General features: G+C 65.4%; 95 protein-coding genes, 1 rRNA gene and 3 pseudogenes (1 of these 99 running past the window's edge). 70 read left to right on the top strand and 29 right to left on the bottom strand.

The features are described 5' to 3' along the window. Together AC56LG_RS18175 and map are read right to left on the bottom strand one after the other, a co-directional pair. Positions 1-38, bottom strand: partial view of a [protein-PII] uridylyltransferase gene (locus AC56LG_RS18175; RefSeq protein WP_497167469.1) — the 5' end (the start) only. It extends 2,539 nt beyond the left edge of the window; 38 of the gene's 2,577 nt are visible here — the first part of the coding sequence; its start codon is at positions 36-38; its stop codon lies off the left edge, out of view. Positions 39-46: 8 nt separating this feature from the next. Continuing rightward, positions 47-886, bottom strand: coding sequence for a type I methionyl aminopeptidase (gene map, locus AC56LG_RS18170; RefSeq protein ID WP_497167468.1), 840 nt, complete (start codon positions 884-886; stop codon positions 47-49). 356 nt (positions 887-1,242) lie between these two features. On the opposite strand from map, the gene rpsB reads away from it, so the two are divergent. The 18 genes from rpsB to AC56LG_RS18080 all read left to right on the top strand — a co-directional run bounded on the left by rpsB (position 1,243) and on the right by AC56LG_RS18080 (position 18,948). Then, a complete protein-coding gene (gene rpsB, locus AC56LG_RS18165) occupies positions 1,243-1,992 on the top strand; it encodes a 30S ribosomal protein S2 (RefSeq protein WP_192052102.1) in 750 nt (249 codons plus the stop codon). A gap of 172 nt (positions 1,993-2,164) precedes the next feature. Further along, the gene (tsf, locus tag AC56LG_RS18160) at positions 2,165-3,073 is read left to right on the top strand and encodes a translation elongation factor Ts (protein ID WP_192052101.1); all 909 of its coding nucleotides are present in this window, start codon (positions 2,165-2,167) and stop codon (positions 3,071-3,073) included. Between the two features lie 203 nt (positions 3,074-3,276). Further along, entirely contained in the window at positions 3,277-3,993 is a 717-nt protein-coding gene (gene pyrH, locus AC56LG_RS18155) for a UMP kinase (RefSeq protein ID WP_192052100.1), read from the top strand. A gap of 35 nt (positions 3,994-4,028) precedes the next feature. Then, a complete protein-coding gene (gene frr / locus AC56LG_RS18150; RefSeq protein WP_497167467.1) occupies positions 4,029-4,589 on the top strand; it encodes a ribosome recycling factor in 561 nt (186 codons plus the stop codon). A gap of 214 nt (positions 4,590-4,803) precedes the next feature. After that, positions 4,804-5,556, top strand: coding sequence for a polyprenyl diphosphate synthase (gene uppS / locus AC56LG_RS18145; RefSeq protein ID WP_497167466.1), 753 nt, complete (start codon positions 4,804-4,806; stop codon positions 5,554-5,556). Next, positions 5,556-6,389 (top strand): phosphatidate cytidylyltransferase, encoded by an 834-nt coding sequence (locus tag AC56LG_RS18140; RefSeq protein WP_497167465.1) that lies wholly within the window; start codon positions 5,556-5,558, stop codon positions 6,387-6,389. The genes uppS and AC56LG_RS18140 overlap by 1 nt, the downstream gene beginning before the upstream one ends. 18 nt (positions 6,390-6,407) lie before the next feature. After that, positions 6,408-7,586, top strand: a complete 1,179-nt coding sequence (ispC, locus tag AC56LG_RS18135) for a 1-deoxy-D-xylulose-5-phosphate reductoisomerase (protein ID WP_497167464.1) — start codon at positions 6,408-6,410, stop codon at positions 7,584-7,586. 2 nt (positions 7,587-7,588) lie between these two features. Continuing rightward, positions 7,589-8,926 (top strand): RIP metalloprotease RseP, encoded by a 1,338-nt coding sequence (gene rseP, locus AC56LG_RS18130; protein ID WP_497167463.1) that lies wholly within the window; start codon positions 7,589-7,591, stop codon positions 8,924-8,926. Between the two features lie 82 nt (positions 8,927-9,008). Next, positions 9,009-11,363 carry an outer membrane protein assembly factor BamA gene (bamA, locus tag AC56LG_RS18125; RefSeq protein WP_497167462.1) on the top strand — a complete coding sequence of 785 codons (2,355 nt, stop codon included), beginning with the start codon at positions 9,009-9,011 and terminating at the stop codon, positions 11,361-11,363. Between the two features lie 41 nt (positions 11,364-11,404). Next, the gene (locus tag AC56LG_RS18120) at positions 11,405-11,935 is read left to right on the top strand and encodes an OmpH/Skp family outer membrane protein (protein ID WP_192052093.1); all 531 of its coding nucleotides are present in this window, start codon (positions 11,405-11,407) and stop codon (positions 11,933-11,935) included. Between the two features lies 1 nt (position 11,936). Further along, positions 11,937-13,010, top strand: a complete 1,074-nt coding sequence (lpxD, locus tag AC56LG_RS18115) for a UDP-3-O-(3-hydroxymyristoyl)glucosamine N-acyltransferase (RefSeq protein WP_497167461.1) — start codon at positions 11,937-11,939, stop codon at positions 13,008-13,010. After that, on the top strand, positions 13,007-13,510 hold the full coding sequence (fabZ, locus tag AC56LG_RS18110; protein ID WP_497167460.1) for a 3-hydroxyacyl-ACP dehydratase FabZ: 504 nt from the start codon (positions 13,007-13,009) through the stop codon (positions 13,508-13,510). The genes lpxD and fabZ overlap by 4 nt, the downstream gene beginning before the upstream one ends. Next, complete coding sequence (gene lpxA, locus AC56LG_RS18105; protein WP_497167459.1) at positions 13,510-14,298, top strand: acyl-ACP--UDP-N-acetylglucosamine O-acyltransferase; 789 nt, start codon at positions 13,510-13,512, stop codon at positions 14,296-14,298. The genes fabZ and lpxA overlap by 1 nt, the downstream gene beginning before the upstream one ends. Beyond that, the gene (gene lpxB, locus AC56LG_RS18100; RefSeq protein ID WP_497167458.1) at positions 14,282-15,433 is read left to right on the top strand and encodes a lipid-A-disaccharide synthase; all 1,152 of its coding nucleotides are present in this window, start codon (positions 14,282-14,284) and stop codon (positions 15,431-15,433) included. Before lpxA ends, lpxB begins: the two co-directional genes overlap by 17 nt. 160 nt (positions 15,434-15,593) lie before the next feature. Beyond that, positions 15,594-16,274, top strand: coding sequence for a ribonuclease HII (gene rnhB, locus AC56LG_RS18095; protein WP_497167457.1), 681 nt, complete (start codon positions 15,594-15,596; stop codon positions 16,272-16,274). Next, complete coding sequence (locus tag AC56LG_RS18090; protein ID WP_497167456.1) at positions 16,271-17,053, top strand: TrmH family RNA methyltransferase; 783 nt, start codon at positions 16,271-16,273, stop codon at positions 17,051-17,053. The genes rnhB and AC56LG_RS18090 overlap by 4 nt, the downstream gene beginning before the upstream one ends. A 56-nt stretch (positions 17,054-17,109) precedes the next feature. After that, positions 17,110-18,315, top strand: coding sequence for an EAL domain-containing response regulator (locus AC56LG_RS18085; RefSeq protein ID WP_497167455.1), 1,206 nt, complete (start codon positions 17,110-17,112; stop codon positions 18,313-18,315). Positions 18,316-18,360: 45 nt separating this feature from the next. Beyond that, positions 18,361-18,948 (top strand): DUF6151 family protein, encoded by a 588-nt coding sequence (locus AC56LG_RS18080; protein WP_497167454.1) that lies wholly within the window; start codon positions 18,361-18,363, stop codon positions 18,946-18,948. Here AC56LG_RS18080 and AC56LG_RS18075 read toward each other — a convergent pair. Both AC56LG_RS18075 and AC56LG_RS18070 read right to left on the bottom strand, forming a co-directional pair. Continuing rightward, entirely contained in the window at positions 18,938-20,341 is a 1,404-nt protein-coding gene (locus tag AC56LG_RS18075) for a chemotaxis protein CheW (RefSeq protein ID WP_497167453.1), read from the bottom strand. The two genes, AC56LG_RS18080 and AC56LG_RS18075, sit on opposite strands and share 11 nt — an antisense overlap. A gap of 3 nt (positions 20,342-20,344) precedes the next feature. Then, positions 20,345-22,705: pseudogene (locus tag AC56LG_RS18070) on the bottom strand (methyl-accepting chemotaxis protein); the annotation flags it as partial. A gap of 108 nt (positions 22,706-22,813) precedes the next feature. Between AC56LG_RS18070 and AC56LG_RS18065 the strand changes: the two are divergent. Beyond that, complete coding sequence (locus AC56LG_RS18065; protein ID WP_497167452.1) at positions 22,814-22,996, top strand: hypothetical protein; 183 nt, start codon at positions 22,814-22,816, stop codon at positions 22,994-22,996. A gap of 70 nt (positions 22,997-23,066) precedes the next feature. Here the strand turns inward: AC56LG_RS18065 and AC56LG_RS18060 are convergent, their stop codons facing one another. After that, on the bottom strand, positions 23,067-23,894 hold the full coding sequence (locus AC56LG_RS18060; RefSeq protein ID WP_497167451.1) for a metallophosphoesterase: 828 nt from the start codon (positions 23,892-23,894) through the stop codon (positions 23,067-23,069). A 149-nt stretch (positions 23,895-24,043) separates the two neighbouring features. On the opposite strand from AC56LG_RS18060, the gene AC56LG_RS18055 reads away from it, so the two are divergent. Continuing rightward, positions 24,044-26,353, top strand: a complete 2,310-nt coding sequence (locus AC56LG_RS18055) for an FdhF/YdeP family oxidoreductase (protein ID WP_497167450.1) — start codon at positions 24,044-24,046, stop codon at positions 26,351-26,353. Beyond that, complete coding sequence (fdhD, locus tag AC56LG_RS18050; RefSeq protein ID WP_497167449.1) at positions 26,350-27,204, top strand: formate dehydrogenase accessory sulfurtransferase FdhD; 855 nt, start codon at positions 26,350-26,352, stop codon at positions 27,202-27,204. Before AC56LG_RS18055 ends, fdhD begins: the two co-directional genes overlap by 4 nt. On the opposite strand, the gene AC56LG_RS18045 is transcribed toward fdhD, so the two are convergent. Next, complete coding sequence (locus tag AC56LG_RS18045) at positions 27,201-28,205, bottom strand: HDOD domain-containing protein (RefSeq protein ID WP_497167448.1); 1,005 nt, start codon at positions 28,203-28,205, stop codon at positions 27,201-27,203. The genes fdhD and AC56LG_RS18045 overlap by 4 nt on opposite strands. 135 nt (positions 28,206-28,340) lie before the next feature. On the opposite strand from AC56LG_RS18045, the gene AC56LG_RS18040 reads away from it, so the two are divergent. From AC56LG_RS18040 to AC56LG_RS18030, 3 genes are all read left to right on the top strand, one after another. After that, positions 28,341-29,888 (top strand): S41 family peptidase, encoded by a 1,548-nt coding sequence (locus AC56LG_RS18040; RefSeq protein ID WP_497167447.1) that lies wholly within the window; start codon positions 28,341-28,343, stop codon positions 29,886-29,888. Positions 29,889-29,958: 70 nt separating this feature from the next. After that, a complete protein-coding gene (locus AC56LG_RS18035) occupies positions 29,959-32,370 on the top strand; it encodes a hybrid sensor histidine kinase/response regulator (RefSeq protein WP_497167446.1) in 2,412 nt (803 codons plus the stop codon). 8 nt (positions 32,371-32,378) lie between these two features. Continuing rightward, entirely contained in the window at positions 32,379-32,783 is a 405-nt protein-coding gene (locus tag AC56LG_RS18030; RefSeq protein ID WP_497167710.1) for a PPC domain-containing DNA-binding protein, read from the top strand. Between the two features lie 99 nt (positions 32,784-32,882). On the opposite strand, the gene ppsR is transcribed toward AC56LG_RS18030, so the two are convergent. Further along, the gene (gene ppsR / locus AC56LG_RS18025) at positions 32,883-33,731 is read right to left on the bottom strand and encodes a posphoenolpyruvate synthetase regulatory kinase/phosphorylase PpsR (RefSeq protein WP_497167445.1); all 849 of its coding nucleotides are present in this window, start codon (positions 33,729-33,731) and stop codon (positions 32,883-32,885) included. A gap of 258 nt (positions 33,732-33,989) precedes the next feature. On the opposite strand from ppsR, the gene ppsA reads away from it, so the two are divergent. The 4 genes from ppsA (at position 33,990) to AC56LG_RS18005 (ending at position 38,255) form a co-directional block, all read left to right on the top strand. Continuing rightward, positions 33,990-36,353 (top strand): phosphoenolpyruvate synthase, encoded by a 2,364-nt coding sequence (gene ppsA, locus AC56LG_RS18020; protein WP_497167444.1) that lies wholly within the window; start codon positions 33,990-33,992, stop codon positions 36,351-36,353. 123 nt (positions 36,354-36,476) lie between these two features. Next, a complete protein-coding gene (locus AC56LG_RS18015) occupies positions 36,477-36,845 on the top strand; it encodes a hypothetical protein (RefSeq protein ID WP_497167443.1) in 369 nt (122 codons plus the stop codon). A 27-nt stretch (positions 36,846-36,872) separates the two neighbouring features. Continuing rightward, entirely contained in the window at positions 36,873-37,295 is a 423-nt protein-coding gene (locus tag AC56LG_RS18010) for an NfeD family protein (RefSeq protein ID WP_497167442.1), read from the top strand. A gap of 39 nt (positions 37,296-37,334) precedes the next feature. Next, positions 37,335-38,255 carry an SPFH domain-containing protein gene (locus AC56LG_RS18005; RefSeq protein ID WP_497167441.1) on the top strand — a complete coding sequence of 307 codons (921 nt, stop codon included), beginning with the start codon at positions 37,335-37,337 and terminating at the stop codon, positions 38,253-38,255. 755 nt (positions 38,256-39,010) lie between these two features. Here the strand turns inward: AC56LG_RS18005 and AC56LG_RS18000 are convergent. Then, entirely contained in the window at positions 39,011-40,027 is a 1,017-nt protein-coding gene (locus AC56LG_RS18000) for a hypothetical protein (RefSeq protein WP_497167440.1), read from the bottom strand. 602 nt (positions 40,028-40,629) lie between these two features. On the opposite strand from AC56LG_RS18000, the pseudogene AC56LG_RS17995 reads away from it, so the two are divergent. Then, a pseudogene (locus AC56LG_RS17995) lies at positions 40,630-41,439 on the top strand (SDR family oxidoreductase). Positions 41,440-41,685: 246 nt separating this feature from the next. Here AC56LG_RS17995 and AC56LG_RS17990 read toward each other — a convergent pair. Then, entirely contained in the window at positions 41,686-43,893 is a 2,208-nt protein-coding gene (locus AC56LG_RS17990; RefSeq protein WP_497167439.1) for a TonB-dependent receptor, read from the bottom strand. Between the two features lie 103 nt (positions 43,894-43,996). On the opposite strand from AC56LG_RS17990, the gene AC56LG_RS17985 reads away from it, so the two are divergent. The 4 genes from AC56LG_RS17985 (at position 43,997) to AC56LG_RS17970 (ending at position 47,664) form a co-directional block, all read left to right on the top strand. After that, the gene (locus tag AC56LG_RS17985) at positions 43,997-45,178 is read left to right on the top strand and encodes a PepSY-associated TM helix domain-containing protein (RefSeq protein ID WP_497167438.1); all 1,182 of its coding nucleotides are present in this window, start codon (positions 43,997-43,999) and stop codon (positions 45,176-45,178) included. Continuing rightward, positions 45,175-45,360, top strand: a complete 186-nt coding sequence (locus AC56LG_RS17980; RefSeq protein WP_497167437.1) for a hypothetical protein — start codon at positions 45,175-45,177, stop codon at positions 45,358-45,360. Before AC56LG_RS17985 ends, AC56LG_RS17980 begins: the two co-directional genes overlap by 4 nt. An 88-nt stretch (positions 45,361-45,448) precedes the next feature. Next, the gene (lepB, locus tag AC56LG_RS17975) at positions 45,449-46,120 is read left to right on the top strand and encodes a signal peptidase I (protein ID WP_497167436.1); all 672 of its coding nucleotides are present in this window, start codon (positions 45,449-45,451) and stop codon (positions 46,118-46,120) included. A gap of 377 nt (positions 46,121-46,497) precedes the next feature. Further along, positions 46,498-47,664 carry a multidrug effflux MFS transporter gene (locus tag AC56LG_RS17970; RefSeq protein WP_497167435.1) on the top strand — a complete coding sequence of 389 codons (1,167 nt, stop codon included), beginning with the start codon at positions 46,498-46,500 and terminating at the stop codon, positions 47,662-47,664. Between the two features lie 149 nt (positions 47,665-47,813). On the opposite strand, the gene smpB is transcribed toward AC56LG_RS17970, so the two are convergent. Then, entirely contained in the window at positions 47,814-48,263 is a 450-nt protein-coding gene (gene smpB / locus AC56LG_RS17965) for an SsrA-binding protein SmpB (protein ID WP_192056765.1), read from the bottom strand. A 100-nt stretch (positions 48,264-48,363) separates the two neighbouring features. Between smpB and AC56LG_RS17960 the strand changes: the two genes are divergently transcribed. The 3 genes from AC56LG_RS17960 (at position 48,364) to AC56LG_RS17950 (ending at position 50,465) form a co-directional block, all read left to right on the top strand. Beyond that, a complete protein-coding gene (locus tag AC56LG_RS17960) occupies positions 48,364-48,795 on the top strand; it encodes a type II toxin-antitoxin system RatA family toxin (protein WP_497167434.1) in 432 nt (143 codons plus the stop codon). Next, entirely contained in the window at positions 48,788-49,096 is a 309-nt protein-coding gene (locus tag AC56LG_RS17955) for an RnfH family protein (RefSeq protein WP_192056767.1), read from the top strand. Before AC56LG_RS17960 ends, AC56LG_RS17955 begins: the two co-directional genes overlap by 8 nt. 175 nt (positions 49,097-49,271) lie before the next feature. Beyond that, a complete protein-coding gene (locus AC56LG_RS17950) occupies positions 49,272-50,465 on the top strand; it encodes a GGDEF domain-containing protein (protein WP_497167433.1) in 1,194 nt (397 codons plus the stop codon). 24 nt (positions 50,466-50,489) lie between these two features. Here the strand turns inward: AC56LG_RS17950 and AC56LG_RS17945 are convergent, their stop codons facing one another. Continuing rightward, positions 50,490-51,107 (bottom strand): DUF4114 domain-containing protein, encoded by a 618-nt coding sequence (locus tag AC56LG_RS17945; RefSeq protein WP_497167432.1) that lies wholly within the window; start codon positions 51,105-51,107, stop codon positions 50,490-50,492. A 139-nt stretch (positions 51,108-51,246) separates the two neighbouring features. Beyond that, positions 51,247-51,735, bottom strand: coding sequence for a DUF4124 domain-containing protein (locus tag AC56LG_RS17940; RefSeq protein WP_497167431.1), 489 nt, complete (start codon positions 51,733-51,735; stop codon positions 51,247-51,249). A gap of 147 nt (positions 51,736-51,882) precedes the next feature. On the opposite strand from AC56LG_RS17940, the gene guaB reads away from it, so the two are divergent. Both guaB and guaA read left to right on the top strand, forming a co-directional pair. Continuing rightward, positions 51,883-53,343 (top strand): IMP dehydrogenase, encoded by a 1,461-nt coding sequence (gene guaB, locus AC56LG_RS17935; RefSeq protein ID WP_497167430.1) that lies wholly within the window; start codon positions 51,883-51,885, stop codon positions 53,341-53,343. 167 nt (positions 53,344-53,510) lie between these two features. Then, on the top strand, positions 53,511-55,121 hold the full coding sequence (gene guaA / locus AC56LG_RS17930) for a glutamine-hydrolyzing GMP synthase (RefSeq protein WP_497167429.1): 1,611 nt from the start codon (positions 53,511-53,513) through the stop codon (positions 55,119-55,121). Between the two features lie 339 nt (positions 55,122-55,460). On the opposite strand, the gene AC56LG_RS17925 is transcribed toward guaA, so the two are convergent. Then, positions 55,461-57,581, bottom strand: coding sequence for a hybrid sensor histidine kinase/response regulator (locus tag AC56LG_RS17925; protein WP_497167428.1), 2,121 nt, complete (start codon positions 57,579-57,581; stop codon positions 55,461-55,463). A gap of 133 nt (positions 57,582-57,714) precedes the next feature. Here AC56LG_RS17925 and AC56LG_RS17920 point away from each other — a divergent pair, with 133 nt between their 5' ends. Continuing rightward, positions 57,715-59,721 carry a PAS domain-containing hybrid sensor histidine kinase/response regulator gene (locus AC56LG_RS17920; protein ID WP_497167427.1) on the top strand — a complete coding sequence of 669 codons (2,007 nt, stop codon included), beginning with the start codon at positions 57,715-57,717 and terminating at the stop codon, positions 59,719-59,721. 46 nt (positions 59,722-59,767) lie between these two features. Here AC56LG_RS17920 and AC56LG_RS17915 read toward each other — a convergent pair whose 3' ends face one another. The 3 genes from AC56LG_RS17915 to AC56LG_RS17905 form a co-directional block, all read right to left on the bottom strand. Beyond that, a complete protein-coding gene (locus AC56LG_RS17915; RefSeq protein ID WP_497167426.1) occupies positions 59,768-61,918 on the bottom strand; it encodes a putative bifunctional diguanylate cyclase/phosphodiesterase in 2,151 nt (716 codons plus the stop codon). Between the two features lie 597 nt (positions 61,919-62,515). Then, the gene (locus tag AC56LG_RS17910; protein ID WP_497167425.1) at positions 62,516-63,664 is read right to left on the bottom strand and encodes a hypothetical protein; all 1,149 of its coding nucleotides are present in this window, start codon (positions 63,662-63,664) and stop codon (positions 62,516-62,518) included. Beyond that, positions 63,664-65,352, bottom strand: coding sequence for an AAA family ATPase (locus tag AC56LG_RS17905; RefSeq protein ID WP_497167424.1), 1,689 nt, complete (start codon positions 65,350-65,352; stop codon positions 63,664-63,666). The genes AC56LG_RS17910 and AC56LG_RS17905 overlap by 1 nt, the downstream gene beginning before the upstream one ends. 507 nt (positions 65,353-65,859) lie before the next feature. Between AC56LG_RS17905 and AC56LG_RS17900 the strand changes: the two are divergent. Then, a pseudogene (locus tag AC56LG_RS17900) lies at positions 65,860-66,990 on the top strand (peptidase U32 family protein); the annotation flags it as partial. Positions 66,991-67,883: 893 nt separating this feature from the next. Here the strand turns inward: AC56LG_RS17900 and AC56LG_RS17895 are convergent. From AC56LG_RS17895 to AC56LG_RS17885, 3 genes are all read right to left on the bottom strand, one after another. Then, positions 67,884-73,298: a diguanylate cyclase gene (locus AC56LG_RS17895; RefSeq protein ID WP_497167423.1), complete on the bottom strand. Its 5,415-nt coding sequence runs from the start codon at positions 73,296-73,298 to the stop codon at positions 67,884-67,886. A 344-nt stretch (positions 73,299-73,642) separates the two neighbouring features. Continuing rightward, positions 73,643-74,536 carry a LysR family transcriptional regulator gene (locus AC56LG_RS17890; protein ID WP_497167422.1) on the bottom strand — a complete coding sequence of 298 codons (894 nt, stop codon included), beginning with the start codon at positions 74,534-74,536 and terminating at the stop codon, positions 73,643-73,645. A gap of 77 nt (positions 74,537-74,613) precedes the next feature. Continuing rightward, positions 74,614-75,813, bottom strand: coding sequence for a flavin reductase (locus tag AC56LG_RS17885; protein ID WP_497167421.1), 1,200 nt, complete (start codon positions 75,811-75,813; stop codon positions 74,614-74,616). Between the two features lie 245 nt (positions 75,814-76,058). Between AC56LG_RS17885 and AC56LG_RS17880 the strand changes: the two genes are divergently transcribed. The 15 genes from AC56LG_RS17880 to AC56LG_RS17810 all read left to right on the top strand — a co-directional run bounded on the left by AC56LG_RS17880 (position 76,059) and on the right by AC56LG_RS17810 (position 90,871). Beyond that, positions 76,059-76,985 (top strand): SDR family NAD(P)-dependent oxidoreductase, encoded by a 927-nt coding sequence (locus AC56LG_RS17880; protein WP_497167420.1) that lies wholly within the window; start codon positions 76,059-76,061, stop codon positions 76,983-76,985. A gap of 20 nt (positions 76,986-77,005) precedes the next feature. Further along, positions 77,006-78,202, top strand: a complete 1,197-nt coding sequence (locus tag AC56LG_RS17875; protein WP_497167419.1) for a Rieske 2Fe-2S domain-containing protein — start codon at positions 77,006-77,008, stop codon at positions 78,200-78,202. A 34-nt stretch (positions 78,203-78,236) separates the two neighbouring features. Beyond that, positions 78,237-79,409: an acyl-CoA dehydrogenase family protein gene (locus AC56LG_RS17870; RefSeq protein ID WP_497167418.1), complete on the top strand. Its 1,173-nt coding sequence runs from the start codon at positions 78,237-78,239 to the stop codon at positions 79,407-79,409. A 29-nt stretch (positions 79,410-79,438) separates the two neighbouring features. Beyond that, the gene (locus tag AC56LG_RS17865) at positions 79,439-80,575 is read left to right on the top strand and encodes a CaiB/BaiF CoA transferase family protein (protein WP_497167417.1); all 1,137 of its coding nucleotides are present in this window, start codon (positions 79,439-79,441) and stop codon (positions 80,573-80,575) included. Positions 80,576-80,612: 37 nt separating this feature from the next. Further along, a complete protein-coding gene (gene mhpD, locus AC56LG_RS17860) occupies positions 80,613-81,413 on the top strand; it encodes a 2-keto-4-pentenoate hydratase (RefSeq protein ID WP_497167416.1) in 801 nt (266 codons plus the stop codon). Positions 81,414-81,436: 23 nt separating this feature from the next. Further along, positions 81,437-82,396: an acetaldehyde dehydrogenase (acetylating) gene (locus tag AC56LG_RS17855; RefSeq protein ID WP_497167415.1), complete on the top strand. Its 960-nt coding sequence runs from the start codon at positions 81,437-81,439 to the stop codon at positions 82,394-82,396. A gap of 29 nt (positions 82,397-82,425) precedes the next feature. Continuing rightward, entirely contained in the window at positions 82,426-83,460 is a 1,035-nt protein-coding gene (gene dmpG / locus AC56LG_RS17850; RefSeq protein WP_497167414.1) for a 4-hydroxy-2-oxovalerate aldolase, read from the top strand. Between the two features lie 191 nt (positions 83,461-83,651). Then, positions 83,652-84,779 (top strand): porin, encoded by a 1,128-nt coding sequence (locus tag AC56LG_RS17845; RefSeq protein WP_497167413.1) that lies wholly within the window; start codon positions 83,652-83,654, stop codon positions 84,777-84,779. Between the two features lie 88 nt (positions 84,780-84,867). Continuing rightward, entirely contained in the window at positions 84,868-85,389 is a 522-nt protein-coding gene (locus tag AC56LG_RS17840) for a hypothetical protein (RefSeq protein ID WP_497167412.1), read from the top strand. After that, the gene (locus AC56LG_RS17835) at positions 85,389-85,574 is read left to right on the top strand and encodes a hypothetical protein (RefSeq protein WP_497167411.1); all 186 of its coding nucleotides are present in this window, start codon (positions 85,389-85,391) and stop codon (positions 85,572-85,574) included. The genes AC56LG_RS17840 and AC56LG_RS17835 overlap by 1 nt, the downstream gene beginning before the upstream one ends. Positions 85,575-85,603: 29 nt before the next feature. Beyond that, positions 85,604-87,097 carry an MmgE/PrpD family protein gene (locus AC56LG_RS17830; protein WP_497167410.1) on the top strand — a complete coding sequence of 498 codons (1,494 nt, stop codon included), beginning with the start codon at positions 85,604-85,606 and terminating at the stop codon, positions 87,095-87,097. Between the two features lie 106 nt (positions 87,098-87,203). After that, positions 87,204-88,259, top strand: a complete 1,056-nt coding sequence (locus AC56LG_RS17825; protein ID WP_497167409.1) for a DctP family TRAP transporter solute-binding subunit — start codon at positions 87,204-87,206, stop codon at positions 88,257-88,259. A 66-nt stretch (positions 88,260-88,325) separates the two neighbouring features. Then, positions 88,326-88,811, top strand: a complete 486-nt coding sequence (locus tag AC56LG_RS17820; RefSeq protein WP_497167408.1) for a hypothetical protein — start codon at positions 88,326-88,328, stop codon at positions 88,809-88,811. Positions 88,812-88,858: 47 nt separating this feature from the next. After that, positions 88,859-89,410, top strand: a complete 552-nt coding sequence (locus AC56LG_RS17815; RefSeq protein WP_497167407.1) for a DoxX family protein — start codon at positions 88,859-88,861, stop codon at positions 89,408-89,410. Positions 89,411-89,470: 60 nt separating this feature from the next. Next, positions 89,471-90,871: an MFS transporter gene (locus AC56LG_RS17810; RefSeq protein ID WP_497167406.1), complete on the top strand. Its 1,401-nt coding sequence runs from the start codon at positions 89,471-89,473 to the stop codon at positions 90,869-90,871. 456 nt (positions 90,872-91,327) lie between these two features. Here AC56LG_RS17810 and AC56LG_RS17805 read toward each other — a convergent pair whose 3' ends face one another. Genes AC56LG_RS17805 through AC56LG_RS17790 form a run of 4 tightly spaced genes read right to left on the bottom strand, consistent with a single transcriptional unit; the run spans position 91,328 to position 95,176 of the window. Next, a complete protein-coding gene (locus AC56LG_RS17805; protein WP_497167405.1) occupies positions 91,328-92,287 on the bottom strand; it encodes a PDR/VanB family oxidoreductase in 960 nt (319 codons plus the stop codon). A gap of 5 nt (positions 92,288-92,292) precedes the next feature. After that, complete coding sequence (locus tag AC56LG_RS17800; protein ID WP_497167404.1) at positions 92,293-93,156, bottom strand: fumarylacetoacetate hydrolase family protein; 864 nt, start codon at positions 93,154-93,156, stop codon at positions 92,293-92,295. Next, the gene (locus AC56LG_RS17795; protein WP_497167403.1) at positions 93,153-94,181 is read right to left on the bottom strand and encodes a cupin domain-containing protein; all 1,029 of its coding nucleotides are present in this window, start codon (positions 94,179-94,181) and stop codon (positions 93,153-93,155) included. Before AC56LG_RS17795 ends, AC56LG_RS17800 begins: the two co-directional genes overlap by 4 nt. An 8-nt stretch (positions 94,182-94,189) precedes the next feature. Next, positions 94,190-95,176, bottom strand: a complete 987-nt coding sequence (locus AC56LG_RS17790; protein ID WP_497167402.1) for a substrate-binding domain-containing protein — start codon at positions 95,174-95,176, stop codon at positions 94,190-94,192. Between the two features lie 247 nt (positions 95,177-95,423). Here AC56LG_RS17790 and AC56LG_RS17785 point away from each other — a divergent pair, with 247 nt between their 5' ends. From AC56LG_RS17785 to AC56LG_RS17760, 6 genes are all read left to right on the top strand, one after another. Continuing rightward, positions 95,424-96,119 carry a TetR/AcrR family transcriptional regulator gene (locus AC56LG_RS17785; protein WP_497167401.1) on the top strand — a complete coding sequence of 232 codons (696 nt, stop codon included), beginning with the start codon at positions 95,424-95,426 and terminating at the stop codon, positions 96,117-96,119. Positions 96,120-96,265: 146 nt separating this feature from the next. Continuing rightward, a complete protein-coding gene (locus tag AC56LG_RS17780) occupies positions 96,266-97,108 on the top strand; it encodes an alpha/beta fold hydrolase (protein WP_497167400.1) in 843 nt (280 codons plus the stop codon). Positions 97,109-97,195: 87 nt separating this feature from the next. Next, a complete protein-coding gene (locus AC56LG_RS17775) occupies positions 97,196-98,098 on the top strand; it encodes a VOC family protein (RefSeq protein ID WP_497167399.1) in 903 nt (300 codons plus the stop codon). Positions 98,099-98,148: 50 nt separating this feature from the next. After that, positions 98,149-99,318, top strand: a complete 1,170-nt coding sequence (locus AC56LG_RS17770) for an acyl-CoA dehydrogenase family protein (RefSeq protein ID WP_497167398.1) — start codon at positions 98,149-98,151, stop codon at positions 99,316-99,318. Continuing rightward, complete coding sequence (gene nadC / locus AC56LG_RS17765; protein ID WP_497167397.1) at positions 99,318-100,184, top strand: carboxylating nicotinate-nucleotide diphosphorylase; 867 nt, start codon at positions 99,318-99,320, stop codon at positions 100,182-100,184. Before AC56LG_RS17770 ends, nadC begins: the two co-directional genes overlap by 1 nt. 10 nt (positions 100,185-100,194) lie before the next feature. Then, positions 100,195-101,358, top strand: a complete 1,164-nt coding sequence (locus AC56LG_RS17760; protein ID WP_497167396.1) for an MFS transporter — start codon at positions 100,195-100,197, stop codon at positions 101,356-101,358. Positions 101,359-101,457: 99 nt separating this feature from the next. Here the strand turns inward: AC56LG_RS17760 and AC56LG_RS17755 are convergent, their stop codons facing one another. Further along, the gene (locus tag AC56LG_RS17755; RefSeq protein ID WP_497167395.1) at positions 101,458-102,357 is read right to left on the bottom strand and encodes a LysR family transcriptional regulator; all 900 of its coding nucleotides are present in this window, start codon (positions 102,355-102,357) and stop codon (positions 101,458-101,460) included. A 15-nt stretch (positions 102,358-102,372) separates the two neighbouring features. Between AC56LG_RS17755 and AC56LG_RS17750 the strand changes: the two genes are divergently transcribed. Both AC56LG_RS17750 and AC56LG_RS17745 read left to right on the top strand, forming a co-directional pair. Beyond that, on the top strand, positions 102,373-102,636 hold the full coding sequence (locus AC56LG_RS17750) for a trimeric intracellular cation channel family protein (protein ID WP_497167394.1): 264 nt from the start codon (positions 102,373-102,375) through the stop codon (positions 102,634-102,636). 3 nt (positions 102,637-102,639) lie between these two features. Then, entirely contained in the window at positions 102,640-104,157 is a 1,518-nt protein-coding gene (locus AC56LG_RS17745) for a peptidoglycan D,D-transpeptidase FtsI family protein (RefSeq protein ID WP_497167393.1), read from the top strand. Between the two features lie 16 nt (positions 104,158-104,173). On the opposite strand, the gene maiA is transcribed toward AC56LG_RS17745, so the two are convergent. From maiA to AC56LG_RS17725, 4 genes are read right to left on the bottom strand one after another with little or no spacing between them, the layout of a single operon-like run. After that, on the bottom strand, positions 104,174-104,818 hold the full coding sequence (gene maiA / locus AC56LG_RS17740) for a maleylacetoacetate isomerase (RefSeq protein ID WP_497167709.1): 645 nt from the start codon (positions 104,816-104,818) through the stop codon (positions 104,174-104,176). 2 nt (positions 104,819-104,820) lie between these two features. Next, a complete protein-coding gene (locus tag AC56LG_RS17735; RefSeq protein WP_497167392.1) occupies positions 104,821-105,531 on the bottom strand; it encodes a fumarylacetoacetate hydrolase family protein in 711 nt (236 codons plus the stop codon). A gap of 21 nt (positions 105,532-105,552) precedes the next feature. Then, positions 105,553-106,614 carry a gentisate 1,2-dioxygenase gene (gene gtdA / locus AC56LG_RS17730; RefSeq protein ID WP_497167391.1) on the bottom strand — a complete coding sequence of 354 codons (1,062 nt, stop codon included), beginning with the start codon at positions 106,612-106,614 and terminating at the stop codon, positions 105,553-105,555. Between the two features lie 20 nt (positions 106,615-106,634). Next, positions 106,635-107,840 (bottom strand): 3-hydroxybenzoate 6-monooxygenase, encoded by a 1,206-nt coding sequence (locus AC56LG_RS17725; protein ID WP_497167390.1) that lies wholly within the window; start codon positions 107,838-107,840, stop codon positions 106,635-106,637. A 109-nt stretch (positions 107,841-107,949) separates the two neighbouring features. On the opposite strand from AC56LG_RS17725, the gene AC56LG_RS17720 reads away from it, so the two are divergent. The 3 genes from AC56LG_RS17720 to AC56LG_RS17710 all read left to right on the top strand — a co-directional run bounded on the left by AC56LG_RS17720 (position 107,950) and on the right by AC56LG_RS17710 (position 109,625). Further along, positions 107,950-108,861: a LysR family transcriptional regulator gene (locus tag AC56LG_RS17720; RefSeq protein WP_497167389.1), complete on the top strand. Its 912-nt coding sequence runs from the start codon at positions 107,950-107,952 to the stop codon at positions 108,859-108,861. 161 nt (positions 108,862-109,022) lie between these two features. Further along, a complete protein-coding gene (locus tag AC56LG_RS17715) occupies positions 109,023-109,418 on the top strand; it encodes a hypothetical protein (protein ID WP_497167708.1) in 396 nt (131 codons plus the stop codon). A gap of 18 nt (positions 109,419-109,436) precedes the next feature. Continuing rightward, positions 109,437-109,625, top strand: a complete 189-nt coding sequence (locus tag AC56LG_RS17710; protein ID WP_497167388.1) for a hypothetical protein — start codon at positions 109,437-109,439, stop codon at positions 109,623-109,625. Positions 109,626-109,671: 46 nt separating this feature from the next. Here AC56LG_RS17710 and AC56LG_RS17705 read toward each other — a convergent pair whose 3' ends face one another. Further along, on the bottom strand, positions 109,672-109,983 hold the full coding sequence (locus AC56LG_RS17705) for a hypothetical protein (protein ID WP_497167387.1): 312 nt from the start codon (positions 109,981-109,983) through the stop codon (positions 109,672-109,674). Between the two features lie 185 nt (positions 109,984-110,168). Here AC56LG_RS17705 and AC56LG_RS17700 point away from each other — a divergent pair, with 185 nt between their 5' ends. The 4 genes from AC56LG_RS17700 to AC56LG_RS17685 form a co-directional block, all read left to right on the top strand. Beyond that, a complete protein-coding gene (locus tag AC56LG_RS17700) occupies positions 110,169-112,385 on the top strand; it encodes a molybdopterin-dependent oxidoreductase (RefSeq protein WP_497167386.1) in 2,217 nt (738 codons plus the stop codon). A gap of 225 nt (positions 112,386-112,610) precedes the next feature. After that, positions 112,611-113,147: a metal-dependent hydrolase gene (locus AC56LG_RS17695; protein ID WP_497167385.1), complete on the top strand. Its 537-nt coding sequence runs from the start codon at positions 112,611-112,613 to the stop codon at positions 113,145-113,147. Between the two features lie 10 nt (positions 113,148-113,157). Then, positions 113,158-114,816: a L,D-transpeptidase family protein gene (locus tag AC56LG_RS17690; RefSeq protein ID WP_497167384.1), complete on the top strand. Its 1,659-nt coding sequence runs from the start codon at positions 113,158-113,160 to the stop codon at positions 114,814-114,816. 439 nt (positions 114,817-115,255) lie between these two features. Beyond that, positions 115,256-115,343 (top strand): 16S ribosomal RNA (locus tag AC56LG_RS17685); the annotation flags it as partial.

Raw genomic sequence — 115,343 nt, 5'->3', positions numbered from 1 at the left:
TTCAATTCGGGGCGGGCATCATCGAGGGCGGCGGACATCGGTACCTCTATGCCTGGACGGCTTCTTTGTGGACGGGCCGCGCAGGCAGCACAATGGCCGGCGGCGGCGGGGTGCCGGCCGACTGGGTCAGGATCTCGTAGCCGGTCTCGGTGACCAGGATCATGTGTTCCCACTGGGCCGACATGCTGCGGTCGCGCGTCTTGATGGTCCAGCCATCCGGCATTTCCTTGATCTCGCGGCGGCCGGCATTGATCATCGGCTCGATCGTGAAGATCATGCCCGCTTCCAGCTTGTCCAGCGTACCCGGCTTGCCGTAGTGGAGCACCTGCGGCTCTTCGTGGAACACGCGGCCGATGCCGTGGCCGCAGAACTCGCGCACCACGCTGTAGCCGTTCTTTTCGGCGTGCTGCTGGATCACGTGGCCAATGTCGCCCAGGTGCGCACCCGGCTTGACTTTCGAGATGCCGAGCCACATGCATTCATAGGTCACTTCCGACAGGCGGCGCGCCAGGATCGACGGTTCGCCGATCAGGAACATGCGGCTGTTGTCGCCATGAAAACCATCCTTGGTGATGATGGTGACGTCGATATTCAAGGCATCGCCGTTCTTCAGCACCTTGTCGCCCGGGATGCCGTGGCAGATGACGTCGTTGACCGAGGTGCAGACCGCCTTCGGGAAGGGCGGATAGCCGGGCGGCGCGTAGTTCAGTGGCGCCGGCACCGTGCCTTGCACGTTGGTCATGTATTCGTGGCACAGGCGGTCGAGTTCGCCGGTGGTGACGCCGGCCTTGACGAAGGGGGTGATGTAATCGAGCACTTCGGCGCCGAGGCGGCCGGCCAGGCGCATGCCTTCGATTTCTTCCGGGGTTTTGATGGAGATGGACATGGATGAGCAGTTCAAGCGAACGGTAGGTTTTCTTCGCATTATAAGGGATGTGCCTGGGCCTTGCGGGGCAGGGAATACGGCTGCGATGTTCATGCGCCGCAACGGTGGGCATGCCCACCCTGCGGTATCCGGCATCGCGCGGCGTAGGGCGGGCATGCCCGCCGCTACAGAGCCAAAAGGCACGCAACGCTTGAATTCACACCCGAATTCCGCTAGAATCTCGGGTTGCTTGAACTGAGGTTCAGCAATGTTGTCAGAGAAATCCATTTTATTTATTCAAAATCGCGAAGTCGGCCGCCAAGGGTGCCCCAAAGGGTGACTGGCCGATATTCAAGAATTTAACCCTGGAGAATTACATGTCCGTTACTATGCGCGAAATGCTGGAAGCCGGTATTCACTTCGGCCACCAGACCCGTTTCTGGAACCCAAAGATGGCACCGTTCATCTTCGGTCATCGCAACAAGATCCACATCATCAACCTGGAAAAAACCATGGCGATGTACCAGGATGCGATGAAGACCATCAAGCAGATCTCGGCCAACCGCGGCACCATCCTGATGGTCGGCACCAAGCGCCAGGCCCGCGACATCATCGCCGCTGAAGCAGCGCGCGCTGGCGTTCCTTACGTCGACCAGCGCTGGCTGGGCGGCATGCTGACCAACTTCAAGACCATCAAGACCTCGATCAAGCGCCTGAAGGACATGGAAGCGCAAGTCGAAGACGGTTCGGTCGAGAAGCTGTCGAAGAAAGAAGCGCTGATGTTCTCGCGCGAAATGGTCAAGCTGCAGAAGTCGATCGGCGGCATCAAGGACCTGGGCGGCGTTCCTGACGCAATCTTCGTCGTCGACGTCGGCTACCACAAGGGCGCCATCACCGAAGCCGGCAAGCTGGGCATCCCGGTCATCGGCATCGTCGATACCAACCACTCGCCAGAAGGCGTTACCCACGTGATCCCTGGCAACGATGACTCGTCGAAGGCCATCACCCTGTACGCACGCGGCGTCGCCGATGCGATCCTGGAAGGCCGTGCCAGCGCCACCAACGACGTCGTCGAAATGGTCAAGGCCGGCGGCGACGACTTCGTCGAAGTCTCCGAGCAGGCGTAATCAGGCAAGACACGTCATTCCGGCATGCCGCAAGCGGCAGTCCGGAATGACTATGAAAAGGGGTGCCGCGCCGTAGCTGAGCACCCCTTTTTTTAAGCACAGAATTAGCAAGAAACAATCGAGTGGACGCCGTTGCGGCGTCCGCGACTCTGAACATCTTTAGGAGAGAAACATGGCAGCGATTACTGCAGCGATGGTAGGCGAACTGCGCGCGAAGACCGATGCGCCGATGATGGAATGCAAGAAAGCACTGACCGAAGCCGAAGGCGACATGGGCCGTGCCGAAGAGATCCTGCGCGTCAAGCTGGGCGGCAAGGCATCGAAGGCGTCGGCACGCGTGACCGCTGAAGGCGTGGTCGCGACCTACATCGCCGGCAACGTCGGCGCGCTGGTCGAAATCAACAGCGAAACCGACTTCGTCGCCAAGAACGACGACTTCCTGGCCATGGCCAACCTGGCGGCCAAGCTGGTCGCCGAGCAGAACCCTGCCGACGTGGCAGCCCTGTCGGCGCTCGACGCCGGCGGCCAGACCTTCGACGAACTGCGTTCGGCCCTGATCGGCAAGATCGGCGAGAACATGACCGTGCGCCGCTTCCAGCGCTTCGAGACCACCGGCAAGCTGGCGTCGTACCTGCACGGCACCCGTATCGGCGTCGTGGTCGACTACGAAGGCGCGGACGAGCAAGTCGGTAAAGATGTCGCGATGCACATCGCCGCCATGAAGCCGGTCGCCCTGTCGGCCGAAGGCGTGCCAGCCGAAATGATCGAGAAAGAGCGTTCGGTCGCCCAGCTGAAGGCCCAGGAAGATGCGGACGCGGCCGCTGCCGCCGGCAAGCCTGCGCAGTCGCCGGAAATCCTGGCCAAGCGCCTCGAAGGTTCGGTCCAGAAGTACCTGAAGGAAGTCTCGCTGCTGAACCAGACCTTCGTCAAGAACGACAAGCAGTCGATCGAGCAGATGCTGAAAGCCGCCAACACCACGGTGAAGGGCTTCACGATGTACGTCGTGGGCGAGGGCATCGAGAAGAAGGTCGACGACTTCGCCGCAGAAGTTGCAGCACAGATGGCTGCCAACAAGCAGTAATGTGAAAGCGGGCCGCAAGGCCCGTTTTTTTGACCCGTCGCTTTGCGGTGCCGGGTTACGTTGGGTGGGCTCCGCCCACTCAACGCGAAACCCCGAGCGTGCGCGCCAGTTTCGCCGCCATCTGTACATTTGCAGATGAGGCTCCAGGCACAGCCTGCGGCCAGAACCGAATTCGAACCAAACACTTAGGAGAGCGCTTCATCATGACCAAACCAGCCTACCAACGAGTCCTCCTTAAACTGTCTGGCGAAGCGCTGATGGGCGACGATCAGTTCGGCATCAATCGCGTGACCATCGACCGCATGGTCGCCGACGTCGCGGAAGTGGCGAAGCTGGGTGTCGAGCTGGCAGTCGTGATTGGCGGCGGCAACATCTTCCGCGGCGTCGCGCCGGGTGCGCAGGGCATGGACCGCGCCACCGCCGACTACATGGGCATGCTGGCCACCGTCATGAACGCGCTGGCCCTGGCCGATGCGATGCGCCACGTCGGCATCACCGCGCGCGTGATGTCGGCCATCGGCATCGACCAGGTGGTCGAGCCCTACGTACGCCCGAAAGCGCTGCAATACCTGGAAGAGGGCAAGGTCGTCGTCTTCGCCGCCGGCACCGGCAACCCCTTCTTTACCACCGACACCGCGGCCGCCCTGCGCGGCGCCGAAGTGGGTGCCCAGATCGTGCTGAAAGCCACCAAGGTCGATGGCGTTTATACTGCGGACCCGCAGAAGGACCCGAGCGCTACCCGCTACGAATCGATCTCGTTCGACGAGGCGATCTCGAAGCAGCTGCAGGTGATGGACGCCACCGCGTTCGCCCTCTGCCGTGACCAGAAACTCCCGATCAAGGTGTTTTCGATCGTCAAGCCCGGCGCCCTCAAGCGCGTGATCATGGGCGAAGACGAAGGTACCCTGGTACACGTTTAACAATAAATAGCAACACTGACTGACAGGAGAGCAGCATGTCCTTAGCTGACGTAAAAAAGAATGCGCAAGAGCGCATGAACAAGTCGATCGAAACCCTGCGTGCCGACCTGGCCAAGGTCCGCACCGGCCGCGCCCACACAGGTATCCTCGACCACATCACGGTCGATTACTACGGTGCGCCGACGCCGCTGTCGGGCGTTGCCAACGTCACCCTGATCGATGCGCGCACGATCGGCGTCCAGCCCTACGAAAAGAAGATGCTGAGCACGATCGAAAAGGCGATCCGCGATTCCGACCTGGGCCTGAACCCATCGACCTTCGGCGAACTGGTGCGCGTGCCGACGCCGGCCCTCACCGAAGAGCGCCGCAAGGAAATGGTCAAGCTGGTCAAGTCGGAAGCGGAAGACGCGAAAATTGCCGTCCGCAACATCCGTCGCGACGCCAACGAGCAGCTCAAGAAGATGGTCAAGGACAAGACGGCATCGGAAGACGACGAGCGCCGCGAGTCGGACCAGATCCAGAAGCTGACCGACAAGTTCGTCGCCGACATCGACAAGATGGTGGTCGAGAAGGAAAAAGAAGTCCTGACCGTGTAAGATGTCGGGCGCCGGGCGCTATCGCCCGGCAGGGGTGCTTGCCGCGCCCGGCAACACAGCAATACGTAAGCAGAAGTAACTGACAGTCGCATGCGGACCATTGGCGGGCACAATCGCGCGAGCGTTGTTCCGCTATCGTCCGCGCTTTGCGCTTTGCGCTTTGTCCGCACATTGTTCGCGTTTTTACCGCACACGCCATGATGGCAATCGATTTATGATCTTTAAGAGTTCCACGACCGTAGTTCCCGATGTGCCGGCCGTCCCGCGCCATATCGCCGTCATCATGGACGGCAATGGCCGCTGGGCGACGAAGCGCCTGCTGCCCCGCGTCGCGGGTCACGTCAAGGGCGTGGAAGCGGTGCGCGGCGTGGTCGAAGCCTGCGTGCTGCGCGGGGTCGAGTACCTGACCCTGTTCGCCTTTTCCTCGGAAAACTGGCGCCGTCCGCAAGAAGAAGTCTCGCTCCTGATGCGCCTGTTCGTCACCGCGCTCGAGCGCGAAGTGTCAAAGATGCACGCCAATAACATCCGCCTGAAAGTCGTCGGCGACCTGTCGCGCTTCGACGCCAAGCTGCGCGAGATGATCGCCAATGCCGAGCGCCGCACGGCCGGCAACACGCGCCTGACGGTGACGGTCTGCGCCAACTACGGCGGCCGTTGGGACATCATGCAAGCCACCGGCAAGATGGTGGCCAGCAATCCGGGTGTCACGGAATTCACCGAAGAGATGCTGGCGCCGCACCTGGCGATGGCCTACGCGCCCGAGCCCGACCTGTTCATCCGCACCGGCGGGGAAGAGCGCATCTCGAACTTCCTGCTGTGGCAGCTGGCCTATTCCGAACTGTATTTCACCGACACCTACTGGCCGGATTTCTCGGTCGAGTCGCTCGACGCGGCGATCGCGTCTTACCAGAGCCGCGAGCGCCGTTTCGGCCGGACCGGCGAACAAGTGGCCAAGAAAAAAAGCTGATGCTCAAAACCCGGATCCTCACCGCGCTCGTGCTGCTGGCAGTGCTCTTGCCAGTCCTGTATTCCAACAACTTCACGGCGTTCGCGGTGGTGGCGACCGCCTTCTTCGGCGCCGCCGTCTGGGAAACCTTCCGCCTGTTCAACCCCAAGTCGAACAAGGCGATCGTGGTGGCGGCCGCCTGGACCGCGGCCTTTGCCTGGACCTTCTTCTTCAACAATAACGGCGCGGCCCAGACCTTCTGGTTCGTGATCAGCGTGCTGGTCTGGGTACTGCGGTTCGTGCCTTCGCTGAAAACCGGCCTGCCGCCGCTCGACAGCCTCGCCAACACCCTGCTCAGCCTGACCTATGCGGTGTCGCTGGTCGGCTGCTTCGCGGCGATCGTCGCGCTATATGCGTATTCGCCGCTGTACCTGCTGTCGGTGCTGGCCATCGTCTGGTCGGCCGACATCTTCGCCTACGTCTGCGGCAAGACCTTCGGCAAGCGCAAGATCGCGCCGACGATCTCGCCCGGCAAATCCTGGGAAGGCGCCATCGGCGGCGGCATCGTCACCCTGGTGGTCGCCACGCTGGTCATCGCCTTCGGCGGCGAAGCGTTGGCCAACACGTTCCCGGTCCGCGTCCAGGCCAGCCTCGGCTGGGTTGCGACCTGGTTCATCCTGGCCCTGATGGTCGCCGCCAGCATCGTCGGCGACCTGTTCGAATCCCAGCTCAAGCGCCGCGCCGGCATGAAAGACAGCAGCAACCTGTTGCCCGGCCATGGCGGCGTGCTCGACCGGGTCGACGGCCTGGTTCCGGTATTGCCGCTGGCGGCACTGATCGGCACCTGGCTGTAAGCTGTAAGGAATTAAATCATGCAACGCATCACCATCCTCGGCGCCACCGGCTCGATCGGCGTCTCCACCCTCGACGTGCTCGCGCGTCATCCCGGGCAATACCAGGTCTACGCGCTGTCGGCGCATAGCCGCGTGGCCGAACTCGCCGCGCAATGCCGGCAATTTCGTCCGCAACGCGCCGTCGTCGGTACGCCCGAAGCGGCCGCCGAACTGACGCGCCTGCTGGCCGGCCTGCCGGTCGACGTCGCGCATGGCGAAGCGGCGCTGTGCGAGATCGCCGCCAGTCCCGATACCGATACCGTGATGGCCGCCATCGTCGGCGCCGCCGGCCTGGCGCCGACCCTGGCCGCCGCGCGCGCCGGCAAGAAGATCCTGCTGGCGAACAAGGAAGCGCTGGTCATGTCGGGCCAGCTGTTCATGGACGCCGTGCGCGAGCACAAGGCGACCCTGCTGCCGATCGACAGCGAACACAATGCGATTTTCCAGTCGCTGCCCGCGCACTATGCGCGCGCACCGGACGCAGCCGGCGTGGCGAAGATCCTGCTCACCGCTTCCGGCGGCCCGTTCCTGAACCGCGCCGTCGACACGCTCGAACAGGTCACGCCGGCAGAAGCCTGCAAGCATCCGAACTGGTCGATGGGCCGCAAGATCTCGGTCGACTCGGCGACGATGATGAACAAGGGCCTGGAAGTGATCGAGGCGCACTGGCTGTTCGGCGCATCGGCCGACCTGATCGAGGTGGTCATTCACCCGCAAAGCGTGATCCACTCGATGGTGTCCTACGTCGACGGTTCGGTACTGGCCCAGCTCGGCAACCCCGACATGAGGACGCCGATCGCGCATGCGCTGGCCTATCCCGAGCGCATCGCTTCCGGCGTGGCCCAGCTCGACCTCACCAGCATGGGCGCGCTGCACTTCCACCAGCCCGACTATGCGCGTTTCCCTTGCCTGGCGCTCGCTTTCGACGCCCTGCGCGCGGGCGGCACCGCCCCGGCGCTGCTGAACGCGGCCAACGAAATCGCGGTCGAAGCGTTTCTGGAAGAGCGCATCGGTTTCCGCGACATCGACCGCGTCGTGCGCCGCGTGATGGACGAGAACGAACATGGCGCCGCCGACGACATCGCCGCCGTAGTGGCCCAGGATGCGCGCGCCCGCGCCGCCGCCGCCGCCATCGTTGCCACAATCGCACGGAACTGACCATGAGCTTCCTCTACACCGCGGTCGCCTTCCTGCTGGCGCTGGGGCCGCTCATCATCTTCCACGAGCTCGGCCACTACTGGGTCGCGCGCGCCTGCGGCGTCAAGGTGCTGCGCTTCTCGGTCGGCATGGGTAAAGTGGTGTGGTCGCGCCGTGTCGGCAAGGACCAGACCGAATGGGCCGTCTCGGCGCTGCCGCTGGGCGGCTACGTCCAGTTCCTCGACAGCCGCGATCCCGAGACCGCGCCGAAGGACGAGTCCGAGCGGGCGCGCGACTTCATGCGCCAGAACGTCTGGAAGCGCATTGCCATCGTCGCCGCCGGGCCGGTCGCCAATTTCCTGCTGGCGATCGTGCTGTTCGGCGCGCTCTTCATGCATGGCCTGGAAGAGCCGGGAACCAAACTGCGCCCGATGGCGTCGAACACTCCGGCCTATACCGCTGGCCTGCGTGGCGGCGACAGCATCGTCGCCGTCAACGGCGAGCCGGTCGCCGGCTGGTCCGACCTGCGCTGGCAGGTCACGCACCTGGCGGTGGAGCGGCAGGATGCCCACCTCGACGTACGCGCCGCCAACGGCAGCCAGTATGCGGCCACGATTCCGGCCTCGGCCATGCTCGAACCAGGTCCGGACGCCGACCCGATGTCGACGCTCGGCCTGGACGTCTGGATCGGCATGCCGGTCGTGGAAAAGGCGGTCGAGGGCGGCGCCGGTGCGCGCGCCGGCCTGCTGCCCGGCGACGTCGTGCTCGGCGCCGACGGCAAGCCGTTTGCGCATGCCGCCGAATTCGTGCAGGCGGTGCGCGCGGCGCCGGGGCGCACGCTGCAATTGCAGGTACGGCGCGGCAGCCAGGAACTGGTGCTGCCGCTGACGCCGGCGGCGGACGCCAAAGGGCAAGGCCTGGCCGCCGTGGCGCTGGCGCCGGCGCTCGAGCGGGTGACGGTGCAATCCGGCCCGATCGACGCGGTCGTGAAGGGTGCGCGCCGCACCTGGGAGATGACGGCACTGACCTTCAAGATGATCGGCAAGATCGTCACGGGGCAGGCTTCGTTGAAGAACATCACCGGTCCGATCGCGATCGCCGACTACGCCGGACAGACCGCGCGCATGGGCCTGGCGACCTTTTTGGGCTTCATCGCAGTCGTCAGCGTCAGCCTCGGTGTCATGAATCTGTTACCAATCCCCGTGCTGGATGGGGGGCATTTGTTGTATTATTCGCTGGAAGTTTTGACCGGGCGTCCCCTGTCCGAGCGAATCCAGGGATTCGCGCAGCGCGCAGGGGTGGCCCTGCTGTTCATGCTGATGGCGCTCGCCATCTTCAATGACCTGTCGCAGCGGCTCTGAGGCGTCCACCCGCCGAGCAGCGACAGCGCGCCGCGGCACACAAGAATATTAGTATGTATGTTGTCCAATGACTGATTAGCCAATGAAATCACAACCAGATCGTTTTGCCCTGCCGTTCATTCGCCGCAGCCTGATCGGCGCGGCCGTGCTGGCGCTGTGCGCCGCTCCCGCGCTCGCCGTCAATCCGTTCGTCGTCAAGGACATCCGCATCGAAGGCATCCAGCGCACCGAAGCCGGCACCGTGTTCAGCTACCTGCCGGTACGCGTGGGCGAAACCTTCGACGACGACAAGAGCGTCGCCGCGATCAAGGCCCTGTACGCGACCGGCTTCTTCAAGGACATCCGCCTGGAAGAAGAGAAGGGCGTGCTGGTGGTGCTGGTCGAGGAACGTCCTGCCATCAACACCGTCGATTTCACCGGCACCAAGGAATTCGAGAAGGACATGCTGGTCAAGGCCCTGCGCGACATCGGCGTCGGCGAAGCCAAGATCTACGACAAGGCCGCGGTCGACCGCGCCGAGCAGGAACTCAAGCGCCAGTACCTGTCGCACGGCCTGTACGGCGTGAAGATCACGACTACCATCACCCCGATCGAGCGTAACCGCGTCAACGTCATGTTCAACGTCGACGAAGGCGACATGGCGCGCATCCGCCAGATCAACATCGTCGGCAACAAGGCCTTCTCGGACAAGGAACTGCGCGAAGTCTTCCAGCTGTCGACCTCGGGCTGGCTGACCTGGTATTCGAAAGCCGACCAGTACTCCAAGACCAAGCTGACCGGCGACCTCGAAGCGATCAAGTCGTTCTACCTCGACCGCGGCTACCTGGAAGCGACCGTCGAATCGACGCAGGTGGCGATCACGCCGGACAAGAAGGACATCTACCTCACCATCAACATCACCGAAGGCGAGAAGTACACCGTCTCGGGCGTCAAGCTCGAAGGCGAGACCTTCGGCCGCGAGGAAGAGTTGCGCCAGCTGATCCTGCTGCAGCCGGGCAAGACCTATTCGGGCGCGCTGCAGGAAGCCTCGAACAAGCGCATCGCCGCGCGCCTCGGCCAGTTCGGCTATGCCTTTGCCAACGTCAACGCCGACCCGCAGATCGACCGCGAGAAGCGCGAAGTCGCCTTTACCTTCGTCGTCGATCCGGGCAAGCGCGCCTACGTGCGCCACGTGAACATCTCGGGCAACACAGTCACCCGCGACGAAGTGATCCGCCGCGAATTCCGCCAGTTCGAAAGCAGCTGGTACGACGCCGACAAGGTCAAGCTCTCGCGCGACCGCGTCGACCGCCTCGGCTACTTCAAGGAAGTCAAGGTCGACACCCCGGAGTCGCCGGGCACCAGCGACCAGGTCGACATCAACCTGACGGTCGAGGAAAAGCCGACCGGTAACTTCATGATCGGCGGCTCGTTCTCGCAGGCCGAGAAGTTCACCTTCACCGCCTCGGTCCAGCAGGCCAACTTCGCCGGCAGCGGCCAGACGGTCGGCATCGACCTGAACACCTCGAAGTACAGCCGCACGATCGCGTTCTCGAACACGAACCCGTACTTCACCGACGACGGCATTTCGCGCGCCTTCCAGCTCTACCTGCGCACGACCCGTCCGCCGCTGTCGAACATCGGTTCCTACACGGTGCGCCAGACCGGCGGCAACCTGACCTTCGGTGTGCCGTTCTCCGAGACCGACACCGTCTACTTCGGCGCCGGCCTCGAGCGCACCTCGCTCGAAACCGATACCACCAGCCCGAAGCTGTACCGCGACTACGTGGCACAGAACGGCGGCCCGAACGATCCCAACGATCCGAACTACGGTGTCGGCACCGGCAAGAGCGTGTCGATCCCGCTGACCGTGGCCTGGGGCCGCGACAGCCGCGACAGCGCGCTGACGCCAAGCATCGGCCGCTACCAGCGCGCCAACTTCGAAATCGACGCGGTCGGCGACGCCAAGTACTTCCGCGTGGTCTACGAGCACCAGTGGTACCGTCCGCTGACTTCGTGGATGACGCTGGCCCTGCGCGGCGAACTCGATTACGGCAAGGGCATCGGCGGCAACTCGTACCCGGTCTTCAAGAACTTCTACGCAGGCGGCATCGGTTCGGTGCGCGGCTACGAAAGTTCGACCCTGGGCGTGGTCGACCCGGTCTACGGCGACGCCATCGGCGGTTCCAAGCGCGTCATCGGCAACGTCGAACTGCAGTTCCCGTTCCCGGGCAATACCAAGGACCGCAGCCTGCGCTGGTTCACCTTCGCCGACGGCGGCCAGGTGTTCCAGGAAAAGTCGAAGATCTTCCTGGGCGAACTGCGCTACTCGGCCGGTATCGGCCTGTCCTGGATTTCGCCGGTCGGTCCGCTGCGCTTGAGTTATGCTAAGCCCCTGAATGCGAAACCGGGCGACCAGCTCGAACGCTTCCAGTTCCAGATGGGCACGGGCTTCTGATCCGGCGCCCGGCTGCTTTACCTTATTCACCGCGGAGAACTATGTTGAAAAATCCGATAGCCTCCCTGCCACGCATGGTCCCCCACGTGCTGGTACTGGCAGCCCTGTGCATCGCCGCGCCGCTGGTGGCGGCGCAGACGGCGCCAAGCCGCATCGGCTTCGTAACCACCGAGCGCCTGATGACGGAATCGAAAATGGCCAAGGCGGCCGACGCCAAGATCCAGGCCGAGTTTTCGAAGCGCCAGAAGACGAACGAGGAGATGGTCGCCAAGTTCAAGCAGATGAGCGAAAAGTTCGACGCCGACGCGCCGCGCCTGACCGACGTCGAGCGCACCCGCCGTGCGCGCGAACTGTTCGACATGGAAAAAGACGTGCAGCGCATGAACCGCGAGTTCACCGAAGACCTCATGCAGAGGAAGAGCGAAGAGCGCGCGGCGATCGCCACCAAGGCGTATAAGCTGATCGAACAGATCGCCGAGCAGGAAAAGCTCGACGCCGTCCTGCAGGAAGCCGCATGGTCGAGCCCGCGCATCGACATCACCGACAGGATCTTGAAACTGCTGGACAAGTAACTTGGAACATCGCGAACAAACACGGCCGGGCGTACGCCTCGGCGACCTGGTCGAGCGCTTCGGCGGCCAGTTGACGGGCGACCCCGACCTGGTGGTGGCATCGATTGCACCGCTCGACAGCGCCGGCCCGGCCCAGATCAGCTTCCTCAGCAACAGCAAGCTGCGCGCGCTGGCCGCGCAAAGCGAAGCCGCGGCGCTGATCCTGTCGCCGCTGGACGACCCGTCGGTCGCCGCCACCTATGCTGGCGCGCGCATCGTCACGACCAATCCCTACGCCTATTTCGCCCGCGCCGCGCAGTATTTCGTGTCGCTCGAAGAAGCGCCGCCGGCGCCGGGCATCCACCCGAGCGCCGTGGTCGACCCGTCGGCCGAGATCGACGCCTCGGCCCACGTCGGCCCGCACGTCACGATCGAGGCGGGTGTGACCGTGAAAGCGGGCGCCGTCATCGACCATGGCTGCTTCGTCGGCCGCGGCGCGGTGGTGGGCGAGGGCACGCACTTTTTCGCCAACGTCACCTTCCACCGCGGCTGCATCATCGGCGCGCGCGGCATCGTGCATTCGGGCGCCGTGATCGGCGGCGACGGCTTCGGCTTCGCCAACGAGGCCGGCGTCTACATCAAGATCCCGCAAACCGGGCGCGTGGTGATCGGCGACGACGTCGACATCGGCTCGAACACCTCGATCGACCGCGGCGCGCTGGCCGACACCGTCATCGAAGACGGCGTCAAGCTCGACAACCAGATCCAGATCGGCCACAACTGCCACATCGGCAAGCACACGGCCATGGCCGGCTGCGTCGGCGTGGCCGGCAGCGCGAAGATCGGCAGCCGCTGCACTTTTGGGGGCGCAGCGATGGTGCTGGGCCACCTCGAGATCGCCGACAACGTGCACATCTCGTCGGGCAGCATGGTCTCGCGCTCGGTGCTCGAACCGGGCCAGTACACGGGCTTCTATCCACTCGCGAAAAACGCCGAATGGGAGAAGTCGGCCGCGATCGTGCGCAACCTGAACACCATGCGCGACAAGATCCGCGCACTGGAAAAAACAATTAAAACGATTACAGAACCAAAATGACCGATACCAACACCACCGCCCCGAAGCGCACCCTGAACATCACCGAGATCAAGGAATACCTGCCGCACCGCTATCCGCTGCTGCTGGTCGACCGCGTACTGGACGTCGAAGTGGGCAAGCGCATCACCGCCATCAAGAACGTGACCGTCAACGAGGAATTCTTCAACGGCCACTTCCCGCACCAGCCGGTGATGCCGGGCGTGCTGATGATCGAAGCGATGGCGCAAACGGCCGCCATCCTGTCGTTCATGACGATGGACGTGAAGCCGGACGAGAACTCGGTCGTGTATTTCGTCGGCATCGACAACGCGCGCTTCAAGCGTCCGGTCGGTCCTGGCGACCAGCTGGTAATGGACGTCGAGATCCTGCGCGTCTCGCGCGGCATCTGGAAGTACAAGGCGACGGCCAGCGTCGACGGCAAGGTGGCGGTGGAAGGTGAACTGATGTGCACCATCCGCGCAAACGAAAATGCAGCTCCAACGGCGGCAGCGGGGCAGTAATGACCACGATTCACGCCACTGCGATCGTCGATCCGAAGGCCGAGCTCGATAGCTCGGTCGAAGTCGGCCCGTATTCGATCATCGGCCCGAACGTGCGCATCGACGCCGGCACCGTGGTCGGTCCGCACGTGGTAATCGAAGGCCACACGACGATCGGCAAGGACAACAAATTCTTCCAGTTCGGGTCGATCGGCGCCGCGCCGCAGGACAAGAAATGGAAGGGCGAACCGACGCGCCTGGAAATCGGCGACGGCAACACGATCCGCGAATTCGTCACCTTCAACCTGGGTACCGCCCAGGACGAAGGCGTGACCCGTCTGGGCGACGACAACTGGATCTCGGCCTACGTCCACCTGGCGCACGACTGCCAGGTCGGCAGCCACACGATCTTTTCGAACAACGCGCAGCTGGCCGGCCACGTCGTCGTCGGCGACCATGCGATCCTGTCGGGTTACGCCGGCGTGCACCAGTTCTGCAAGATCGGCGCCCATGCCTTCATCGGCATGTACACGAGTCTCACCCAGGACGTGCCGCCCTTCGTGCTGGTATCGGGGAATCCGGCCGGCGCGCGCGGCGTCAACATCGAAGGCCTCAAGCGCCGCGGTTTCACGCGCCCGCAGATCGACGGCATCCGCGCCGCCTACAAGCACATCTACCGCTCCAACCTGACGCTGGAGGAGGCCAAGGCCGCGCTGGCACGCGAAGAAGAAGCGATGCCGGAAGCGGCCGCTGACATTCGCGCCATGCGCGACTTCCTCGGCAGCGCCACCCGTGGCATCGTCCGCTGAGGAGATTTCGCTGGCCCTGGTCGCCGGCGAGGTCTCGGGCGACATGCTCGCCGCGCGCCTGCTGGCCGGCCTGCGTCCGCACCTGCCGCATGCGCGTTTCCACGGCATCGGCGGCCCGCGCATGATCGAGCAGGGCCTGGTGTCGGACGTGCCGATCGACACGCTCACGGTGCGCGGCCTGTTCGAAATCATTCCGCGCTACCGCGAAATCAAGGGCATCCAAAACCGCCTGCGCGACCGCCTGATCGCCGAGCGGCCGGCCGCCTTCATCGGCGCCGACTACCCCGGCTTCAACCTCGGCCTCGAAGAACAGCTGCGCGCCGCCGGCATCCCCACCGTGCACTTCGTCGGCCCGCAGATCTGGGCCTGGCGCGGCGGGCGCATCAAGAAGATCCAACGCGCGGTCTCGCACATGCTGGTGATCTTCCCGTTCGAGGAAAAGATCTACCAGGACGCCGGCGTGCCCGTGACCTATATCGGCCATCCTTTAGCGGAAACCATCCCGCTGGTGCCCGACGTGGCGGCGGCGCGCGCGAAGCTCGGCCTGGCGCCGGATGCGCGCGTGGTGACCGTCATGCCCGGCAGCCGCATGGGCGAACTGAAATACCTGGCCGAGCCCTTCGTGCGCGCCGCCGGCCTGCTGGCAAGACGCGATCCGGGCCTGCATTTCGTCGTGCCGATGGCGGGCGAGAAGCAGCGCGCCTATTTCAGCCAGATCGTGGCGCAGGCCGGGTTGCAGGACATCGCCCTGCACCTGGTCGACAATTCGCACACCGCGATCGCCGCCGCCGACGCCGTGCTGGTGGCTTCGGGCACGGCGACGCTGGAAGTGGCGCTGTTCAAGAAGCCGATGGTGATCGCCTATAAAGTCATGCGCGCGTCATGGGAAATCATGCGCCACATGGGCTACCAGCCCTGGATCGGCCTGCCCAACATCCTGGCGCGCGAATTCCTGGTGCCGGAATTGCTGCAGCATGCGGTGACCCCGGACACGCTGGCCGACGCGGTGTGGAAACAACTGAATGATGCCGCGGGACGCGACCGGCTTGCGGCGCGCTTCACGGAGATGCATCATGGCCTCCTGCGCGACAGCGCCGCGGTGAGTGCCGAAGCCGTGTTGCGGATCATCCGTTAAAATCGGCGGGCATGCCCGCCCTAAGGTGTGCACCGGCCGCCGCCGGGGTCGATATCGGCGGGCATGCCCGCCTTGCACACGCGTCCCGGGGCGAACCGCGTTTGTCGAATGCGGCCCAAACGAACCGATACCCGAATTTCGAATCAAAAACACAAGCACCATGAGCAAAAAACGCGTCAACTTCTACCCCGGCCTGCCGCCGCGCCTGCGCCCCTTCACCGACCTCGACATCGTCTGCGGCGTCGACGAGGCCGGCCGCGGCCCGCTGGCGGGGCCGGTGTTCGCCGCTGCCGTCATCCTCGACCCCAAGCGGCCGATCGAGGGACTGCGCGACTCCAAGAAGCTGACCGAAGCGCGCCGCGACGAACTGGCGCCGCAGATCCGCGAATACGCGCTGGCCTGGGCGATTGCCGAAGCCTCGTGCGAAGAGATCGACACCCTCAACATCCTGCACGCCACCATGCTGGCCATGCGCCGCGCCGTCGAAGCGCTGCAAACGCTGCCGACCATCGCCCTGATCGACGGCAACCGCTGCCCGCCGATGGACATCCGCGCCCATGCCGTGATCGAGGGCGACGACAAGTGCCACGCGATTTCGGCCGCCTCGATCCTGGCCAAGACCGCGCGCGACGCCGAGCTGGTACGCCTGCACGCGCAATATCCGGAATACTGCTTCGACCAGCACAAGGGCTATTCGACCGCGCTGCACCTGGAGCGCCTGCGCCTGCACGGCCCGTCGCCGGTGCACCGCCGCTCGTTCGCCCCGGTGCGCAACCTGCTGCAGGTCGACCTGTTCGCGGCACCCGTGGCACCCGTGGATGAAAGCGTGGCCCTCGCATGAAGTCGGTCACCTCGCGCGACAATCCGTTTTATAAGGACCTCAAGGCGCTGGCCGCCAGTTCGCAGGCGCGGCGCAAGGCCGGGCGCACGCTGCTCGACGGCGTGCACCTGTGCCAGTCCTGGCTCGACCTGCGCGGCGCCCCGGCGCATTGCGTGGTGTCGGATAGCGCCCTGCACAACCCGGAAGTGGCGGACATCGTCGCCCGCTGCGAAAGCGTGCGCGCCCACGTGACGGCCTTGCCCGATGCGCTGTTCGGCGCCGTCAGCCAGGTCGAGCATGGCGTCAACCTGCTGTTCCTGGTCGAGACGCCGGCACCCGTCCAGCCGCAAGCCTTGACTGTCTCGGCGGTACTGCTCGATGGCGTGCAGGACCCCGGCAACGTCGGCTCCATTTTGCGCAGCGCCGGCGCGGCCGGCATCACGCAAGTGTTCTGCAGCACCGGCAGCGCCTTTTGCTGGTCGCCCAAGGTACTGCGCGCGGCGATGGGCGCGCACTTCGTGCTCGAGATCTTCGAGAACGTCGACCTCGGCGCCCTGATCGACAACTCCAGCATTGCGGTATTGGCGATGAGCGGCTATGCCCAACAGAAGCTGTATGACGTCGACCTGCGCGCACCGGTGGCCTGGCTGCTCGGCCACGAAGGGCAGGGCGTGGCCGACGATCTGATGGCGCGCGCCACGCACCAGGTGGTGATCCCGCATGCGGGCCAGGTCGAGTCGCTGAACGTGGCCGCCGCCGCCGCCATCTGCTTCTTCGAACAGCTGCGCCAGCGCGGGTGATGGACTGGAAGGGCGCCGGTAGGGTAAGCTCGGTGTAATAATCCCGTGGAGTACAGATGGACATCGCGCATTTGCCGCACTTGCACTTTCTGGTAGCCGAAGGCGACGGCGCGCAGCGCGCGGCGCTGGTCGAGATGCTGGGGCGCCTCGGCGCCAGCCGCGTCACCGACGTGCCCGACGGGCACATGGCGCTGCGCACCTTCCAGGCCGGCTTCACGCCGCGCGTGCACGTCGCCATCATCGACCTGGCGCTGCCCGGCATGGACGGGCTGGAACTGATCCGCAACCTGGCCACCATGGACGCCGGCGCCAGCCTGATCGTCACCGGCGCCCAGCCGGCGAACCTGCTGTTCTCGGTCGAGACCCTGGCCCAGGTCTACGGCATCGACCTGCTCGGGTCGATCTCCAAGCCGGTCACGGCCGCCAAGCTGAAACCCCTGATCGACAACTACGCGCCGCCGCCGGTGCCCCCGACGGTCGACGGCACGCCGCGCTTCACCTTCGCCGAAATCGGCAGCGGCCTGCAAAAACGCCAGTTCGAACCCTTTTTCCAGCCCAAGATCGAGCTGGCGACCGGCCAGGTCAAGGGCCTGGAATCCTTTGCGCGCTGGCGCCATCCGGAACACGGCCTCCTCGGCCCGTCCGCCTTTATCGACGCGCTCGAGCAGAACAACCGCATCGATTTCCTCGACTGGAGCATGATCGAGCTGTCGGTCGAGCGCTGCCGCTGGCTGCACGACCAGGGCACGCCGATCTCGATCTCGATCAACCTGGCGCCCGAGACGCTGGCGCATCCCGCCTTCCTGCGCCAGATCGGCGCCTGCCTCGGACGCCACGCGGTGCTGCCCGACTACATCACCTTCGAGATGCCGGAATCCTCGGTGCTGAACACCGACCCGAATTTCATCGAGCGCCTGGTGCGCCTGCGCATGCTGGGCTTCGGCCTCGCCATCGACGACTACGGCACCGGCCGCTCGAACCTGCAGCTGCTGGCGCGCATCCCGTTCACCGAGCTGAAAATCGACCGCAGCTTCGTCGACGGCGCCTCCAAGCGGCGCCCGCTCGGCACCGTGCTGCGCTCCTGCCTCAGCCTGGCGCACAGCCTGGACCGCATGTCGGTCGCCGTCGGCGTCGAAACGCGCCAGGACTGGGACTTCCTGCAGGGACTGGGCTGCACCTATGCGCAGGGCTATCACATCGCCAATCCGATGGAGGCATCGGCCTTCCCGGGCTGGCTGGAAGACTGGCGCCATTTCTTTTAAGCGGCTGCCGCTTCTGCTTTCTTGTTTCTAACCTGGAGGGGGACGATGGGAATTCAGTTGCGCTGCCGTTGCGGCAAGCTGCAGGGGGAAGTCGATGCAACACGCATAAAAGCGCGCGCGATCTGCTATTGCAAGGATTGCCAGGCGTTCGCGCGCTTCCTGAAGGCCGAAGGCCGGGTGCTCGATGCATCCGGCGGCACCGAGGTCGAAGCGGCGCTGCCGGCGGCCGTGCGGTTTACGGGCGGCCTTGAACACCTGGCCTGCATGTCGCTCAGCCCGAAGGGCATCTACCGCTGGTATGCGTCCTGCTGCGATACGCCGGTGGGCAACACGCCGCGCAACCCGAAAGCGTCCTACGTCGGGCTGGTGCGCACCTGCCTCGCGGCTACGCCGGAAGAGCTGGACCGCCAGTTGGGGCGCTCGCACATCACGGCGAATACGGAATCGGCGCATGGGCCGGCCAAGACCACTCCGCTTGCAACGCTGGTCGCCGTCGCGAAGCTCGGCACCATGCTGGTCAAGGCGCGGCTCGGTGGCGGCTACCGCGACAATCCCTTTTTCGATGCCAATGGCGCGCCGGTGCGCACGCCGCGTGTGCTGACGCGCGAGGAGCGCGCCGCCGTCACGCCCTGAGTGGCTGCGGCGCCTGGATTGCGCTTGCCGCTTCGGCCAGGTCGACGATGCGGTAGCTGGCCTGGCCGTCGGCGCCATCGACGGTAACGAAGGCGCGTGCGGCGCCGGCCGCCGCGCCCATCCTGTACAGCTTGCCGGCGCCGCTCGGGACCAGCAAGGCGACGCGACTGACCACATAGCCTGCCGCCTGGCCGGCGCCCGACGCCACCAGCACGTGGCCGGGCGCTCCGGCGCCGCGCTGCGCCCCGGGACGCAGGTCGACCAGGCGGATGGCGCTCCCGTGCCACGGCATCGTGGCGTCGGGGCCATCCGCATAACCTGGCGCCAGCGGCAGGATGTGCTCGACGGCGGCGATCGGGGTGGCCGCCATGTGCCCGGCCTCGAATACGATGTAGGCACTGTCGTTGGGTGTACCGCCGTCCTGTGCGGGACGATCGGCGCCGGCGGCGTGTTTCGTCCCGCTCAGCAGCGCTTCGGGGAAGCGGACGAACAGCGCGGCCGTGTCGAGCAGGCGCAGCGCCTTGCCATCGTCCTCGTACACCGTCGTCGTGAGACTGCCGGCGGCGGCGTCGGCCGCGCCGAACGAGCGCAGCGCCAGGGCTGCGCGCACCGGCAGGCCCAGCGCCAGCCCGCCCTGTTCGACGATGGCCAGCAGCGGCGCCGCGCCGGCGTCGGGCAAGCCGGGCAGGGCGCCGCCGGCGAGTACCGGCACGTGGCGGCCGCGCCAGAGGCACCAGGCGCTGTCGATGGCGCCCCCGAACTGTTCCAGCGCCGGCATCGGCATCACTTCGGCCAGGTCGCCGGCCGCGACGCCCAGGCGCGTCATGTCGGACTGCAGCGTGTCCAGCCCGAGCAACGCGTAGTCGACGGTGCGCAGCGCTTCATGGCCGAACGACGGTGCGTGCGGCGCCAGCGCCGGCTGGCCGTCATGCTGGTGCCAACTGGCCGCGAGCGTCGCCAGGCGGCCGACGTCGAGCAGGCTCAGGATGCGGCCATCGGCGGCCTGCGCCGCGCTGTGGAACACTTCTTCCGGACAGTCGTCATGGTGCAGGCGCGCGATCGCCGCGCAAGCGACGTCGACCAGGCCGTCGACCGTGTCCACCTGCAGGCCGAGGGTGCGTCCGGCCTCGTGCAGGACCAGGATCCGTGCGCTGCCCAGGGCGGCAACAGGCGCCGTGCCGACGTCGACCCAGCGTGCCAGGTCGATCACCGGAACCAGCGTACCCTCGTGCACGACGACGCCGCACAAGGCGCCCGTCCGGCGTGGCAGCAGCGCCTTGGATGCGGGTAGGGGAATGGCCTGCACCACGGCATCGACCGGAATGCCGAGGCGTACCGCGCCGACGGCGGCCGTAGCCAGGCTGACGACAGCGCCCGGAAGGGGGGCACCCATCGCTCAGCGCTCCGTCGCGATGCGTTCCAGATCCGCCAGCAGCGAAGACACGTCGTGCGTGGCGCCGGCCTGGGCGCTGGTCGATGCGTGGATCGCGGCCACCGACTTGCCGGTGGTGGCGATCGAGTCGACGATGCGTGCGAATGCATCTTCGACTTCGCTCGAGAGGCGCGTGCCTTCGCCCACGCGGGCGACGGTTTCGTTGATCAGCTTGGAGATCTCGCGCGCCGCCAGCGCCGACTTCTCGGCGAGTTTGCGCACCTCGTTGGCGACGACCGAGAAGCCTTTGCCGTGTTCGCCGGCGCGCGCCGCTTCGATGGCCGCATTGAACGCCAGCAGGTGGGTCTGCCCTGCGATGTCGCCGATGGTCTCGATGATCTCGTGAACGTCGCCCGACGCCTTCTGGATCGCTCCGATCGCCTCGCGCGAACGTCCGAGCAGCTTGCTGCCGGCGGCGGCATCGCGCTGGGCGCGGCCGGCCATGTCGGCCGACTGCTGCGAGCCGCGCGCGATTTCGCCAATCGATTGCGACAGCGATGCAAGCACGCCGGAAATATCCTTCACCTTGGCGCTCACCAGCTCTTCGCGGTGCACCTGGTCAGTGACGTCCATGGCGAACTTGACGACTTTATAAGGCTTGCCGTTGACGTCGAAGATCGGGTTGTAGGTCGCCAGGATCCAGATGTCGGCGTCGTGCTTGCCGCGCCGCTTGAAGCGGCCGGACTGGAACTGGCCCTGCGCCAGGTTGGCCCAGAAGTGGCGGTAGGCTGCGCTCTTGACGTAGTCGCTTTCGCAAAACATGCTGTGGTGCGCGCCCAGCACTTCTTCCTCGGCATAGCCCATCGTGCGCAGGAAGTTGTCGTTCGCGGTGAGCACGTTGCCGCGCATGTCGAATTCGATCACGGCCTGCGAGCGGCCGATCGCGTCGAGCTTGCCTTTCACTTCCGCGCTGGTGCGCTTTTGCGCCGTGATGTCGGTCGCGAATTTCACGACCTTGACCGGTTTGCCTTCGGCATCGAAGATCGGGTTATAGGAGGCCAGGATCCAGATCTGCTTGCCGTCCTTGCGGATACGGCAGTATTCGCCGGCGTTGAATTCGCCGCGCCCGAGGCGCTCCCAGAATGACTGGTACTCCGGCGAGTGCGCGAATTGCGGGTCGCAGAACATGCGATGGTGCTGGCCGCGCACTTCGCCCAGTTCGTAGCCCATCACCTTCAGGAAGTTCTCGTTCGCATGCAGCACCTTGCCCTGCAGGTCGAATTCGATCACGGCCTGGACCCGGTCCACGGCCAGGTTCTTGCCCTCGAAGCCGGCATTGCGGGCCTTGGCCGCGGTGATGTCGGTGGCGAACTTGACGACCTTGAACGGCTTGCCGTCGGCATCGATGATCGGGTTGTACGTGGCCTGGATCCAGACCGGGTGGCCATCCTTGGCCAGGCGCTTGAATTCGCCGCTGTGGAACTCGCCGGCGGCCAGGTGCTTCCAGAACGTGCGGTATTCGAGCGAGCGGCTATAGGCGTCTTCGCAGAACAGCGCATGCTGCTGGCCGACGACTTCGTCGAGGGTATATCCGAGGGTGTCGAGGAAGTTGTCGTTGGCGTGCAGGATGCGCCCTTCGAGGTCGAATTCGATCACGGCCTGGGCGCGGTCGAGCGCCTTCATGCGTCCCGCGAACTCGGCATTGCGCTGGACATGGGCGGTAACGTCGGTCGCGTACTTGATGACCTTCATCGGCTTGCCGTCGGGCCCGAAAACGGGATTGTAGGATGCATTGATCCAGACGTCGCGGCCATCCTTGTGGCGGCGCTTGTAGACACCGGCGTGCAGTTCGCCGGCGCCCAGGTGCGTCCAGAATGCGGCATAGGCCGGTGCGGCCACCTGCGTCGGTTCGCAGAAGATGCGGTGGTGCTGGCCGCGCAACTCGTCGAGCGTATAGCCCATCGTCTGCAGGAAGTTGTCGTTCGCGTCCAGGATGCGGCCGTCGAGGCTGAATTCGATGACGGCCTGGGCGCGGCCGATGGCCTCGATCTTGGCCGCGTTCTCGGCGCTTTGCAGCTTCGCGGTGGTGATGTCGGTCGCGAACTTGATGACCTTGACCGGCCGCCCGTCGCCGTCGAACACGGGATTGTAGGAAGCCTGCAGCCACACCGGGCGGCCGTCCTTGCCGAGGCGCATATACTCACCGCTGCAGGGATGTCCCTGGCCGAGTTCGCGCCACAAGTTGCGGTATTCGTTCGAGGCGGCGAAGTCTTCGTCGCAGAACATGCGGTGGTGCTTGCCGACTACTTCGCCCAGCGTATAGCCCATCGCTTCGAGGAAGTTATGGTTCGCGTGCACCACATTCCCGCTTAAATCGAATTCGACCACCGCCTGTACGCGGTGGATGGCATCGAGGGCGGCGAGCGCCAGGTCGAGCCGGCTGTCGGAGACTTGCGAACGGATTGATTCGGCAGGGTTGTGCATGAACGTTCAATGAAAGTAGTCGATCCAGGCGGCGGCAAGGCGGCATGGCGAAACATGCACGGCTTGCGCCATGCGTGGGCAGGAATGGGATACCGGGAACGGCCACGGGATGGCGCGGACGGCAAGGCCAAGGCGGCTGACACCCGATTTAATCAATTTCCCAAAAGAAACATAATTGTAGCTTTTGATTAGACCGGGCGCAATCGTCAAAAACGGCGAATCCGGGCGGTGTTGCTAGTCGCCAACAATCAAGGAAAAGGCCCTAGATCGAGATCACCAGCTCCGGCCGGAACCCTTCCTGCTCGCCCTTGCTCAGGTAGCCGAGCGGATTGGCGACCACGCGGCAGGACCAGGCGCGCCCGTCCGCGATGCCCGATGCGACGTAATCGTTCAGGCAGTGCAGGTGCCCGTGCAGCCACAGGTCGGCTAGCGGCAACAAGCCGTCGAGCGCATTGCAGAAGCCCGCGGTGCCGGGCGTGACGCCGTAGCGCGGGTCGGCGCTTTGCAGGCTCGGCGCGAAGTGGGTCACCGCCACCGTCACGCCGTCGAAGGGCACGGCCAATGCCGCGCGCAGCCAGGCCTGGCAGTCGAGCGCCATCGCGCGCCAGCCGTCGGCGAGTACCGGTTCGCCCTCCCGCAGGGTCGTGTTCTTGCTCAGGTAGTAGTTGGCGGCGCGCATCGCCTTGTCGCGCAGCTGCAACTGCCGGGTCAGCTCGTGGCCCGCGGCCAGGGCGTCGAAATCGGCCCACAGCGTGGTGCCGACGAAGCGCACGTGGCCGATGGTGATCGTCTCGCGGTCGAGCCAGGTGATCCCGAGGCGCGCGCAGGTGGCGCGCAGGCGTGCGTAGGTCTCGTCGAAGTCGAGGCCGTCGAATTCGTGGTTCCCGGGGATGAACAGCACCTGCGCCCCGGTCGCGCCGAGGGCGGGGGCGAAGCGTTCGAGGCCGAAGTCGGTGCCCGTCAGGCGCGAGCCGGCCTGGTAGGAGCCGATGTCGCCGGCAAGGACGATCACGTCGAGGTCGGGTGCGAACGCGGGCTGGAAGGCCGGATAGCGTTCGAGGTGGAGGTCGGAAAACAGCTGTATGCGCATGGCGGCAGTATAGCCAGATTCGACAGTCGGTGCCGTGTGACCCGGCACTGACCCGGCAGCCCGAACGGATGGCTGGTAACTGTTCGCAGGCGCACAGAAGGGCGCCGGCGCGCGCGCTACGGTGGCGCATTGGCCAGAAGGGGAACGAGATGAAAGACACTGACAAGTTGCGCATCGAACCGGCGACGATGCCGGCCGGCGGCTGGGGCTCGGTGGGCGAGGTCGCCCACATCCTGTTCGACCAGCGCGCGGCGCTCAAGGACGGCGGGCTGCTGCTCAAGCAGAACAAGCCGGACGGCTATGCCTGCGTCAGCTGCGCCTGGGCCAAGCCGGCCAATCCGCACCCCTTCGAATTCTGCGAAAGCGGGGCCAAGGCCACCGCCTGGGAAACCACCAGCAAGCGCATCGGCGCCGACTTTTTCGAACGCCACACGCTCACCGAACTGGAAGCCTGGAGCGACCACGAACTCGAGGATCAGGGCCGCCTGACGACGCCGCTGCGCTGGGACGCCGCCAGCGACAGGTACCGGCCGATCGCCTGGGACCAGGCCTTCGCCGAAATCGGCGCGCAGCTGAGGCACCTGCAGGCCGCCGAGCGCGAACAGGTGGTGTTCTACAGTTCCGGACGCGCCTCGCTCGAGACTTCCTACATGTACGCGCTGCTGGCACGCATGTACGGCAACAACAACCTGCCCGACAGTTCCAACATGTGCCACGAAAGCACCTCGGTGGCGCTGCAAAAGACGATCGGCGACGGCGTCGGCACGGTGGTACTGGACGACTTCGCGCAGACCGACTGCATCTTCTTCTTCGGGCAGAACGTCGGCGTGAACAGCCCGCGCATGCTGCACCAGCTGCAGGAAGCGCGCAAGCGTGGCGTGCAGATCATCACCTTCAATCCGTTGCGCGAGCGCGGGCTGGTGAGTTTCACCAATCCGCAGTCGCCCGGCGAAATGCTGAGCGGGTACGAAACGGCCATCAGCACCCAGTACCACCAGGTCAAACCCGGCGGCGATACGGCCGCGATCATGGGCCTGTGCAAGGCAATCTTTGCGCTCGACGACGCGGCCCTGGCAGCCGGCGAACAGCGCGTGCTCGACATGGCCTTCCTGGGCGAGCACACCCACGGCTTCGACGATTTCGCGCAATCGGTGCGCGCCTGCGGCTGGGCCGACATCGAACGCGAATCGGGCTTGATGCGCGCGGCGCTCGAAAGCGCGGCCGCCGTGTATGCCAGCGCCGGCGCCGTGCTCGGCGTGTACGGCATGGGCCTGACCCAGCACCGCAACGGCGTGCAGAACGTGGCGATGATGGTCAACCTGCTGCTCCTGCGCGGGAACATCGGCAAGCCCGGTGCCGGCATCTGCCCGGTGCGCGGCCACTCGAACGTGCAGGGACAGCGCACGGTCGGCATCACCGAAAAGCCCGAACTGGCGCCGCTCGACAAATTGAAGCAGCAGTACCGCTTCGAGCCGCCGCAAAAGACCGGCATGAACACGGTCGAGGCTTGCGAAGCGATCCTGGCGCGCAAGATTCCGGCCTTCGTCGCCCTCGGCGGCAATTTTTTGCGCGCCGTGCCCGAGACGCGCCTGATGGAAGCGGCCTGGCGCGACATCCCGCTCACGGTGCAGGTCGCGACGAAACTGAACCGCAACCACGTCATCCACGGCAAGGCGGCTTATCTCCTGCCTTGCCTGGGGCGCATCGAAATCGACCGCCAGGCCGGCGGCGAACAATCGGTCACGATCGAAGACAGCACCGCCTGCATCCACGGCTCGCGCGGCATGGCCGAGCCGGCCTCGCACGACCTGCTCTCGGAACCGGCAATCGTGGCCGCCATCGCCAAGGCGACGCTGGACCCGAACCCGCGCGTGAACTGGGACGCCTGGGTGGCCGACTACGGCGCCATCCGCGACGCCATCGCCGAAACCTATCCCGACATCTTCCACGACTTCAATGCGCGCATGTGGACGCCGGGCGGCTTTCGCAAACCTGTCGGCGCGGCGCACCGGGTCTGGAAGACCGAGAGCGGCAAGGCGACCTTCACGGTGCCGGAAGACTTGCCGGGCGACCCGGACCTGGACGGCGGCGCCGCCACGCTGCGCCTGTTCACGGTGCGCAGCGACGGCCAGTTCAACACGACGATCTACAGCCACGACGACCGCTTCCGCGGCGTCTACGGCAGCCGCAAGGTGATCTTCATGGGCCGTGGCGACATGGCGGAACGCGGCCTGACACAGGGCGACCTGGTCACGCTGCGCAGCGCCACCGACGATGGCGTGGAACGCCAGGTGGGCGGCCTCGCGGTGGTGGCCTACGATATTCCGCCCGGGACCATCGCCGGCTACTTCCCCGAATGTAATCCGCTGATCCCGCTCTGGCACCACGCCAAGGAGAGCAAGGTGCCGGCGGCGAAAGCGATCGACGTGCTGCTGGAACGCAGCGGGAGTGCGCCATGAACGCCGCCGAACCCTTCCTGTCTTCCGGCGAGCACCATGCGCTGGCCGCCACGCGGCGCGTGCCGGCCAGCCGCTGCCGCGGCGACCTGGTCGAAGAAGGCAGCGAGCTGCTGGCCGAGGAGGTGCCCGTGGCCCTGGTCTACAACGGCATCGCCCATGCCGTGATGCTGGCCTCGCCGCTCGACCTGGAAGATTTCGCGCTCGGCTTCACGCTGAGCGAACGCATCGTGCGCCACCGGCGCGACGTCTACGACATCGAGATCGAACACACGCCGCGCGGGATTGCCGTCGACCTGCGCATCGCCGCCGGCGCCATGGCGCGCCTGAAGGGAGCGCGCAGCGCGCGCCTCGGCAAGACGGGCTGCGGCCTGTGCGGCGTCGACAGCCTGGATTATTTCGAGCAGGAGGCCTGCCTGCCGGAGCCGGACGCGCAGGCCCTCCCCACGCAGCGCATCGCGGCCGCCGCGCTGCACCGCGCGATGAGCGAACTGGCCGCGCGCCAGCACCTGCACCAGGCCACCGGCGCCGTCCACGCCGCCGGCTGGGCCGGACCCGACGGCGCGCTGCTGTGCGTGCGCGAGGACGTGGGGCGCCACAATGCGCTCGACAAGCTGGTCGGCGCGCTGGCGCATGCCGGCGTGGCGCCGGACGCGGGCTTCGCCGTGGTCACCAGCCGCGCCAGCTTCGAGATGGTGCAAAAGGCGGCGCGCGCCGGCTTCGGCCTCCTGGCCGCGATCTCTGCGCCGACGGCGCTGGCGGTCAGGATGGCCGAGGGGGCCGGCCTGACGCTGGCCGGCTTCGTGCGCGGCGGCCGGCACGTGGTCTACAGCCATCCGCAGCGGCTCGCTTAAGTCTCGTCGTCTTCGTCGTCGCGCAGCTTGTCGAGCAGCGCCAGCGCTTTCTCGTCCAGCCCGCCGACCACGAAAAAATCGTCATCGGCATACCTGGCGCCGTCGACCAGCATGCGCAGCCTGGCCAGGCGGTCGCCCAGGGCCAGCGCCTGCGCCAGCGGCGGTGCGTCCGGCTGGCCCGCGTGGGCGATGGCCTCGACCACGGTCTCGGGGAAGTCCCACAAGGCGGCGATGCGCGCCGACAGGATGCGCGCCTGTGCGAACAGGCCGGCGATGAACGGATCGGACCAGGGCAGCGCATCGTCGCTGCACGCCTGGTCGACCAGGCGCATCGCCACCACCAGACCGACGTTTTCCATCAGTCCGGCGAGATAGGCTTCGAAGGCATTCGCGCGCAGGCCGGGCGCCAGCAGGCTGGCCGCCAGCGCGCTCTTTTCCGACTGGCGCCAGATGATGGGGGCGACCCGCTTCGCCAGGCGCCCGTTCTGCATGCTGACGATCGGACGAAACGCCACGCGCGCCAGCAGCATGCGCATGCCGTTCTGCCCGAGCAGCATGATGGCACTTTGGATGCTGTTGACCGGCGGGCCGGCATGGTAGCGCGGCAGGTAGGCCGGCCGGTTTGCTTCGCGGTAGACCTCGGCCACCAGCACTGTGTCGAGGCTCAGCTGGCGCGACAGTTCGGCGGCGTTCATGTCGTCGCCGCGCAGGGTGCGCATCAGTTGCGGGATGATCTCGGGCACGCGCGGCACCAGGGCGGCGCCGGCCACCGGGGATAGCGCCAGGCGCGCCAGTTCGTCGAGGATGCGCGCTTCGAGCTGGGGCGTGGCGCGCGGCGGACGGGCGGCGGCCAGCCAGCGGTACCAGGCCGCGTCGAGTTCGGCGGGGTCGAACGCGCCGGTGTCGGCCTGCGCGGCAGCCGGCGCGGGTGCAGGCGCCGGTACCTGCGCGGATGCAGGTGTCTGCGCGCCGCCGCCCAACAGTTTGTCCAGCCAACCCATGTGCCGCCATCCATAAAATTACCGAGTGGCGCCGATTTTACATGAGGGCGCACCCGCGCGGCCTGTCAGGAAGTTATTGCCTATTTGTAATTTGTTGATTTAGTATTTGGCAACATACCTGGACAGGGAGTGACCATGCGCGCCATCCGATTCCTGCAATGCCCGCTCAAACAGGCCGCCGCACTCGGGCTGGCTGTGCTGTTTGCCGCTCCGGTGACAGCCGCGCCGGCACCGCCGGATTCGCCGCAAGCCTGGCGCGCCGCCGCCGAGGCCGACATCGACGCCGCGGTCCAGGTCACGCGCGACAACCACCCCGGCGCACGCGATCCGTCCAACCCCGGCTTCCTGGCCAACCTGGAAGCAGCGCGCGTGCACGGACGGGCGCTGGCGGCGCGGGTGCGCGACGCCGCCGGCTACAACGCTGCGCTCGAGGGTTTCAACGTGCGCATCGGCGACGGCCACGCGGCGATCCGCTCGCTGGTCGACGCCGCGGCGCGCCCGCCGGCACGCTGGCCGGGCTTCGTCACCGCCTGGCGCGGCGACGCCTTGTACGTGGCTGCCGCGCCAAGCGGCCAGCCCGCGGTCGGCAGCAAACTGCTCGGCTGCGACGGCAAGGACGCGCGCCGGCTGATCCTCGACAACGTGTTTTCGTTCGAAGGGCGCGTCAAGGAAGCGGGGCAGTGGTGGTCGGTGGCGCCGGCCCTGTTCGTCGATGCGCACAACCCCTTCGTCACGCTGCCGCAGCGCTGCAGCTTCGACGCGGGCGGCAAGACCAGCGAGCACGCGCTCGCCTGGCGCGAGGTCGATGCGCAGGCCAGGCGCCTGCTGGCGGAAAGCGAGGAGGGCGTGCCGCGGCCGGTCGGCATGTTCGCACCGCGCCCGAACCTGGTGTGGGTATCGATGCCCAGCTTCAAACCGAACGAAGAACAGCGCGCCGCCTACCGCGCCATCTACCGCGACATCGAAGCGCAGCGCGCACGCTGGCTGGCACTCGATGCGGTGGTGGTCGACCTGCGCGGCAATGGCGGCGGCTCGTCCGCCTGGAGCGTCGATTTTGCCCGGGCCCTGTGGGGCAGCGAACGCGTGGCCGCCGCGCGCGCGGCGTATTCGCCGCGCCTGGAGACCTGGTGGCGCGCCTCGCCCGCCAACACCGACTTCATGCTGACGACCGCGCGCCAGCTGGCCGAGCAGGGCAGCGCCGAGATGGCGGCCTGGGCGCGCAGTGCCGGCGAAGGCATGCGCGCGGCGCTCGCCCGCGGCGAGGACTTCCATGTCGAGCAGAAGACAACGGCCGCCCCGAGCCCGGCCCCGGCCGCCGCCACGGCGCCGTTCACGCGGCCGGTCTACGTCGTCGTGCCCGGCCACTGCGCCAGCGCCTGCCTCGATGCCATCGACATCCTGACCCGCTTCCCGAACACGACCCTGGTCGGCGCGCCGAGTTCGGCCGACTCGACCTACATGGACGTGCGCCGCCACCCGCTGGCGTCCGGCCTGGCGGCCATGGTCGTGCCCAACAAGATGGTCGTCAACCGCCAACGCGGCAACGGCCAGTACTACGAACCGCGCCTGCCGGTGCACGACCTGGTCTGGTCGGTCGAGACGCTGCTCAAGACGATCGAAGCCGATCTCGCGCGCGGCCGGCCGGCGCCGCAGGCCTGCACGCCGCGCAGCGGAGGCGGCTGATCCGGACCGCTCCCGCGGCGCCTGCGCCCGCGTGTGCGAAGACCGGGCCATCCATGCGACAATCGCGCGCATGATGACCTTATCGGACTACCAGGCGCTGTTTCGCGCCTCGCCCTATCCCTATCTCGTGATGGCCCCGGACCTGACCATCGTCGGCGCCAGCGGCGCCTACCTGCGTTCGGTCCAGCGCAGCGAGGAGGACATCGTCGGCCGCTACGTGTTCGAGGCCTTCCCGGCCGAGGAAGACAATCCCGAGGCGACCAACATCGGCGAGGTCAAGGCGTCGCTGTTGCGCGCATTGGCCAAGGGCCAGCCCGACACCACCGCCTTTGTCCGCTACGCGGTCGAGGTGAACACGTCCGAAGGCAAGAAATACGAGGAGCGCTACTGGAGCACCGTGCACACGCCGGTGCTGGGCGAGGACGGCAAGCCGATCCTGGTGTTCCAGAACCCGGTCGACGTCACCGAACTGTACCGCTTCGACGAGCAGTCGCAGGTGGCGACGCTGCGCCTGACGCCGCCCGCCGACAGCAATGCCGAGAACTTCAACCGCGCCCAGATGCACGAGGCGCTCTCGCGCATCCTCAACAACGAGCGCGAACACCTGCGCAGCCTGTTCAACCAGGCGCCCGGTTTCGTCGCCGTGCTGATGGGGCCGAAGCACGTGTTCGAACTGGTCAACGAAGCGTATTACCAGCTGGTCGGCCACCGCGAGCTGGTCGGCAAGACTGTCTGGGAAGCGCTGCCCGAGGTGGCCGGGCAGGGCTTCGAGGAATTCCTCGACCGCGTCTACCGCACCGGCGAGGCGTGGACCACGCGCGCGATGCCGCTCGCGGTCCAGTACGAGCGCGACGGGCCGCTGGTCCAGCGCTACGTCGACCTGATGTACCAGCCCTACAAGGACCAGTACGGCACCACGATCGGCATCTTCGCCCAGGGCTACGACGTGACCGAATCGGTCGAGGCGCAACTGGCCAAGCGCGAGAGCGAGGAGCGCCTGCGCGACGGCATGGATGCGGCCAAGATGGTGGTGTGGGACTGGAACCTGGCCAGCGGCGAACTGGCCTATTCGGACAACGTCGCCGACGTGCTGGGCTTTACGCCCGACCGCATGGCCGGCGTGAGCCAGTACATCCATCCCGACGACCGCCACAAGGTCGCCGACGCCCACCGCGAGGCGATCGCCGGCAGCGGCGCCTACCAGGAAATCGTGCGCGTCATCCGCCCCGACAACGGCCGCCAGGTGTGGCTCGACAGCCGCGGCAAGGTGCAGTTCGACGCCGAGGGCAAGCCGCTGCGCATGCGCGGCGTGACGGTCGACGTGACCGACCGCATCCAGGCCGAATTCGAATTGCGCGAATCGAACCGCAAGAAGGATGAATTCCTCGCCATGCTGGCGCACGAACTGCGCAATCCGCTGGCGCCGATTTCGACCGCCGCCGAGATGCTGCGCCTGACCAACGTCACCGACCCGCGCACCAAAAAGGCCAGCGAAGTCATCAGCCGCCAGGTGCGGCACATGACGGCGCTGGTGGACGATCTGCTGGACGTGTCGCGCGTCACGCGCGGGCTGGTCGAGCTGGAGCAGGAACTGGTCGACATCAAGGCGGCGGTCGCCAGCGCCGTCGAGCAGGCGCGCCCGCTGATCGAAGCGCGCCACCACGCGCTGACCGTGCGCACCGACAGCCAGCAGGCCACCGTGCTGGGCGACCGCACGCGCCTGGTGCAGGTGATCGCCAACCTGCTCAACAACGCGGCCAAATACACGCCGCAAAACGGCGAGATCACGCTGGCCGTGCATGCCGACGGCGGCTTCGTCGACATCGCCGTGATCGACAACGGCATCGGCATCGACAAGCTGCTGCTGCCGCACATTTTCGAGCTGTTCACCCAGGCCGAACGCACGCCGGACCGCGCCCAGGGCGGCCTGGGCATCGGGCTGGCGCTGGTCAAGACGATGGTCGGCCTGCATGGCGGCAGCGTCACCGCCGACAGCGCGGGGCCGGGCGCCGGCAGCACCTTCACCATCCGCCTGCCGGCGATCACGCAGGGCCTGAAAGAGCGCATCGAAGGCGCGGCGCGCGAAGGACGCCTGGCCAGTCCGTCGTCGCTCGACATCATGATCGTCGACGACAACGTCGATGCCGCCGAGTCGCTGGCCGTGCTGCTCGAAGCGCAGGGCCACCGGGTACGGGTGCAGGCGCATCCGCTGCAGGCGCTGGAAAACGCGCGGGCGCAGCCGCCCCAGGTCTTCATCCTCGACATCGGCCTGCCCGAAATGGATGGCTACGAACTGGCGCGCCGCCTGCGCGCCGACCCGGCCACCGGCGCCGCGCTGTTCATCGCGCTCACCGGCTACGGCCAGGCGCACGACCGCATCCTGTCGAAATCGAGCGGCTTCGAGCACCATTTCGTCAAGCCGATGGATATCGAGCGGCTGGGGCAGGTGCTGGGTCAGGTGGGGGCGGGAGCCGCGCAATGACCGATTCGATGCGCGCCTTGCCCGTGCGCCTGCGCCCGCAACAGGATCTGCGTGGCGCGCTCACGGCGCTGCTGCCGGAGCAGGGCATTGGGGCCGGATTCGTGTTGCAGGGCATCGGCAGCCTGAGCGTGGCGCGCATCCGCTGCGCAGGCGTGGACGCGATCACCGAACTGCGCGGCGACCTGGAAATCCTGACCCTGGCCGGGTCGTTGTCGACCAACGGCGCGCACCTGCACATCAGCGTGTCGGATGCTGCCGGGCGCGTCGTGGGCGGGCACGTGGCGCCCGGGTGCGTCGTGCGGACGACGGCGGAGATCCTGGTCGCCCTGTTGCCGGACCACGCGTTCAGCCGCGAGGCGGATGCAGAATCGGGGTGGGATGAGTTGCTGATCCGTTCGGCGGCTCGTCCTTGAGCCACAGGAGTGTGATACCCGTAGGGTGGGCATGCCCACCGTTCCGTGCGCATGCAATACAGGAAACGCACGTAACGCGTGGACGGAGCCACCCTGCACTCAGTATTCGCGGCGGTCCGGCTTGATCTCCTGCAGGATCGTCGTCGAGATCTCCTCGATCGACTTGGTCGTCGACGACAGCCAGCGAATTCCCTCGCGCTTCATCATCATTTCCGCCTCGTTGACCTCATAGCGGCAATTCTCGATCGACGCATACTTGCTGCCGGCGCGGCGCTCCTCGCGGATTTGCGCCAGGCGCTCGGGCGTGATCGTCAGGCCGAACAGTTTATGCTTGAACGGCGGCAGCGAGGACGGCAGCCGGCCGCGCTCGAAGTCATCGGGAATCAGCGGATAGTTGGCCGCCTTGATCCCGTATTGCATCGCCAGGTAGAGGCTGGTCGGGGTCTTGCCCGAACGGGACACGCCGACCAGGATCACGTCCGCCTCGGCCAGGTTCTTGTGCGACTGGCCGTCGTCGTGCGCCAGCGAAAAATTGATCGCCTCGATGCGGTTCTTGTATTCCTCGGAATCGACCACGTTGTGGATGCGGCCGATGGTGTGGGTTGATTTGACGCCCAGTTCCATTTCGAGCGGCGCCACGAAGGTCTGGAACAAGTCCATGTGCATGCCGTTCGAGGCGCGGATCACGCCCGACAGGTCGTGCTTGACCAGCGTCGAGAAGACGATCGGGCGCTGGTTGTCGGCCGCGTAGTGCTCGTTGATGCGGCGCGCGGCATCCTTCGCCTTCTCGATCGTGTCGATAAAGGGAATGCGGATCTGGCGGAAGCGCATTTCGAACTGGCTCAGCACCGCGTGGCCGAAGGTTTCGGCGGTGATGCCGGTGCCGTCGGAGACGAAGAACACGGTGCGGGTCGAGGGGGGGAGCGGGGGGCGGCCTTCAACTGTCATGGTATTTTTTCAACAAGTGCTGTCTGGTTTGCAGTGTTGTGCGATGTGAATTCAGGGCGCACGGGGTAGAATGCTCGGCAACGGTTTTTGCATTGTGCTGCACGGCGAACAGAATAACAAGAATACAAGCCGGCAGCCGCGCCATAAGGTTTCCATCATCAAGTAAGGTGCTTTACCATGACTAACCTGTCTAATGCAGTATTGAAAGATCCCGAACAAGGCGCAAGCGTTTACGTTGCCCCGTTCGAAAACCTGCGCATGACCGATGTCGAATCGGTCGGCGGCAAGAATGCCTCGCTCGGCGAAATGATCAGCCAGCTTGCCGAAGCCGGCGTGCGCGTGCCGACCGGTTTCGCCACCACGGCCCAGGCCTTCCGCGACTTCCTCGAACACTCCGTCGACGGCGGTCCGTCGCTGGCCGCACGCATCGCCACCCGCCTCGAAGGCCTCGACATCGACGACGTCCGCTCGCTGGCCGCCGCCGGCGCCGAGATCCGCCAGTGGATCGTCGAGACCCCGTTCCAGCCGCGCCTGGAAGAAGAAATCCGCAGCTATTACGAGCGCCTGGTCGCCGATTCCACCGCCGAGATGTCGTTCGCCGTGCGCTCCTCGGCCACCGCCGAAGACTTGCCGGACGCCTCGTTCGCCGGCCAGCAGGAAACCTTCCTGAACGTGGTCGGCATCGACAACGTGCTCGAAGCGATGAAGCACGTCTTCGCCTCGCTCTACAACGACCGCGCGATCTCGTACCGCGTGCACAAGGGCTTCACCCACGCCGAAGTCGCGCTGTCGGCCGGCGTGCAGCGCATGGTGCGCTCGGACGTCGGCGCTGCCGGCGTCATGTTCACGATCGACACCGAATCCGGTTTCAAGGACGTCGTCTTCATCACTTCCAGCTACGGCCTGGGCGAAACGGTGGTACAGGGCGCGGTCAATCCGGACGAGTTCTACGTCCACAAGCCGATGCTCCAGCAGGGTAAATCGCCGGTCATCCGCCGCAACATCGGCTCCAAACTCATCAAGATGGAATTCACCAGCGAAGCGAAAGCCGGCCGTTCGGTGAAGACCGTGGACGTGCCGATCGAGCTGCGTAACCGTTATTCGCTGACCGACGCCGAAGTGGTCGAGCTGGCAAAATATGCCGTCATCATCGAGAACCACTATGGCCGTCCGATGGACATCGAATGGGGCAAGGATGGCCGCGACGGCAAGCTGTTCATCCTGCAGGCGCGCCCGGAAACGGTGAAGTCGCAGCAGAAGGCGACCGATGCCCAGCAGCGCTTCTCTTTGAAAGGCAGCGGGACGGTGTTGACCTCCGGCCGCGCCATCGGCCAGAAGATCGGCGCCGGTCCGGTGCGCGTGATTACCGACCCGTCGGAAATGGAACGCGTGCAGCCGGGCGACGTGCTGGTAGCGGACATGACCGACCCGAACTGGGAACCGGTCATGAAGCGCGCTTCGGCGATCGTCACCAACCGGGGCGGGCGCACCTGCCACGCGGCGATCATCGCGCGTGAACTGGGCGTGCCGGCAGTCGTCGGCTGCGGCGATGCGACCGACGTGCTCAAGGACGGCACCTTCGTTACCGTCTCCTGCGCCGAAGGCGACGAGGGCAAGATCTACGATGGCTTGCTCGAAACCGAAATCACCGAAGTCTCGCGCGGCGAACTGCCACCGATCCCGACCAAGATCATGCTCAACGTCGGCAACCCGCAGTTGGCATTCGACTTCCAGTCGGTGCCGAACGGCGGCGTCGGCCTGGCCCGTCTCGAATTCATCATCAACAACAACATCGGCGTGCACCCGAAGGCGATCCTCGAGTACCCGAACATCGACGCCGACCTGAAGAAAGCGGTGGAATCGGTCGCCCGCGGCCACGCTTCGCCGAAAGCCTTCTACGTGGATAAACTGGCCGAAGGCGTGGCGACGATCGCCGCCGCGTTCTGGCCAAAGCCGGTCATCGTGCGCCTCTCCGATTTCAAGTCGAACGAGTACAAGAAGCTGATCGGCGGTTCGCGCTACGAGCCGGACGAAGAAAACCCGATGCTCGGCTTCCGCGGCGCCGCGCGCTACCTGGCCGAAGACTTCGCCGAGTCCTTCGAGATGGAGTGTGTCGCCATGAAACGGGTCCGTGAAGAGATGGGCCTGACCAACGTCGAGATCATGATCCCGTTCGTGCGCACCCTGGGCCAGGCCGAAAAGGTCATCGACCTTCTGGCCAAGTATGGCCTGAAGCGTGGCGAAAACGGCCTGCGCGTTATCATGATGTGCGAAGTGCCCTCGAACGCCATCCTGGCCGAGCGCTTCCTCGAATTCTTCGACGGCTTCTCGATCGGTTCCAACGACCTGACCCAGCTGACCCTGGGCCTGGACCGCGACTCCGGCATGCCGCTCCTGGCCGCCGACTTCGACGAACGCGACCCGGCCGTCAAGGCCATGCTGTCGCTCGCCATCAAGGCATGCCGCGCGCAGGGCAAGTACATCGGCATCTGCGGCCAGGGTCCTTCGGACAATCCTGACTTCGCCCAGTGGCTGGTGGAAGAGGGTATCGAGTCGATGTCGCTCAATCCGGACTCGGTGATCGAGACCTGGCAGAAACTGGCAGCCATGAAAGCCGAGTAATAGCGCGGTGTAATAGCTTACAGGCAACAAAAGACTTGACTCGTTGTCAAAACGAGTTAGACTTTTGGAAACCCTCGTTACCTTGACGGTGGCGGGGGTTTTTCTTTTTGACTGGAGAATGCCATGCGCCGTGGAGCCTTGCTGCTTGCCCTGATGGGAATGCTGTTCTCAACCGCCGCACTGGCTGCGGAGCCGTCGTTCTGTACGTCGGTGTGCGACAGCGAACGGCGTGCCTGCAGGACCGACGTGCAGCAATTGGCGGCAGAAGACGGCGATGGCTTGCTGGTGATGGAAGAGCGCAATCAGTTGGCACGCACGGCCGCGCGAACGCAGACGCCGTCGGCGGCCGCGCTGGCGGGCGCGCGTTCGGACGTGCAGACGCGCCGCATCCAGCGCACCGCCGCCTGCGAAGAGACTTACCGCCGCTGCATCAAGTCGTGCCAGACACCGGCGGCGGTCTCTCCGGTGTTCTTGCCGCGCAAGAATGGATGAGTGCAAGTTGTTGAGGAGGAAAGCGACATGTCCGACTGGATGAACTGGATGGTGGGCGCGGGGATCCTGGTGATTGCCGAGATGTTCACCGGGACGTTTTATTTGTTGATGATCGCCATCGGCCTCGCCTTTGGCGGCATTGCGGCGCTGCTGGGCTTGAGCGGCGCGCTCCAGACACTGGTGGCCGCCGCCGTCGGCCTGGTGGCGACCGCCATCCTGCACCGCAGCCGTTTCGGGCGGCCGGCGAAGACCAACGCCACGCGCGACCCGAACGTCAACCTCGATATCGGTGGCCGCGTCGCCGTGCCGGGCTGGCACGAGGGCCGCGCGCGCGTGATGTACCGCGGCGCGCTGTGGGATGTCGAACTCGGACCGGGGGCGCTGGCGGAAGCGGGCGAGTACCGTATCGTCGAGGTGCAGGGCAGCCGGCTGATCGTTGTTAATGTATGAGAGTAGCGAATATCTGTTACTCATCTATAAGGGATACCCATGGAATTTTCGTTCGAAATCGTCGCGCTGGTCATCTTCGTCATTGCGATCGTGTTCGTCTTCAAGACGATCAACGTCGTGCCGCAGCAGCACGCCTGGGTGGTCGAGCGGCTCGGCAAATACCATGCGACGCTGGCGCCCGGCCTGAACATCGTGATTCCCTTCGTCGACCGTATCGCCTACAAGCATGTGCTCAAGGAGATCCCGCTCGACGTGCCGCCCCAGGTCTGCATCACCAGGGACAATACCCAGCTGCAGGTCGACGGCATCCTGTATTTCCAGGTGACGGACGCGATGCGCGCCTCGTACGGCGCCTCGAACTACATCCAGGCCATCACCCAGCTGGCGCAGACCACGCTGCGCTCGGTGATCGGCAAGATGGAACTCGATAAAACGTTTGAAGAGCGCGACCACATCAACACCACGATCGTCAACGCCATCGACGAATCGGCCGCGAACTGGGGCGTGAAAGTGCTGCGTTACGAAATCAAGGACCTGACGCCGCCGGCCGAGATCCTGCATTCGATGCAGCGCCAGATCACCGCCGAGCGCGAAAAGCGCGCGCTGATCGCCGCCTCCGAAGGCCGGCGCCAGGAACAGATCAACATCGCCAGCGGCGAACGCGAAGCGGCGATTGCCCGCTCCGAAGGCGAACGCCAGGCCGCGATCAACCGCGCCCAGGGCGAGGCGAATGCCATCGTCGCCCTGGCCGAAGCGAGCGCCACCGCGCTGCGCCAGGTGGGCGCGGCGATCCGCGAGCCGGGCGGCGAGGACGCGATGAACCTGCGCGTGGCCGAACACTATGTCGATGCCTTCGGCAAGCTCGCCAAGACGAATAATTCGATCATCGTGCCGGCCAACCTGGGCGAGATGAGCGGGCTGATCGCCAGCGCGCTGCATATCGTCAAGACGCAGAAATAGCGGAGTCGTGAATGACCGAGGCTCGCTTGACACGCGTCGTTTTGATTGCTTGAGTACTGGCACCGAGATGGCGCACTAACTGGCAGCAAATAAAGTTGCCCAACCAAGAGCTGGTGCTGGTCGCCCGCACTGGTGCAAAAGCCGTAGACGGTCTCAAGAAAATGCGTTGTCTTTGGTCGCAACTGTTGTTACCGCACTGCAAAACATTGAGACAGCAGCAGATTTTTAACGATAGACTGATAGGAGAAGTCAAGCTCACAAGGCGATAACAGTCAAAGCTGTCGTCGAGCGCTTCCTCGCTTGGAACGACTAGCAGCTCGACGAACAAGAACTTCTGTCCGGCAACCCACTTCCTGGCGCGCTGGCATATACCCAAGAGCGCTGGATTGATCTATCGGTAGCGGGCGATGGTTTACATCGCCGGGTGATCGTTGGTGTACGGCTGAAAAAATTCGGCGACGGGCTGAAGTTGTACATCTATGCTATTACGTGTGTTTGCGCAGGCCGATACCTCCTCAACGATCTAACGCATGGCATGGTGAATGTGGGAGTGCGAGTCGCGGAGCGCCGTGTATGTCTAGTGACAGGTGACAGATACTATAGCAGTCGTTTGCTCCGAACAGCGAGAGCGCACCTTGTTGCGTCCCTGAATTTATAGGAACGATTCAGAATGTGAAGGGAGCGTAGCAGCAGGGTCTATGTATCTACCAGAGTCAGGAGTAGACTAGCTAATGCCGCGAGACGTTATTGTCGGGCTATATCGGGGGGCGCCCATCGATCTTGTATATGATGGTCTGGAGTGCGTTTCGAAATCGAATCATCCGCGCATTGTTGGGTATGTAAAATCCGATGTTCTGGTCGGATCCGCTATCGCAGCGCTTTCGGTTTGGGCAAGTGGATTTTTGAGTGCGATATTCTATGCAACGATTGTTCTGGTGCTCCGCGCTGTACCAGCAGTCCAGATCGAAGCCGTCGTTGTAGGTTTTTAAACGGTCGACTTTATTCAGATTAATTGTAAGTCTCCCTACGAATGCTGGACAGATGGGATTGCATGCGCCAGGATCCCTAAACTCGTAGTTTTCGTCGATCAGCATGACATTAAGCAAGGGGTCATAGCTAACGAATGAAAATTTGTAGTGTTTATCTGATTCTGTATGCTCGACTGAGCCAAAATCGAGATCGGTGGACAGTCTTGCACGGGCGGTAGTCTTCAGCATTTCCTTTTGCGTCGCAGACGAACTGTTCCGAATGCGTCGAAGTAATTCATCCAGCGGCATGCCTGCAACTTCGGAGGGTGTTTTGTCGCGTGATTCCCTCGTCGATTGCGACGTTGCTACGCTTGGCCGGACTAGTTCAGGTAGCTGTCGTGTCGATGGTGTTGCGGAAGTGCGTGCTGGCAGGCTTGCTTGAGGTGCGCTTTGCAGTCCTAGTATTCGATCCTGAAAGCGCTCCCATCTGTCAATGCGATCAGTTTCTGATAACGAACTGTTTTTCAACATTGTGCAGTACGTCGCAGCCATTGTCTGTAATGTCACAAGGCGGTCTACGTTTGGAAATTTCGAAAAGAGATTCTGCGCCTCAATTTCGGTCTTGATGCCCAACTCTCCTGCATTAACACGCCCCAGCGATCCTACTTTCGCGGCAATTTCGGACTTCAAATTGCGATTGACATCTGTCATCGGCGCTGGCATCTGCGGGCACGCTATTGAGTCATTGGCCAGCGCGACCAGCGGACCTAGAAGAGCGATTGAACAAACAGCTGCATAAAGCATTGAGTGACTCCTTGTGCGAACTCATGAGGGTTAAGCTCAGCCAGCGGTCAGAAAATGACAGATTAGCTGCTGGTTGCGTCCGAAAACCTATTCACGCGCCAATGTCCAGTGCAACTTTGCTAAGCAAGTTTATAGCTGCCTAAGCGATGGGTCTACACGAAGTTAACGAGATTTCGCGATTTCGCCACAGCTAAAGGGGAGCAAGTCAAAAGTTGAATCGTTCTGCAGAACGCGTGCCTGTCGAAAGGTTCATTAATATGGCTGGACATTGCATGCCGAGCGCATTCGGCCGGAGGTGCGCTGCCGTTATTGCAAGTCTTCATGTATTTGGTTGAGCTGGAATCCTGTACCCGAATTGGGCGACGCGACTAAGGGGCAGGGAACACGCGGACCGAGCCACGTGACCTTGCGCTAAACAAGACCGGTGTGTCGATGCGTCCCATCTGAACTTGGTGCCGATTTTTACGATGTTTTTTAGAGTAGGAAACGTGTATGGAAAGCTTTCGATCTGTAATTTTCGACGCGTCGTTCTCGATGCTTAATGTGCGAATAGGTCTAGGCTCTTGTTCGGCGAACTCCGCGCCACCCGCTGAAATCCGGCAATGACCCGGGTCGTCATCATTACCGGTGCCTCGGACGGCATCGGCGCCGAGATGGCGCGTCAGCTGGCGGCAACCGAAGGGGCACATGTGGCACTGGTGCTGGCGGCGCGCAATGGCGCGCAGCTGGATCTGGTCGCCGCCGAATGCGCCGCCCTCGGCGCGCAAACCATGACGGTGCCGACCGACGTCGGCGTGCAGATCCAGTGCCGGCGGCTGGTGATCGGCGCCGTGGAACGCTTCGGGCGCATCGACGTGCTGGTGAATAATGCGGGACGCTCGGCGCACGCGCTGTTCGAGGAAGTCGAAGACCTCGGCTGGTACGAGGAATTGATGCGGGTGAACCTCTAGGGCGCCGTCTGGTGCACGCAGGCGGCGCTGCCGCACCTGAAGCGCTCGCGCGGCGGCATCGTCGCCGTGTCCTCGCTGGCGGGGCTGGTCGGCGTGCCAGGGCGTACGGCTTACAGCGCCACCAAGTTCGCGATGACGGGATTTTTCGAGGCGCTGCGGGCGGAACTGAAAGGCGCGGGCGTGAGCGTGACCACGGCGTATCCGGGCGTGGTGGCGACGAAAATCCGCTACCGCGGCTTCAACGCGCACGGCGAAACGGCGGGTGCCAGCGGCCTGAAGGAAGAGGGCGCGATGAGCGTCGAAGAATGCGCGCGCCTGATCGTCGCGGGCATGAACGGGCGCAGGCGCGAAGTCGTGATGACGGCCAAGGGCAAGCTGGGGCGTTTCCTCAAGTTGCTGGCGCCCGGGCTGGTCGAGAAGATTGCGCTGGCGGCGTTGAAGGACGAGGTGAGGCCGCATTGACGGTGGCGGCACGGGCGGCGGTTCGAACCGCATCCGTTCCGTGACGCGGCGGGCATGCCTTGCGCGGCCCGGCCCGCCCTACGAACTTCGCTCCATTTCCGCATTGACCGCGTCAGCGCACCGTAGGGTGGGCATGCCCACCGCGTACGTGTTGGTGTGTTGGTATGACGTTTCCCGTATCCCCGTGCCCGTGCGCACCATGGTGTTCGGGTGTGCGCGCGCCGTCACGCGGGCATGCCCGCCCTACTAGAAATCGATCGACCCGGACACCGTCACCGTGCGCGGTCCACCCGCGACCAGGTAGCCGTAGCCCGGATACCCGCCCGCCGACGCCCAGTAATTCTTGTCGGTGACGTTGTCGATGCGTGCGCGCAGTGTCACGTCGCGTTCCATCAGGCGGGTCGACCAGGTCGCGCCGAGGTCGAGGCGGCTCCAGGACGGCAGCTTTTGCAGGTTGGCGGCGTCGGCGAACTGGGTGCTGGTGTGCAGGGCGCGCGCGTTCAACGCCAGGCCCGGCACGCCAGGGACGTCCCAGTCGGCGCCGAGGTTGACCTGGATTTCCGGCACGCCGATCGCCTCGCGGCCGTCGGTGGCGCCGTTGAAGGTGCGGCGCTGCTGGCTGTCGAGCAGGGTGGCGCCGCCCAGCAGGCGCAGGCCCTTCGTCGGCAAGCCGAACACCGACAATTCGAGGCCGCGGTTGCGCTGCTCGCCGAACAGGCCGAAGGTGTTGTTCGCCACGTACGCTTGCGGCTGCGCCGTCTGGAACAGGGCGACCCCGGCGCCGAACTTGCCGCCGTCGACCTTGACGCCGATTTCCTTCTGGCGCGAGACGTACGGTGCGAACACCGCGCCTTCGTTGGTCAGGGGCGCGCCAAAGCCGCCGCTGCTGGCGCGGGTGCCGCGCTGCAGCGCCTCGATGTAGTTCGCGTACAGCGAGACGCCCTGCACCGGTTTGTAGACCAGGCCGGCGACCGGCGTGTTCGCGGTCTCGTCATAGTCCGGGGTAGGGGCGCCGTTGCCGTACAGGTAGCCGGCGTCACGGATGCGCTGGTGGCGCAGGCCGACGGTCAGCAGCACCTTGTCGTCAAGCAGCGAGAGGGTGTCTGCGATTGCGGCGCTGGTGAGGATGCTGCGCTGGACGCGCAGCGGATTGTTCAAATCGCCGCCGGTGAAGAACTGGTTCGACGGCGCCGCCGACGCCACCGGACGGTAGATATTGGTGGCAAAGCCGGCAAAATCGCTCATCGCATAGGCGTTGAGTTCTTCGCGGTAGAAGCCCGAGACCGTGGCCGAGATGCCGTGCTTGACGCTGCCGGTTTGCAGCTCGGTGCGCGCACCGAGTTCGCCGGTGCGGACGCGGTCGACACGCACGTTGTCGAAGCGCGTCATGGTGGCGCTGCCGTCGACGCCGGTGACGGTGGCCGACGACAGGATGTTCGCTTCGTTGCCCTTGCGCGCGCCCAGCGCCGCCCAGGCCACCGCGCCGTTCGGCAGGTCGACTTCGGCGCGCAGGGTGCCGAAGACGTCGCGTTCTTTCGACAGGGTCCAGGGCTGGGCCCAGTTGCTGTCGGCGTCCGGCGCTTCGATGATCGGCAGGCCGGCGGCGATCGTCACGCTCGGGCGCGCGTTAGTGAGCGCGTGGTTCTGGTAGCCGGCGTCGGCCGAGACACGGAAGCCGTTGCCGCGGTAATCGGCGCCGATCGAGAACACCGACAGTTCGCGCTCTTCGCCTTCGATCGCGGTTTCGCCGTCGCGGCGCACGCCGTTGATGCGCAAGCCCGCGCGGTTGTCCGGACCGAAGCGGCGCGCGACGTCGAAGGCGCCATAGGCCTGGCCGCCGCTTTCGACGCCCAGCGTGATCTGGTTCAGGTCCTTGTTCGGGGCGCGTTTGGGCAGCAGGTTGATCATGCCGCCGATGCCGCCGCCGCCCGGCGCGGCGCCATTCACGAAGCTGTTGGCGCCGCGGAAGACCTCGACGCGCTCGAGCAGTTCGGAAGCGACGAACTGGCGCGGCAGCAAGCCGTACAGGCCGTTATAGGCCAGGTCGTCCGAGTTCACCGCGAAGCCGCGGATCACGTACAGCTCCTGGTAGTTGCCGAAGCCGCGCGCGACGCGCACCGACGGGTCGTTCTGGACCACGTCGGCCACGCTGCGGGCTTGCTGGTCCTGGATCAGCGCCTGCGTGTAGTTGGTGGTGTTGAAGGGCGCGTCCATGATGTCGACGTTGCCCAGCAAGCCGAGGCGGCCGCCGCGTGCGACCTGGCCGCCGGCGTAAGCGCTCGGCAAACCCTGGGCCGAGGCGTCGGCCGATGCGGTGACGACGACGGTTTGCATCGGCGTTTGCGGCGCCTCTGCGGCAGTGCTCTGGGAGGCGGTCTGTGCACCGGCGTGGCCGGCCGCGAACACGAAGGCGCCAAAGGCGAGGGGAGTGAGGATGAAGCGAGGCTGGTTCATGGTTTCTTGTTAGATGAGAATCGTTATCATTATTATGCGCGCAAAGCTTGCGACTGTAAATGAGAACCATTATTATCTGTGCTCATCGTCGAACCTGAACCCCATGTCATCGCAATCCCTACGCCGCTGGTCCTGGATCCACAAGTGGAGCAGCCTGGTCTGTACCGTCTTCATGCTGCTGCTGTGCCTGACCGGCCTGCCGCTGATCTATCACCATGAAATCGGCCACCTGCTGGGCAACGACGTCGAGGCGCCCGCACTCACGCCCGAGCTGGCCGCCAATCCGCCGCGCGCGAATCTCGACGACGTGATCGCCGCCGGCCGCGCGCTGTATCCGAACAAGATCATGATGTACATGTCGCAGGAAAGCGACGAGCCCAAGATCTGGAACGTGACCCTGGGCGATCATCCGAACGACGAGCACTACAAGCCGATCGCGGTCGATGCGCGCACGGCTAAAGTCATCACCGAGCCCGCCTTCGAAGGCGGCGCCTTCATGTCGACCATGCTGCGCCTGCACGTGGACCTGTTCGCCGGCCTGCCGGGGATGCTCTTCCTCGGCTTCATGGGGCTGCTGCTGATCGTCGCGATCGTCAGCGGGGTGGTGCTGTATGCGCCTTTCATGCGCAAGCAGGAATTCGGCACCGTGCGCCACGGCCGCACCAGCCGCCTGAAATGGCTCGACCTGCACAACCTGCTCGGCATCGTCACGCTGGTATGGACGCTGGTGGTCGGCGCGACCGGCGTGATCAATACCCTGGCCGACGTGATGCTGAAGTACTGGCAGGCGACCGAGATCGCCGCCATGCTCGAACCGTACAAGGGCGCGGCGGCGCCGACCCGGCTGGCGTCGATGGAAGCGGCCGTCAGGGCTGCCGAAGCGGCGGCGCCCGGCATGGCGGTCGGCTTCGTGGCCTTCCCCGGCACGCCCTTCGCCAGCCCGCATCATTACGGCGTCTACATGCGCGGCAACGAAGCCTTTTCGTCGCGCCTGTACAAGCCGGTGCTGATCGACGCCCAGACCGGCGCCATCACCGACCACCGCGAGCTGCCGTGGTACCTGACGGCCCTGCTGATCTCGCAGCCGCTGCACTTCGGCGACTACGGCGGCGCCTGGATGAAGCTGCTGTGGGCGCTGCTCGACGTCGCCACCATCATCGTGCTGGGCAGCGGCCTGTACCTGTGGGTGCAGCGCGGGCGCGCCGTCAAGCGCCATGCGCAGGCTGTCGCGCAGGCGACGGGCATGGCTACGCCGGTGTTGGCGCGCTCCGGGGAGGGACGATGAAAGGCAGCTTCATGCACCTGTGGTTGATGCCCATCCTGCTCGGCATATCGACCACGATCGGCCTGGTCAGCGCGCTGCTCGGTGACGGGATCTGGGACATCGTGTCCGCTTTCACGCTCGGCGCGCCGGTGCTGACCGGTCTCTGGTACAGCCTGCGCGGCGCAAGACTTAAGGCGCGCTGAAGCCTTCTTGCGTTGTCAAAGCCTTAAGCATTGCCAAAGGAATGCTCCGTATAAAGTGGGACACCAACCACCACACCGGGAGACTGCAATGAAGGGCTTCATCCGCGCCAACAAGGGTTTTATCGTATTCATGATGCTGTTCGGCGTGTTCCGCACGGCGGTGGCGGACTGGAACCCGATTCCCACGTCCTCGATGCGGCCCAACCTGCTCGAAGGGGACGTCGTCTTCGTCAACCGCCTGGCGTTCGATCTGAAGGTGCCGCTGACCGACACCATCGTCACCCATATGGGCGAACCGCAGCGCGGCGACGTCGTCACCTTCAGTTCGCCCGCCGACGGCACGCGCCTGATCAAGCGCATGGTCGCGCTGCCGGGCGACGTGGTCGAGATGCGCAACGAGATCCTCAGCATCAACGGCAAACCGGCGCGCTATGACGACGTGCAGCAGGTGATGGAGCCGGCCGGGGAGGGCCAGGTGCCTGCGTTGCGCCTCTCCGAACACGCCGACGGCCATGCGCGCCGCGTCCAGATCATCCCGCAAGTGGACACGCCTGCCCGCAACTTCGGCCCGGTGACGGTGCCGCCCGGCCACTACATGATGCTGGGAGATAACCGCGACAACAGCGCCGACTCTCGCTATATCGGCTTCGTGCCGCGCAAGCTGCTGATCGGCCGCGCCGAGCGCGTGCTGGTGTCGGCCGACATGCTGACGAATTACGCGCCGCGCTTCGAGCGCTTCGGCATGTCGCTGCGCGACTGAACACGGAAACGCCAGCCGTGGGCCTGATGCCAGTCGGTCAAGCCGGCGGCCTGCCCCCCATGCCCTGTGCTGAATCGGGACCGTGAAGTCCCGCGGTCCGTAGGGTGGACTCTTGAGTCCACGCGGTGCTGCATACGCATGTCGAAATGACGCGCGGGCTGGGTAACATACGCATGTCGAAATGACTCGCTGGGCTGGTACATCTGCAACAGGCCGTTCCAAACGCTGCGGTTTGCAGAGGTTCGCAGGGTGGACTCAAGAGTCCACCCTGCGAACCTCTGCAAATCGGGCTGGTGCCAACGTGAGTCGTGGAAACTCGGTACAATCGCTGCCCCGCGCGCAGCTTGTCGCAGAGCGCCTCGTCCTGAAAGCACCCGATGTACAGAACCCTCACCGTCGTCCTGGCCTGCCTCGGCATGGCCGGCGCACTCGCCATCGACACCTATCTGCCGTCGATGCCCGCCATCGGGCGCGACTTCGGCGTCGGCCCCGTGGCCGTGCAGCAGACCCTGTCGGTCTTCCTGTTCTGCTTTGCCTTCATGATGCTGTTCTATGGCACCCTGTCCGATTCCTTCGGACGCCGCCGCGTGATCCTGGTGTCGCTGGTGCTGTACACGATTGGCTCGGTCGGCGCGGCCTTCGCGCCCTCGTTCGGCTGGCTGCTCGCCTTCCGCGCGCTGCAGGGCCTGTCGGCCGGCGCCGGCTCGGTCGTCGGCCAGGCCGTCGTGCAGGACCGCCTGAAGGGCGCCGAAGCGCAGAAGATGATGTCGCACATCATGATGGTGTTCGGCCTGGCGCCGGCCATCGCCCCGATCGTCGGCGGCTGGCTGCACGTGCACTTCGGCTGGCGCTCGACCTTCATCTTCCTGGCCGTGTTCGGCGCCCTCTTGATCGCGATGACGCTGCGCCTGCTGCCGGAAAGCCTGCCGCCTGAAAAACGCCAGCCCTTCCATCCGGGCACGATCGCGCGCAACTACGGCAAGGTGCTGCGCCATCCGCAATTCCTGCTGCTGTCGCTGTCGGTCGGCCTCGCGTTTGGCGGGCTGTCGCTGTACATCGGCTCGGCGGCGAACTTCGTGATGGTCATCCTCGGGCTGCCGGAAACCGCGTTTGCCTGGATGTTCATCCCGCTGATCGGGGGCATGGTCGCGGGTTCGGCCTGGGGCGGCAAGCATGCCGCGCACGTGCCGGCGCTGCGCATGAAGTGGATCGGCTTCGGCACCATGCTGCTGGCGGCCGTACTCAACATCGGCTACAACGCCTTCTTCCCGGCCGCGATTCCATGGGCGGTGCTGCCGCTGGCGATCTATACCTTCGGCCTGGCCGTGGCCATGCCGGCCATCCAGATGAGCGCGCTCGGGCTGTTCCCGGACAACCGCGGGCTGGCCTCGTCGATGCTGGGCTTTATCCAGATGATGTCGTTCGCGCTGGTGTCGGGGCTGGTGGCGCCGCTGCTGTTCGACAGCGCGTTCAAGCTGGCGTGCGGGGTGGGAGTGGGGCTGCTGCTGAGTTTTGGGGCGTGGCGGGTGAGCAAGCTGGCTTGAGAGCGGCCGCGGGCTGCGCGGGGATTACTGGCGGGCATGCCCGCCCTACGGTGCGCAGCCATGTTGGCGGCCGTGTAACGTAGGGCGGGCATGCCCGCCTTACGCACGTGTGCACACCGCGCCGATGTCGACACCGGCACGGAATCGCATCATCGCTTGTTGGTCTTCATCGCCGCCTGCACCTCGCGCTTGGCGTCGCGGTCTTTCTCGGTGGCGCGCTTGTCGTGCTGCTTCTTGCCCTTGGCAAGGCCGACCTCGCATTTCACGCGGCCGCCCTTGTAGTGCAGGTTGAGCGGCACCAGCGTGTAGCCGGAACGCTCAACCTTGCCGCGCAGCTTGTCGATCTCGGCGCGGTGCAGCAGCAGCTTGCGCGTGCGCAGGGCTTCGGGGTGGCTGAAGGCGGAGGCGGTACTGAGCGCACTCACGTGGCAGCCGAACAGGAACAGCTCGTCGCCGCGCACGACGACGTAGGCTTCCTTGATGTTCACGCGTCCGTCGCGAATGGCCTTGACTTCCCAGCCCTCGAGCACCAGTCCCGCTTCGTAACGGTCCTCGATGAAGTAGTCGAAAAATGCTTTTTTATTGTCAGCGATGCTCATGAAATAGCGAAAATCCGCGGGTCGGTTAAACTACAGCTTGTCGCGCCAGGGCGCGGCGCAAAAATACAACTTGTCCAACATCATAACAAACGGTTGACCAATGGCAGTAGTGCACAAATCAGTTTTCTTGGGCTATAGCGCCGAACAGATGTTCGACCTGGTGGCAAAAGTGGAAGATTATCCAAAGTTCCTCCCGTGGTGCAACGGCGTCAAGGTTGTCGAACGCAGCGAGGACAAGCTGGTGGCCAGCCTCGGCATCAACTTCCACGGCGTCAAGCAAAGCTTCACCACCTCGAACCACAACATGCGTCCGACGCAGATGAAAATGCATCTGGTCGATGGCCCCTTCAAGATGTTGGAAGGCACCTGGAATTTCAAGGCGCTGCGCGCCGATGCCTGCAAGATCGATTTCGACATGCACTATGAGTTCTCCAGCATCATCCTCGAGCAGCTGGTCGGCCCGGTGTTCGGCATGATTGCCAACAGCATGGTCGATTCCTTCTGCAAGCGCGCCGAGGCGGTCTATGGCTGAGCGGATCGGCGTGTCGGTCTGCTATGCCACGCCTGCGCAGGAATTCCTGCGCATGCTCGACGTGGAGCCCGGCACCACCATCGGGCAGGCCATCGAGGCCAGCGGCGTGCTTGCCGCCTTCCCCGAAATCAACCTGGTGACCCAGCCGGTCGGCATCTTCGCCAGGAAGAAGACGCTGGAGACGGTCCTGCGCGCGCGCGACCGCATCGAAATCTACCGTGCGCTGGTGGCCGATCCCAAGGATTCGCGCCGCAAGCGGGCCGCGAAAAAAGATGCCGGCGCGGCCAGGCCTGCTGCCTGACGCACAGTTTGTAGTTGGTGTGGCTTAACCGAATCTATGCCTCAAGGCATTCTTTGCTAAGATTGGCGGGCTTTCATCCGCATCGCAATCGGCATCCCGGCGTCCAAAGGTCGCCTCAACGGCTTGGAAGCTACGCGCGGCGTTGCCGCCCTTCCAGCCTTTTCGCCAGGTTCCAATGCTGAGTGCGCTGAGTCTCTTGCTGGTCACGACCGCCTTGTCGGTGGTCATGCTGTTCGTATTGTCGTCGCTGCGCAGCAGCAAGGTCGAGGGCATCCGCGAGTGGGGCCAGGCCAATGCCTGCGCCGTGCTGGCGCTGCTGCTGTTCGCGTCGCGCGGCATCCTGCCCGACCTGCTGTCGATCGAGCTGGCCAACGCGCTGTTTCTCGGTTCGGCGGCGCTGATGCTGGCCGGTTTCCGGCGCCACCTGCTGGCGCCGGTGCCGGTGCGCCCGCTGGTGCTAGGCATGCTGGCGACCATGGCCGGGCTGACCTGGTTCCACCTGGCCGTCGACGTGCTGCCGCTGCGCACGGTGCTGGTGTCGATCTTCCATGCCAGCGTCTACGTCGCGATCGGGCGTTCGATTCCGGCGGCGCGCGAGCCGGACCTGGCCTACGCCTACCGCTTCACCCGCCGCGCGGCCTACGCGCTCGGGGCGGTGCACGCCTGCCGCGGCATCTTTTACGCCCTGCAAGTCGGCACGCCGCTCGATTTTCTCGATCCGGCCGCCTATAACCTCGTCTTTTTCGCAGCCGGCACGCTGGCGCTGCCGGCGCTGACCCTGGGTGCGGTGATGATGGCCAACGCCCGCGTCCTGCACGACACGGCGTATGCCGCCGATCACGACCACCTGACCGGCGCCTGGTCGCGCCGCGCGTTTTTCACCTTTGCCGAGCACGAACATGCGCGCGCCCTGCGCCTCGACTGCTGCCTGTCGCTGCTGGTGTTCGACGCCGACCATTTCAAGCGCATCAACGATACCCACGGCCACGCCACGGGCGACCGTGTGCTGCGCGACATCGTGCTGCACGCGCAGGAAGTGGTCCGAAAGATCGATTATTGCGCCCGACTGGGCGGCGAGGAGTTTGCTGTGCTGCTGCCCGACGCCAATCACCAGACGGCGATGGACGTGGCGGCGCGCCTGCGCAAGGCGCTCGACCGCTCGCTGCAGCTGGCGCCGTCGACCATTCCGATCAGCTACACGGTCAGCATCGGCGTCGCTACGCTGGCGCCCGATGAGACGCTTGCCGGGCTGATGGAACGGGCCGACGCCGCGCTGTATGCGGCAAAGGCGGACGGTCGCAACCGCATGGTCAGCGCGCCGCTGCCGCCGCCCGCCGCGCAGGTGTCCGAAGGCGGCCGGCGCGGCTGAGGTCGGGCTTTTAAAAGCAGGGTCTTAGTTCTTGCCAGCGCGTTTGGCGCGGCGGCTGGCGCCGAAACCGGCGGCGCCGGCCAGCAGCAGGGCGATCGATGCCGGCTCCGGCACGTCGCTCGGCTCAGGTGCATTGGCGACGTTCACGAACACGAAGTTCTCGTCGTTGTAGTCGAAGTCGCCGCCATTCGGCTGGTCTTCGAAACCGACGGCGATCCCTGCCGGAATGAACTCGTCGCCTTCATAAGCGGCTGCATAGATGTGGTTGCGGCCATCGGCGTTCAGGGTCAGGTCGGAATAGAACGGACCGATTTCAGGCGAATTCACGTTGATCAGTTTGAACACCAGGCGGTCGTTGGCATTCACCTGGCCGAAGTTCAGCATTTGTCCATAAGCGGAGCTGTGATTGTCTAGGCCGTAAATGCCGGTGTCGACGCCATTCACCAGCAGGGCGATCCGGGTCGTGTAGGCGGCATTCGAGCCGACAAAATAAGCGCGCACGTCGCCGCTCGCCGCAGCGACGAAGTCATATTGCACGTTGCTCTCGATGCCTGGCGTGGCGTAGGCGGTCGGGATAGCCTGGGCTGGGGCGGCGAAAGCAAAGGCGATGGCTGCGGTAATGGTTGCGTAAAAAGTTTTCACAACTTTTCCTTTAGTTAAGTAAAATTTACTTATTAGCAATTTACATTCCAAAAGGAATTATGCTTTACAAAACAACAAGTTATGCGTCGGACGGGAAATTGTCGGATTGATAATGTAAGAATTTCCGACGCCTTTTGCCTCAGCGGCACTCGTTCAACTGTTGTTCCGTCCGTGCGCTGCCCGCCGCGCGTTCGGCGTCGTTCAGGAAGCGGCGCTGTCCATCGGCGCCGATTTCCGAGATGCGCATGCCGGACGCATACATGCGCTGGTTCTTGCGTACGTTCTCGCAATGCTCGGTATGGGCGGCATTGGACCGCGCCTCGGACTGCATCCTGGCATCGGCTTCTTCGCGCGCCTTGGCGCGCTTGCGGTAGTCGGCTTCGCGCTCGGCCAGCGTCGGCGCCGCTTTCGGTTTCGCCCCTTCGCTTGCGGGCGCGGCAGCGGGAGCTTCCTGCGCCAGGGCAGGGCGGCCGGGCATTTTCAGGATCTTCGACGGCGGCGTGCCGGGCGGTGGCGGCTGGTCGGAATACTGGCGGGTGCCGTTGGGACCGATCCAGACGAACTGGGCCTGCGCGAGGCCGGCGCAGCAGAACAGGAGCAGGGCGGCAAAAGAGGAGCGATAGGTCATCAAATATTTCCTGTGGTAACTATCTGCGATTCTCCATGATTCCCTGTACGTGTCAACGAAAGCCCCGTGAACCGTGTTTTTTCGGCGACGTGCGACGCCTTTCGCTGCATTCTGTATAATTCGCTTTTGCGCCTATAGGAAAATGCTATGCGTCTACTTCAAAAAGCACTCACGTTCGATGATGTGCTGCTCGTCCCGGCCTACTCGAATGTTCTTCCGGCCGACACCTCCCTTCGCACCAAGCTGACCCGCAACATCACGCTCAATATCCCGCTGCTCTCGGCCGCGATGGATACCGTGACCGAAGCCCGTCTGGCAATCGCGATGGCGCAGGAAGGCGGCATCGGCATCATCCACAAGAACCTGCGTCCGGCCGACCAGGCCCGTGAGGTAGCGCGCGTCAAGCGTTTCGAAGCCGGCGTGCTGCGCGACCCGATCACCGTCCCGCCGACGATGAAGATCCGCGACGTCATCGCGCTGCAGCACCAGCATGGCTTCAGCGGCTTCCCGGTCGTCGAAGGCAAGCAGGTGGTCGGCATCATCACCAACCGCGACCTGCGTTTCGAAGAAGATCTCGACGCCGAGACCCGCACCAAGATGACCCCGCGCGAAAAACTCGTCTACGTGAACGAGGAAGCGGACACCGAAGAAGCCAAGCGCCTGATGAACAAGCACCGCCTCGAGCGCGTGCTGGTCGTCAACGACGAGTTCGAGCTGCGCGGCCTGATCACCGTCAAGGACATCATGAAGTCGCACGAGCACCCGTTCGCATCGAAAGATGCGCAGGGCAAGCTGCTGGTCGGCGCGGCGGTCGGCGTGGGCGAGAAGGACCGTGAACGCGTCGAGCTGCTGGTCGCGGCCGGCGTCGACGTGCTGGTGGTCGACACCGCCCACGGCCACTCGCAAGGCATCCTCGACACCGTGAAGTCGATCAAGACGCGCTACCCGCACGTCGACGTCATCGGCGGCAACATCGCCACCGCGGCGGCCGCCAGGGCGCTGGTCGAGGCCGGCGCGGACGCAGTCAAGGTCGGCATCGGCCCGGGCTCGATCTGCACCACCCGCATCGTCGCCGGCGTCGGCGTGCCGCAGATCACGGCGATCTCGAACGTGGCTGAAGCGCTGGCCGGCACCGGCGTGCCCTGCATCGCCGACGGCGGCATCCGCTACTCGGGCGACGTCTCGAAGGCACTGGCAGCGGGCGCCTCGACCGTCATGATGGGCTCGATGTTCGCCGGTACCGAGGAAGCGCCGGGCGAAGTCATCCTGTACCAGGGCCGCAGTTATAAATCCTACCGCGGCATGGGTTCGCTGGGCGCGATGGCCGAAGGCTCGGCCGACCGCTACTTCCAGGACGCTTCGGCCAAGGCCGACAAGTTCGTCCCGGAAGGCATCGAAGGCCGCGTCGCCTACAAGGGCAGCGTGCTGGCGATCATCTATCAACTGGTGGGCGGTGTGCGCCAGTCGATGGGCTACTGCGGCTGCGCCACCATCGACGAACTGCGCGAAAAAGCGGAATTCGTCGAAATCACCTCGGCCGGCATGCGCGAATCGCACGTCCACGACGTCCAGATCACCAAGGAAGCGCCGAACTACCGTTCGGAATGATGTATTGAAAGCGGCCGGCGACGGCCGCTTTTTGCATGTGCTTCTTGTGGTTGACGACGATCGGCCATGAACCGTAGGGTGGACTCCGTCCACGCGGTATCACCATGTGATCATCCGCGCCGTTCCTGAGACCACCCGACCCAGATTACTTCTTTATATTGCGTTCAATGCACTCCAAAATCCTCATCCTCGACTTCGGCTCCCAGGTCACCCAACTGATCGCCCGCCGCGTGCGCGACGCCGGCGTCTTCTCCGAAGTCTTCCCCTACGACGTCGACGCCGACTTCGTGCGCAACTACGGCGCCGCCGGCATCATCCTCTCTGGCAGCCACAACTCCACGCTCGAAGGCGACTCCCCGCGCGCCCCCCAAGCCGTATTCGAACTCGGCATCCCGGTCCTCGGCATCTGCTACGGCATGCAAACCATGGCCGCCCAGCTCGGCGGCAAGGTCGAAACCGGCAAGCTGCGCGAATTCGGCTATGCCGAAGTGCGCGCCCGCAACCACACCAAGCTGCTGAACGGCATCAACGACTTCATCACCGATGAAGGCCACGGCATGCTGAAGGTCTGGATGAGCCACGGCGACAAGGTGCTGGAAATGCCGGAAGGCTTCAAGCTGATGGGCTCGACCGACAGCTGCGACATCGCCGCCATGGCCGACGAAGAGCGCGGCTTCTACGCCCTGCAATTCCACCCGGAAGTCACCCACACCAGCCAGGGCGAAGCCATCATCGGCCGCTTCGTGCACGACATCTGCGGCTGCAAATCCGACTGGAACATGCCGGACTATATCGGCGAAGCCGTCGAAAAGATCCGCGCGCAAGTCGGCACCGATGAAGTCATCCTCGGCCTGTCGGGCGGCGTCGACTCGAGCGTCGCCGCAGCGCTGATCCACCGCGCCATCGGCGACCAGCTGACCTGCGTCTTCGTCGACCACGGCCTCTTGCGCAAGGACGAGGGCAAGATGGTCATGAACATGTTCTCGAAGAACCTGGGCGTGAAAGTCATCCGCATCGACGCCGAAGACCAGTTCCTCGGCCACCTGGCCGGCGTCAACGACCCGGAACAGAAGCGCAAGATCATCGGCCGCGAATTCGTCGAAGTGTTCCAGGTCGAAGCCGGCAAGCTGACCAACGCCAAGTGGCTGGCCCAGGGCACGATCTACCCGGACGTGATCGAATCGGCCGGCAAGGGCAAGAAAGGCCAGACCATCAAGAGCCACCACAACGTGGGCGGCCTGCCGGAAACGCTGAACCTGCAATTGCTGGAACCGCTGCGCGAACTGTTCAAGGACGAAGTGCGCAAGCTCGGCGTGGCCCTCGGCCTGCCGCACGACATGGTCTACCGCCACCCGTTCCCGGGCCCGGGCCTGGGCGTGCGCATCCTCGGCGAAGTCAAGAAGGAATTCGCCGACCTGCTGCGCGAAGCCGACGCCATCTTCATCGAAGAACTGCGCAACACCCCGTTCGAGCTGCCGCCGGTGCCCGGCATCGATGCCGGCAAGGCGCCGATCAACTGGTACGAAGCGACCAGCCAGGCCTTCGCCGTGTTCCTGCCGGTGAAATCGGTCGGCGTGATGGGCGACGGCCGTACCTACGAATACGTAGTGGCCCTGCGCGCGGTGCAGACGCTGGACTTCATGACGGCGCAGTGGGCGCACTTGCCGCATTCGCTGCTGGGGAAGGTTTCCAATCGCATCATTAACGAGGTGCGTGGGATTAACCGTGTTGTTTATGATATTTCGGGGAAGCCGCCGGCGACGATTGAGTGGGAGTAGAGTTTCTTTTGGAAATTCTACTTTGTGGATTTGAAAAGGCTCGCTTCGGCGAGCTTTTTTTTCACATGAAGCGTTCCGACGAGGGTAGCTTTAAAGCCGCGCAAGATTAGTAGTTGATCCGATCAAAGCCGGCCAGTCGCTATCGAAGCTCGCGTTCCAGGTCAGCTTGCCTACGTAAAACTTTGCTATGACCCCACCGTACTATGAAACCCCTACGAGTAGGGGGAAGTCCAGTGACAATGCCTGAACGGGACACCGTTCCGACTTAAAATCTTGGGAATGGGAGAACAGGACTCCCTTCAGGCGCTACGACACGCGGTACAGGATGTCTTCACATGCTCAACCAGCGTTCGTCTGCGCCGACGTTTCCAGAATCTCGAACAGCCTGCCGATGTCGGCCGGCTTCGTCAGGTAGTGATCGAACCCGGCGTCGAACGCGGTCCGGCGCGCTGTCTCGCTGCCGTAGCCGGAGATGGCGATCATGAGCGAGCGTGCGTGGCGCGGCTGGTGGCGCAGCTGGCGCGCGAGCTCGTTGCCGTCCATGTGCGGCATGCCGATGTCGAGCAGGAAGACGTCGAATGCCTGCATGGCGGCGCGCTGGAGCGACGCAACCGGGTCGATATCGACGGTGACATCGAAGCCGAAACTGTCGAGCGCCATCGCCAGCATGCTGCCGGCATCGGCGTTGTCGTCGACCACCAGGATACGCTGGCGCCGGGTGGCGAGGTCCGGCGAAGATGCATCGCCCAGCGCGGTGTCGCTGTCGGCTTGCCCGGATTGCAGGCGCGGCAGCCGGATGCGGACCGTCGTGCCGAGCCCGGCCCCGGTACTGTCGACGCTGACGCGCCCGCCGTGCAATTCGACCAGGCTCTTGACGAGCGCGAGGCCAATGCCCAAGCCGCCTTGCGACCGGTCCGACGTCCGCACACCCTGGACGAACAGGTCGAAGACATAAGGCTGCACGTCCGCCGGAATGCCGATGCCGTTGTCCGCGATGTCGATCGCCACCTCGTCCCGCGTCGCGCTGGCGCGAATGGTAATCGCGCCTCCCGCTGCCGTGTACTTGACCGCGTTGTTGAGCACATTGGCGAACACCTGTACCAGGCGCTTGGCATCGCCATGGACGAAGACCATGCCGTCCGGCAGCGTCACCTGGCACGTCTGGCGCCGCGCTTCGAGCAGCGGCCGGGTCTGCTCGACGGCGTCATGGATGACCGAATCGATCGCCACTGGATGCCGGTCGAGCTCGATGCGGCCTGTGGTCACGCGCGAAACGTCAAGCAGGTCGTCGACCATGCCGACCATGTGCTTCACCTGGCGCCCGATGATGTCGCTCGTCTTCGTGATGCGCTCCTGCGATACGCCCGGCATCCTCAGGATCGCGGTCGCTGCACTGATCGGCGCAAGCGGATTGCGCAGCTCATGCGCCAGCATCGCAAGGAACTGATCCTTGTGGCGGTCGGTGTCGCGCAGTGTTGCCAGTGCGCGCTCGACCGCATTCCAGGTGTACTCGCCGATCTCCCTGAGGAGGGCGATCTCCTCGACCTTCCAGGCGCGTGGCGTGGCGTGATTGACGATGATCACGGCCATCGCCTTGCCGCCACGGATCAAGGGCAGCGCAAGCACGCTGCGGGCATCCAGGTCGAAGTAGTTCCTGCGTTCGCTGTCGCTGGCGATATCCGGGTCGGTGGCGACATCGTCGATCACGATGTCCTCGCCGCGTGCCATGCTATCGGCGTGCTGCTTGCCAAAACCGCTGAGCCGGAAGTCGCCATCGATGTCGGCGCTGGCGGGACCCGCGAAGCCGGGCAGGAAGGTCACGAGATCGCGTTCGAAGTCCGGCTCCGCATACATGACGCGGTTCGCGCCGAGCTGGGTGCTCGCCATGCGCGCCGCGGTGCGCATGATCAGCTCCGGATCGGCCAGCTTGCTCAAGGCGGTGGCAAGCGAAAGCAGGAAGGCTTGGCGCTGCTCGGCCAGCACGCGCGACGTCGTTTCCAGTACCGAGCTGCACATGCCATTCAGGGCGCCGTCATCGTCCCGGACCGGCGAATACGAGAAGGTGAACCAGGCCGCTTCATCGACGCCGTTTCGCGCAATCGTCAGAGGCACGTCTTCCAGGTAAAAGGCGTCTCCGGCCGCGGCGCGCTCGATCAGGGGGCCGATATCGGCCCAAATCTCCGGCCAGACGTCGCGAATCGGCAGGCCGAACGCCTGCGCCGGATGTTTCGCGCCCAGGAACTGCACGTAGCTCTGGTTGTAGAGCAGCACCCGCTCCGGACCCCAGACCACTGACATCGGAATGGTGGACTCCAGCATCATCGCCAAGATGTACCGCAGCGACAGTGGCCACGCTTCAGGGGCACCGAGCACCGACGTGGACCAGTCGTGCCGACGTATCAGGTCGTGAATAGGGGTTTTGCCGGGCAACACGTCTTGAAGAGGACGGACAGATTTCATGTAGTCATGGTAACACTATCGTTGCGGCGCAATGGCAAGCGCCGCACTCGTGCATGCGTCCATGCGGACGCGGCAAGCCGTGCGCCACATTGATTTCTGATCGTTAGAATAAGAACTTATCATTTGGATAATCATGCTTTCAGATTCGCTTTTCAACGCGGCCTTCCATGGTTCGCCAATCGGCCAGTATCTGCTGGCGCCGACCGACAAGCTCGAAATCCTGGCGGTCAACGACGCCTTCCTGCGTGCGGTCTCGCGCCGTCGCGAAGACCTGCTCGGCATGCCTTTGTTCGAGGTGCTCGGCGACGACCCCAACGATCCGGACGCCACCGGCGTGCGCAACCTGAGCACCTCCATCCGGACCGCCATCGACACCGGGCAGTCGCAGTTGATGCCGGTGCAGCGCTATCCGATCGAGATGCACAAGGATGGCCGAAGCTGGTTCGAAGACATGTACTGGAGCGCCACCAACACGCCGCTCTACGACGCCGACGGCAAGCTGGCCTGCGTATCGCACACGACCATCAACATTACCGCCCAGGTCCTTGCCGAGCAATCCTTGCTGCTCAGCCGCGAGGAAGCGCTGCGCAACGCCCGGATGGCCGAGGCGGAACGCAGTTATCTCGCGGGCGTACTGCGCGCCGCGCCGGTGGGCGTGCTGGTTGTCGACCGCACGCTGCGCGTGCTGCATCGTAATCCGGCGCACGAGGCGATGTTCGGGAGCTCGCTGCCCGAGCCCGCGGGGCAGATCGACTTCAGCCGCTGGCATGGCTGGTTCTTCGACGGGCCGGCAGCGGGCCGCAAGCTCGTGTCGGGCGAGTGGCCCTTGCAGCGCGCCTGCGCGGGCGAGATGGTCGAGCAAAGCCTGTTGCGCGCCATGACTTTTACGGCCATGCCATCCGAGCGGATGCTGCTGGTGTCGGCCGCGCCGATCGTCGATGGCGACGGCGTCGTGGTCGGCGCGGTCTCAGTGGCGATGGACATCGAATCGCGGGTACGCGCGGAGGAGGCGCTGAAGGAGGCCGACCGGCGCAAGGATGAATTCCTCGCCATGCTGGCCCACGAGCTTCGCAACCCGCTGGCACCGATCGGCGCCGCCGCCGCGCTGCTCGCGCACGACGGCACCAACGTCGACCGCGTTCACCAGTCCAGCGCCGTCATCACCCGCCAGGTGCAGCACATGACGGGCCTGATCAACGAGCTGCTCGACGTGGCGCGCGTCACACGCGGCTTGATCACGCTGGACACGAGCGTCCTCGATGCGAAGCGGATCGTCGGCGAGGCGCTGGAGCAGATACGCCCTGTCCTCGAGGGGCGCGGGCATACCCTGCAGGTCAGCCAGCCGCCGTCACCGGCATTCGTCGAGGGCGACCATAAGCGCCTGGTGCAGGTCCTGGCCAACCTGCTCAACAATGCGGCGAAATTCACGCCGCACGGCGGCACGATCAAGGTCGAGCTCGCGACCGATCCGCATCATGTGCGTTTGTCGGTTGAGGACAACGGCATCGGCATGACGCAGGCGCTGATCCATCAGGCGTTCGACCTGTTCACCCAGGCCGAGCGCACGTCGGACCGTTCTCAGGGCGGCCTGGGCATCGGCCTGGCGCTGGTGCGCAGCCTGGTGCAGCTGCACGGCGGGCATGTGAGTGCGGAGAGCGCCGGCCCCGGCCACGGCACGCGCTTCACCGTGTGCCTGCCAAGGCTCGACATCGGGCAGGTGCCGGCCGAGATCGCGCATCGCGCCGATCTGCGGAGCGGGCAAACCGCATTGAAGATCTTGCTGGTCGACGATAACGAGGACGGCTTGATGATGCTGGAAATGCTGCTCACGTCGATGGGGCACGCAGTCGCGAGCACGTCCCGTCCCCGCGAGGTCATGGCGCGGGCGCAAGCCCTGCGGCCCGACGTCTGCATACTCGACATCGGACTGCCAGACATCGATGGCTTGATGCTGGCCGGCATGCTGCAGGCCGATCCGGTCACGCGCCATGCCACCTTGATGGCCATGTCCGGCTATGGACAGGAGGCGGACCGGCGCGCGGCGCTCGCAGCAGGTTTCGATCGGTATTTCGTCAAACCGGTCGATGCGGACGAGCTGGCCGAGGCCCTGGCTGGCATCACGCACGCGGACCCGGAATAATGTCTACTGGATCGGCTGCGCATCGTATATTCTGAAACGCGCTTGCTCATGGAACATTCAATTGGTTCCCGGTTGCGCCGTAGGCAGCTTCGAACTCGGCGATGGGGCGCGGCATACCGAGCAGGAAGCCTTGCAGCAGGCGGCAGCCACGCGCAATCAGGAAGTCGCGTTGTTCGCCGGTTTCGATGCCCTCGGCCACCACGTCCAGTTCGAGCGTGCGGGCCAGGGCCAGGATGGCGTCGACGATTGCGCCGGCATGGGCTTCGCCCGGCAAGTCCTTGACGAAGCTGCGGTCGATTTTCAACTCTGTCAGTGGAAAGTGCTTCAGGTAAGCGAGCGAGGAATAGCCGGTGCCGAAGTCGTCGAGCGAAAAGCAGACGCCGTGCGCACGCAAGGCGTTCATCTTGGCGCAGGCATCGTCTAGGTTATGGGCAAACACGCTTTCGGTCAGCTCGAGGAAGAGCTGCTGCGGTGGTGCACCGGTTGCCGCCAGGATGGCAAGGACCTGCTCGACAAATCCAGGGTCGCGCAGCTGATGCGCGCTGACATTCACTGCCAGGGAAACTTCGCGCAATTGCGGATCGCTCGCCCAGCGCGCGAGCGCGCGGCAGCTCTCGCTCAGCACCACCGCGCCCAGCTGCATGATCAGGCCGCTGGATTCGGCCAGGCCGATGAATTCTTCTGGCGCCACAAGGCCGCGCGTTGCATGGCGCCAGCGCAGCAGCGCCTCGGCGCCGGCCAGCTTGCCGTTGATCCCGAGCTGCGGCTGGCAGTACAGCTCGAAGCGGTGCCCGGCAATGGCGTCGCGCAGGTCGTTCTCGAGCTCGACCTGGCGTTCGGCGGCCGCCTGCATGCCGGGGTCGAAGAAGCGCAGCGTGTTGCGGCCCTCGGCCTTGGCACGGTACATGGCGAGATCGGCATGGCGCAGCAGCTGGTCGACGCTGCGCGCGCCGGCACCGAACATGACCACCCCGATGCTGGGCGTGCTGACGCTGGGCCGCGCGCCCAGCGCGTGCGGGCGGGCCAGCGCCTCGAGCAGCTTGGCACCGACCATGCGCGCTTCGAGGATGGCCTCGGCCTCGCTGGTGCCGAGGCCTTCGAGCACTACCACGAACTCGTCGCCGCCGAGGCGCGCAAGGTGGTCGCTCGCGCGCACGGTAGCACGCAGGCGCGCGGCCACTTCGCGCAGCAGGGCGTCGCCGGCATCGTGGCCGAGGGTGTCGTTGAGCAGCTTGAAGTTGTCGAGGTCGATGAACAGCAGGGCGCCGAACTGGCCAGTGCGCGCGCAGCGCGGCAGGATCCTGGAGAGTTCGTCGATCAGCAGGCGCCGGTTCGGCAGGCCGGTGAGATAGTCGAAATAGGCCAGTTCGTGGATGCGGCGCTCGGCTTCCTTGGCGGCGGTCAGGTCGGTATTCGTGCCGGCGATGCGCACGCCCTTGCCGCGGGCATCGCGCTGGACTAGGCCGCGCGAGAGCACCGGCACATAGTGGCCGTCATGGTGGCGCAGGCGGAATTCCAGGCTGTAGGTCTTGTCTTCCGAGGCCACCAGCGCGTCGACAAAGGCGTCCACGCGCGGCATGTCCTCGGGATGCATCTGGGTACGCCACGCAACCGGGTCGCGCTCGACGTGGCAAGGTGGAAATCCCAGCATGTTCCACCAGCGCTCGGAATAGTGCACCAGGCCGCTGTCGACGTCCCAGTCCCATGGCGCGTCGGTGCTGCCCTGCATGGCCAGGCGCAGGCGTTCTTCCGACTTGAGCAGCGATTCCTCGATGCGCTTGAGGTGGGTGCATTCGGTGAAACAGACGGCCACTTGCTGGATCTGGCCGTCCGCGCCGAGCAGCGGATAGGCGTTGCAGATCAACCAGCGCGGGTTGGGGCCGGGCAGGCCGACGATGGCGTCGCGCACCGTCAGGCCGGAAACGATTACGCAGGAAACGGGATTGGCGTCGGGCGGCAGGACGCTGCCGTCTGCGTGCAGCAACGGCAGGGCGCCGGAGTCGGCCGGGTACTTGCGCATCAGGTCGATGGCGCCGCCGAGCAAGTCATGTGCGCAGCGGTTGGCGTAGACCGCCCGCGAATCTGCGCCGTGGATCACTATGCCGGCAGGAATGTGGTCGAGCAGTACTTCGAAATCACGCGGGTTCCACCCGGTGGGCGGGAAGCCATGTCCATCGGATACTTCGGAACTCATCATGGCCACCTGGAATGCGTCAATACAGGATTGTAATCCTTTTGACGTTCAAGCACGTTGGTGATGGGCATGCATTGAGGTCCAGTTGAGTCTGGCCCTTAGCGGATTGTTCGAGATACCATGCGCGTAAGGCTCACGGCAGGAATGGTGGTCGAAGTACGGTAAAACCAAGGTGATGCCCGTTGTTGCCACGCTGAGGATCGATGGCGCTGGTATGGTATCGTGAATGGTACAGGCGCAGGAGGTACCGGAAACACAAAGCAATTCATAGGCTTAGCTCAGCCATTAATCATCGAGTGGGAGTGAGCGTCTCTTTAGCAGCATGCTGCACGTGCAGATAATATACGAACCAAGGCCCCTGATTTCAGGGGCCTTTTTTCCAGCTTTGCTCGCTTTCGAACTGAGAGCAGGATGACCTTGCTATATGTCCTTAGAACTGTAACAATTTGCCGGGCCAATCATATCTGGCGTACCTTATGACCAACCTCCTGCACGTTCCGGTTTCGTCACGGGTGATCAGTACCGCAAGCTGTCTAACGCAAATTCCCTGTCCAAACGGCTTGCAGCCTAAGGCGGGATCTAACTTCCCCTCGTTAGATACTACGAGTTTGCTGGAAGGACCATGGTCCCGCCGAAACAAAGCCAAGATTGCACCAACTTCGCAACGCCGTTAAAATTTTCAACGACATGTCTCGGAACGCTTTCATACAGGCGTTTCAGTTCTTCGCGAGGCTTTGACTCATACATTTCCACAAATTCTTCCAAAGTTTTAGATCTGTAAAGCGGAAGTCTGGAGCAGGAGTGTGAGCAATCCATTGGCCCTTTCTTACATTTTTTTGATGAAAAGTCACTAAAATTAGCCGCGTGTGGTCGCCAGTACGTTCCTAACGGCCCTTTGTCGCGGAGATCGGCACATGTTAAGCCGTCTTTCAGTCTAATAAATTTCCAATATGGCTCATTAGCATGTTTTCGGAGTATAGGTAGTTCCTTGTTGAGCATAAAACTCGCGTTTTGATCGGTCTGATAGTGTCGGAGATTTGCAAGCGAGTCTAACGGAAACATGTTTTCTATAGAGTATACGTCTATCGTTTTCAAGTGTACCAAGGGTGCTGGATCCACAACATCGCTGCTAGCCATAGTTGTACTCCAATTGTTGGGAGTGCAATCGGGGAATCGAACGTCGCTATCTAAAATGCAAAGGGAAAGTCGGTCGCCGTGTTTCTTTATCTGAACGTATTCTCCAGCAATCGCACTTCCGCCGCCACCACGAAGCTCACCGTGTAACTGAACTGGCATGGCGTTTTCGGCTCCAGCAGCCGCAGCAATTTCAGCAAAGATGACGTACGCCTTTGCATCCTGAAGATTCTCAGCAAGCAAAATCGGAGAATTGAATAGGTTGTGCGGAATCAGGTGTAGTGGAGCTGTTATTTCAAATCCGAATTTTTTCGGTTTCAACGCGATCTGGCTTCCGCTAGCAGTGATTCGCACCCAAACTTTAAGCTTTTCAAGCAGGCTGCGCTTGAACGGGCGGGTTTTGCTTAGGTGCGAGAAAACCGCTAAAGGAAGGGTCCCAAGCCCGTTGATATCCTTTAATATTGGATAGAAATAGGGAGACTCCAGGAAAACCATCAGCTTTTGCGCGCGTCGAGCACGTGCAAGCACAGTAAGTTCGTCGAGAAGACGTTGATGACTACTATGGTTGGTATCTGCCGCGATGGAATCGAGGCCTTCATCGAGGATAAACAGCATTACTGAACCCCGTCAAAGAAGTCATATGGCCAAGAAAGTAGTAACCCTTCTTCATCGAAGCCGGATTTGATTATCACGCTTCCATCGCTCTGGGATGGGTCGGCTGTGAAGAGGTGGACGCCAATATCTTGCTCTGAGAAATTTAGCTGGGCAATATTACTCCCTAGCGACGAGGGCGATCTGTACTGGAAGGATACAATTTCGCCGCCGGGTGAGGCATCTTTAAGTGTCGCTTCCACTTCAGGTGTTGGTTGGGTGCGTCGCTTGTGTGCGATTAGACTTCCCAATTTAGCTATCAATGTTTCGCTATGGGTCTCAACGATAATGCGCAAATCAATACCAGAGTCTCGCGCGGCAACAAAACTACGTAGCAAAAGTTCGGCGAGCCGGCCTTGCATTTTTGGGTGCAAGTGAAGTTCAGGCTGTTCGATCAAGAACATGATGGGCTGGCGCGGGGGGTCGCCATTCAACGATCGAGTAAGGTTGTGACGACTTGGGCGGCGTTGGATTTGCCACATCTGCGCCAGAATAGGGATTACCTGTGAATAGCCGAATCCGACGTCTGCTAGATTAACCGAAGTATTTTCCCGTAGGTCGTCGATTACAATCGAAACATGGCCGATATGAGCCTCTACTCGGACAGCAAATCCCATGTGACGCTTTGTCCATTCGGCAAACTCAGCTGCCTCAGCTTCCGAAAGGCTCTTTAGGTACATTGCCAAGTTCTCGCCGTTCGGAGCAATTTCGTCGACAGCCAAACCTTGCAAACGATAATAACGCTCTGCGGACGCGCGGAGCGGAGTTATATAGCGAACATTCGAGAACGTCGAACTCAGCACGACATTGATACTGTTGAAAATTCGAGGGAAATCGATAACAAAAAAGTAGCGATGCAAGTCTTCAACCAGAGGGGAAGCGTCGTTTAGCAGCGCTAGTCTCTGTGAAAACGTATCGCCTAGACTTTGAGACGATAGTTCTTTCGCGAAAAACTTCTTCGGCCCGTAAAAGATCAACGCGACTGCCGTTCGAATTCGCTCGGCGGGAACTTTTCCATGGACAACTGGTCGCAACCTGCGCATAGCCTTTTCTTCGTAGCGCTCCTTGATGGGGTCCCAGTTAGCAATGCTGGGAAGCAGATCTTTCTGGCGAGTTAAGCGCACTTCTTCTTGATTAAAAGGTATGCCTTCGCCGTTTAGGCTGATCTTCTGAACAACCAAATCTTGGTCAACGATCAAATGGATGACGTTGCCATCGATGCGAATTTCATATTCCGAATAGACGACAGAATCTAGATTGATTGAGTCGCTAAACTGTCGCAACGTAAATGTGCACATCTGCGATCGATCCTCAACGCGTCCGAATCGCTTCGCTGCGAATCCTCGGCCAACGGCTATTGAAGAAAATGTGTCCAGTGAAAATTTAAATTCAAAGTCGATTCCTTTCTTTCCATCTTTTGCCGCTTCGTGTCGATTTACCGACTCGGCAAAGCTCCCGAAGTCGACATAATCACCAAACCAAAGAATATCGTTGATCGTTTTTTGTTCCGAACTTTGCCGCAACAGCGGAAAAGAACGTAGAAAAGTGCTCTTTCCGGCGCTGTTCGTACCGACCAGTACCGTCAGTGGCTTAATCTCTACCGCACCGGTGTTAGCGAGAGATCGCAAATTTTTTATACTTATACTTTCCATTGACGAGATTCCTTGGGTCAGTTCCGGGGGGGATGAGCAGTGGACACAAAATTGAAGTTGAGGGCATTAAAATACGGCGGCGGTTGCTCTAAGTCAAGTTTTAATCGTCGAAGAAGATTGCGCCGTGATTTCCTGGGTAAGGGGTAACGTAACTACGGAAAGGTATGCCGTTGCCGGTACGTTCCGTGCGGCCTAAGGAATTAGAGTAATGGGGGGCAGTGGAAAGAGGTACAAGACTATCGGCTGCAGCTTTGTCGAAGTGTTCCGGTAATGCTGGCAAGCTGACCGACACCAAGTTGCCAACGCAGGAGCGTTATCTACCTGGGCGTGAGAGATTAGTAGAGAAGGGCAAGACGGGCCAGACCATCCTAAACCACTATAAGGTTTGCAGCTACTTTTAGAACCTGATTCTGCTGGCACCGCTCCGCAAATTGTTAGAGGGCGAGGTGCGTAGGCTTGGCACTGTTCTATCCTACTGCACAACGTAGTTTATCGCCACTGTTGTTCTTGGCTTGCGAGCAGATCCGCAAGATCCGCGCGCAGGTGGACACGCCGCTCGAATACTTCATTCATGGCGCCCTGTGCGTCGCGTTTTCCGGGCAGTGCTATATCCCGCATGCGGACACGGGCCGCAGCGCCAACCGTGGCGACTGTTCGCAGGCATGCCGGCTGCCGTATACCCTGACGGACGGGCAGGGCGGCGTGGTGGCCTACGACAAGCACCTGCTGTCGATGAAGGACAACGACCAGAGCCGCAACCTGGAAGCGCTGATCGACGTCGGCATCCGGTCGTTCAAGATCGAGGGTCGCTACAAGGACATGGGCTACGTGAAGAACATCACGGCTCCACTACGCCTGCTGCTCGACGAGATCTTGGAACGGCGCGCGGGCTTCGTACGTGCCGCCAGCGGGCACACGCAGATATTCTTCACGCCGGACGTCGACAAGAATTTCAATCGCGGCCACACCGACTATTTCGCGCAGGGCCGCCAGGACGACATCGGCGCTTTCGATTCGCCGAAGTACCTGGGCGTGGAGGTGAGTCGTCAGCAAGGTGGGCGCGGATCACTTTGAGATGATGACCGATGCGCCGCTGGCCAATGGCGATGGCCTGAACTACATGAACAAGCGCACCAGCGTTAGCATCGGGTCAACACGGTGCAGAAGCTGGGGCAGGGTAACGATGGCGAGGAGGGCCAGCGCTGGCGCGTCTTCCCGAACGAACCGGTCAGTACCCTGCCCGAGCTGAAGCCGGGTACGCAGGTCCACCGCAACCGCGACCACCAGTGGGCAGCGGCGCTCACAAAACGCTCGGCCGACCGCAAGGTGGCGCTGCACCTGACCCTGTCGGAGCTTGATGACGGCCTCGCGCTGAGCTTGCGCGACGAGGACAGCATCTCAACGGTGACGGCCGTGCAGCTGCCGCTGCAGCCAGCGCACAACGCGGAGCAGGCCGACGCGGCGCTGCGCACCAGCCTGACTAAGCTGGGCAACACGATGTTCGAAGCCGATGGCGTCGCGCTGGAGCTGTCGCAGCCGTGGTTCGTGCCCGCCGCCGTCAATGCCTTGCGGCGTGATGCCGTGGCGGCGCATGAGGCGGCCCGGTTGGCCGCGTGGGAGCGCCCGGAGCGCAAGGCGCCGGGAATACTTCGACGGCAAGCTATACCTGGTCGATATCAGTTCGGAGGCGCATTTGCGGTTGTTCGCGGATGCGTCCGGAACCATCGTCGCCTCGTGGTTCAGTGGGCTTGTGCGTGCCTGTCGCGGAAACACGCGGCTTACCGGTAAGCCGCCCGGCACCATCTCGGATGAGGAAGTTTTTTTAGAAGTTGCACAAGGCCAGATAGTACGGGATTGGATGCTGGACTTGCGGCACGCTCCTGACCAAACCAGCGCCGAGCTGCGGCAATTTCTTCCTGCTTTCCTGCTGACGCCAGGTTAGGAGCCCTGGTTGGTTCTTCCCATATGTGCGTGGCAGGGCACCGCTCAGCGGTGACCTTGAGGCGGGCGGCAATTTGCCTGGATGGGGATTCGGAGAGACGGAGGGGGCTACGGGGCTTAGCAGTGACGAGAGGGTTCCCGGTCAGGGACGAGCATATGCAGCGAAACTGGCGAACCCGGTCGGCGTGCCTCGGATCGTGGCCGAGGCGCTGTTACCGAAACAGGAAAGTGTGTTGTGCGGTTGGTTCAACTCTTCACGCAGCCTTGGCATGGTACTGTGCGTGGTACTGATCAGCAGGTGTTGGAGAGATCTTTTGTCTAATCAAAGCATTAGCGCAGCCATTGATCATCGAGTGGGAGTAAGTTTCCATTTTAGGAAACATTCTTGTGCTATCCCTCAAAAGCTCGTTTAGGCGAGCTTTTTTGAGAGAACATGGGCGCGAAATCATCGATACCGTTATCGATCGAGCAGGCGTGACCAGACGCGCCAGGAATCACAGCTCTGGGTTGATGTGCCACGTTGCCAACTGTGGCAAGACCTCGCTGTTTGTCGAATTCCCACCGTCGTAGCGCAAGCGGCCGACTGGACACTAGCGTTCGATGTCCTCGCTCAGCACGACGCAATTACGTCCCGTATTTTTGGCCCGGTACAGCGCGACGTCCGCGCGCTGCAGCAGCGCATCCGGATCGTGCGCTTCCTGTGCGGCCTGGATCGCGATGCCGACGCTGATCGTGACATGTCCCGTAGGCGAACTCGCATGGGCGATGTCGAGTGCTTCGATTGCACCACGCAGCGATTCGCCGACGTAGTACGCCTGGCCGGCGCCGGTATTGGGCAGCACGATCGAGAATTCCTCGCCGCCGTAGCGCGCCGCCAGGTCGCCGGTTCGATGCGTGCCGGCCGCGAGCGCCTGCGCTACCCGGACCAGGCATGCGTCGCCCGCCTGGTGGCCATAGCGGTCGTTGAACTTCTTGAAGTAGTCGACGTCGAGCATGATGACGGCAAGCGGCTGGCCAGCGCGGGCGGCGCGCGTGCTTTCGCTGCGCAAGACCTCGTCGAAGCGACGCCGATTCGCCAGGCCCGTCAAGCCGTCGGTGATGGATAGCGTTGCCAGCTTGCGGTTGACGTCCTCGAGTTGCGCGGTGCGCTCGGCCACGCGCTGTTCCAGGCTGTCATGCAGCTTGGCGCTGGCGATCGAGATCATTGCCTGTGCACCGAGCATGCGCAGGAACGCTGCACGTTCATCGGTGAACGACGCTTCGGCCAGCCGGTTTTCAAAGTACAGGACGCCGTCGATGCCGCCCCTGTGGCGCACCGGCAGGCACATGACGGAACGCGGCTGGTGTTGCCGTACATAGGGATCGGCGGCAAAGAGCGGGTCCTTCGCAATGTCGTCCGTGATGACCTCGGCGCCGGTACGGATGACGTAGCGCAGCAGCGACAGCGGGAATTGCGGATCGCCGGCGGCGTCGAGATGAATCTGGCGGGACTGCAAAACGGTGATGGCATCGCCGCCGATATCGGCTTCGAGCCGGTAGACGCTGTCGGACAGCAGCAGCAGGCGCGCCACCTGCGCACCTGCGTTTTCGCGCGCGATGGCGATCAGGCGCTGGAGCACGTTGCGCAGGCCCGTCTCATTCGCCAGGGCCTGCGCCGCCTTGAGCAGCGACGCCAGGTCGAGGGCGGCGCCGCCTTGCGTATGCGTGCCGGCATACGACTGCATGGCGCGTCCGTCCGCCTTTGACAGCAAGTGGCTGTGGCGCTCGCGCAGTTGCGTCACTTTGCCCTCCGCGCCCCACTGGGCGTAACACGCGACGGCGTCCTTGATGAACACCGTCGCCACCCGTGGCTGCTCCTGCTCGAGCCAGCACTCGCCGCACAGCTCATTTCCCAGTGCCTGGACATTGACGTAGCCGGCGAGGGCGGCTACGTCGATCGCCTGCTGGTAGCAACGCGTTGCCAGCGCCAGGTCCTGCCGGTAGCGCGCCATTTCGGCCCGCACCAGTGCATGCCTGGCGCCGACGTTGTCCGGGCCATGCTCGGCCCACGTGGCGAGGCTGGCCTGTAACACGCCGATCCGCGCCAGCACATCGGCCGCATCGGCGCGCGCGGGATCGCGCCGTAACGCGCGAATCCAGATCAGCGCCGCGTAAAAGCAGGTCTCGGGCACCTTGGCCTGGCTGCGCATCATCCGCGTCACGATGTCGAGCTGACCGGCCAGCGCCTCGGCATCGGCGGCGTCGAACAGATATGCGTTGCGGATCTTCCCCTGCAGGTAGTAGGCGCGATACAAGCTCGATGCGCCATATTGTTCGAGGAAGCCCGTCTCGTTGAATACCGCGTCGTCGTAGCTGTCGCTGCGCGGCGACAGGCCGATCAGGGCCTTGATGGGCTGGATCGCCGCCGCCATGCAGCAATCGGCCATCGCCTGCTGGCCATTGGCGCGCATCAGCACCAGGTCATGTTCGATGGCGTGCATCAGGTCCGGCAGATAGTCGCCCAGGATGATCCGGTCGGTCGCGCGCACGGCCGCCACCACCCCGACCTGGACGAAGTCGCCGATTTCCAGCGCCCAGCCGAGTGCTTCCTCATACAGCGCGTCGGAGCTGCGCAGCGGCTGCGTCCAGTGGTTGATCAGCGCCGCGAACATCAGGGCCGTCTGGGTGCGTGCCTGCAGGTTGGCGCGGCGTCTTGCCAGCGCCAGCGCCATCGCGCCGAAACGGTAGCTGCGCGCGAAGTTGCCATCCTGCAGCGCCAAAATGGACGCATAGGCGACGTAGGCGACCGCGCTGAAATCGCTGCTGCCCCGCTGTATCGACAAATGCGTCATCGACACCACCATCAGCTGGCACAGCTCCTGTTTGCCGGCATAGTAGCAGGCCATCCACAGGCCGTGCATCATCTGCAGCGCCGCCACTGACGCCGCATCGTGCATGTCGCCAGCCGCGAGCAAATCGTCGGGCATGCGCGCGCCGCCCGCGTGCTCGATGTCGGCCAGGACGTGCTCGAAGCGCGCCTTCTGTTGCGCCGGATCGTGAGGAACGTCGAAGCCGAGCAGCGCCAGTCCCTCGCACAGCACCGCGATGGCATCCTGCAGCCGGCCCTGCAGCTGGTACTGGTGCGCCTGGACCAGGATGCTTCGCACCTGCAGCAGCGGAGCAGGGCTACGTGCTCGTACCTCCGGATAGATCGCCTCGGCGGCGTCGAACTGGCCGCACAAATAGGCCGCTTCCGCCGTGCCGAGTTGCAGGTCGAGCCAGAGTCCGGCGTGGCTGCGCCATGCGTCCGCCGGCAGCAAGCCGAGGCCGGTGCGCATGTGTTCCAGTGTGGCCGTGAAGGCCGCCGAGCGCCGCGCCCTGGCGCCGGCGCGCAGGTTCATCTGCGCCAGCTGCACGCGTTCGCCGGCGTCGACGATCAGCGCGCGGCTCGCGTTGAGCTGATCGACGATCTCGAACAGCCTCTCGTCCTGCCGTTCCCGCGGCGTTTGCCGCAACAGGAGCCGGCCGATGCGCAGGTGGTTGCGCGCGCGCGTGTCCGTATCCACGATCAGATACGCGGCCTGCTGCACGCGGTCGTGCAGGAACCGGTAGCCGACCCCGCTTTCGCTCGCGTCGGCGTCGACGTACTTGTAGCCGCCATCGAGCGGCTGGATCAGTCCCGCGTCAAGCGCCGGCCACAAGACCTGCTGCGCCTCCCATGGACTGCATTCGAGGACCAGCGCGAGCATATCGAGCGTGAAACGGCTGCCGCTCGACGCCGCCAGTTGCAACAGACGCTGTGTCGCGGGCGGCAGGCGGCGGATTCTATCGACCAGCAGCTCGACGACGTTGTCGGTGTAGCCGGCCTCTTGGATCGCGGCCAGGTCCCACTCCCAGCTGTCATCATCGGCGCGGTAGCGCAGGTGGCCGGCATCGTGGATCGAGCCGAGGAACTGGTTGAGAAAAAATGGGTTGCCGCCGGTCTTGGCGAAGCACAGCCGGGTCAGTGCGGCGCAATCGGCCGGCGCCGCGCGCACGGCCGCCGACACGATGCGTCCCACCTCGGGCTCGGTCAGCGCGCCCAGCACCAGCGTGGGGAGGCGCAGGCCGCCCGCCAGCAGCCTGTCGCGCAGTGCGATCAGGGGGTGGAAGGCGCCGGCTTCGTTGTCGCGACAGGCGCCGATGAGCAGCAGGTGGCCCTTGTCGCGCGAGCTCATGAGCAGCTCGATCATCCGCAGGGTGGCCGCATCGGCCCATTGCAGGTCGTCGAGGAACAGCACCAGCGGGCGGCCGGCGGTCGCGAACACGTCGACGAAACGGGGGAACGCGCGGTTCAGCCGAAGCTGAGCCTGTTCCGGCGCCATCGGGGGAACAGGCTCGGTGGGGCCGACGATCAGCGTCAGTTGGGGAATCAGCTCGACCATCACGCCCAGGCCGTCGGCCAGGCCAGTGCGCAGCCGCAAGGCCCATCGTCGCAACGATTCCTCGGGCTCACAGAGCAGCTCGCGCACCAGTTCCTGGAAAGCCTGGATCAGCGATGCGTATGGAACGTCGCGCCTGAACTGGTCGGATTTGCCGGCTAAAAAGCAGCCGTGCCGGGCAACGATCGGTTTCTGCACCTCGTTCACCACCGCCGATTTGCCGATGCCCGGATAACCCGCCACCAGGACCATTTCACGGCTTCCGGCGGCGCTGCGCTCGAATGCGCCGAGCAGTGCGGCGATTGCATCCTCGCGCCCGTGCAGCGTTTGCGGCACGAGGAAGCGACCGTTGTGATCGGACAGCCCGAGCGCCTGCAACGGTAACGCCGCGCGGCAGGATTCGAGATCGCTGCGCAGACCTTGCAGGCTCTGGTAGCGCTGCTCGGCATTTTTCTCGAGCAGGCGCTGGACGATCGCCACCAGCCGCGCCGGCAAACCATCGAAGGCCGGATGCGACCAGCCGGGTGTGCGCGCGATGTGGCAATGCACCAGCGCCATCTCGTCGTCCGCCATGAAGGGCGGCTGGCCAGCGAGGAGTTCGTAAAAGGTCGCGCCGAGCGCATAGAAGTCGGCGCGGTAGTCGATCCGCCGGTTCATCCGCCCGGTCTGTTCCGGCGCCATATAGCGCAGCGTGCCTTCCAGGGAGGCGGGATTGACGATGGCCTGATGCTCGTGCGGCAGCTCGCTGGCGATGCCGAAGTCGATCAGCTGGAGCAGGCGCCGTTCACCATTCCAGATCAGGTTGGACGGATTGATGTCCTTGTGGATCACACCCTGGCGGTGCACTTCCTCCAGCGCCACGCACAGTTGCAGCGCGATGTCGAGGAAGTCATCCAGCGCCAGCGCGGACATGCCCCCGGCCGCCGTGCGTGCGCGCAACACCTTGTCGAGGGACAGGCCGCCGCTATCCTCCTGGATCATGGTCCAGCGCCCGCGGTGCAATTGCAGCGCAAGCGGACGTACCACGCCGGGATGACGGCAGCGCCGCGCGATCTCGTATTCGCGTTTGAATTGCGCCAGCTGTTGAAACGATGGGACGGCTTGATTGGGCAGCTTGACGATGAGCGCGGCGCCATCGGCGCCACGGGCACGGTAGACCAGCGAGCGAGCGCTGTCGTGCAATTGTTCGATGATCTCGTAGTCGAAGAGGACGCTCATGGGCTGGGCTTGCGATGTGCCGATGGCGGCTGGATGAAACGGGCAGGATTCGCCACAGTACCTGCAGGCAAGTATTATAGCAAGTGTGTCTGCCTGCGACGCGCAGCGGCGGGCCAGGGCGATCCTCGCGAACTGCGGATCGATGTCGCAACGAGGCCGGAGGGACTGCAGGCAGAGCTGGACGACCTGTTCCAGCGGATGAGCAGCCAGGGGAACCTGCTGTATGGTTTGCCGGCGCTCGGGATCCATTTGCCGGGCTTTGCCTTTCGCTATCGCCAAGCCGACGGCGAACACTATGTCTATGTCCAGGACTTGATCCATGGACGCCTGGCAGGCTACACAGTGTTCAACCGGCTGGTCGAACTCGATCGGCGGACGGAGTGTCATCTGCGCGCGCCACATTCGAAGTATGCCGGCGCGTACCAACGCCGCGGTATCGCGTCGGCTATTGATGGATGGTGGCTCGATGCAGGTAATTGCCTGATCAGTGGGGCACGCCAATCGAACGCAGCACATGCGTTATGGCGTTCCCTTGGCACCAGCTACCCGCTTGTTTGTGTGGAGATACGCGACAAAGTCCTCCGTTACCTGGGCAACGATATAGGCAGGTACCTCGAGGACGACCTGCACACGCGTCTGGTCCCGATTGGCGCCGGGTCCACTGCAGCCCAGGCGATATCAGGCCTCGGACCCTGCGTCGAGCATCTGTTTGATGGGGCAGGATGCCGCGCCTACTCCGCAAACAGCTTGCCCAGGGCCGTCTGCGTCAGCTCCGCCGCCGCCAGCACCAGCGGGTTGCTCGGCTGCTGCGCCGGCAACACCATGCTCAGCGTCGTCTCCAGTGTAGGCGAGGCGATCTTCTGCCACGACAGCGCGGGCAGGTGGGCGCTGCGTTCCACCAGCCGCGGCATGATCGAATAGCCCATCGCCTGCGCCACCAGTTCCATGGTCGAGTGCGAGGAATCGACCTGCAGCCTGACATTCACGCCCAGCCCCAGGCGCGCCGCGGCCGACTCGACGGCGACGCGCACCGAGTGGTTCCCGTGCGGCAGGATCAGCGGCAGCGCGGCGACCTCGGCCAGGGTGACGCTGGCCGGGTCGGCGCCGACGACATCGGCGCCGATCAGGTACAGGGGCGCCGAGACGATCGGCGTGATCCTGATGTTCGGGCAGGCCGCGGGGTTGTACAGCAGCGCGAAATCGAGCTGGCCGAGCAGGACGGCGTCGTACAGCGCCCCGGACAGGCCTTCGACGACGCTGATCGACGCGCGCGGGAACTGCTGCGTCAGCTGCGGCAGCAGGGAGGCGATGCAGGCGCGGCCGATGCTGGGCGCCATGCCGATGACCAGCTGGCCGGAAAATGCCGATTCCGAGTCGCGCACGGCGATCGCGGCCGCATCCATCAGGTGCAGCACGCCGCGCGCGTATTCGAGGAACTTCTTGCCCGCTTCGGTCAGCAGCACGCCGCGGCCATGGCGGTAGAACAGGCTGGCGCGCAGCTCGACTTCGAGGGCGCGCACCTGCCGGCTCAGAGTCGACTGCCCGATGTCGAGCAGGTCGGCCGCCTTGATGTAGCTGCCGGTTTCGGCGATGCGCACGAAATGGCGGATCTGGGTCATCTCCATACTGGGTCGGCTATCCTGGTTGGTGTTGCGTGGTCCTGCATTCTACCGTCCCCGGGGGCGGTCCCCGGGTTGCCGCCTCAGGCGCGCAGCAGTTGCGGTCGCGCGGCGAGGGTGGTTTCCAGGCGCGCCGCCGCTTGCTGCAGGCGCGCCAGCCAGAGGCGGATCTGCGCCAGGCGCACGCCCGCGGGCAGCGCGCCCAGGCGCAGCACCAGCACGACCTGGCCGGCCTCGCCGTGCACCGGCACCGACAGGTGGCGCACGTCGTAGGCCACGTCCTCGCGCAGCTCGGCCGGTTCGTGCAGGCCGGCGCGCTCCTTCGCCGCCGCCAGCAGGCGCCGCTCCTGGCCCGGGGTGCGGTGCGGATTGGAATACAGCTGCACCATCTCGTCGAGGTTCTCGCCATCGTTCGGCCCCATCAGCGCGATCGACCAGCCGCGCGCGCGCACCTGCGCCAGCTGCGCCAGCGAACGCGCGACGGTTTCCTCGTCGGGCCGCCCGAGGCGGCGCAGCCATTCGGCGTCGGCCGGAGCGCCGGGCTGGCCGACGAACAGCGGGCCGAGCGGCGGCGCGCACGGCACTCGGAAGCCGAGCCGGCTGCGCAGGCGCCACTGGGGCGACGAATTGTCCACCGCGACGTAGACGATGTCGCCGCCCACGGCCGCGACGATGCTGCATTCGGCATGCAGTTCGGTGGCCACCGCTTCCATCTCGTCGCGGCCGATTTCCGCCAGGCGCACCGCCTCGATGGTTTCGCGTTCCGCCACCGCCACCAGCGGGCCCGGGGCGAAGCGCCCGTAGCCGCGCTGGAAGAACAGCAGCGGCGCGGTGTCGCGCTCGAGCGCCATGTCCAGCACGCCGCCCAGCACCATGAAATGGTCGCCCGCCTCGGTCACGCTGGCGTAGTCGCAGTCGATCCAGGCGACGACGCCGTCGAGCACCGGGTTGCCGGCCGGGCTGGGGTGCCATGCCAGGCCGGCGAACTTGTCCTCGGCGGGCGAGGCGAACTGCTGGCACAGCGTTTCCTGGTCGGCGGCCAGGATGTTCACGCAAAAGGTCGGCGCGGCGCGCATGCGCGCGAAGGTGCGCGAGGATTGCATCGGCAGGTAGCCGATCAGGGGCGGGTCGAGCGACACCGAAGTGAACGAACCGATCACCATCCCGATCGGGCGGCCGCTCTCGTCGATGCAGGTCACGATGGCGACGCCGGTCGGATAGCTGCCGAGCACCTCGCGGAAGCGGGTGCCGTCGAATTGCGTCGCTGTGGTAGGGGTCTGCATATGGGCCTCACTGTCTCGTCATGAATCGTTCTTGTTGCGCCGCGCCAGGCGGCGGCCTCGGATAAGAGTATCCGTTCTAGAACCATAATTCAAGAAGTTTGCGGCTTTTCCAATCTCCGGCATTCATGCATTTTTTGCATATTAGCCTTGAAGGTATTCGCCTTGTACCTGTTTCGCCGAGCGCTAACAATGCTCTACGTTGGCGGCGCAGCTGCCGGCCCGAGAACCTGAGACGAAGTGAGACCATGGACAGACTGAAGAACAAAGTAGCGATCGTGTTTGGCGCCGGACCGAACATCGGCGGCACCATTGCCCATTTCCTGGCCCGCGAAGGCGCCAGCGTGTGCGTCAGCGACGTCAGGGCGGAGGCGGCCGACGAAACAGCCGCATTCATCCGCGGGCAAGGCTGGGAAGCGATGAGCATGGTGGGCAATGCGCGCATGGACGCGGACGTCAGGCGCATCGTCGAGCGCACGGTCGCGCAATACGGGCGCCTCGACATCGTGGTGAACATGGCCGGCCGCGTGCACTGGGACGACGTGCTCGGCATGCAGATGGACGACTGGGACGATTCGGTCGCCAGCTTCGCCACCGCCGGCCTGCTGGCGACCCAGCACGGCGCGCGCGCCATGCTTGCCTGCGGGGCGCGCGGCAGCATCATCCACGTGATGTCGACCGCGGCCCACTTCGGCGAGGCCGACGGCGCTTCGTACTGCGCGGCCAAGGCCGGCCTGCTGAACTTCGCGCGCTCGGCGGCGATGGACCTGGCCCACCACGGCATCCGCGTCAACACCGTCACGCCCTGTTCGATGGAGCACCAGCTGTGGACCACGATGCGCGACGAAATGTTCGATCCCGCCTGGCAGCAGCCGGCGCGGCGCGGCTTCTATTCGCGCCAGGAATACCTCGACCAGCTGCCGCTGCGGCGCTTCCCGCGCGCGGCCGACCTGGCCTGGGCCACGGTCTTCCTCGCCTCGGACGAATCGGCCTGCATGACCGGTTCGGACATGGCGGTCGACGCCGGCCTGCGCCACAAGTACCCCACCTGGACCCCGGGCAAGCACGATCCGCTCGCCATCAACGACTACGCCCGCGCCACCCGCGTCACCCGCTACGGCGTGGAGCAGGAACTGCTGACCGAGCTGCTGGGCCAGCCGGTCGAGCGTTCTTAACAATTTTTACGGAGACAAGCATGATCAACATCCAGGACCAGCGGCGCGAAGAACGCGCCCGGCAATTCAAGCAGTTGACCGAATGCAGCCGCTGCAAACCGATGGGGCGCCTGCTGCGCAAATTCTGGCAACCGGTGGCGCTGGCCGAAAGCGTGCAGGCCGGCGCCGCGATTCCGCTCCTGATCATGGGCGAGGAACTGACCCTGTACCGCGGCGAGAGCGGCGCCCTGCACCTGGTGGGTGGGCGCTGCGCGCACCGCCGCACGCTGCTGCACACGGGCTGGATCGTGGGCGAGGAAATCCGCTGCATCTATCACGGCTGGCAGTTCGACGGCAAGGGCGCCTGCGTCAACCGTCCGGCCGAAGCCAACACCGGCATGCCGCGCACGCAGATTCCCGCCTATCCGGTGCGCGAGTACATGGGCCTGGTGTTCGCTTACATGGGCGATGGCGAGGCGCCGGAATTCGACCTGCCGCGCAAGCTGCAGCTCGAACGCGAAGGCACGCTGGTTGCCAACGGGCGCGAGCGCTGGGACAACAACTGGTTCCAGCAGGTCGAGAACTCGCTCGACGCGGTGCACGTGAGTTTCGTGCACATGGCGCTGACGGTGGGTCCGTTCGGCGCCGCCGTGACCGGCGCCATCCCCGAGCTGTCGTACGAGGAAACCAGTTCCGGCATCCGCCAGACGGCGCGCCGTTCGGAAACCAACGTGCGCGTGAGCGACTGGACTTTCCCGAACAATAACCACGTCACCGTGCCCGGTCTGACGCCGGACGACCCGTGGATCGACGTCTTCGTGTGGATGATCCCAAACGACGAACAGAACACGACGCGCTTCATGATCTACGGCCAGCAGCCGGGCGCCAGCGAGGAGTCGCGCCAGCGCTTCGCCGACTACTTCGCCAAGTACGGCAAGTACGATCCGGCCGAGCACCACGACGAACTGTTCGCCTCGCGCGAATGGAACAACCCGGACGACAAGTTCGTCGGCCTGACCGCCGCCCAGGACTATTTGTCGATCCGCGGCCAGGCGCGCATCACGGCGCGCGAGGACGAGATCCTGGGCCGCTCCGACCTCGGCATCGTCACCCTGCGCAAGCTGTTCTTCCGCGAGCTCGAGCTGCTGGAAGCCGGCCAGCCGACCAAGGACTGGCGCAAGCTCGACGAGGCCGCGGCGCTGCCAATTCAACCTGGCAATGAGCAGCCCGGCGCCTGATGCCTGACTTCCTACTTCCGACAACTGGTTCCCCATGCTCGATCTGACACCTTATGATTCGCTCCCCGAGGAGTTGCTGCAGTTTCGCGACTCCATCCGCCGCTTCGTCGACCGCGAACTGATCCCGCTCGAACACGCCCTCGGCGCGAACGGCATGCTCCCGCCCGAGCAGGCCGCCACCCTGCGCGAGACCGCCAAAAAAGCCGGCTTCTGGCTGATGGACGTGCCCGAGGAGTTCGGCGGCCAGGGCTTGCCGCTGCTGGCGCTGGCCGTGTTCTGGGAAGAAGTCGGGCGCAGCACCGTCGCTTCCTGGGTGCGCGACCACGGCCTGTTCGGCCCGATGGTCGGCCCGATCCTGCTCGGCCTGAACCCGCAGCAGCGCGAGAAATACCTGACCCCGGTCCTGGAAGGCACCAAGCGCTCCTGCTTCGCCCAGACCGAACCCGACGCCGGCTCCGACCCGTCGATGATGCGCATGCGCGCCGTGCGCACCGAGGGCGGCTACCGCCTCACCGGCGTCAAGCGCTACATCACGCGTGCGGCGGTGGCCGATTTCGCCGTGGTGATGGCCATTACCGACCCGGAGAAGGGCGCCAGGGGCGGCGTCTCCTGCTTCCTGGTCGACATGGATGCGCCGGGCGTGAAACTGGCCACCTCGGAAAAGACCCTGATGGGCGATGCGCCCTGCGAGATCAGCTTCGAGGACGTCGAGGTACCGTTCGAGAACCTGGTGGGCGAGGAAGGACGCGGCTTCGCGCTGGCCCAGGGCTACATCAACTATGGCCGCGTGCGCCAGGGCGCGCATGCCTGCGGCGCCGCAGAGCGCTGCCTGGCGCTCACCGCCGAATACGCGCACCAGCGCAAGACCTTCGGCGAGGTGCTGGCCAACCGCCAGGGCGTGCAGTGGATGATCGCCGACGCCTTCACCGAGCTGTATTGCACCCGCCTGCTGGTCTACGATGCGGCGCGCAAGACCGACGCCGGCGTCGACGCGAAGATGGAAACCTTCATGATCAAGACCTTCGGCGTCGAGGCGGGCTTCCGCATCGCCGATACCTGCATGCAGCTGCACGGCGGCATGGGCCTGACCGAGGACACGCCGATCGAGCGCTTCTGGCGCGACCTGCGCAGCTACCGTATCACTGAAGGCCCGACCGAGGTGCTGCGCACCACGCTGGCGCGCCAGATCCTGAAACACTACAGCTGAACGATAGCTGACCGAGCCTGGAGCAAAACATGAAAAACCCCCTCGACGGGATGCTGGTCATCGAACTGGGCACCGTGCTCACCGCGCCGCTGGCGGGCCAGATGCTGGCCGACCTCGGCGCACGCGTGATCAAGGTCGAACACCCGAACGGCGGCGACCCGTTCCGCCGCCATGCGGGCAAGCTCTACAGCCCGCATTTCGCATCCTACAACCGCAACAAGGAAAGCATCCAGCTCGACCTGCAGGGCGAGGCCGGCAAGGCCGACCTGCTGCGCCTGCTGGCGCAAGCCGACGTCCTGCTGGAAAACTACCGTCCGGGCGTGATGGCGCGCCTCGGCCTGACCGACGCCAGGCTGAAGGAACTCAACCCGCGCCTGGTGTGGTGCTCGATCACCGGCTTCGGCGCCACCGGACCGTATCGCGACCGGCCCTGCTACGACGCCGTCGCCCTCGGCCTGTCGGGACTGGCCAGCCAGATGCTCGATCCGGCAGAGCCGTCGATGAACGGCCCGACGATTTCCGACAACATCACCGGCATGTATGCCGCCTACGGCATCCTGGGCGCCCTGATGGGGCGCGCCACCAGCGGCGAGGGCGCCCGCGTCGAAGTCAACATGCTGGAAGCGTCGATCGCGTTTTCGCCCGAGGGCTTCGCCCAGTTCGCACGCCTGGGCGTGACGCCGCAACCGCGCACGCGAGTGGCGATCTCGCAATCCTATGCCTTCCCCTGCGCCGATGGCCGCCTGCTGACGGTGCACCTGTCGTCGGTGGACAAGTTCTGGCAAGCCTTCGCCGCCGTGCTCGAACGCCCGGACCTGCTGGAGGACGCGCGCTTCGCCAGCGCCGAACTGCGCACCCGCAACTACGCGCTGCTGTACGAGGAAGCGGCCGCCACCTTCCGCAGCCGCGGGCGCGAGGAATGGTGCGCGCGCCTGGCCGCGCACGACGTGCCGTCGGCGCCGGTGTACACCGTGCCCGAAGTCATGCAGGACGAGCAGGTGCGCCAGGCCGGCACCTTCTACGAAGTCGCGCATCCCGAGCACGGCCCGATGGTCGCGATCCACCGCCCGGTCACGATCGACGGCGCGCGCGGCCCAACCACGCGCGCCGCGCCCACCCTGGGCGAACACAGCGATGCGATCCGGCGCGAGTTTGGACTCGCCTGATCCTCCACCACCTCCACTTTTCGACGGACACGACATCATGAACCAACAACAGATCAGCGACATCGCCGACGTGCTGTGGGCGGCCGAAACCGGGCGCGCACCCTGCGCGCCGCTGCGCGAACGGATCCTGGCCGCGGCCGGCGGCGCCGACCCGGTGGCGGCCGCCTACGCTGTCCAGCAGCACAACGTGCGCCGCCGCATCGAGGCCGGGGCGCGCGTGGTCGGGCGCAAGATCGGCCTGACCTCGGCCGCCGTGCAGCAGCAGCTCGGCGTCGATTCGCCCGACTTCGGCATGCTGTTCGCCGACATGGCCTTCGGCGACGGCGAACCGATTCCGCTGGCGCGCACCCTGCAGCCGAAAGTCGAGGCCGAGATCGCCCTCGTGCTGGAACGCGACCTGACCCACGAACGTCATACCTTCGCCGACCTGATTGCCGCCACTGCCTATGCGTTGCCGGCGATCGAAGTGGTCGGCAGCCGCATCGAGAACTGGCAGATCAAGCTGCTCGACACGGTGGCCGACAACGCTTCCTCGGGCGTGTTCGTGCTCGGCTCGCGCCCGGTGCGCCTGGGCCGCCTCGACCTGGTGAACTGCGCGATGGCGATGGAGCGCCGCGGCGAAACCGTGTCGAGCGGCAGCGGCGCGGCCTGCCTGGCCAATCCACTCAACGCCGCCGTCTGGCTGGCCGACATGATGGTGCGCGTCGGCACCCCGCTGCGCGCCGGCGACGTGCTGCTGACCGGGGCCCTGGGCCCGATGGTGGCGGTGGCGCCGGGCGACACCTTCAGCGCCCGCATCGACGGACTCGGCGAAGTACGCGCCGTGTTCGGCAACTGAAGCACTCAAGCAAGGATTTTCACATGAATCAGCAGACAAAAAAACGGGTCGCAATCATTGGCTCGGGTAACATTGGCACCGACCTGATGATCAAGATCCTGCGCGGCGGCAAGGGACTCGAGATGGGCGCCATGGTCGGCATCGACGCCGCCTCCGACGGCCTGGCGCGCGCCGCGCGCATGGGCGTGCCCACCACCCACGAAGGCGTCGAGGGCCTGGCGCGCATGCCGGGCTTCGCCGACATCGACATCGTGTTCGACGCCACCTCGGCCGCCGCCCACGTCAGGAACGACGCCTTCCTGCGCAGCCTGAAACCGGGCCTGCGCATGATCGACCTGACCCCGGCGGCGATCGGCCCCTACTGCATCCCGGTCGTCAACGGCGACCTGCACGCGCAGGCCAAAAACGTCAACATGGTCACCTGCGGCGGCCAGGCCACGATCCCGATGGTGGCGGCAGTGTCTCGCGTGGCCGAGGTGTACTACGCCGAGATCGTCGCCTCGATCGCCAGCAAGTCGGCCGGCCCCGGCACCCGCGCCAACATCGACGAATTCACCGAGACGACCTCGGATGCGATCGTCGACGTCGGCGGCGCGCGCCACGGCAAGGCGATCATCGTCCTGAATCCCGCCGAACCGCCGCTGATGATGCGCGATACCGTTTACTGCCTGGCTGCGCTGGATGCCGACCAGGACGCGATCCGCGCTTCGGTGCGCGACATGGCCGCGCAGGTGGCGGCCTACGTGCCGGGCTACCGCCTGAAGCAGGAGGTGCAGTTCGAGCGCTTCGCTGGCGAGAATGCCCTGAACGTGCCGGGCATCGGACGCCAGGCCGGCCTGAAGGTCTCGATCTTCCTGGAAGTGGAGGGCGCCGCCCATTACCTGCCGGCCTACGCGGGCAATCTCGACATCATGACCAGCGCCGCGCTGGCGACCGCCGAGCGCATCGCCGCCGGCATGAACGCCGCGCCGCTGGCGGCTTAAGGCTACACAAGGCTTCGACGGAGAACACCATGTTTGACACTGACAAGAAAATCTACGTCTCGGACGTCACCCTGCGCGACGGCATGCACGCGGTGCGCCACCAGTATTCGATCGACCAGGCGGTCGCCATCGCGCAAGCGCTCGACGCGGCGAAGGTCGATTCGATCGAGGTGGCGCACGGCGACGGCTTGCGCGGTTCGAGCTTCAACTACGGCTTCGGCGCCCACAGCGACCTCGAATGGATCGAAGCGGTGGCCGCCAGCATCAGCCATGCGAAGGTGGCGACGCTGCTGTTGCCGGGCATCGGCACCATCCACGACCTGAAGAACGCCTACGACGCCGGCGCGCGCATCGTGCGCGTGGCCACCCATTGCACCGAGGCGGACATCTCGCAGCAGCACATCGAGTATGCGCGCGAACTGGGCATGGATACGGTCGGCTTCCTGATGATGAGCCACATGACCACGCCCGCGGCGCTGGCGCAGCAGGCGAAACTGATGGAGAGCTACGGCGCCCAGTGCGTCTACGTGGTCGACTCGGGCGGGGCGATGAACATGTACGACATCGCGGCGCGCTTCAAGGCCTTCAAGGACGTGCTCGAACCGGCGACGCAGACCGGCATGCACGCCCACCACAACCTGAGCCTGGGCGTGGCCAATTCGCTGGTGGCGCTCGAACACGGCTGCGACCGCGTCGACGCCAGCCTCACCGGCATGGGCGCCGGCGCCGGCAATGCGCCGCTGGAAGTGTTCATCGCCGCCGCCGACCGCATGGGCCTGAAGCACGGCTGCGACGTCAAGCGGCTGATCGACGCCGCCGAAGACATCGTGCGCCCGCTCCAGGAACGCCCGGTGCGGGTCGACCGCGAGACCCTGGCGCTGGGCTATGCCGGCGTGTATTCGAGCTTCCTGCGCCATGCCGAGGCGGCGGCGGCCCGCTATGGCCTGCCGGCCTTCGACATCCTGGTCGAACTCGGCAAGCGGCGCATGGTCGGCGGCCAGGAAGACATGATCGTCGACGTCGCGCTCGACATGCTCAAGGCGCGCGAGGCGACCGCGGCCTGAGGCCGGCTCCGATGCAAAAAGCGTATAGCTGCGATGCAGCCTTCCGGGTTGCAATAAGTGCAGCATGCGTAGAGAATTCTAGAACAGAAATTCCAGAGCATCGGTGCCAAGAAATTTGGCCAGGCAAGCCGCACAGCCCGCGCAGACGGGCGGCGGCATTCGCGTAGTAGCACCATAACGATGGAGACAGCATGAAGAAGTTCGTAGCAGGCATGACCGCCCTGTGCGCGTCCGCCACCCCGTTTGCCCAGACCGCCGACGCCCCCGCGGCCGGCCTGAAAATCTATGGCGTGGCCGATATCTCGCTCGCCCACTACCGCACCTCGGGCGAATCGAAAACCGCCATGCATGCCGGCGGGTCCGGTTCACGCATCGGCTTCCTCGCCAGCGAGGCGCTGGGCTTGGGCTGGAATGCCAACGCCCGCCTCGAAGCCGGCGTGAACCTCGACTCGGGCACCTCGAGCTCGACCAACGGCAACCCCAACCGCGTGTTCGGCCGCCAGGCCTACGTCGAGCTGGAGAACAAACGCTTCGGCGCGCTGCGCCTGGGGCGCCAGGAAGGCCCGACCTATGCGTTCTTCCCGACCTACGACCCGATGCTGCTGCCGGCGATGGACGCCTGGGGCGTGGTGACCACGCTGGGCAAACCGGCGCCGGGCGTCGCCTCCGGCAGCGGCGCGCCGACCGGCTTCCTGATCAATCCGACCGGCCGCACCGAAAACACCGTCGGCTACATCTCGCCGCGCCTGGCCGGCGTGCAGGGCAAGCTGTCCTATAGCCCGGACGAAGGCGCGGCCAGCCAGCCGAGCCTGCTCGAAGCGGGACTCGACTATGTGACCGGCCCGCTGCAGTTCGGCGTCCTGTACGTCGAGGCCGGCAGCACGCCCGGCGCCGGCGCCATCCGCGCGACCGAGTCGAACAGCGAAATCGCCTTTGGCGCCAAATACCAGGCCGGCCCGGTGCAGCCGTATTTCAGCTACATCCGGCGCGAATCGACCGACCCGACGCGCGCGCCCGGCGGCGGCATCCTCAACGACAACAGCGAATCGGTGAAGCTGTTCGGCGTCGTGGTGCCGGTGTCCCAGCGCGGCGCGCTGCGCGCCACCTACGGCATCTATTCGAGCGGCGCGGCCGACAGCGACGCCACCAACTATGGCCTGGCCTACACCTACGAGGTCAGCCGGCGCCTGATGCTGATGGCGGCCGTCACCCGCCTCGAACAGGACGGCGCGGCGCGCTACGCCGTGTTCCAGAGTCCCGTGCCGCAGGCCGGGAAGTCGGTCAGCGCCGTCACCACCGGCCTGACCTGGCGCTTCTGATCCAGCCGCGGGTCAGATCAATCCTTTCACGCGCAGCACCGGGTGCCCGCGCACCCGGATCATCGAAGCTCCAACCCGAGGAAACGTCATGTCGAACAACTCGCCCTGGTATTACATCGTCCACTGGCTGCGCCTGTACTTCGGCGCCCACCTGCTGTTTTCCGGTATCCGCTACGCGGTCACGGGCTACGTGCCCGAGATTCCCGGCGTCGGCGGCGAGTGGGTGCAGGCCAACGCCAATATCTACCTGTATCAACTCATCAAGTACCTCGAGATCGTCACCGGCGCGATGATCTTCTTCAACCGCTACACGCTGCTCGGGCTGATCCTGGAATTTCCGGCCACCGTCAACATTTTCTGGCTCAACACCTTCATCGTCGCCACCCCGCGCCAGCTGTTCACCGGCCCCCAGGAACTGTTCATGAACGGCGTGCTGCTGCTGGCCTACAGCGGCTGGATCTATGCCGCCGTCAAGCCGAAGCTCGAACCGCTGTGGCTGTGGGAAGGGCGCAAGGCCTACCAGCCGGGCATCGGCGAGCGCATCGACGACCGCATCGACAAGAACAACCCTGGCGTGCGTGCACGCTCCATGCATAGCGAGGTGAACTGATGACCAAGAACAAATGGATTGCCGTGGCCGTGTGCCTGCTGCTGACGGCCGCCGCCTACATCGGCTCGACCGGCCTGTTCTACACGACCTTCCGCCCGATCCGCAATTACGACCTGGTCGCCTTCGGCGCCTCCTGGGCCGGCCTGGTCTGGATGCTGGTACGCGACGGCAAGCGCCACCGCTGAGCCCGCATTCATCCAGACGAGGAGACAAAATGGAAACGAGCCGCAGGAAATTTGTACAATTATCGGCGCTGATGGCGTCCAGCTGGGCCGCGCCGGCCTTTGCCTTCCAGGGTGTGCCGGCGCCGGGCGCTGCGCCGGATGCCATCTACGCACTGGTCGACTTCTGCCTGGATACGCGCTATGAGGCGCTGCCGGCCGAGGTGGTCGCGGTCACCCGCACCCAGATCCTCGACACGGTGGCCGTCGCGCTGCCGGCGCTGGACGCCGACGGCATCCGCCAGCTGGCCGCCTGGAGCCGCGAAACCGGCGGCAAGGCGGAAAGCCTGGTGCTGGGCACGAAGCTGCGCCTGCCGGCGGAAAAGGCGGCGCGCCTGAACGCGGCCATGGCTGCCGCGCTCGAGTACGACGATACCTACGAGCCGTCGCTGCTGCACGCTTCCTGCGTCACGGTGCCGGTGGCGCTGGCGATGGCGGATTATGTCGGGGGCGTCAGCGGCAAGGAGGTGATCGCCGCGGTGGCGGTCGGCACCGACACCGCCTGCCGCCTGTCGCGCGCCGGTTCGCCGGGCGTGTCGCCCTTCATCGTCGGCTGGGACCCGACCCCGATGTATGGCTTCCTGTCCGCGACCCTGGTCGCGGGGCGCCTGATGGGCCTGAACCGCGCGCAGCTGGTCTCGGCCGTCGGCCTGGCCTACCACCAGTTGTCGGGCAATGCCCAGGCCAGCGTCGACGGCACCCATGCCAAGCGCCTCGGCGCCGGCTTTGCGGCCTACGGCGGCATCATGTCGGCGCGCCTGGCAAAGCACGGCGCGATCGGTTCCGACCGGGTGCTGGGCGGGGTCAAGGGCCTGTTCCGGCAGTACCACGGCGGCAAGTACTCGGAAGAGGCGCTGCTGGGCGGACTGGGCAGCCGTTTCGCCGGGCTCGACATCGCGCCGAAACCGTATCCGTCCTGCCGCGGCGGGCACGTCGCCATCGACGGCATCCTGGAACTGGTCAAGGCCAACGACATCCGCGCCGCCGACGTCGACACGGTGACGATCTACAGTCCGCCGGCCGAGATGATGCTGCTCGGCGCGCCGCTGGAAAAGAAGCAGAACCCGCAAACGATCGTCGAAGCGCAGTTCAGCAACCCGTGGATGGTGGCGGCGGCGATCCAGGACCGCGAGGTCGGCCTGCGCCACTTCACCGATGCGGCCCTGCGCCGCGCCGACCTGCGCGCGCTCGCCAAACGCATGGTCACCGTCGAGGACAAGACCCTGGTGCGGCCCGACGGCGGTCCCGGCTTCGTGCGCCTGGAACTGAAGACGCGCGACGGCCGCCGCCTGGACAAGGAAGTGCGCTTCGCCAAGGGCGATCCGAAGAACCCGATGACGGCCGGGGAATACCGCAGGAAGGTGTTCGAATGCACCGACGCGGCCGGCATGAAGCGGGCGCAGGCGAATGCCGTGGTCGCGCGCCTGCACAAGCTCGAGGCCGAGGCCGACGTGGCGGCCCTGAACGCCGCGCTGGCGATCGGCTAGCCCTCATCACCTATGCGCTGCGCGGATAGCTGACATTCCATGGGCGGCATTGAAGGCAGGATGGGCAACTATGATAATCTTCAGACGCAATAGAAAGAACAGAACCATGCTGGAGACAATCTTCCGACGGGCGGGGCAGCCGGCCCGCCGTGTTTTATTCGCGTGCGCCCTGGCTTCGCTGGCCACGTCCGCCACCGCGTCCGTCACCGCCGCGCCCGCCGTGCGCCAGGTCGAGATCGCCGACTACCGCGCCTACCTCCCCGAGCAGCACCCGGTGCGCCAGGGCATGCGCGCCTTCGCCGACAGCGCCGCGCGCGCCAGCGGCGGCAGCCTGCGGGTGAAGGTGCGCAGCGATGCCTTGCCCGGTGCGCCCGCCGCGCAGATCGCCGCCCTGCAGGCGGGCGCACCCGGCACGCCGGCCTTGATGCTCGTCGCCGGCACCGGCCTGGCGCCGCAGGTGAAAGCCTTCGAACTGCTCGACCTGCCTTACCTGGTGGCCGACGCCGGACAGGCCGACGCCTTGCTCGACGGCCCCTTCGGCCAGGCCCTGCTGGCGCGCCTGGCGCCGGCCGGACTGGTCGGGCTGGCGTGGTGGGAAAACGGTTTTCGCCAGATCACCACCGCGGGCGCGCCGGTCCGGGGCGCGCGCGACCTGCACGGCGTGGACATGCGCGTCATCGGCGAACCGGTGTTCGTCGAGACCGCGCGCGCCTTCGGCGCCAATCCGGTCGCGCTGCCCTTCGGCGAGCTGTACGGCGCGCTCAAGGCGAAGCGCGTCGCGGCGCAGGACAATTTCATTTCCCAGATCCTGGCCGGGCGCCTGTACGAAGTGCAGTCCTCGCTCACCTTGACCAACCATTCCTACAGCGCCCTGGTGCTGGCCGCGAATGCGCAGGCCTGGGCCGCACTGACGCCGCAGGAGCAGGGCATCCTGCGCCAGGCGGCGGTGGACGCTGGGCGGGTGCAGCGCGCCGCGGCGCGCGCCGAAGCCGCCGCCGCGCGCGACACCCTGGCCGCCCGCGGCATGGCGGTGCATACGCCGGCGCCGGCGCAGTCGGCCATGCTGCGCGCACTGACGGCGCCGCTGCGCGCACGCCATTTCGCCGCCCACGACCCGGACTTGCTGAAACTGTACGACGCGGGGACGGCGCAGATGCGCTGAAAAGTGCGCTGCGGCGCCGATGGGAAACAAAGCAAACGACAAGCATGCAAACAGGAGACTTCCCCGGTGATCACCGATAAAAAACTGAACGCGATCTCGATCGCATTGGGCGTCCTGCTGACAGGGTATGTCGCGCAGGACCTGCATTTCAATCCGCGCTGGTACGGCGACAGCGGCCCCGGCGTCGGCCAGATGCCGCGCGAGGTCGTGGCCGGCTACATGGCGCTGGCCTACGGGCAGGGCGACACGGCGCAAGCCGCCAAGCTGTATTACACGCCGAAGACGATCGACCTGACGCCGGACGCAGTCTACCGCCAGGGCGGTGCGCCGCTCGCCTCGACGCTGCGCCAGGTCGTAGCCGAAGGCCTCAACGTCGCCGTCCACCATTGCGTCCAGGGCGGCCAGGGCGCCTACGAACTGGTCGACATGTTCCGCACCGGGAACGGGCGCATCGTCTGGCGCAAGACGGTCGCCCAGCCGCTGGCCGGCCAGGATTGCGCCGCCAGCGCCCTCGGCAAGCCGCTCGACATGGGCCTCGCGCCCAGGGCATAGCATCGCCCCATCCATCACAAAAACAGTTTTAACCGGAGACACGCAGCATGGCAATATCCACTCCCGCGGTGCATGACCGCACCAACAAACTCGACCTGCGCTTCATCGGCAAGCTGGTGCTGGTCTTCTGCCGCATCATGCTCGGCGCCTGGATGATCGTCAGCGGCGCCAGCCACCTGCTGTCGGTCTTCGGCCATGTGCCGATCTTCCCGCAACCGCTGGGCACCCTGCACCCGTCGAACGTGATGCTGGTCTCGCTGCTCGAAGTGGGCATGTTCGACCTGGTCAAGACGGTCGAGCTGGTCGTCGGCCTGTGCCTCGTGTTCAACGTGTTCGTGCCGCTGGCGCTGGCCGCGGCGCTGCCGGTCTCGTACATGGTGTTCCACAATTCCATCGTGCTGAACCTGCGCTACGACCGCATCCTGAGCACCTATATGTCGGTCTGGTGCCTGTACCTGAACCTGATCCTGATCCTGGCGTACATCCGCTACTACCTGCCGATGCTGCGCATGCACGCGCCGATGGGCACGCCGTCCGATTTCAAGGCGCTGCCGTCGATTTCCGAGAAGCCGCGGGAACCGGACAACGGCGCGCAATGACGCGCGCGCGCCCACCTGCTGCATCCGATATTCCATTCACCACATTTGCGGAACATGACCATGGCTGACCATTCAAGCACCGATACCCAGATCAAGAGCCGGCGCCGCGCGATCATCGCCAGCTACCTCGGCACCACGCTCGAGTACTACGATTTCCTGCTCTACGGCGTCGCCGCGGCGATCGTCTTTCCCCATATCTTCTTCGTCAACCTCGACCCGGCGGCGGCGACGCTGTCGGCCTTCGCCACGCTGGCGGCCGGCTATTTCGCGCGTCCGCTGGGCGCCGTCGTGTTCGGCCATTACGGCGACCGCCTCGGGCGCAAGAAGATCCTGATGATCACGCTGATGATGATGGGCGGCGCCAGCGTGCTGATCGGCCTGCTGCCGACCTACCAGCAGATCGGCATCTGGGCGCCGGTCATGCTCGTCGTGCTGCGCCTGATCCAGGGCCTGGCCATCGGCGGCGAGTGGGGCGGGGCGACCCTGATGTCGATGGAGCACGCCAAGCCCGGCGGACGGGGGCTGGCGGTCTCGATCGTCGCCTCGGGCGGCCCCAGCGGCGCGGTGCTGGGCACCCTGGTGATGATGATGTTCTCGAAGCTGCCGAACGAGCAGTTCCTCGACTGGGGCTGGCGCGTGCCCTTCCTCCTGAGCGCGCTGCTGGTGGTGCTGGGCGTCGTGATCCGCATGCAGCTCGAGGAAACCCCGGAATTCGAGGAAGCGCGCAGGAAGCGCCTGGCCTCGGGCAAGAAGGTCAGCGTGCTGCCGGTGGTGACGGTGTTCCGCCACAACCGCGCCCAGGTGCTGTCGGGCGTGATCGGCGGCCTGGCGCCGCTCGCCTTCGCCACCTTCGCCGCCGCCTTCCTGCTGAACTACGCCGTCACCGTCGGCCATTCGCGCAGCGACGCGCTGCTGGCGATGACGGTGGCGAACCTGCTGCACATCTTCACCATGCCGTGCTTCGGCGCGCTGTCGGACCGCTACGGCCGCCGCCCGCTCCTGATCACCGGCGCGCTGCTCGGCGTCGCCGTCACCTGGCCGATCTTCCTGCTGGTGAACCAGGGCAGCCTGGGCGCCCTGATCCTGGCGCTGATCCTGGCGCTGCCGCTGGTGCAGGCGATGATGGGCGGCCCGGTCAACACCTGGATGGGCGAGAAGTTCGCCGCCGACGTGCGCTACAGCGGCATCGCGGTGACCTTTCAGCTGGCCTCGACCATCGGCTCGGGCACGGCGCCGCTGATCGCCTCGGCCCTGCTGGCCATGCGCGGCGGCACCGACCCGGTGCTGGTGGCGCTGTTCTTCGGCGGCCTGTGCATCGTCAGCGCCATCGCCTTCTACTTCAGCGCCGAGCGCTTCGACCAGGAGTTGCCGGTGCATACGGCAGGTACCGACGAGGCGAACGAGGCCGAGGCCGAAGCCGAGGCGCTGCGTGGCGGCATCGGCAAGGCGCGCGCCGGTTAAGCGCCTTCGGTAGTGGCAAGAACGGACCCCGCGCGGGTCCGTTTTTCATGGCGCGCCGCGTGGCGCGCCCGCCCGTCAGTAGAAGACGGCGGACTTCAGCACCACGATCCTCATTTCCTGCCCGGTGCCGAGGCCTGGAACCGGCTGGTGGCGCTGTTCTTCGGCGGCATGGGCGCGAGGTTTCTCCAGCTGGTTGAACGCGTGGGCGGCGCAAGTGCGGCGTGCACGCGGGCAGCCGGGTGCAGCCGCCCACCCTGCCGGTCAGCAGCGTACGCGTGCGGCATGCCAGGGCGGCGTAGGGTGGGCGGATCGACGACCCTGCGCGCACCCGCGCTCTCGGCGGCGCCCACGCGTTCAACGCACGGATGCAGGCCGCGCGGCATGCCGGAGGAACGGCCATAAAAAACCGCGCAGCGGCGGAAGCCGGTGCGCGGTAAAGGAGGAAGCAGGGAAGCGTTACACGTCGAGCACCAGGCGCGCGCCTTTCGCGCGCGAGCAGCAAGCCATCATCGAGCAGTTGGAGGCGCGCTGGGACGCCGTCAGCACCTCGTCGCGGTGGTCCACTTCGCCTTCGAGCACGCCGATCTCGCAGCTGCCGCAAATGCCGGCCTCGCAGGAGAAGTCGACGGCGACGCCGTTCTCGAGCAGGACCTGCAGCACGGTCGAGGTCTCCGGCACGCGCAGTTCGCCGCCGCTGCGCGCCAGCGCGATGACGAAGCCGTCGCCGCCGGTGACGAGCGGCGCGCCGGCGCCGAAGCGTTCCAGGTGCACCGACTCCGGCGGGTGGGCGGCGGTGGCTTGCTCGTAGGCCGCCAGCATCGGGCCCGGACCGCAGCAATAGAAATGGGTGCCGGCCGGCGCCTGCGCGGCGATGGCGGCCATGTCGAGCACGGCGTTCGCCTCGGCGTCGACGTGCAGGCGCACGCGCTCGCCGAAGCGCACCAACTGGGACAGGAAGGCCAGGTCGCTGCGTGCGCGCACGGCGTACCACAGCTCCCAGGATGCGCCCAGCGCGTGCAGGCGTTCGGCCATGCACAGGATCGGCGTGATGCCGATGCCGCCGGCGAACAGCACGCTGTGCGGCGCGTCTTCCGCCAGGGGGAAGTGGTTGCGCGGCGCCGACAGCGCGAGCAGGGTGCCGACGCGCAGCTGCTCGTGCATGTATTGCGAGCCGCCGCGGCTGTTCGGATCGCGCTTGACGCCGACCACGTAGCGCGCCGGCGCCGGCTCGGCGTGCAGCAGCGAGTACGAACGGGTGATGCCGTTGGCCAGGTGCACGTCGACGTGGGCGCCGGCGCTGGCCCCAGGTAGCGGCGCGCCGTCCGGGCGCACGAATTCGTAGACCTGGATGTCGGGCGTGGCGTAGCTGACCGACTGCAGGCGCACACCAATGCGCTCGGAGGAAGGGGCGGACATGCCGCTTACCCCTGCGCCGCGCGCACGGCCACGCGCATGTCGCCGATGCCTTCGATCGCGCAATCGATCACGTCGCCCGGCAGCACCTGGCCGACGCCGGCGCAGGTGCCGCTCATGATGATGTCGCCCGGATGCAGCGTGTAGTAGCTCGAGGCCCAGGCGATCTGCTCGGCGATCCCGATGATCATCTCGGCGGTGCTGGCGCGCTGGCGTAGTTCGCCGTTCACCGACAGGCTGATGTCGAGCCGCTGGGCGTCGCCGATGGCGTCGGCGGTCACCAGCCAGGGGCCGAGCACGGCGTAGCTGTCGAGCGACTTGCGCAGCGAGCGGTCTTCCGGGCCGCGCACGGTCATGTCGAGCGCGATGGCGTAGCCGGCCACGTACGACAGCGCGTCTTCCTGCGCTACGTTGGCGGCGGTCTTGCCGATCACGACCCCGAGTTCCATTTCGTGGTGCGACAGGCGCTCGGGGAAGCGCAGGGCCACGCCCTCGGCTGGCCCGACCAGGGCGCTGGCCGCTTTCAGGAACAGGCCCTGTTCGCGGATCGGACCCTTGTAGCGGTCGGTGAAGGTGGCCTGGTCGGCGTTCGCTTCGGCCACGTGGTCGGCGTAATTCACCGGCACGCCGATGATCTTGCCGGGATTGGCTACCGGGCTCAGGAAGCGTACCTCGCTCGCCGGTTTCGACGGCGCGTTCGGCAGCAGGCGCTCGATCGCCGCGCGCACCGTGTCGAGGTGGGCGATCAGCAGGTCGCCCGGCGCGGCCGGGTAGCGCGCGGTCGGCAAGGCGGCGAGTGCGCCGCTCACGGCATACACGCGGCCGTCGGCGACGACGCCGAGTTGGTGTTGGTCGTACCAGCAGATATTCATGGTGTTGCGTCTTTCATGGGAACGGTTGCGGTGTCTTCCGACAGCAGGCCGAGGCGGCGCAGGATGTCGGCGTCGGAGACGATGAACAGGCGCGCGGCCTGGTCGAAGCTGCGGTGCGCCGCCCAGTTGTGCTGGGGGATGGTGAAGGTGTCGCGCGGGCCCCAGGCGATGGTCTGGTCGCCGATGCGGGTTTCGCCGCAGCCTTCGACCACGGTGCAGACCAGGTTGGCGTTGCTGCGTGTGGGCAGGGTCGTCACGCCGGCGTCGACCTGCAGCATCGCGGTGTCGAGCAGGGGGATGGCGCCGCTGCCATTGACTGGATTGACGTAGCGCACGCGGCGCGCGCCGTCGGGCGAGACGGGCGCGTGGGCGAGCGCGCGCACGGCGTCGGCGTAGGGGTAGCGGAACACCGGCGAGTGCGCGCTGCGGCCGCCGAGTTCGACCGGCAGGATGCCCGCCGAGGCAAAGGCCGCGTCCTCCATGGTGGCCGGCGCGGCCTTCATCGGGCCCGGCTGGAATACCACGGTGCCGAGGTTCTGGTGCAGCGGCACGTCGAGCACGTCGAGCCAGACCACCGGGTCGCTGCCGTCGTGGCGGTGCTCATGCCAGCACATGCCGGGCGTGAGCACGAGGTCGCCGAATTCCATCGGACAGGCCTTGCCGTCGACCAGCGTGACCGCGCCCGATCCTTCGAGCAGGAAGCGCAGCGCATTCATGGTGTGGCGGTGCGGGCGCGCGGTCTCGCCCGGCAGCAGGCATTGCAGCGCGGCCAGCACGTTGCCGCAGGTATGCTCGTCGGCGGGCGAGGCCGCGTGCGGGCTGAGCATCTGCAGCACGCGCCGCTGCACCGCCGCCGGCGAGGTTTCCTGGAAGGCCAGGTCGACCAGCGGGCGGGTCTCGCTCCAGCGCCAGATGTGCGGCGCCAGCGGGCCGGGCGGCGGCTTGTGCGCGTTCGGGCTGGCCCATAATGGCGCCAGGCGGGCGGCGTGCCACTGCTGGTAGACGGCGGAAGTGTGTTCGCTCATGGCGTTCCTTACAGCTTGAAGGATTCGAAGGTACCCGGATGGAACAGGTCTTCCGGCGTCACCAGGCGCGAGGACAGGCCCTGGCGGTGGTGGTGGTCGAAGAATTTCTCGAGCACGTGGCGGTTGCCGTCGATGCCGTAGGACCAGAAGTCCTCGCCCATCAGGTCGCGCGCTTCCTTCAGGCGTTCCTCGGCGAAGGGCAGGGTGATCTTGGTGGCCGAGGTTTCGCTCAGGTGTTCCAGCGCCACTTGCTTGGATTGGTTGAAGGCCTTGTAGACGGCGCCCGGCAGCCACGGGTGCTGCTCGGCCAGTTCGCGGCGCACGCCGAGGATGTGCATGATCGGGAAGATGCGGGTGCGGCGGAAGTAATCCCGGGCCGCGGCGACCGGGTCCGGATACAGCCAGCCGACGTTCGGCGTCCCGGGCGGCAGGTCCGGTGCGCGCGGCGCCACGTAGGCGTCGATCTCGCCCTTGGCCAGCAGGCTGGAGATGGTTTCGCCTTCGGGCGCGTCTTCCAGCTTCACGTTCGGCGGCAGGTCGAGCCTGATCTTTTCGGGGCGGCCGGCGTGCGAGATGCCGCCGCGCACCCAGGTCACGTCTTCCGGCGCCACGCCATGGTCGTCCTGCAGGAAGGAGCGCACCCAGACGTTGGCGGTGAGCTGGTATTCGGGCAGGCCGATGCGGCAGCCGCGCAGGTCTTCGGGCTTGTTGATGCGGTCGGTGCGCACGTAGACCGCGGTATGGCGAAAGGCGCGCGACAGGAACACCGGCACGCCGACGTAGGGCAGCTTGCCGTCGGCGGTCTTGACGGTGGAACTCGAGAGCGACAGTTCGCAGATGTCGAATTCCTCGCCGCGGAAGGCGCGGAAGAAGATCTCTTCCGGCGACAGCGTCATGAAGATCGGATTGACGCCATCGATCTGGACGGCGCCGTCGATCAGGGGACGGCAGCGGTCGTAGTTACCGATGGCCACGGAGAGATTGAGTTTGTTCATGTGTTCCTTGACGATTGAGGCGTGATCAACTGGCCCTATTTTTTGTGATCGTGGCAAGCGAAGCAACGCGCAAAGCTTCATTTCAGCTATGCAGGTGGCGCATCAATCCCCCTAAATCATTCGTAAACCGCATGAAACGGTGCGCTCGCTCATTCGGGGTTCCATGCCCGCACTCACTCGGCAGTAAGTAATTTGCCAATGCCCGTGTTACCATTTTTTTTCGATTCAGGAGAATGCCCCAGTCACCATGTCCCTCACCCCACCACGTCCCCGCCGTTCGGGAGAACACCGCACCAGCGCCGCCTCGCGCGAACGCATCCTCGACGCCGCCTTCGAAGTCATCTGCGACGACGGCTACAGCGGCGCCACCATGGCCAAGGTCGCCAAACGCGCCGAACTGCCGGTCGGCAGCGTCTACTGGCACTTCGAAAACAAGGACCTGCTGCTGGCCGCGCTCATCGAGACCAGCTTCGAACGCTGGCACAGCCAGGTCGCCGCCACCCTGCAGCCGGGGCCCGGCGAAGGGCTCGAGGAACACATCGCGCGCATCTTCGGCAGCGCCGAGCCCGGCCGCCAGTACGACGCGGCCGACTTCTGGCGCCTCGGGGTCATCCTGAGCGTGGAAAAATCGGTGCGCGAACAGGTGGCGCGCGAGCGCTTCCTGGCGATCCGCCAGCGCCAGCGCGCCGAGCTGGCGGCCTGGTGGCGCAATGCCATGCCGGACGCCCTGGTCGCGCACGACCCCGACCTGCCGGACCGGCTGAGCGGTTTCGCACTGGCGCTGCAGGACGGCAACGCCATCGCCGGCGCATCGGGCGAATCGATCCAGTCGTTCCGGCCGATGCTGGCGGCGAGCCTGGTCCACCTGGTCGCCCAGGCCCAGGCCAGCCTGCCCGCGGGCGCCGCTGCGCGCAAGCCGGCCCGGCGCGCACGCCAGGCCTGACGGCGAAAGCGCCCCCCGCAAATGGGTGGGCGCAGGCGCCGAATCACGCGAAAATAAAATATTGATTCTAGAACGGAGATTCAGTTAATATCCATTGAACGCGGCGCCAGCAGGCGACCGATACCCCTTATTCAATGGAGGAAGACGTGGCGAACATCACCGAAGCGAGCACCAGCAAGCGCATCAAGACTAAAAACTGGGACATCCACTACCACGAGGCGGGCGAGGGTCATCCGCTGGTGCTGGTGCATGGCGGCGGACCGGGCGCTTCGTCCTGGAGCAACTACAACCCGAACATCGCGACGCTGGCGAAGAAATACCGCGTGCTCGCCGTCGACCTGCCGGGCTGGGGCAAATCCCAGGCCGTCCACTACGAGCAGCGCGACAACAGCGGCGCGCTGGCCGAATTCCTGGAAGCGCTCGGCATCGAACGCGCCGCCTTCGTCGGCAACTCGATGGGCGGCTCGTCCTGCATCCGCCTGGCCTACGAGCGTCCGGAACTGGTGACCCACCTGATCACCATGGGTTCGTCCGCGGGCGTGCCGGGCATCTTCGACCCGGCCGGCCTGTCCGAAGGCGTCAAGGCGCTGGAAGCGGCCTATTTCAACCCGTCGATCGAAACCATGCGCAAGTTCGTCGAGGGCATGGCCTTCGATACGCGCCACGTCACCGACGACCTGCTGGCCGAGCGCGTCAAGGCCACGCTGGCGCGTCCCGATCACATCGAGGGCTGGAAGAGCGGCCATGGCAAGCCGATGGTCAGGCTCGACCCGCAGCGCGTGGCCACCATCGCCGCGCCGACCCTGCTGATGCATGGCCGCGACGACCGCACCGTCCACTTCAATTCGGCCCTGGTGCTGGCGCGCGCGATCGCCAACTCGCGCGTCTACATCGTCAACCGTTGCGGCCACTGGGTCCAGCTCGAACATACCGACGAATTCAACCGCGTGATCGATTCCTTCATCGAAGGCAATCCGGTCGCCGCCTGACCCTATGCACGCAATCCGGGCCGCTTTCGGCCGTGGATGAACCAAGATTCCAGAGCTTGCGCTCTACAAAATAAATGGAGACAGCGAATGATCAAGTCGCTTGCCTATCTGGGGGTCGCATCCCCCGAACACACAGCGTGGGAAACCTTCGGCCCGGAAGTGCTGGGCCTGCAGCTGGCCGGCCACGGCGCCGACGGCGCGGTGCGCCTGCGCCTGGATGAAGCGCACCACCGCATCGCGATCCACCCGGGCGCGCGCAACGCGGTCGCCTACATCGGCTGGAGCGTGCAGGACGAAGCCGGCGCCCTGGCCGTGATCGAGCGCGTGCGCGCCCATGGCCTCGAGACGGCCCGGTGCACGCGCGAGGAAAGCGCCGAGCGCAAGGTCGAGGGCTTTTACTGGTTCAAGGACCCGTCGGGCTTTCGCCATGAACTGAGCTGGGGCCAGTACCACACGGTCGCGCCCTTCCACCCGAGCCGTGCCATGAGCGGCTTCCGTACCGCGGAACAGGGCCTGGGCCACGTCGTGCTGGCCGTGGCCGACCTGGAGGAGGGCGACCGCTTCTACCGCGAGGTGATGGGGTTCCACCCGTCCGACATCGTGCGCGACGGTCCGCTCGAAGCGCACTTTTACCACATCAACGGGCGCCACCATTCGCTGGCGATCGCCAGCCTGCCGACCCGCGAAGTCGCCTTCCTGCACCTGATGATCGAGGTCAATGCGCTCGACGACGTCGGCAGCGCGCACGACATCTGCGAGGAACGCGCCATCCCGATCACGACCACGCTGGGCCGCCACAGCAACGACCACATGATCTCGTTCTACATGTACACGCCGTCGGGCTTCCGCCTCGAATACGGCTGGGGCGGGCTGGACGTCGAGCACGACCTGTGGGTGCCGCGCACCTACGACAAGCCGAGCAGCTGGGGCCACCGCCGCCAGCACAAGGAACTGACCGCGCTGATGATGGAAGAGGCGCCGCGGCGCTGAGCCGGCGCAGCCTTCCGCACCCACGTAAAACGACACATTCAGGAGATAGCATGCATCCGGTACGAGAAACCATCATCGGCAACATCGACAGCTTTGCCGCCCAGGAACTGCCCAGTAACGCATTGGGCCGCATCACCGACGAAGGCGCGCGCCTGATCCGCGACAGCGGCCTGGTGCGCATGCTGCAGCCAAAGGAGTACGGCGGCTTCGAAGCCGATCCGCGCGAGTTCTACCAGACCGTCATCGACCTGGCCTCGAAGGCCTCGTCGATGGGCTGGGTCGGCTCGGTGGTGGGCGTGCACCCGTTCCAGTTCGGCCAGGGCGACCCGCGCATGCAGGGAGAAGTCTGGGGCCAGGACCACGACACCTGGACCGCCTCGCCCTACGCCCCGATCGGCAAGGCGCGCCGTGTCGACGGCGGCTACGTCCTGAGCGGCCAGTGGCCGTTCTCGTCGGGCACCGACCACTGCAAGTGGGCCGTGCTGGGCGGCTTCGCCGAAAGCGCCGAGGCGCCGGGCGTGTTCAACGTGCTCACTCATTTCGTGCTGCCGCGCGCCGACTACGAGATCCTGCAGGATTCGTGGAACGTGATGGGCCTGTCGGGCACCGGCAGCAAGGACGTCGTCGTGAACGAAGTGTTCGTGCCCGAATACCGCACCTACAACGTGCAGGAGCTCAACGACTGCGTCTACGCCAGCCGCAACCGCCCGGGCACGGCGCTGTACCAGATCCCGTTCGACCTGTTCTTCCCCGGCGCGATTTCGGCCGCGACGCTGGGCATCGCCGCCGGCGTGGTCAATCATTTTGCCGAATACACCGGCTCGCGCGTGACCCGCATGGGCACCAGCCAGACCCAGAATCCGTACCACATGGCTTCGCTCGGCGCGGCGCTGGCCGACATCGACGCGTCGCGCCAGCACGTGCTGGGCGAGATCGGCGAGATCTACAAGCTGGTGCAGGCCGGCGGCCGGGTCACCAAGGAGATGAAGTACAAGGCGCGCGTGAACCAGGTGCGCGCCGTGCGCCGCGCCGCCAGCGCCGCCGCCGAAGTGTTCAAGCACGCCGGCGGCAACGCCAGCCGCGTCACCAATCCGATCCAGCGCACCTGGCGCGACCTGTCGGTGGCGATGGGCCACGCCTGCAACGTCGACGACCCGGTGTATGCGGCGTATGCCGGTTCGCTCTACGGCGTGCCGATCCCGCGCGGCGTGGTGATCTGATGAGCGTGCCGGAAGCACGGTTCGCGCAGCAGGTCGAGTCCGACGTCCGGCGCGCCCTGCAGGAAGACGTCGGCGCCGGCGACCTGACGGCGGCGCTGGTGCCGGCCGGGCGGACGGCGCGCGCCACCATCGTCTGCCGCGAAGAGGCGATCCTCTGCGGCCGGCCCTGGGTGATGGAGACGCTGCGCCAGGTGTCGCCCTCGGCCCAGGCGCTGTGGCACGTCGAGGACGGCGGTCGCTGCATGGCGGGCGCGCCGGTGGTCGAGATCTGCGGCAGCGCGCGCGGCCTGCTGACGGCCGAACGCACCTGCCTGAACTTCCTGCAGACGCTGAGCGGCGTGGCGACGGCGACGGCGCACTACGTCGCCGCCGTGGCCGGCACGCGCGCGGCCATCCTCGACACGCGCAAGACCATCCCCGGCCTGCGCGTGGCCCAGAAGTACGCGGTGCGCTGCGGCGGCGGCAAGAACCATCGCATGGGCCTGCACGACGCCATCCTGATCAAGGAAAACCACATCGCCGCCTGCGGCGGCCTGGGCGCGGCCTATGCGGCGGCGCTGCAGGCCGGCGGCAGCCCCGCTTTCATCCAGGTCGAGGTGGAAACCCTGGCCCAGCTGGAAGAAGCGCTGGCCGCCGGCGTGCCGATGGTCCTGCTCGACAACATGCCGCTCGAGCAGGTGCGCGCAGCGGTGCAACTGGCGGCGGGGCGCTGCAGCCTGGAGATTTCCGGCGGCGTGCGCTACGAAGGCTTGCGCGGGTTGGCCGAGAGCGGCGTCGACCGGATTTCGGCCGGCACCCTGGTCAAGGACCTGCGCGCGATCGACTTCTCGATGCGCTTCAATCCCGCGCCAGTGCACGGCGCCTGAACCGGCACCGATGAAGCTGGCCAGCCTGATCGCGCTGCTGGTGCTGGCGCACACCGCCTTTGCCGGCGGGCGCGTGGTGCTGACCCTGTCCGCCGTCGCGCGGGGCGGCACGCCGTTCGAGGTCGGTCTGGTCATCAGCCTGCTGGCGCTGGTGCCGATGTGCGTGTCGATCCATGCCGGGCGCTGGACCGACCGCAGCGCGCCCGCCACTCCGCTGCTGCTGGCGCTCCTGATGCTCGCGGCGGCGCTGCTGCTGGCGCCGCTGCCGCTGCCCCCGTCGCTACCCGGGCTGGCCGGCCTGGGCGCGGCCGCGGTGCTGCTCGGCAGCGGCTTCGTGCTGGTGCATCTCGTCATCAATAACGCCGTCGGCAATGGCGCCGCCCCGGACCGCCGCACCCACGCTTTCTCGATGCTGGCGCTCGGCATTTCGACGTCCACCATCGCCGGGCCGGTGATCGCCGGCCTGCTGGTCGACCTGGCCGGCCACGGCGCCGCCTTCCTGTCCCTGGCATTGCTGCCCTTGCTGGCCATGGCGCTGCTGTGGACGCAGCGGCGCGCGGCCGCCGTCGCGCCGGCGCGCCCGCCCGGCGGCGCCCGGCCGCGCGTGGCCGACCTGCTGCGCCACGCGCCGCTGCGCGCCGTGTTCATCGTCAGCACGCTGCTATCGATGGGCTGGGACCTGTTTTCCTTCATGATGCCCGTGCACGGCGCTCGCGTCGGCCTGTCCGCCTCGGCCATCGGGCTGGTGATGGGCGCGTTCGGCGCCGGCACCTTCGCCGTGCGCCTGGCCATGCCTTTCCTCGCCCGCCGGCTCGCGCCCTGGCATGTGCTGGCCGGCGCGCTGGCACTGGCGGCGCTGGTGTACGCGCTGCTGCCGCTGTCGCACGCGCTGGCGCCGCTGCTGGCGCTGTCCTTCGTGCTGGGCGTGGGGCTCGGCTCGGCGCTGCCGATGATCATGGGCGAACTGCAGAACAACGCGCCGCCGGGGCGCAGCGGGGAAGCGATCGGCGTACGCACGATGCTGGTCAACGCCAGCCAGACGGCGCTGCCGGTCGGCTTCGGGGCGCTCGGGTCGGCCGGGGGGACGGGATTGGTATTCTGGGCGCTGGCGGCGGTGCTGGCTTGCGGGATCGGATTCGCCCTGCGCCAGCGGCGCCAGCCCGACGCGGGCTGACTGCCCGCCGCACATGCCCCGTCGATGAGGCTTCCGACTGCGCGTGGGTCGCCTCGATCAGGATGTCCATGAACGGTTGCTGCTTCGAGAAAAGCCTCTTCAGTCCATGAGCCGCTCCGCGGCGAAGCGACGGAACGCAGCCATTACCGGCGCCTCGGTCCGCCCGGCCAGGGTGACGCAGGCGAAGCGCGCGCGCGCGGCCAGGGCCGGGGCGACGGCCAGCTCGACCAGGGTCCCGGCGCCGATTTCTGCGCGCACCGCTGCGGCCAGGCCAAGGAAGACCGCCGGCGAGCTCACTACCGCGCGCACCAGGCTGGGCACGTCGTCGCACTGCAAGGTCGTCATCTTCTCGGGCAGTGCCTCGGGACCGTACAGTTCTACCAGCAACCGGGCGATTTCATCGGACAGGGGTGTGGAGGCGACCGGATAGGCCAACACCTGCCCCAGCGTCACCGTTGTCTGCGGCGCCAGCGGATGGTCGGTACGGCAGGCGAAGCAAGTACGCAGCTCGCCGATCGGTTCGGCTACGAGGTCGGCTGCCGGCTCGATGCTGCGCGCATCGGCAATCAGCGCGTCGAGCTCGTGCGTGCGCAGCTGCATCAGCTGCAGCGCGACCGGCCCGCCCGTGATGCGCACGTGGACGCGCGGATGGTGCTCGGCCATATGGCAGAGCAGGGGTGTGGTCAGCATGGCGGCCGGGCCCGATCCGAGCCCGACGCGCAAGGTCCCGCCTTTCCCACCCTGGAAAATGTCGACGCTGCGCCGCAGTTCGCCGGCATCGCGCACGAGCTCCGCAGCGCGCGCCGCGACGTGCGTGCCCAGCGGCGTCGGCTCGACGCGTTTTCCGACGCGGTCGAACAGCAACGCGCCGAGTTCGTCTTCGAGTGCGGCGATGCTGCGGCTTAAGGCGGACTGGGTAATAAACATGCGTTCGGCGGCACGGCTGAAGGAGCGATGCTCGGCGACAGCCAGGAGATGTTCAAGCTGTTTGATATTCATGAGTAAAGCGCATGAGTGTTTGGCGGGCTGCTGCGCGACATCCTGTGCAACCAGGTGCCGCTGGTGCTGCGGCGCGACCTGTACGCCACGGTTTCCCTGGCAACCGGCGCACTCTACGTGGGCCTGCTGCACCTCGGCGTCGGCGCCGGACTGGCCAGCGCCACCGCCATCGGGACAGGCTTTGCCTTCCGCTTGCTGGCGCTGCGCTTTGCGCTGGCGTTGCCGGTGCTGGAGGCGGACACCAGCTCGTTCGACGACGAGCGCGATCCGCTCCACTGATTCATGTCGTCCACATTTCGCATCGCTGCCGGCAAGGGCGGGCCATTTTCCGCGAGCCCGGTACTGGCGGCAGCGCTGCCGGCCTGGCGCTCGCGGCTGGTGCTGTTCGTACTCTTCGCGGGCTTTGCCGCGCTGGGAGTGCGCGCCGCCTGGTTGCAGATGTTCTCCGGCGATTTCCTGCGCGAACGCGGTGCCGCGCGCTATGCGCGTACCCTTGAACTACCCGCGACCCGTGGACGCATACTCGACCGCAATGGCCAGGTGCTGGCGATGTCGCTCCCTGCCAAGTCTCTCTGGGCCATTCCCGAAGAGGTACGCCGGGCGGTGCCGGAAAAGCGCGACGCGCTGGCGCGCCTGCTCGGCATGTCCGGCGCGAGCCTGGATGCCCGGCTGGCGCCACAACGAAGTTTCGTGTACCTCAAGCGGCAGGCGGACCCGGATCTGCTGGAGGCGGTGCGCCGGCTCGGCATCGACGGCATCGGCACCCGCAACGAGTACAAGCGCCACTACCCGCAGGGAGAGCTGACGGCGCATCTGGTGGGATTCAGCAATGTCGAGGACGTCGGCCAGGAAGGCATGGAACTGGCCCACCAGGCCAGCCTCGCCGGAAAGGCGGGCAGCCGCCGGGTGATCAAGGATCGTCTCGGACGGATCGTGGAAGACGCCGGAGCGACGCTGCCGGCGCGCGATGGACGCGACCTGGCGCTGTCGATCGACCGCGACATCCAGCACATCGCCGCCTCGCATTTGAAGGCGGCGCTCGACCGGCACAAGGCGCAGGCCGCCGCCATCGTCGTGCTCGACGTGCAGAGTGGCGAAGTGCTCGCGCTGGCCAACCTGCCGCACTATGACCCGAACGACCGCCGTGTGCTGAATAGAGCCCAGCTACGCAACCGGGTGCTGACCGATACCTACGAACCGGGATCGGTGATGAAGCCGTTCACGATCGCGCTGGCGCTGGAACGCGGGCTGGCGACGCCGGACACGCCGGTCGACACCGCGCCCGGTCACCTGACGATCGGACGCGCCACGATACGCGACGCCAGCCGGCACGGCACCCTGAGCGTAGCGGAAGTGCTGCAGAAGTCGTCCAACGTCGGCACCGTCAAGCTGGCCCTGCGCATGCCCGCGCAGGACATGTGGAGCCTGCTGACGAAGGCTGGATTCGGCCAGGCGCCGCAGCTCGGTTTTCCCGGCAGCGCGGCCGGCACTGCGCCAAGGGCGCAGGTGCCCGGCTACCGGGTAGCGGGCAAGACCAGCACCGCCCACAAGCCGGTCGCCGGCCGCTATACCAACCGCTACATCGCCGGCTTCGTCGGCTTCGCGCCGGTGTCGGCGCCGCGCATCATCGTCGCCGTGATGATCGACGAACCCACCGAGGGCGGCTATTTCGGCGGCCGCGTCGCCGCGCCGGTGTTCGCGGCCGTGACGCGCGACACGCTGCGGGCGCTGGAAGTTGCGCCCGATGCGCCGGTGGCCGACATCATCGTGCCGGTCGAGCAGGTGACGCAAGCGCCCTGACGATGCTGCGCTGCGCTTACTCGGCGTCCGGCTGCAGGTCCGGATGCGCGGCGCGGAAGGCGGCCAGTTCGGCGCAGTGGGCGTCGATGGCAAGCAGCGTCGGATAGCCGGAGAGGTCGCAGTCGAAGCGGCGCGCGTTGTACAACTGCGGCACCAGGCAGCAGTCGGCCATGCCGGGCGTGTCGCCGTGGCAGAAGCGGCCGGTGGCCGGGTTGCCGGCCAGCTGGCGCTCGAGCGCCTCCAGGCCGAGCGCGACCCAGTGGCGGTACCAGGCGTTCTTCCGGTCCTGGCTCGCGTTCAGTTCCGCGCCGAGATACTTCAGCACGCGCAGGTTGTTCACCGGATGGATGTCGGCGGCGATCATCTGCGACAGCGCGCGCACCCGCGCGCGGCCGGCCGGGTCGGGCGGCAGCAGCGGCGCGCCCTGGCGCGTTTCGTCGAGATACTCGATGATGGCGAGCGACTGCGGCAGCACCAGGCCGTCGATCTCCAGCACCGGCAGCAGGTGCTGCGGATTGACGGCGTCGAAGGCGGCGCCGAACTGCTCGCCGCCGTTCTTCGACAGGTGGACCCAGGTTTCCTCGGCCACCAGCTCCTTCAGGTTCAGCGCGATGCGCACCCGGTACGAGGCCGAGCTGCGGTAGTAGGTATGCAGCAGCATGGTCATACGACCTTGACGCTGATCGGCGCCAGGCCGGCGACGCTGCCGTGCATGGTCTGGCCGCGCACGACGGCGCCCACGCCTTCGGGCGTGCCGGTCATGATCAGGTCGCCCGGCTGCAGTTCGAACAGGGTCGAGAGCTGGGCGATGGTTTCGTTGATGTTCCAGATCAGGTGGGTGATGTCGCTGCTCTGCACCGTCTTGCCGTCGACCGTCAGGGCGATGGCGCCGGCGTCGATCGCGCCGCAGTCGCCCACTGGCGTGATCGGGCCGATCGGCGCCGAATAGTCGAAGGCCTTGCCGATTTCCCAGGGGCGGCCGGCTTCGCGCATGCGCATCTGCAGGTCGCGCCGGGTCATGTCCAGGCCCACAGCGTAGCCGAAGATGTGCTGCGCGGCGTCCTCGGGCGCGATGTCGCGCCCGCCCTTGCCGATGGCGACCACCAGTTCGATCTCGTAGTGGTAATTCCCGGTGCACGGCGGGTAGGGCAGCTCGACGGTGGCGCCGGCCGGCACCGGCACGATCGAGGCGGCGTCGTTCGGCTTGCAGAAGAAGAACGGCGGTTCGCGGTCCGGGTCGAAGCCCATTTCGCGCGCGTGGGCGGCGTAGTTGCGGCCGACGCAGTAGACGCGGCGCACCGGGAAGGCGGCGTCCGTGCCGTGCACGGGAAGGCCGACGGCGGGCGCCGGCGCGAAGACGAATTGCTGGTTCATGGTGGTCTCTTTCGTAAAACGTTATGCGGGGAGGAATTCTTCGCGCAGCATGCCGAGCGCTTCGAGCACGGGACGGTCCGAGAAGCTGAACAGCACCACGTCCTGCGGCGCGTCCAGCACCAGCGTGGCCCAGGACGGCACCACGAAGGTGTCGCGCGGCGCGAAATCGTAGCGGCGTCCGCCGATGGTGGCGCTGCCGCTGCCTTCGACCACGCTGTAGACGGTGCCGTCGGTGCTGCGGTGCGGCAGGCCCGTGAAGCCGGCCGGCAGCAGTTGCATGCAGGCGCCGATGGTCGGCATCGGGGCGCCGCCGGTGAGCGGGTTAATGTAGCGCAGCTTGACGCCGACCCAGGCATCGATCTCCTGCTGGCGGCGCAGCGTGTCGAGCGCTTCACGCGAGCGGGCGTAGGGGTAGTTGAAGATCGGCGAGCTGGAACGGGTATGCAGCTGGCGCACCGGCGCCATGTTGTAACCGTAGGCGGCCAGGCTGCGGCCCTCGGGGCGCGCCACCTGCTGGCTGGCCGCTGCGCCGTTCTCGGCGAAGCCGCCGCTGAAGAAGCGCGTCATCGGGATGTCGAGGCCGTCGAGCCAGACCACCGGTTCGGCCACGCCGTCGATGCCCGGGTTGCCATGGTCGTGCCAGGCCCACGACGGCGTCAGGATGAAGTCGCCCGGGTGCATGGTGGTGCGTTCGCCGTCCACCGCGGTGTAGGCGCCTTCGCCCTGCACGATGAAGCGCAGCGCGGACTGGGTATGGCGGTGCGCCGGCGCGACTTCGTCGGGCAGGATCAGCTGCATGCCGGCGTACAGCGAATGGGTGATCGAGGAGCTGCCGGGCAGGGCCGGGTTTTCCAGCACCAGCACGCGGCGCACGGCTTCCTCGGCCGAGATCAGTTCCCCGGCGCGCGCCAGCAGCGGTTCGAGGTCGGCGAAGCGCCACAGCGCGGCTTCGTAGCCGGGGGCGGGCTGCTTCGGCACCAGCGAGTGCAGCGACTCCCACAAAGGCGTCAGGTGCAGGCCCAGCATGTCGTCGTAGAGGGCGCGGCGCGCGGCGGCGATGTCCTGCGGTGTCGTGTGTTGCATGGTGATTTTCCTGATAGGGTTCAGTTGGTGGCCAGGCAGTCGGCCGCGTTCCAGGCGTATAGCCACTGCAGCGCTTCGTAGAAGCCGCGCTGTTCGCGGCCCTTCCACAAGTCGTTGCGCACCAGGCGCTCGACGCCGTGGGCATGGTAGAGGCGGCCCATCTCGCGCGCCGACAGCACCACGCGCGCGGTGCGGGCGATGCGCGACCTCTGGTACAGCGCGAACGCCGCTTCCATGTCGAAGCCGCAGCGGCGCACCGCTTCGCCCAGCGTGACCGCGTCTTCCAGCGCCATGCAGGCGCCTTGCGCCAGGTATTGCAGGGTTGGGTGGGCGGCGTCGCCGAGCAGGGTGATGCGGTCCTTCGTCCAGTTGTCGACCGGGTTGCGGTCGGCGGTGCTCCAGCGGCGCCAGCTCGACGGGCAATGCAGCAGCTGGCGCGGCAGCTCGGCGATCCCGGTGAAATACGACAGCACTTCGTCCTTGCTGCCGTCGCGCACGTCCCAGACTTCCGGTTCGCGGCTGTGGAAGGTGACGACCAGGTTGTACTGGTCGCCGCTCCTGAGCGGGTAGTGCACCAGGTGGCAGTTGGGGCCGGCCCAGAGCACCGGCGCGTTCAGGCGCAGCGCCTCGGGCATCTCGGCGGCCGGCACCACCGCGCGGTACACCACGTGGCCGGAGACGCGCACCGCGTCGCCCACCACGACCTCGCGCGCCACCGACTTGATGCCGTCGCAGCCGACCAGGTAATCGGCGCGGAAGCGCCGGCCGTCGCCCGCGTGCACCGTGACGCCGGCCGCGTCCTGTTCGATCGCCTCGATGCGGCAGGAGGTGACGAGATCGATATGCGGCGTGTCCTGCACGTGCGCGAGGATGGCGGTATGGATGTCGGCGCGGTGGATGACGGCATAGGGATTGCCGAAGCGCGCGCGGAAGGGTTCGCCGACTTCGAAAGAACCGACTTCGCTGCAGTCGATCGCGTCCATCATCACCAGGCGTTCGGTGAACACGGCGCGGTCGCGCACCGCGGCGCCGACGCCGAGCGCGTCCAGCGCGGCAAAGGCATTCGGCGCCAGCTGCAGGCCGGCGCCGATTTCGCCCAGCGTCGGCGATTGTTCCAGCACCGTCACGTGGATGCCCAGGCGCGCCAGCGCCAGCGCGGTGGCGATGCCGCCGATGCCGGCGCCGGCGATGATGACGGTGGGTTTGTGGGTGTCGCTCGGGGTCATGATGGGCTCCATACGTCGCTTGAATGGCCCCAGTCTGCCGCGATTCGACTATATTGGAAACTGATCGTCTCTGATTGCTATAATCAGGATTTCCAATAGTGGTGGCCGGATGAAACGCTTCGATCTCGAACTGCTGCTGATCTTCGACGAGATCTACAAGACCGGCAACGTGACGCGCGCGGCGCGCAACCTGGCGCTGCCGCAGTCGACGGTGAGCCTGGGCCTGGGCAAGCTGCGCGAACATTTCAACGACCGCCTGTTCAGCCGTACCGCCAAGGGCATGGAGCCGACGCCGCGCGCCGAAAATGCGATTGGCGACGTGCGCCGGGCGCTGCAGGCACTGCAGCACGCGCTGGCCGACGAACCGGTATTCGACCCGGGCGGCAGCACGCGCGCGTTCCGCATCTGCATGACCGACATCAGCGAGATCGTCTTGCTGCCGCGCCTGCTCAACTACCTGTCCGAACACGGGCCCGGCATCCAGGTCGAGATCTCGAAGATTTCGCCCGACAGTCCGCTGGAACTGGCCGACGGCCGGGTCGACCTGGCGGTCGGCTTCATGCCGCACCTGGAGGCGGGCTTCTACCAGCAGAAGCTGTTCGACCAGCACTTTGTCTGCCTGGTGTCGAAGCGCCATCCGCGCATTCGGGACGACAAGGACCTCGACCTGGAAGCGCTGCGCCGCGAAGAACACGTGCTGGTGCGCACCTCCGGCACCGGCCACGCCATCGTCGACAAGGTGCTCGCGCGCGAAGGCATCCAGCGCCGCGTCGTCCTGCGCCTGCCCAGCTTTCTCGGCGTGGCGCGCATCGTCGCCCAGACCGGGCTGCTGGCCATCGTGCCGCACCGCTACGCCGCCGCCATGGGCGACAGCGAAGACGTGCGCCTGCTGCCGGTGCCGGTCGAGCTGCCGAGCTTCCAGGTCAAGCAGCACTGGCACGAGCGCTTTCATGCCGATGGGTCGAACCGCTGGTTGCGGCAGGTATTCGCCGGCCTGTTCGGCCAGGAGGCGGGTGGCTGACCTGGCCGCCCGAGCCGAGCGCCGGCTGCATAGCAGAATTGCAAGGGAGGCCGTTGCTCGGCTTGTACGATCGCTCTACATTGGGATATTCACTTCATAACATCGAACCCAAAGGAGACCAAGTGATCGATGCCGAAAAAGGCCCGTGGAAGTATCTGGTGATGTGGCTGCGGTTTTATTACGCGATCCACTTTTTAAAATCCGGCATCAATTACGCGGTCTTCGGCGTCATCCCGGATTTCAGCAAGGCCGGGGCCGTCGGCCCCTATCTCGCCGAAATGAACAATATCGGCTTCTACCCGTTCATCAAGTACCTGGAAATCGTGCTCGGGTCGATGTTGTTGTTCAATGTCTTCGTGCCGCTGGCGCTGGCCGTCATGGCCGGCATCGCGTTCCAGATCGCCTACCTGAATCTCGTCATTTCACCGCACCCGCGCCAGTTGTTCACCGGGACCCAGGAACTGCTGCTGTGCGGCCTGCTCATCCTGGCATACGGCAAAAGCTATTCCGGACTCCTGGTCGGCAAGGCAAAGCCCCATTTCCTCTGGTCCAAATAACAGCAAAGGATGCATGCCATGAGTACTCAACCAAGCCGCAGGGATGTCATTGTCGTGGTGGCGGCCGCCGCCATCTGGACGCTGGTCGTCGTCGCCTTTTCCACCACCATGGGCTCGCGCCCGCTGCGGATCTACGATTGGGGGCCGCCAGTGTTTGCGTGCCTGTTGACCTTGCTGGTCATGATGAAGGAGGCGCGCTCGTCGTAAATCCGGAATGACGCCGCTTGCCTGGTAAGCGAACTTGGTAAGCGAACTAGTAAGCGAACGTCCTGGCCTGGGTGCAATCCAGATAAGCCATACGCGTACGCAACGACCAGATTTCATGCGCCAGGTTGTGCAATGCAAGCGTCTGGTCGTCACCAACCTGGCGCTCGGCTGCGGGGACCGACGGCATGCTGTCGGTCAACACCGGCGCAGCGCTGGCGACCTTGACGAAGAGCGCGCTGCGGGCAGCGATGTCGGACGAGAGTTGCGTGCAGGCGGCGGCGCCATTGTCCGCGGCCTGGGCTGCGGAGCCGGCACCGGTGCAAAGCGCGAAGCAGAAAAGTGCGATCGATTTCTTCATGATGGGGTTTGAATTCTGTAGGGGATCGTGAATTATTGTGCAGTGCAGCATCAAGCGCCAATTCTTTCTCGTGATGTGAGGTATTTCCCGCAAGAATAGAAGCCCACCCCAGCTGCTTGACATTTGCACCACCCCTGAACCACAATCGAACGATCGTTCGGTTTTCCTTGCCCAAGGGGTTCGCCATGACCAGCTCGACCGCAATCGCCCACCGTATCTGCCCGTTCTGCGAGGCCAGCTGCGGCCTCGAACTGGACGTCGAGGAGGGCCGCGTCGTCCGTATTCGCGGCGACCGGCACGACGTGTTCTCGCAGGGCTTCCTGTGCCCCAAGGCCATCGGCCTCAAGGACTTGCACGACGACCCCGACCGCCTGCGCGTGCCGCTCATCAAGCGCGGCGGCAAGTTCATCGAAGCCAGCTGGAGCGAAGCCTATGCGGAGATCGAACGGCGCCTGCCGCCGGTCATCGCGGCCGGCGGACCGGACGCAGTGGCGACGGTGCTGGGCAATCCGGTCTCGCACAAGATGAGCCTGATGCTCTATTTCCCGCGCCTGGCGCGGGCGCTGGGCACGCGCAACATGTTCTCGGCGTCCAGCGTCGACCAAGTGCCCAAGATGCTGTCGAGCGGCCTCCTGTTCGGCAGCTGGCTGTCGGTTCCCGTTCCCGATATCGAACGTTGCGACTTCCTGCTGGTCCTCGGCGCCAACCCGATGGTATCGAACGGCAGCTTGTGGACGGTGCCGGACTTCCGCGGCAAGGCCAGGGCCTTGCGCGCGCGCGGCGGCAAGCTGGTCGTGGTCGATCCGCGCCGCACCGAGACCGCCGACGTGGCCGATGCCCACCATTTCATTCGTCCCGGCGCCGACGTGTTCTTCCTGCTCGGCATGGTGCAGGCGCTGTTCGACGAAGGCCTGGTGCGTCCTGGCCGGCTGGGCGCGCACTGCAACGGCGTCGAGGAGCTTGCCGCGGCGGTGCGCGACTACGCGCCCGAACGCGTCGCCGCGCGCTGCGGCATCGATGCCGCCACCATTCGCGGCCTGGCCCGGTCGCTCGCCGCCACGCCGCGCGCCGCCATCTATGGCCGTATCGGCACCTGCACCCAGCAGTTCGGCACCTTGTGTTCCTGGCTGATCGATGTGATCAACGTCCTGAGCGGTCACCTCGACGAGGAGGGCGGCGCCATGTTTCCCAAGGCCGCGGCGTTCGCTGCGAATACGCGCGGCAAGCCGGGCGCCGGCCGCGGGGTAATCAGTGGCCGCCATCGCTCGCGGGTGTCGGGTGCGGTGGAAGTGGCGGGCGAGCTGCCGATCACCTGCCTGGCCGAGGAAATCGACACGCCCGGCCCCGGGCAGATCAGGGCGCTCATCGCCATCGCCGGCAACCCGGTGCTCTCCAGCCCCAACGGCCCGCGCCTGGCGGCCGCGCTGGACCGGCTGGAGTTCATGGTCAGTCTCGACATCTACCTCAACGAAACCTCGCGCCACGCCGATGTGATCCTGCCCGGACCGTCGCCGCTGGAGGACGCGCACTACGACGTCACCTTCACCCAGTTCTCGCACCGCAATCATGCGCGCTACAGCGAGCCGGTACTTCAGCGTCAGCCAGGGGTGCCCGACGAGTGGGAGAGCGTGCTGCGCATCGCCGCGATCGCCGCAGGGAAGGGCGCCGACGCCGACATCGCGGCCCTGGACGACGCCTTGCTCCTGGAGGAGCTGGACAAGGCCTTCGGTCCGGCCGCCGCGGAGGTGATGGCGACGCTGGGACCGCAGCGCGGGCCGCAACGCCTGCTGGACCTGGCCTTGCGCAGCGGCCCTTACGGCGACGGGTTCGGCCAAGTGCCCGGCGGGCTCACGCTGGACAGGATCAGGCAAGCCCCCTCCGGCATCGACCTGGGACCGATGACCCGGCGCATTCCCGAAGCCTTGCGCACGCCATCGGGGAAAATCGAACTCGCCCCAATCATGCTGATCGATGACCTGGCGCGGGTGGCGGCGGACCTGGCTGTGCCCGCACCGGATCTCGTCATCGTCGGCCGGCGCCAGCTGCGCTCGAACAACAGCTGGATGCACAACCTGCCGGTGCTGGCCAAGGGCGCCTATCGCTGCACGGCGCTGGTGCATCCGGTCGACGCAGCCCGCCTCGGCCTGGTTGACGGCGGCATGGCGCGGCTCGGTAACGGCCTACGCCGTGTCCAAGTCCAGGTCGAAGTAAGCGACGAGATGATGCCCGGCGTGGTCAGCCTGCCGCATGGCTGGGGCCACGACCTGGCAGGCATCCGTCTTGGCGTGGCGGCGCAGCAGCCCGGCGTGAACCTGAACGCGCTGCTGGACGAGAACCTGCGCGATCCCTTGTCGGGAAATGCAGTGCTGTCCGGCGTGGCGGTGGAGATGGCGCCGCTCTGAGAGCAAGTTAATTCGATCAGCGCTTTCATATCAATCGACATTCGCAAATATATTGTCGATCTTATGAGCCGGCGGCGCACTTCCAATGATATATAAGCAAGCTATTTTAGCAAATCCATTTCGATTGATTACCGGAACTGCCGAATTCCGATTTAAATTTTGATTTCCTGTTCCTGAACTGTATATTGGCGTCCCTTATCGTTGACTGCCTATCGTTTCAGAATCATGGCTTCCAGTAACGCGCATCATTCGACCGGCATTGCCGCCGGGTTGATTGCTGCCGCTCTTGTATTTCACGCGGGGGCAAGTGGGCCCTACCATATCTGGAGCATCCTCGCCGTTTTCGCGGGCATCTCGGGAGGAACTGCGCCCGACTGGCTCGAGGTGGCCTGGTGGTCGAGGAAGCGAAAACTGTGGATCACCCATCGGACCTGGACGCATTGGGGAATCGCCTGGTTCGCGTTATTGGCTTATTCATATTTTTCGCTCAATGAATCGGCTTATGCACCAGTCGCATTCGGCTTTGCCGCGGGTGGCTTGATGCATCTGCTCGCTGATTGGCCAAATCCACTGGGCGTGCCATGGATTATCGGTCGCCATTCTCTCAATTTATGGAAAAGTGGACGATGCGACATGATTGTTGAGTTTCTGGCATGGGCCGCGGCATTCGTTATTGCCGACGCTGTATATTTCCGCAACGAATATACCTGCAAATTCATCAGTCTCGTCATGCCGGCTTGTTTGACTTCGATGCATTTTTAATGATTCTGTCATGAAGCTCAGCCAGAAAATCGGCGTTGCGCTCGCGTTCTGTGCGGCCGCGGCGCTCATCCCGGCGCTTGTCCCAGGTCCCGCCCACGCCGCCGGCGCGCGGCCGGCCCCCGCCGCCATCCATGCCCTGGCCGTCCAGGCCGCGCAGTCGCCCGCAATGCCCACGGGTCCCTACGACGAACGCGGCTGGCTCGACCGCTTCTACGGTCCGCGCAAGTACGCGCCGGCCTGGAATCCGTCGACTGCCGCGGCAGCCTTGTGGGTGCTGGGCCAGGCCAGGCTGCAGGGCCTGGACCCGCTCGACTATGGCACCGACGCGCTGCAGCGCGAACTGCGCGCAGGCAAAGCCGATAGCGCCCGTTTCGACGTCGCGCTGACCTCGGCCATGCTGCGCTACCTGGCCGACCTGCGCGTCGGCCGCGTGCGCTCCGAATACCACACCCGCCTGCCTGATCCGCGCCTGAAACAGTACGATCCGGTCGAGCGCCTGCGCGCCGGACTCGCCGCCGGAAAGCTGCAGGCCGCGGTCCAGGCCGCGCAGCCGACAATCTGGCAGTACGGACGCGTCAAGGCGGCGTTGGCGGCTTACCGCGCGCTGTCCGGGCAGCCGTATCCGGCGCTGCCGCGACCGGCCGCCAAAGCCGTGCCCGGCAGCGCCTATCGGGGCGCGCAGGCGCTGCATGCGCGCCTGGTGCTGCTGGGCGACTTGCCGGCCGATGCGCCGCCTCCACCCGACGGCATCTACGACGAGCGGATGGAAGAGGGCGTCCGGCATTTCCAGGCCCGTCATGGACTGGTCGATGACGGCGTGCTGGGCCGTGGCACGATCGACGCCCTGAATGTGCCGCCGACGCGGCGCGTACGCCAGCTGGAACTGACGCTGGAGCGCCTGCGCTGGCTGCCCGATGTCGGCCCCGGTCCGCTGATCCTGGTCGACCTGCCGGCCTACCGCTTGTGGGCGCTGCACAAGGCCGATGGCAATGGCGAAAGCGCCGTGGCGCCGCTCGAGATGCGGGTCGTGGTCGGCTCCGCGGTCAAGACCGAAACCCCGCTGTTCGTCGGCCGGATGCGCTACCTCGAGTTCAATCCGTACTGGAACGTCCCGCGCAGCATCCTCGACAAGGAACTCCTGCCCAAGCTCAAGCGCAATCCTGCCTACCTCGCGCAGAACGAGATGGAGACGGTGCCGGCCGGCGCCAGCGTGGCCGATCTTCAGGCAGGCCGGGCGCGCGTGCGCCAGCGCCCGGGAGCGAAGAATGCACTGGGCGCGATCAAGTTTGCGTTGCCGAATCCGATGGACATTTACCTGCACTCGACCCCGGCGCGCGAGGCGTTCCAGCGCAGCCGGCGCGACCTGTCGCACGGCTGCATACGGGTCGAGCATCCGGCGGCCCTGGCCCAGTACGTGCTGGGCCGGCAGCGTCAATGGAACGCCGACACGATCCAGGAAGCGCTGCAGCCGGGGCCGACCCGGCACGTCGACCTGGTCCAGGCGATTCCCGTCGTGATGTTCTACGCCACCGCCAGCGTCGACTGGGAAGGGAATCCGCGCTTTGCCGCGGATATCTACGGCCGCGACCCGAAGCTCGAGCGGGCGCTGGCGGCCCGCCGCAGGCAACTCGTCTCCGCGGCGGGTGCGCAACCGGCTCGCACTTCTTAGCGCGTCTTCCTGCGCAGCACCGGGACTTGCAGCGTGTCGCGGAGTTTGCTATAGTTCGCCTCCGCTTCGGTTCGAGCAGAAAACGTTAGTGTAATCAAGTGCTTACAATAACGAGCTCGACAGGGAAATTTGCAGCGAAGCGAAATGAGGGGTTGATGAGTCAAGCGAAATACTGCATAATCTCACTTCTCTGCTGCTGACGAACAAAACGATTCGCAGAATGCAGCAAGGCAGTACGGAATAAAGTTCTTTAAAAATTAACAGTCGATAAGTGTGGGCGTTTGATGAAGGTGCCAGGAACTTCGGTTCTTGATTACTTAAATTATCAAATGTTCACAAAAGTATTAAGCGTTGTCTCAGCAATGGGATGACGGTCAGTATCTTGAGTGAGCGACCCCTTAGCAATAAGGGTGACACGAAAGTGTCAAAAACAGAGATTAAACTGAAGAGTTTGATCCTGGCTCAGATTGAACGCTGGCGGCATGCTTTACACATGCAAGTCGAACGGCAGCGCGGGGCAACCTGGC

This window comes from Telluria sp. ZB2R32 (genome assembly GCF_059685715.1).
The sequence above is the reverse complement of the archived record's forward strand: the minus strand, read 5'-3'. Positions and strand labels throughout refer to the sequence as shown.

Excerpts from the sequence above, each read along its gene's own strand:
- AC56LG_RS17890 (WP_497167422.1), bottom strand. The coding sequence starts at position 74,536 with ATGGAGATGACCCAGATCCGCCATTTCGTGCGCATCGCCGAAACCGGC.
- pyrH (WP_192052100.1), top strand. The coding sequence starts at position 3,277 with ATGACCAAACCAGCCTACCAACGAGTCCTCCTTAAACTGTCTGGCGAA.
- AC56LG_RS18065 (WP_497167452.1), top strand. The coding sequence starts at position 22,814 with ATGAAAGTAGTCGATCCAGGCGGCGGCAAGGCGGCATGGCGAAACATG.
- AC56LG_RS17715 (WP_497167708.1), top strand. The coding sequence starts at position 109,023 with ATGTGGCTGCGGTTTTATTACGCGATCCACTTTTTAAAATCCGGCATC.
- uppS (WP_497167466.1), top strand. The coding sequence starts at position 4,804 with ATGATCTTTAAGAGTTCCACGACCGTAGTTCCCGATGTGCCGGCCGTC.
- AC56LG_RS18035 (WP_497167446.1), top strand. The coding sequence starts at position 29,959 with ATGATGACCTTATCGGACTACCAGGCGCTGTTTCGCGCCTCGCCCTAT.
- AC56LG_RS17775 (WP_497167399.1), top strand. The coding sequence starts at position 97,196 with ATGATCAAGTCGCTTGCCTATCTGGGGGTCGCATCCCCCGAACACACA.
- AC56LG_RS17705 (WP_497167387.1), bottom strand. The coding sequence starts at position 109,983 with ATGAAGAAATCGATCGCACTTTTCTGCTTCGCGCTTTGCACCGGTGCC.
- AC56LG_RS17810 (WP_497167406.1), top strand. The coding sequence starts at position 89,471 with ATGGCTGACCATTCAAGCACCGATACCCAGATCAAGAGCCGGCGCCGC.
- AC56LG_RS18030 (WP_497167710.1), top strand. The coding sequence starts at position 32,379 with ATGCGCGCCTTGCCCGTGCGCCTGCGCCCGCAACAGGATCTGCGTGGC.
- dmpG (WP_497167414.1), top strand. The coding sequence starts at position 82,426 with ATGTTTGACACTGACAAGAAAATCTACGTCTCGGACGTCACCCTGCGC.
- AC56LG_RS18085 (WP_497167455.1), top strand. The coding sequence starts at position 17,110 with ATGGACATCGCGCATTTGCCGCACTTGCACTTTCTGGTAGCCGAAGGC.
- AC56LG_RS18040 (WP_497167447.1), top strand. The coding sequence starts at position 28,341 with ATGCGCGCCATCCGATTCCTGCAATGCCCGCTCAAACAGGCCGCCGCA.
- AC56LG_RS17875 (WP_497167419.1), top strand. The coding sequence starts at position 77,006 with ATGATCAACATCCAGGACCAGCGGCGCGAAGAACGCGCCCGGCAATTC.
- AC56LG_RS18080 (WP_497167454.1), top strand. The coding sequence starts at position 18,361 with ATGGGAATTCAGTTGCGCTGCCGTTGCGGCAAGCTGCAGGGGGAAGTC.
- mhpD (WP_497167416.1), top strand. The coding sequence starts at position 80,613 with ATGAACCAACAACAGATCAGCGACATCGCCGACGTGCTGTGGGCGGCC.
- AC56LG_RS17770 (WP_497167398.1), top strand. The coding sequence starts at position 98,149 with ATGCATCCGGTACGAGAAACCATCATCGGCAACATCGACAGCTTTGCC.
- AC56LG_RS17980 (WP_497167437.1), top strand. The coding sequence starts at position 45,175 with ATGAAAGGCAGCTTCATGCACCTGTGGTTGATGCCCATCCTGCTCGGC.
- AC56LG_RS17805 (WP_497167405.1), bottom strand. The coding sequence starts at position 92,287 with ATGTCCGCCCCTTCCTCCGAGCGCATTGGTGTGCGCCTGCAGTCGGTC.
- AC56LG_RS18015 (WP_497167443.1), top strand. The coding sequence starts at position 36,477 with ATGCGCCGTGGAGCCTTGCTGCTTGCCCTGATGGGAATGCTGTTCTCA.
- AC56LG_RS17745 (WP_497167393.1), top strand. The coding sequence starts at position 102,640 with ATGTCGTCCACATTTCGCATCGCTGCCGGCAAGGGCGGGCCATTTTCC.
- AC56LG_RS17830 (WP_497167410.1), top strand. The coding sequence starts at position 85,604 with ATGGAAACGAGCCGCAGGAAATTTGTACAATTATCGGCGCTGATGGCG.
- AC56LG_RS17710 (WP_497167388.1), top strand. The coding sequence starts at position 109,437 with ATGAGTACTCAACCAAGCCGCAGGGATGTCATTGTCGTGGTGGCGGCC.
- fabZ (WP_497167460.1), top strand. The coding sequence starts at position 13,007 with ATGACCGATACCAACACCACCGCCCCGAAGCGCACCCTGAACATCACC.
- AC56LG_RS18060 (WP_497167451.1), bottom strand. The coding sequence starts at position 23,894 with ATGCGCATACAGCTGTTTTCCGACCTCCACCTCGAACGCTATCCGGCC.
- AC56LG_RS18000 (WP_497167440.1), bottom strand. The coding sequence starts at position 40,027 with ATGCTTTATGCAGCTGTTTGTTCAATCGCTCTTCTAGGTCCGCTGGTC.
- AC56LG_RS17735 (WP_497167392.1), bottom strand. The coding sequence starts at position 105,531 with ATGAACCAGCAATTCGTCTTCGCGCCGGCGCCCGCCGTCGGCCTTCCC.
- AC56LG_RS17845 (WP_497167413.1), top strand. The coding sequence starts at position 83,652 with ATGAAGAAGTTCGTAGCAGGCATGACCGCCCTGTGCGCGTCCGCCACC.
- AC56LG_RS17940 (WP_497167431.1), bottom strand. The coding sequence starts at position 51,735 with ATGACCTATCGCTCCTCTTTTGCCGCCCTGCTCCTGTTCTGCTGCGCC.
- AC56LG_RS17720 (WP_497167389.1), top strand. The coding sequence starts at position 107,950 with ATGAAACGCTTCGATCTCGAACTGCTGCTGATCTTCGACGAGATCTAC.
- AC56LG_RS17815 (WP_497167407.1), top strand. The coding sequence starts at position 88,859 with ATGGCAATATCCACTCCCGCGGTGCATGACCGCACCAACAAACTCGAC.
- AC56LG_RS17725 (WP_497167390.1), bottom strand. The coding sequence starts at position 107,840 with ATGACCCCGAGCGACACCCACAAACCCACCGTCATCATCGCCGGCGCC.
- ppsR (WP_497167445.1), bottom strand. The coding sequence starts at position 33,731 with ATGACAGTTGAAGGCCGCCCCCCGCTCCCCCCCTCGACCCGCACCGTG.
- AC56LG_RS17800 (WP_497167404.1), bottom strand. The coding sequence starts at position 93,156 with ATGAATATCTGCTGGTACGACCAACACCAACTCGGCGTCGTCGCCGAC.
- frr (WP_497167467.1), top strand. The coding sequence starts at position 4,029 with ATGTCCTTAGCTGACGTAAAAAAGAATGCGCAAGAGCGCATGAACAAG.
- guaA (WP_497167429.1), top strand. The coding sequence starts at position 53,511 with ATGCACTCCAAAATCCTCATCCTCGACTTCGGCTCCCAGGTCACCCAA.
- AC56LG_RS17880 (WP_497167420.1), top strand. The coding sequence starts at position 76,059 with ATGGACAGACTGAAGAACAAAGTAGCGATCGTGTTTGGCGCCGGACCG.
- rseP (WP_497167463.1), top strand. The coding sequence starts at position 7,589 with ATGAGCTTCCTCTACACCGCGGTCGCCTTCCTGCTGGCGCTGGGGCCG.
- AC56LG_RS17825 (WP_497167409.1), top strand. The coding sequence starts at position 87,204 with ATGCTGGAGACAATCTTCCGACGGGCGGGGCAGCCGGCCCGCCGTGTT.
- AC56LG_RS18055 (WP_497167450.1), top strand. The coding sequence starts at position 24,044 with ATGAAAGACACTGACAAGTTGCGCATCGAACCGGCGACGATGCCGGCC.
- ppsA (WP_497167444.1), top strand. The coding sequence starts at position 33,990 with ATGACCGATGTCGAATCGGTCGGCGGCAAGAATGCCTCGCTCGGCGAA.
- map (WP_497167468.1), bottom strand. The coding sequence starts at position 886 with ATGTCCATCTCCATCAAAACCCCGGAAGAAATCGAAGGCATGCGCCTG.
- AC56LG_RS17700 (WP_497167386.1), top strand. The coding sequence starts at position 110,169 with ATGACCAGCTCGACCGCAATCGCCCACCGTATCTGCCCGTTCTGCGAG.
- AC56LG_RS17990 (WP_497167439.1), bottom strand. The coding sequence starts at position 43,893 with ATGAACCAGCCTCGCTTCATCCTCACTCCCCTCGCCTTTGGCGCCTTC.
- ispC (WP_497167464.1), top strand. The coding sequence starts at position 6,408 with ATGCAACGCATCACCATCCTCGGCGCCACCGGCTCGATCGGCGTCTCC.
- AC56LG_RS18005 (WP_497167441.1), top strand. The coding sequence starts at position 37,335 with ATGGAATTTTCGTTCGAAATCGTCGCGCTGGTCATCTTCGTCATTGCG.
- nadC (WP_497167397.1), top strand. The coding sequence starts at position 99,318 with ATGAGCGTGCCGGAAGCACGGTTCGCGCAGCAGGTCGAGTCCGACGTC.
- AC56LG_RS17920 (WP_497167427.1), top strand. The coding sequence starts at position 57,715 with ATGCTTTCAGATTCGCTTTTCAACGCGGCCTTCCATGGTTCGCCAATC.
- AC56LG_RS18090 (WP_497167456.1), top strand. The coding sequence starts at position 16,271 with ATGAAGTCGGTCACCTCGCGCGACAATCCGTTTTATAAGGACCTCAAG.
- AC56LG_RS17895 (WP_497167423.1), bottom strand. The coding sequence starts at position 73,298 with ATGACACTCCGTCCGCCGATCGAGTTCGACCAGCCGGTTGAACACTGT.
- lepB (WP_497167436.1), top strand. The coding sequence starts at position 45,449 with ATGAAGGGCTTCATCCGCGCCAACAAGGGTTTTATCGTATTCATGATG.
- AC56LG_RS17695 (WP_497167385.1), top strand. The coding sequence starts at position 112,611 with ATGGCTTCCAGTAACGCGCATCATTCGACCGGCATTGCCGCCGGGTTG.
- AC56LG_RS17970 (WP_497167435.1), top strand. The coding sequence starts at position 46,498 with ATGTACAGAACCCTCACCGTCGTCCTGGCCTGCCTCGGCATGGCCGGC.
- AC56LG_RS17950 (WP_497167433.1), top strand. The coding sequence starts at position 49,272 with ATGCTGAGTGCGCTGAGTCTCTTGCTGGTCACGACCGCCTTGTCGGTG.
- AC56LG_RS17960 (WP_497167434.1), top strand. The coding sequence starts at position 48,364 with ATGGCAGTAGTGCACAAATCAGTTTTCTTGGGCTATAGCGCCGAACAG.
- rnhB (WP_497167457.1), top strand. The coding sequence starts at position 15,594 with ATGAGCAAAAAACGCGTCAACTTCTACCCCGGCCTGCCGCCGCGCCTG.
- lpxA (WP_497167459.1), top strand. The coding sequence starts at position 13,510 with ATGACCACGATTCACGCCACTGCGATCGTCGATCCGAAGGCCGAGCTC.
- smpB (WP_192056765.1), bottom strand. The coding sequence starts at position 48,263 with ATGAGCATCGCTGACAATAAAAAAGCATTTTTCGACTACTTCATCGAG.
- AC56LG_RS18075 (WP_497167453.1), bottom strand. The coding sequence starts at position 20,341 with ATGGGTGCCCCCCTTCCGGGCGCTGTCGTCAGCCTGGCTACGGCCGCC.
- AC56LG_RS17905 (WP_497167424.1), bottom strand. The coding sequence starts at position 65,352 with ATGGAAAGTATAAGTATAAAAAATTTGCGATCTCTCGCTAACACCGGT.
- maiA (WP_497167709.1), bottom strand. The coding sequence starts at position 104,818 with ATGCTGCTGCATACCTACTACCGCAGCTCGGCCTCGTACCGGGTGCGC.
- AC56LG_RS17915 (WP_497167426.1), bottom strand. The coding sequence starts at position 61,918 with ATGATGAGTTCCGAAGTATCCGATGGACATGGCTTCCCGCCCACCGGG.
- fdhD (WP_497167449.1), top strand. The coding sequence starts at position 26,350 with ATGAACGCCGCCGAACCCTTCCTGTCTTCCGGCGAGCACCATGCGCTG.
- AC56LG_RS17760 (WP_497167396.1), top strand. The coding sequence starts at position 100,195 with ATGAAGCTGGCCAGCCTGATCGCGCTGCTGGTGCTGGCGCACACCGCC.
- AC56LG_RS17955 (WP_192056767.1), top strand. The coding sequence starts at position 48,788 with ATGGCTGAGCGGATCGGCGTGTCGGTCTGCTATGCCACGCCTGCGCAG.
- AC56LG_RS18140 (WP_497167465.1), top strand. The coding sequence starts at position 5,556 with ATGCTCAAAACCCGGATCCTCACCGCGCTCGTGCTGCTGGCAGTGCTC.
- AC56LG_RS17885 (WP_497167421.1), bottom strand. The coding sequence starts at position 75,813 with ATGCAGACCCCTACCACAGCGACGCAATTCGACGGCACCCGCTTCCGC.
- bamA (WP_497167462.1), top strand. The coding sequence starts at position 9,009 with ATGAAATCACAACCAGATCGTTTTGCCCTGCCGTTCATTCGCCGCAGC.
- rpsB (WP_192052102.1), top strand. The coding sequence starts at position 1,243 with ATGTCCGTTACTATGCGCGAAATGCTGGAAGCCGGTATTCACTTCGGC.
- AC56LG_RS17795 (WP_497167403.1), bottom strand. The coding sequence starts at position 94,181 with ATGAGCGAACACACTTCCGCCGTCTACCAGCAGTGGCACGCCGCCCGC.
- AC56LG_RS18120 (WP_192052093.1), top strand. The coding sequence starts at position 11,405 with ATGTTGAAAAATCCGATAGCCTCCCTGCCACGCATGGTCCCCCACGTG.
- gtdA (WP_497167391.1), bottom strand. The coding sequence starts at position 106,614 with ATGCAACACACGACACCGCAGGACATCGCCGCCGCGCGCCGCGCCCTC.
- AC56LG_RS17840 (WP_497167412.1), top strand. The coding sequence starts at position 84,868 with ATGTCGAACAACTCGCCCTGGTATTACATCGTCCACTGGCTGCGCCTG.
- AC56LG_RS17855 (WP_497167415.1), top strand. The coding sequence starts at position 81,437 with ATGAATCAGCAGACAAAAAAACGGGTCGCAATCATTGGCTCGGGTAAC.
- guaB (WP_497167430.1), top strand. The coding sequence starts at position 51,883 with ATGCGTCTACTTCAAAAAGCACTCACGTTCGATGATGTGCTGCTCGTC.
- tsf (WP_192052101.1), top strand. The coding sequence starts at position 2,165 with ATGGCAGCGATTACTGCAGCGATGGTAGGCGAACTGCGCGCGAAGACC.
- AC56LG_RS17925 (WP_497167428.1), bottom strand. The coding sequence starts at position 57,581 with ATGAAATCTGTCCGTCCTCTTCAAGACGTGTTGCCCGGCAAAACCCCT.
- AC56LG_RS17785 (WP_497167401.1), top strand. The coding sequence starts at position 95,424 with ATGTCCCTCACCCCACCACGTCCCCGCCGTTCGGGAGAACACCGCACC.
- AC56LG_RS17910 (WP_497167425.1), bottom strand. The coding sequence starts at position 63,664 with ATGCTGTTTATCCTCGATGAAGGCCTCGATTCCATCGCGGCAGATACC.
- AC56LG_RS17865 (WP_497167417.1), top strand. The coding sequence starts at position 79,439 with ATGAAAAACCCCCTCGACGGGATGCTGGTCATCGAACTGGGCACCGTG.
- AC56LG_RS18045 (WP_497167448.1), bottom strand. The coding sequence starts at position 28,205 with ATGGGTTGGCTGGACAAACTGTTGGGCGGCGGCGCGCAGACACCTGCA.
- AC56LG_RS18010 (WP_497167442.1), top strand. The coding sequence starts at position 36,873 with ATGTCCGACTGGATGAACTGGATGGTGGGCGCGGGGATCCTGGTGATT.
- AC56LG_RS17870 (WP_497167418.1), top strand. The coding sequence starts at position 78,237 with ATGCTCGATCTGACACCTTATGATTCGCTCCCCGAGGAGTTGCTGCAG.
- AC56LG_RS17755 (WP_497167395.1), bottom strand. The coding sequence starts at position 102,357 with ATGAATATCAAACAGCTTGAACATCTCCTGGCTGTCGCCGAGCATCGC.
- AC56LG_RS17790 (WP_497167402.1), bottom strand. The coding sequence starts at position 95,176 with ATGAACAAACTCAATCTCTCCGTGGCCATCGGTAACTACGACCGCTGC.
- AC56LG_RS17985 (WP_497167438.1), top strand. The coding sequence starts at position 43,997 with ATGTCATCGCAATCCCTACGCCGCTGGTCCTGGATCCACAAGTGGAGC.
- AC56LG_RS17690 (WP_497167384.1), top strand. The coding sequence starts at position 113,158 with ATGAAGCTCAGCCAGAAAATCGGCGTTGCGCTCGCGTTCTGTGCGGCC.
- AC56LG_RS17835 (WP_497167411.1), top strand. The coding sequence starts at position 85,389 with ATGACCAAGAACAAATGGATTGCCGTGGCCGTGTGCCTGCTGCTGACG.